This window comes from Sphingobium yanoikuyae (genome assembly GCF_013001025.1).
Classification (GTDB): domain Bacteria; phylum Pseudomonadota; class Alphaproteobacteria; order Sphingomonadales; family Sphingomonadaceae; genus Sphingobium; species Sphingobium yanoikuyae_A.
The window spans coordinates 1851803-1966526 of the sequence record NZ_CP053021.1 but is presented as its reverse complement, the minus strand read 5'-3'; the positions used below and the strand labels follow the sequence as shown (position 1 = coordinate 1966526).

Genomic DNA, 114724 nt, shown 5'->3' with positions numbered 1-114724 from the left:
TATCGCTATCTGGAGGCGATCCTGTCCGGCCCGATGGACGGCCGTCGCCGGCTGATCGAGCGGCTGGGGGCGGAAGCGGCCGACCCGATCGAGGAATTGCTGAACGCCGCGCTCGACTTCGAGGCGGACGATCATCCCTCGCTCCAGCGCTTCATCGACTGGTTCGATCGCGGCGAAGTCGAAATCGTCCGCGACGCGGCGGCGCAGGGCGATGCGCTGCGGTTGCTGACCGTGCATGGCGCCAAGGGATTGCAGGCGCCGATCGTCATTCTCGCCGATGCCTGTCTCGATCCCGATGCAGGTAACCGCATGGATTCGCTCGAATGGAACGGGCTGCCGATCCTGGCCCCGCGCAAGGGCGAACGGATCGGGCCGATCGGCGAGGTCGTGGCCGATGCCGCCGCGATCGAGCGGGAGGAACATTGGCGCCTTCTCTATGTCGCCCTGACCCGTGCCGAGGAGAAACTGATCGTCGCCGGCTCGCTGGGGCCAAGAGCCAAGGGCGAGGTCAAGCCGCAAAGCTGGTATGGCGCGGTCGATGCGGCGATGGTCGACATGGGCTGCGACTGGGAAGCCGATCCGCTCTGGGGTGCCCGCCGCCGCTGGCGCGGCACCGAAGTGCTGACGCCCAAGGCCGCGCAGCCCGAAAGCGCCGAAGACAAGCCCGTGGTGGTCGAGCCGGACTGGTTGCGCGCGCAGGCGCCGGCGGAACAGCGTCCACCCCGGCCGCTCGCCCCCTCCGCGCCGGTCGAGGATGACGTGCCCAATCCGCCGCCGACGGCCGCGATGCGCCAGGCGGCCGAGCGCGGACGCTGGCTCCATGCTTTGTTCCAGCGACTGCCGGACCTGTCCGCCGAGCGACGGCGCGAGGGCGCCGAGCGCTGGCTGGAACAGCAGGGGGCAGGGGATGCCACTCTGCGCCGGGATGTGATCGATCATGCACTGCGGGTGATCGAGGATCCGCATTTCGCCGCCCTGTTCGCGCCGGGTGCGCTGGCCGAAGCGCCGATCGCCGCGGTCGTGGGCGAAGCGGTGATTGCCGGCACGGTTGACCGGCTGCGGGTCGAGGCGGACCGGGTCCAACTGGTCGATTTCAAGACCGGACGGATGACGCCGCGCGATGCGGAGGAGGTGCCGGTCGCCCATGTCCGGCAGATGGCGGCCTATGTCGCGGCGCTGGAAGTGATCTTCCCCGGCCGCAGGGTGGAGGCGGCTTTGCTCTATACCAGCGCAGCGAGGCTCATCCCGTTACCGGCGGCGCAATTGGCGCCCTACAAGCCGGGCTTTTCGCCCACGCAGCAATATTTGCTGCTGTGACCCGTTGAGCCACGGGCGCAGCCATCCTAGATATCGACCAACTTAAGGAGTTTGCAGTTATGGCCACCAAGGCAGTTACCGATGTCAGCTTCAAGCAGGACGTGATCGACGCCGACAAGCCCGTGCTTGTCGACTTCTGGGCCGAATGGTGCGGCCCGTGCAAGATGATCGGCCCGGCTCTGGAAGAGATTAGCGAGGAACTGGCCGACAAGGTCACGATCGCCAAGATCAACATCGACGAAAATCCCGATGCGCCGGGCCAGTATGGCGTGCGCGGCATCCCGACGATGATCCTGTTCAAGAATGGCGAAGTCGCCGCGACCAAGGTCGGCGCCGCGCCCAAGAGCGCGCTCAAGGGCTGGATCGAAAGCGTCCTCTAAGTCGCTGGTAAATCTAAAATGGGACGGCAGCCCGGCTGCCGTCCCATTTTATTAGCTGAGCGGGATCATCACCAGTTCGGCATAGGCCGGCCTCTCGCGCAGCCGGTCATACCAGGCGCGCAGATGCGGCAGGTTGGGCCGCGCCATGTCGAGCGTGAAATAGGTATGGGCGTAGACGCCCATCGGCACATCTGCGACACCGAAATTGACACCCGAAAGCCATTCTTGATCCGCCAGCGCCCGGTCGAGGATCGCCATCGCCGCGCCGGACGCCTGCGCCGACTTCTCGATGACCTGTAAATTTCGCTGTCCATCTTGGCGTCGCACCAACTGGATGAAGGCGTCGCGCTGGGCGTCAGCAAAGCTGAATTGCCAGTCCATCCATTTGTCGCCCTGCGCCCGCGGCGCCGGGTCGGCAGGATAGATCTCCTCCGGCGCATAGCGATGGGCGAGATAGCGCAGGATCGCGTTCGACTCCCACAGTATGACATCGCCATCTTCGATCGTCGGGATCAGCCGGTTGGGGTTCATCGCCAGATAGGCGTCGGACATGCCATGTTCCATGCCGACATCATGGCGGACGAAGGGCAGGTCGATTTCCTGCGCGAACCAGGCGACCTTCTTCACATTATGCGAATTGAGGCGGCCCCAGATCGTCAGCATGCTCGGTCTTCCTTCGGTCAGGCGTAATAGGTCTTGGCCGCCAGATCCCACAGGCGCGGCGAGGATGCGCCCATCAGGCCCCGACGCTGTTCACCGACCCGATAGGCGCTGCCGTCGAGCCGCTGGCAGCAGCCCCCTGCCTCATTGACGAACAGGGTGCCGGCCGCATGGTCCCAGGGCAGCACGCGCGCGAAGATCGACACGTCATTCTGGCCCAGCACCAGCCGGGGATATTGCTCGGCGGCGCAGCGGGGAATGTCCACCATGGTGAAAATGGCCTGCGACTTGCGCTCCATTTCGGCCCGTTCCTCCGCCTCCATGAAGATGGTGGAAATGGCAGCGATCGGCAGGTCGCCGCTACTTTCCTTCGCCATGATCCGTTCGCCGTCGACATGGCTGCCGCCGCCCAGGGTCGCATGGCACAACCGCCCGGTCAGCGGATCGAGGATCCAGCCGGCCAGAGTGGCGCCATTGTCGGCCAGCGCGATCATGATGCCGAAGGGCGGTTTGCCCGACGCGAAATTGCCCGTGCCGTCGATCGGATCGATAATCCAGTTGAGGCCGTCGCCGGCGCGGTCGAGGATTGATGGGTCGGCCGCGCAGGCCTCTTCGCCGATAACGCCGGCTTCGGGCAGGATCGAGGCCAGCCCTTCGGCCAGCCGGATTTCGCTTTCCTTGTCGGCGATGGTGACGAAGTCGTTCGCCGCCTTCTCGCTAATCTCTTCCGCTGCCAGATTCTGGTAGCGGGGCATGACGATGTCGCGCCCCACCTGCCGCATCAGCGCGACGACGGGATCATGCAGTTCCACCATCATGAGCCGGCCCCCTTAGCTGCGATAGTCCGCGTTGATCGAGATATAGCCGTGGGTCAGGTCGCAGGTCCACACCGTGGCGCGGCCTTCGCCCAGGCCGATATCGACGCCGATGACGATATCCTGGCCCTTGAGATGGGCGGCCACCGGCGCCTCGTCATAGCCGTCGAGTGCCAGGCCGCCAGCCGCCACCTGGGTCGTGCCGAAACGGATGGCGAGCTTGTCGCGCTCGGCTGGCTCGCCCGCCTTGCCGACGGCCATGACGACGCGACCCCAATTGGCGTCCTCGCCGGCGATCGCGGTCTTCACCAGCGGCGAATTGGCGATCGAAAGGGCAATGCGATGGGCGCTGGCGTCGCTTTCCGCGCCCTCGACCGTGATTTCGATGAACTTGCTGGCACCTTCGCCGTCGCGCACGACCAGATGGGCGAGTTGGCGGCAGAGGTCGGAGAGCGCGGCGGCGAAGGCGTCGGCGCCGGCATCTTCCATCGACGCGAGCGGGGCATTGCCGGCCTTGCCGGTGGCGAAGGCCAGCACCGTGTCGCTGGTCGAGGTGTCGCTGTCGACCGTGATGCAGGAGAATGTCCGCTTGTTGGCAGCCGACAGCATCTGCTGCAGCAGCACCGGATCGATCGCGGCGTCGGTAAAGATATAGCCGAGCATCGTCGCCATGTCGGGCGCGATCATGCCTGACCCCTTGATGATGCCGACCAGATCGACGCGGGTGTCGCCGATCATCGCCGAGACATGGGCACCCTTGGCATAGGTGTCGGTCGTGCCGATGGTGTTTGCCGCATCCTCCCAGCCGCAGGGCGCGGCGGTGAAGGCCGCTTCCAGGCCCGCCTCGGCCTTGTCGATCGGCAGCGGCACGCCGATCACGCCGGTCGAAGAGACGAAGACATTGGAGGGCTGGCACGAAAGGTGATTGGCCACCTTGGCCGCGATCGCCTCGACAGCGGCGCGGCCGCGATGGCCGGTGAAGGCGTTTGCGTTGCCGGCATTGACGACGACGGCGCGGGCCTGGCCCATCGGGATGGCGTCGCGGCACCATTCGACCTCTGGCGAGGGGCATTTGCTCTGCGTCGTCACGCCGGCGACCGCCGTACCCGCGTCCAGCTCGACATAGGTGAGGTCGCACCGGTCCCAATTCTTGTATCGCGCCTTTGCGACACGCAATGTCACGCCAGCAATGGCGGGCAGGGCGGGGAAGGCGGTGGGGGCGAGGGGGGAGCGGTCGGTCATGGGGCGCGGCATGAGCGAAATCCCCCCTTGCGTCAATGGCCCGATCGGGCGCTAGTCCCGCAGATAGAGGCGCCCGACGCCATCGGGCATCGGGACCATGCGATAGCCATGGCGGCGGGCGTAATTGTCCAGACCGTCGTCAGGGCGCAGCGGCAATTTGCGCGTGCCATTTTCATAGCCGGTAAGGATCGCTACCGGCATGGCGCGATCCAGGTCCGGCAGGGTGGCAGGCGTCAGCGCATGGAGCCGGCGGGCCTGCTCGGGGCGGAGCGTCCAGCCGGTGCGATAGACGAACGGGCCGGTTGCCAGGCGCAGATCGAGCGCCAGGCCGCTGTCGATCGCGAGATGCGGCGAGAGGGTGAGGATATCGGCGGCGCCCGCAGCGCGCACCGTCCTGCCCAGCCAATGGGCATTGGCCTGCGCGGCGAGCAGCGGCGATCCGGTACGGGCGGCCGTCACCAGATCCCGGATCGAGGGAATGAGACCGGGGATCGTTGCCAGGCAGAGCAGCGCCAGCATGGCCTTTCGCCGCAGCGGCCGCCAGTGACGGGCGTCGTCGAGCAGATAGCCGAGGGCGAGGGCAAGCGGCGGCAGCAACGGCATCAGATATTGCAATTGCGTCGGGGTCGGCAGCGCGGCGCCGATCAGGGCGCCGGCGGTCATCCATATCGCCAGCCGGCGCCCGGATGAGCGCATGCGGCCACGGGTCGCGATCCAGTTGGCGATGAGCAGCAGCAAGGCGACGAGCGCTGGGCCCTTCCAGAGATATTTGAGAAGGTCGCGCAGCTTTTCCGTCGTCGCCAGTTCCTGCGCTGCGCCGTTGGCGGCATACCAGGCGTGGGGCGCGGTCATGCCATAGATCAGGACGCCGTACAGAAAGCTGTCGCGCCCTGATATCCAGGCGATGGCCATGGGCGCCATGCCCAGCAGCGCGCCGAGTGCCAGGAACAGGGCGGCGCGAATAGCGTGCCGGCCGCCGCTGGCGATGACGAACAGGCCGACGGTCGCGCCGAGCGGGGCGAAATTGAGCTTTGTCGCGATGGCAAGGCCGTAGAGGATCCCGGCTCCAAGCCAGTGGCGGTCCGAGCGATGACGCAGGCCAAGCAAGGTCAGCAGCATTGCGGCGGAGGCCAGCAGGGTCGCCAGCATATCGTTGCGGACCACGGAGCCGCTGAACTGGAACGCGGCTGTTGCCGCCATCAGTAGCATGGCCAGGGTAGCGCTGGAGCGCGATATGCCTGCCGCACGCTGGGCCGCCCAGATGAGCGCAAGCGTCGCGAGCGCCATGACGGCGGTGGCAAGGCGCATCGCCAGTACCATATGGCCCGATGCGATCAGGCTCAGCGGTGCCAGCCCCCAGGCGTGCAGCGGCGGCTGAAGATAGAGAAAATCGCGAAACATGACCGCATGCCCGCTGAAATAGGCACCGGCGACATATTGGCTTTCGTCATGATCGAAGGGCGCCGCAATCGCGGCGATCAGGAACCAGCCGATCAATGCGCTGACCAGCAGCGCCGCCAGAGGCAGGCGCAATCGGCGCGACGGCGCCATGGAAATGGAACGATACACCCTGTTTGCGACCCTTGTTGTCGTGGCGCTCTTGCGGCGGCGTGCGCCCAAACGCAAAATATTTTCGGCGGCGCGTCGCGCCTGCAGGACGGCGCGGCCGCGGCAAAACCGCATCGGACAAAGCCGTTACAGCCGTGCGACAGTCCGTCGCATTGATTGACTATCGGCTGTGCCGTGCCTAAATCGCGGCGCATATCTGCCCATGTGTCCGTTGGACCCATGGCCCCCTCATTGTCAGGAATTTGCATGTTCGGCGCACTCGCCAAGTCTATCTTCGGATCGTCCAACGAACGTTATGTGAAATCGCTGGGCAAGGTCATCGACCAGATCGCCGCCTTCGAACCGACGATCCAGGCGATGAGCGATGATGAACTGGTGAACCAGACGGCGCGCTTCCGTGAGCGCCTGGCCAATGGCGAGACGCTGGACGGCCTGCTGCCCGAAGCCTTTGCGACCGTCCGCGAAGCGTCGGTCCGCGTGCTGGGCATGCGTCACTTCGACGTCCAGATGATCGGCGGCATCGTCCTGCATCGCGGCGAGATCGCCGAAATGCGCACCGGCGAAGGCAAGACGCTGGTGGCGACGCTCGCCACCTATCTGAACGCGCTTGAAGGCAAGGGCGTCCATGTCGTCACCGTGAATGACTATCTGGCCAGCCGTGACTGCGAATGGATGGGTCAGGTCTATCGCTTCTTGGGCCTCACCACCGGCGTGATCGTGCCCAACCTGTCGGAAGATCAGCGCCGCGAGGCCTATAATGCCGACATCACCTATGCGACCAACAATGAACTCGGCTTCGATTATCTGCGCGATAACATGAAGTTCGATCGCGGTGCGATGGTCCAGCGCCCGTTCAACCATGCGATCGTCGACGAAGTCGATTCGATCCTGATCGACGAGGCGCGCACGCCGCTGATCATTTCCGGTCCGACCGACGACAAGTCGGAGCTGTATGTCGCGGTCGACGCGATCGTGAAGCAGCTGGTCGAGGAGGATTATGAGAAGGACGAGAAGCAGCGCACGATCACGCTGACCGAAGACGGCACCGAGAAGATCGAGCGCCTGCTGGAGGCCGCCGGCCTGCTCCAGGGCAATAATCTCTACGATTTCGAAAACACCCAGGTCGTCCATCACGTCAACCAGGCGCTGCGCGCGGTGGTGATGTTCCGCCGCGACATCGACTATATCGTCAAGGACGGCAAGGTCGTCATCATTGACGAATTCACCGGCCGCATGATGGATGGCCGCCGCTGGTCGGACGGTCTGCACCAGGCGGTGGAAGCCAAGGAAGGCGTCCAGATCGAGCCGGAAAACCAGACGCTGGCGTCGATCACCTTCCAGAATTATTTCCGCATGTACCCCAAGATTTCGGGCATGACCGGCACCGCATCGACCGAGGCGACCGAATTCTACGAAATCTACAAGATGAACGTCGTCACCATCCCGACCAACCGGCCGGTACAGCGCGTCGACGAGGAAGATACGTTCTACAAGAATCTGGAAGACAAGTTCCGGGGCATCGCGCGCACCATCAAGGAACATGCCGAAAAGGGTCAGCCGGTGCTGGTCGGCACCGTGTCGATCGAAAAGTCGGAAATGCTGTCGGAATTCCTCAATCAGGAAGGCGTCAAGCATGCGGTCCTGAACGCCCGCTTCCACGAGAGTGAAGCCCATATCGTTGCCCAGGCAGGCCGCAAGGGCGCGGTGACGATCGCCACCAACATGGCTGGCCGCGGCACCGACATCAAGCTGGGCGGCAATCTGGAGATGCGGGTCGAGGACGAACTGCGTGATATGCCGGAAGGCCCCGAGCGCGAGGCGGCGATCGCCCGCATCGAGGTCGAGATCGAGGCGGAGAAGCAGGAAGTGCTGGCGGCCGGCGGCCTGTTCGTGCTGGCGACCGAGCGGCACGAAAGCCGTCGTATCGACAATCAGCTGCGCGGCCGTTCGGGCCGTCAGGGCGATCCCGGCCTGTCGCGATTCTACCTCAGCCTCGACGATGACCTGATGCGCATCTTCGGCCCGGACACGATGTTCGCCAAGATGATCCGCTCCAACCTGGAGGATGGCGAGGCGCTGCCCCCGTCCAAGTGGCTGAGCAAGGCGATCGAGACCGCCCAGCGCAAGGTCGAGGCCCGCAACTACGACATCCGCAAGCAGGTCGTCGAATATGACGATGTCATGAACGACCAGCGCAAGGTGATCTACGAGCAGCGCAGCGACATCATGGACGCCGAAACGGTGGACGATGTCGTCACCGACATGCGCCATGAAACGGTCAATGACCTGGTCGGCGCATCCTGCCCGCCGGGCACCTATCCCGAACAATGGGATATGGAGCGGCTGAAGCTGCGCACGGCCGAAGTGCTGGGTCTGGAGCCTGATTTCGACGCCTGGCTGGCTGAAGACGCCGTCGATCCGGAAATGATCGAGGAGCGGCTTGCCGGCCTGGCCGACGCGGCCATTGCCGAGAAGACGCAGGAAGTCGAAGCGACCGACTGGCATATGATCGAGAAGAGCATCATGCTCCAGAGTCTTGACCATCACTGGAAGGAGCATCTGTCGACGCTCGACGCGCTGCGCCAGGTGGTGCATCTGCGCGCCTATGCGCAGAAGACACCGATCAACGAATATAAGCAGGAAGCCTTCGCCCTGTTCGAGCGCATGCTGGAAAATATCCGAGAGGATGTGACCAGCTCGATCGCGCGGGTGCAGTTCCGCATGGAAGCGCCGCAGCCGCAGTTCGACCTGCCGGTGCTGCCGGACTTCATCACCACCCATATCGATCCCTTCTCGGGCGAGGATAACAGCGCGGATATCGATGGCAGCCAACTGGCGGGCATCACCACCACCATCCCGCGCGCGCCGGTGGACAATGTCGCGCCGGGCGAGTTCGCCAATCTCGACATCAGCCGCAATGCGCTTTGCCCCTGCGGTTCGGGCCAGAAATACAAGCATTGCCATGGTGCGCTGAGCTGAGGCACGACCACAGGCGAGAAACAGGGAAGGGCGGTGCCGATGGCAGCGCCCTTTTTTGTTTTGATCCTGTAATGAAAATGCGGAACTCTTGCGCTGACAGGCCGTTGCGCCTTGCGCCTATGCGATGCGGACCGGATGTTCCGGCGGAAGGAGAAGGGCATGAGGAAATTTGCGATGGTATTAGCCTTGGCTGTGATCGCGGCCCCGATTGCGGCAACGGCCCAGCCGCCCGGCCATGGGCAGAACAAGCCTTCGCATAATAATGGCAACGGTCCAGGCAACCGACCGCCGGGCCATAATAGCGGGCCGGGCCCTGGAGCATCCCACGGCAAGCCGTCCCATAATAATGGACGCCCGCCGGCACCGGGGAGGCCGTCCCATTCCGCCTCTCACGGCGGCAAATATTATCCTGATCAGCATTATCGCCCCGGTTCGTCGCGGGATCGTTATCGGATTGACCGGAACACGCGCGTCTATCGTGGCGGTAATGGGCGCTATTATTGCCGCCGCAACGATGGCTCGACCGGTCTGATTGTTGGCGCGGCTGTGGGCGGTCTTCTGGGCAATGCGCTGGGTGACGGCGATTCTGGCGTGCTGAGCACGATCCTGGGCGCGGGCGTCGGCGGCGCGCTGGGCCGCGAGATCGATCGCGGCAACGTCTATTGCGAATGATCGATCACCTGAATTTGAAGTGCCGCTGATCGCGTGATCGGCGGCACTTTTTCGCGGGCGGGGCCGGTGACGGGAGGCCATTTATTGAACGCCTGTGATGTCGGCGCGGCGCGGCGCTTCGCAGATGGGGCTCAAGCGGCTTGGAGACGCTTCGATTAGTGATCCCTCACTTCGCAGATTTGTTCCTGCCGGATAGAGAAGTCACAATCTCTGCTATTTAGAAATGTCACAGGGTTGAGGACAGCAGGGGCTGCGTGGAGCCATCCACACAGCGCAGCGCAGACCCTGCTGATGCGCTGATCTTGGGGTAGTGGACCATGGACCCGCTGCTCTGCAGTGGGCCCGGTCATGCCCTTTGCACGAAGCTGAGCGTGCCGCGTTCGCGCAACGCCTCGTCACTGAGCCTGGGACCGCGTTTGAGCTTTGAACCACCCAGTTTGCGGCGGTCAATCTTTGGCGGCGGTTCTGGCTCGGGGAAGAGATGCAGGGGCTGGTCGCGGCGGGCAGGGGCGTCGTTATTGCGCTTGCGGTGATGCGGCATGATGGCCTGCATCTGTTTGGCCAACATCAGCGCCGCGTCCAGATGCTTGTTCTCGACAATAGCAGGCTGGTTGACGTGCCGCATCTTATCGAACGGACGATAGGGCAGGACATGGCCCTCATGTTCAATCTCCAGCCGACCGTCAGGATATTCGCACACTGTCACCCGCTTGCGCGCCAATGCTTTGCTGATCGCTGTCGGCTCCAGAATGAACATCACCTTGTTGTAAGGCCTGTGGGGATTCATCGAGAGTTGATGACGGCTGCGGCGAGGTAGATGATGGCCTCGAAGCTGCTGTCGGTTTTGCAGGCGCGCATGGCGATGCGTTTGAACTCTTTGAGTTTGCAGAAGAAGTTCTCGATCAGGTGCCGCCATTTGTACATTTCGGCGTCAAGCGGGATGGGTATGGCACGGCGCGGATGCTGAGAGATAACGATCCCGGCCCCGCGTTCGTTGAGATCGGTAATGATGTCGTTGTTGTCGAAAGCCTTGTCGGCAAGCAATGCGCCAAACTCCACGCCTTCGATCAACGGCGCAACACCGACGCTATCGAAGCGATTGCCTGGCATCAGACGGAAGCGCACCAGGTTGCCCAAGGCATCAGTGAGCGCCAGTATCTTGGTCGTCATGCCGCCTTTAGAGCGGCCAATGGCCTGGCCCGAAGTCCCCCTTTTGCGCCTTGCCCATGACGATGAACCTTGACGATGGTGGCATCGATCATGGCATATTCCATGTCAGGCTCATGCGTCAAAGCATCGAAAATCCGCTTGAAAACGTCCGCTTCGCGCCAGTCACGGAAACGCCGGAACACCGTACTCCAGTTTCCGAACTGGGAAGGCAGGTCGCGCCACGGACTGCCCGTTCGGACAATCCACAGCACCGCCTCCATAAATAGCCGATTGTTCCTACCGCTGCGTCCGGGATCGCTGATCTTCCCCAAACAGTGCGGCTCAATCTTCGCCCATTGGGCGTCGGTCAGTACAAAGCGATCCATCCGCAGTGTGAATCACATCTGCTGGTAAATGGGAATCCTAAATCCCCACAGGCCTTAATGGAGCGTCAGCGCCGCCGTTACTGTCCGCTGCTCCCGCCAGACCATGATCGAGCGCAAATCGTCATGCGGGGCGAGGGGACGGTGCAGGTCGCGCACGTCAAAGGCGGGGCGAGCGAACCGCGCATTATGCCGGGCCATATAGCTGTCGAGAAAGACGTTGGCCTCCTCGATCGACGATATGCCTTCCAGACGCATCGCTTTGACTAGGCGATCCTGCAATGTGGCATTGGCCCGTTCGACCCGGCCCTTGGCCTGCGGCGAGTTGGCGCAGATAATCTCGATGTTCAGCGCATCCAGCGCACGTCCGAAATGCGTCATGCCATCGCCGCGTGCTGCGCTGGCTTTGGCGTTCCGAAACACGCTGTGCTTGTCGGAATAGAAGGCCACCGGTTTGCCGTGCCGCTCGATATACTCCCGCGTCGCATCCATATAGGCGAAGGTGCTCTCGCTTTCGGCCATTTTGAGGTGCATCAGTTCGCTGGTCGCATCATCAATATAGACGAGCAGGGTGCATTGCGGCCCGCGATCCTCGAACCACCAGTGCTTCGACCCGTCGATCTGGATCAGCTCGCCCCGGCAGTCGCGCCGGTAGCGTGGCTGATATGGGCGAGGGCGCCGGGCTTCGCGATCCTTCCACAACCCGGCCTTGATCATGAACTGGCGCAACGTCTCGCAGGCCAGATGAATATCGTGCCGTTCGGCCAGATACTCACGGGCCAGCGTGGGGCCGAAATCATAATAATGCTCACGCACGATCGCGACCACGCGCTCCCGAAAATCATCGGCATAGCGCCGGTTGCTGGGCCGGCCGCGCTTGGCTGACACCAAGCCGGCAGCACCTTCGGCTCTTAACCGATCCAACAGCCGATAAATTTGCCGCCGCTCAATGCCTAAAAGCCGCGCCGCATCCGTCGGCCGCAGCTCCCCACGATCCACGCGCATCAAGGTATCGAAACGCGAAAGCTCGCCATCGCTCATCACCAGCACCGCCATTATCGCACATCCTCCAACGCGAAGGATGAACATGACAGCAGCGCTCCGCCGATGATCCAAACTGTGTCATCTCTATCTAGCGGGGGTGTGTCATTTCTAAATGGCGCTTACAAGATTTAAGTTCGATAATATATATTATGTTAAATCATGGGCAGGATGGGTGGGAGATATTCCTCCTCATCCATCTCAATCCTCTAGGATGCGGCTATGGGTTTTGGTGTCGCGCATGCGGACATAGACCGTCAACGAGATCGCGATCATGACGCTGACATAAATATAGAAAGCGGATTCCATCCCTGACTGCTTGAACCAGAGCGCGACGAACTCGGCCGTGCCGCCGAACAAGGTGTTGGCGAGCGCATAAGGCAGCGCCACGCCGAGCGCACGGATATGCGCGGGAAACAGCTCGGCCTTCACCACAGCATTGATCGACGTATAGCCGGTGACGATCACCAGGCCCGCCATCACCAGCAGCCCGGCGACCAGCGGATCGCGCGTCACCGCCAGCGTGGCGAAGATCGGATAGGTGCAGAGCACGCCCATGACGCCGAAGCCGATCATCAGCGGCTTGCGCCCGATGCGATCGGACAACGCACCCGCGAGAGGCTGCAACAACATGAAAATGAACAATGTTATACCATTGATTTCCGATGCTGTTTCGCGACCGAAGCCGGCCGTGTTGACGAGGAATTTTTGCATGTAGATGGAATAGGCATAGAAGGCGATCGTGCCGCCGGCGGTCAGCAGCATCACCGTCAGCGTCTCGCGCGGATGATTGGTGATGAGTTCGACAAAGCCGGACTTGGGCGCGCCTTCGGCCTTGGCCACTTCAAAGCTCTGGGTTTCGGCAAGACCGCGCCGCAGCCAGAAGACGATCACCGCCAGCGCGCCACCGATGGCGAAGGGAATCCGCCAGCCCCAGGCGTCAAGCTGCGCCTCCGTCAGGATAGACTGCAGCAGCAGCAGCACGCAGATCGCCACCAACTGCCCGGCAATCAGCGTCACATATTGGAAGCTGGAATAGAAACCGCGCCGGTCCTTGCCGGCCATTTCGGTGAGATAGGTCGCGCTGGCGCCATATTCGCCGCCGATCGACAGCCCCTGCATCAGCCGGGCCAGCACGAGCAACAGCGGCGCGCCGACACCGATCACCTCATAGCCCGGCGTCACCGCGATCAGCAGCGATCCGGCGCACATCAGCGATACCGACAAGGTAAGCCCGCTCTTGCGGCCATGGCGATCGGCATAGACGCCCATCAGCCAGGCGCCGATCGGTCGCATCAGGAAGCCCACGGCGAAGATGCCGGCCGCGCTCAGCAACTGTGCGGTGCGATCCTCGCTCGGGAAGAAATGCGGCGCGAAATAGAGGGTGAAGGCGGCATAGGCATACCAGTCATACCATTCGACCAAATTGCCGGTGGAACCGCCGATGATCGCCTTAAGCCGGGCCCGTTTATCGGGTGCGGCACCCTGCCCCTCATGTGACGTCATGGCGTCAGCACCATTTCACCATTTTCAACGCTCCAGCTTTTGAGACGGGACAGCATGTTCATGCCGATGACATTGACGTCGCCCAGCGCCGGCGAGACGACGACCTCGACATCATTGGCGCGCAGCGGCCCGACCGTCAGCGTCGAGATGCTGGCGCGGCGCGCGTCGATCTTGCCATTGGCGGTGTTGAGCGGGATCGGGGGCGCGTTCATGTCAATATTGAGGCCGGTGGCGCGGGCGGTATTTTCCGAAAGGGCGGTGATGGTCGCGCCACTGTCGATCAGGAAACGCGCGGACATGCCGTTGACCATGCCCTCGATCCAATAATGGCCGTCCGGCGCAACCGGAATGCGCACCACCTGTCCATCGGACTGGATCGGCGGTGGGGCCGGCGGCGGCGCGGGCTGTGATATGGGCTCGGCACTGTTCTGCGGCTGGAGCAAGGCCCCCTCCTCCGCTGCGAACCGTGCCGGCATCAGCCCCGCCTTCTGGGCGAAGGTGAAGAGACCGAGCAGGGCGCCGAAGATCAGCACCCAGAGCAGCGCCATCCGCACGAAGCTGCCCAGCGCGATGCGGCGGCCGATGAGCGCAGAGCCGACCAGGATCAGGGCGAGCAGATACCAGATGCTGGACATCGCCTGATCCGTGCCGTCCATCAGTGGGGTGCTCCGTCGTTGAGGTCGATGACCAGCCCGTCATAGCCCGGCTCCACCCCTTTGGGGAGTGTAGCGCACAGGGTGGCATAATCCATGCTCTGGTCCATATGGGTGAGGATCGCGCGATCGGGCCGGGTTGCCATGATCCCCGCCAATGTCATCTCCAGATGGGCATGGGTGGGATGCGGCCGGGCGCGCAGCGCATCGACCACCCAGATGTCGAGATCATCGAACAGCGCCAGCATATCCGGCGTTATTTCATGAAAATCCGTGGCATATCCGACATGACTATCATCATGACTGAAGCGAAATCCAGTCGAATAAATGTCGCCATGGGGCATGTCGGTGCAGGCAATGTCGATATCGCCGATCCGCAGCCCATCGGGCAGGTCATGCGGGACGATAATCGGCGGATAGCCCCCCCTCCCCGCAAAGGCATAGGCAAAGCGGGCCTGGAGCAGGCGCATCGTCTGGGCACGGGCATAGCCGGGGATCGGGCTGCCGCGATGATGGAACAGCTGGCGCACATCGTCGATGCCATGGCTGTGATCGGCATGATCATGGGTCCACAGGATCGCATGGATGTCGATCACGTCGGCCGCCAGCAATTGCGCCCGCAGGTCCGGGGATGTGTCGACCAATATCCGGGTCGTCGCGCTTTCCACCAGGATCGAGACGCGGCTGCGGCGGTTACGCGGCTCGGTGGGATCGCAGGCGCCCCAATCATTGCCGATCCGGGGAACGCCGGAGGAAGTGCCGCTGCCAAGGATGGTCAGCTTGAGGCTCATGCCTGCGGCCGGCCCTCGATCTTGGCAAAGAGGCGCAGGAAATTGGCCGAGGTGGCCGCCGCCAGATCCTCGATGCGCTCGCCGCGCAGATCAGCCAGGAAGCGCGCCGTGTCGGCGACGAAGGCCGGCTCGCACGGCTTGCCACGATGGGGCACCGGGGCGAGGAAGGGCGAGTCCGTTTCCACTAGCAGCCGGGCGAGCGGCAGGCGCGCGGCCGTTTCCTGCAGATCCTTCGCGCTCTTGAAGGTCACGATGCCCGAAATGCTGATGTAGAAGCCAAGGTCCATCGCCGCATCGGCAAAGGCGCCGCTGGCAGTGAAACAGTGGATGACGCCGCTATAGGCCCCCTTCCCCATTTCGTCCCGCATGATCGCCAGCGTATCCTCTTCCGCTTCGCGGGTATGGACGATCAGCGGCAGGCCAGTCTCGCGGCAGGCGGCGATATGGCTGCGAAAGCTCTTCTGCTGCCGCTCGCGATCGCTATGGTCGTAATAATAATCGAGGCCCGTTTCGCCGATGCCGACGACGCGCGGATGGGCCGCGCGCTCGACCAGCTTGGCGGTGTCGACATGGGGATGCTCGTCCGCCTCATGCGGATGGATGCCGACGGTCGCCCAGACATCCGCCTCACGCACCGCCGTGCCCAGCACATCGTCCCACTCGCTTTCGCGGGTGGCGATGTTGAGCATCAGGTCGACGCCGCGCGCACGGGCGCGTTCCAGCACATTATGCTGATCTTCGATCAACCCCTTGTAATTGAGGTGACAATGGCTGTCGATCAACATCCGTCAGGCGTCCGCTTCGGTCAGTTCCAGGCGCGGGAAGAGCGGCTTGGGCGCGGCCAGCCCGAAATCGCTTTCGGCCAGATCGCTATACCAATGATCGCCGATCGCGCCATAGCTGCGCTTGTCCGCCGGCACGCCCATATGGTCGAGCAGCGCGGTGGCGCTCGCCGGGATCACCGGCTGGATTGCGACCGCCAGCTGGGCGATGGCGATATAGAGCGTCGCCAGTACTGTCTCCATCCGCTCGGGATCGGTCTTGCGCAGCGACCAGGGTGCCTGCGCGTCGATATATTGGTTGCAGGCAAAGGCCGCGCGCAGCCAAGCATCGATCGCCACCGAAGGCGCCAGATCGGCCATGGCGGCGGGCATATCGCTGCGCACGACCTTGTCGATCAGCGCGAACAGCTCCGTATCGGCGGCGTCATGGCCATTGATGGCCGGCAGGCGCCCTTCCAGATTTTTCGCGATGAAGCTCAGCGTGCGCTGGGCTAGATTGCCGAACGCATTGCCCAGGTCGCTGTTCGAGCGCTGGACAATCGCTTCGGCGCTATAGCTGCCGTCATTGCCGAAAGTCACTTCGGACAGCAGGAAATAGCGCAGCTGGTCAACGCCAAAGCGTTCGGCCAATTCCATCGGATCGGCGACATTGCCGACCGACTTGGACATCTTCTCGCCGCGGTTCAGCAGGAAGCCATGGCCGAACACCTGACGGGGCAGCGGCAGCTTCGCACTCATCAGGAACGCCGGCCAGTACACTGTATGAAAACGCACGATATCCTTGCCGATGATATGGGTGATATCGCCACCCTCTGCCCAATAGCGCGCCATGCGCTCGGCATCGTCAGGATAGCCGCAGCCGGTGATATAGTTGGTCAGCGCATCGACCCAGACATACATGACATGGCCGTCGGCGCCGGGCACCTTGACGCCCCAGTCGAAGCTGGTGCGCGAAATGCTGAGATCGGACAGGCCGCCTTCGACGAAGCGCAGGATTTCGTTGCGACGGCTTTCCGGGCGGATGAAGTCGGGCTGGCTGTTATAGAGGGCCAGCAGCTTGTCCTGATATTTGGACAGGCGGAAGAACCAGCTTTCCTCGACGGTCCATTCGACCGGCGTTCCCTGCGGCGACAGCTTGACGCCGTCTTCGCCCTCGGTGATTTCCTTCTCGTCATAGAAGGCTTCGTCGCGGACCGAATACCAGCCTTCGTAGCGGCCCAGATACAGGTCGCCATTGGCCTCCATCGCCCGCCAGATCGCCTGGCTGGCGCGGTGGTGATCGGGTTCGCTGGTGCGGATGAAGCGATCATAGCTGATATTCAGGCTATCGTTCATCTGCTTGAAATAGGACGACATTTCATCAGCCAGTTCGCGCGGCTCGATGCCCCGGTTGCGCGCCGTCTGAGCCATCTTCAGCCCATGTTCGTCGGTCCCGGTCTGGAAGAAGACATCGCGGCCCATCATCCGCTGGAACCGGGCGATCGCGTCGGTGGCGATCACCTCATAGGCATGGCCGATATGCGGACGGCCGTTGGGATAGGAGATGGCGGTGGTGATTGTGTAAGGCTGCGACATGCAGCCTCCCTAGCGGCTGTTCGCGTCGCCGCAAAGTCGCTTTTCAGGTCGCGGCCTCAGCCAGTGCCGCGACATGCCCACCCAGCTCGAAAACGACCGAGGCCGGGTCAAGCGACAGGATCACCGCGCCGCCCGCCAGATGCCGGGCTGCTTCCCAATGATCGAGCGCGCTGCCCAGTGCCGGGCCATGCCGGGTCCGGGCGGCCTGGGCAATGAAGGCGGGCGCGCGCTCCAGAAAGGCTTCGTAACGCGGCTTGGCCGCCTTGCCCGCCAACGCCTTGGCCAGGCGCAAGCGCTCGCGATTGCCAGGATCGCCGTCGGCAGCGATCGCGAGCAGCGATTTTTCGAGGCCCGCAAGATCGAGGCCCGCATAGCGCAGCGCGCGACCGGGCGAACCCTCCCCGGCGCGCAGCAGGGCGTCGAGTTCCGGCCCGGACAGGCTTTCATCCTCGCGCCGCAGCACCGTCGCCATGGCCCCGTCCGACAGAGGATCGAAGCGCATCGTGCGGCAGCGCGAGCGGATGGTGGGCAGCAGCCGGCCGGGCGCATGGCTGACCAGCAGGAAGATCATGTCCGCCGGCGGCTCTTCCAACGTCTTGAGCAGGGCATTGGCGGCGCCGCGCTCCAGATCATCGGCACTGTCGATCACGACGATGCGACGGGAAGAGAGCGACGGCGCCGACTGGATCAGCCGCTGCAGGCCGCGCACCTGGTCGACGCTGATGTTGCGTGCGGTAACGCCGTCCTTCTCCAGCGGTGCCAGTTCGGCATAATCGGGATGCGCGCTCGCCTCGATCAGGCGCCGGATCGGGTGGCTTTCGGGAACGGCAAGCCCCTCACCCTCGATCTTCGGGCCGGCCGCATCCGCCAGCAGGCGCATCGCCATGGCGCGGGCGAAGCTGGCCTTGCCGATGCCGCGCGGACCGCTCAATATCCAGCCATGATGCATGCGGCCGCTGCTTGCCGCCGCCAGCAGGGTCTGCGCCTGGGCGTCATGCCCGACCAGTGACGTCATGACAGCAGGTCGTCCAGTGCCGCGAGCAGCCGGGCCGTGACATCCTCAGCCGCGCCCGACGCATCGATCGCGCGGACCCGCGTCGGTTCATCTGCGGCAAAGCGGACGAACGCATCGGCCACGGCGCGGTGGAAGGCGCGGTCGCGGCCGCCGATCCGATCCGACACGTCGCCGTCACGGGCATGGGCGCGCGCTTCCGCTTCCGTTTCGGGGAGGGTCAGAAACAGGGTGCGGTCGGGCAGGAAGCCGGCGCTGCCGATCTGGTGCAGCGCCAATATGTCGGCATCGCTAAGTTCGCCCTGCCCCTGATAGGCACGGCTGCTGTCGAGGAAGCGATCGGACAGCACCCAGGCGCCACGGGCCAGCGCCGGACGGATCGTCTTTTCGATATGGTCGGCGCGCGCGGCGGCGAACAGCAGAGCTTCGGCGCGGGCATTCCAACGGTCCGCGCCACCCGTCAGCAGCATGGCGCGGATCGCCTCCGCCCCTTCGCTGCCGCCCGGCTCGCGGGTCTCGACAACCTCCAGCCCGCGCGCCCGCAAGGCCGACGCCAGCGCACGAAGCTGGGTCGACTTGCCGGCGCCCTCGCCGCCTTCGAGCGTGATGAAACGGCCTGTTATCACCCGAAGAAGGACTTCAGACCATTCCAGAGACGACCGAAAATGCCTGCTTCCGCGACATCTTCACCGGCGACCAGCGGCAGCACCTGGGGCGGCGTATCCGGGGTCTGGACAATGAGCTGGGCGATCTGCTGGCCCTTGGCGATCGGCGCCTTGATCGGGCCGGTATAGACGACCTTCACCTTCACATTGGCCGATGCGGTGCGCGGCATGGTGACGGCCATATTCTGCGGCGCGACCAGCGACACGGTCGACGCGCTGCCCAACTGGACCGCGGCGGTCTCGACCGTCTGCCCCTTCTTGAACAGCGGCTGCGCCTTCCAGGCGCGGAAGCCCCAGTCCATGAAGCGGACGGATTCGGTGATCCGGCCGTTGAAGCTGGTGAGGCCGGCGACCACCATCACCAGGCGGCGGCCATCCTGTTCGGCCGAACCGGTGAAGCCGAAACCGGCTTCTTCGGTATGGCCGGTCTTGAGGCCGTCGGCGCCCGCGATCTTGCCCAGGATCGGATTGCGATTGGCCTGCGCAATGTCGGAGCCGCCCATGGTCTTGCCCCAGGTGAAGGAGCGGGTGGCGTAGAATTTCTTGTAGAGATCCGGCGTCTCGACGATCGTGGCTTCGGCGAGCTTGGCCAGGTCTTCGGCGGTGACATAGGTCACGCCCTCGTCAGGCCAGCCATTGCTGGTGCCGAAATGGCTGTTCTTGAGGCCCATGCGCTTGGCCTCCTCGTTCATCAGCGCAACGAACGCCTGCTCGGTGCCGGCAATGCCCTCGGCCAGCACGACGCAGGCATCATTGCCCGACAGCGTGACAATGCCGTGCAGCAGATTTTCAACCGACACCTGCTCGCCCACCGACAGGAACATGGTCGATCCGGCCTTGGGGCCGTGCCATTGCTGCCAGGTTTCCGGACGGACCGTGAATTTGGTGTCGAGCTTCAGTTCGCCCTTCTGGATCAGGCGGAAGGCGACATGCGCCGTCATCATCTTGGCCATCGAGGCCGGCGGCATCCGGGTTTCGCCGCCCTTGTCATAGAGGACGGCGCCCGAGGAAAGATCCTTGAGATAGGCGATCGGCGCCTCGCTCGTATAAGGCGGGGCCGCGGCAACCAGCGGCTGGGCCAGCAGACCGACGAAGAGAGTGGCGGCAACGGTTTTCTTCATGAACTCAAGCCTTCGACTGGATAGATTCGCTGGACGCATCGCTATGATTAGCGCGCGTCATTAGCCATGACACGGACATTCGCAAAGCCCTTCGCTGCCGCCGCCTTCACGCCGGACTGCGCCGCTTCCTGCGAGGGATAGGGACCATAGCGCACCCGCCAGACCGAACCGGCCGCAACAGCATGCGCGCCGATCTGCCTGGCCAGCGCTTCGGCCCGGCCCTGCGAGGAAAGAGCTGCAACCTGAACGACATAGCTGCCAGACACCGGTTTTGCCGATACCGGTTTTGTCGGTGCCGTGGCCTTCGGGGCCGGCTTGGGAGTGGGCGGTGCGGGCGTATCGAAGGATGCGCCGGGACGGCTGGAACTGCTCGCGACCGGGATCGCCTGAACGACGGGGCGTGCGGTCTGAACCTGCGCTGGCGGGCTTGCCGGCACTTGCGCCAGACGCCCGCGCAGCACCTTGAGCAAGGGCTGCGGCGTCTCGATCCGCTCGGGCGCGCGGTGATGAGCGCGCAGCAGCGCCTTTTCCTGCTCGGGCGGATTGACCCGGCGAACGCGAACGGCCGCAGCGCCGTCGCCGGTAATGCCCAGTTGTTCGGCCGCGCCACGCGACAGGTCGATGAGCTTGTCGTCGCTGAACGGACCACGATCGTTGAGCCGGACCAGAATGGTGCGACCGCTGCCCAGCGCAGTCACCTCGACATAGCTTGGCAGGGGCAAGGTCTTGTGGGCGCCGCTGATCGCCGACGGCACGAAATCCTCGCCATTGGCCGTCGGCTTGCCCGTAGCCTCCTCGCCATACCAGCTGGCATAGCCGACCTCGTCATAATTGACCGGATCGGCGGGGACATAGGTCTTGCCGCCCACGCTATAGGGTTCGCCGATCTTGACCGGTTCATCCGCAACCGCTGGCGCCGTTAAAGGTGGCGCGGGGCGTGGCGCCGGCGGCGCAACCGCCTGCTCGCTGCCGCAGGAGGCCAGCAGAGACGCCGCGCCGCCAAGCGCGAGCCAGTTCCTATTGCTTGACCGCATCAGCCAGCAACCCCACGGAAAGAGCGTAGAAATTGGAGCAATTATAGTCGAGGATCGCGCGATAATTGCTGGTCAGCAGATAGGCGGTCTTGCCCGGCCCATCCGGCTCCAGCAGGGTCGCCATGACAGTGTCCGCCGGCCAGATACCACTGGCCGGGAACAGGCCCAGCTTGCGCCACTCGGCCATGGTCAGCCAGCGGCTGTGGCGGTTGAATACCCGCGGGCAGCGCGGCGCCGTCGTGCGCGCCGCCACCGAGGCGCGGTTGAAGCTGGTCGGCACGCTGACAGCCACGCCCCAGGGCTGGCCCCGCCGCCATCCCGCCGCGACGAAATAATTGGCGATCGACGCCAGCGCATCCGCCTGGCTGGTCCAGATATCCGCCCGGCCATCGCCGTCGCCATCCTTGGCGAGCTTGAGATAGACCGAGGGCAGGAATTGCGGATAGCCGGTCGCCCCGGCCCAGCTGCCGACCAGCCGGCTGCGCGGCACGCCATCGTTCAGCATCTTGAGTGTCGCCAGCAATTCCGGCTCGAACAAGGTGCGGCGGCGCCCTTCGTGCGCGAGCGTCGCCAGCGACCGGATCAGGTCGAAATCGCCGGTGTAGGAGCCGTAGTTGGTTTCGTGGCCGAAAATGGCGACCATGATTTCCTCGGGCACGCCGGTTTCCGCCTCGATCCGGGCCAGTCGTGCGCGATTGGCGGCATAGACTGCCCGCCCGCGGCTGATCCGCGCGGCATCGACATGCTTGACCCGATAGGGTTCGAAATTGGGAATGGGCGAATAGGCGCCCCCGCCCGGCTGGCTCTGGTCGAGCGCCACGACGCGCGGGTTGATCGACAGGGTCGGAAAGACGGCGTCCAGCGTCGCATCGCGAATGCCCATCGCGCGCGCTTTCGGGCGCAATGATTCGAGATAGGCGCGAAAATCCCCATCATCCTGCGCAACTGCGACCTGTGGCGCAGCCAATCCCGCCACGACCGTCGAAAAACCCATCATCAGCGCAATGGCCAGCGAATTGAACCGAGAATCTGCCATGGCCTTTTGTGGCACAGCCAGGGCAACCGGCGAAACCCCTATCCGATACGAAGTCGCGAATGGGCGACCATTCCCTTCAATATTGTCATTTTTGCCCTTGGCTTGTTCGCCCGCTTCGCTAGGAAGCGTCGCAACGGAAGTGTGGCCGAGTGGTTTAAGGCAGCGGTCTTGAAAACCGCCGTGGGTGCAAGCTCACCGTGGGTTCTTATCTCAACCGCACCTGGATGCGCATTAACCCGCCTGCCCCACATGCAACGGAGTGGGGGCTGCGTAGCGTAGCCATCGGCGTAGCGAAGCGCAGCAGCCCCTACGGGCGATGATGCGCGATAGCCGGCGGCTCTGCCGCCGGCCCGGTCAAACCTCGAGATCGGCGCAAGATTGAGTTGCTGCTCTGATTGCAACACCTAATTTTCTGTCCAGAATCATGTCGTAGAAATGGTGACCAAACGAGCGGGGCATCGCTCAAGTTACATAGCGAGGCGCTCAGGCCAAGCTTACTTCATTCCGCCTAAGCAAGCCGGCAGGCCCAGAGCCTCCTATCTAAAAGCTGCTGCCTGACTAGGGCGCAAACTCATGAATCTGGTTGAAGTTGTCGCCCTTGGCGTGATTCAGGCGCCCCTCGGATACGGAGGGCGTATGACGCGGCGGCGGTATGAACTGACGGACAAGCAATGGCTCATCACCGAGCCGTTGCTGGCGATCAGTGCATGCGATTGAAGCACTGATTGATGCCATTCGCGAGGCGGTCGCGGCCCGAAATATCTGGGCCAACATTCCCAACCGCTCCAACCGTAAGCAGCGCCTCGGCTTGTCGTTATGGCTCTACCGCCAGCGTAATCTCGTCGAGAGCTTCTTCAATCGGATCAAGCAGTTCCGGGGCATCGCCACCCGACATGACAAGGATGCTGCCAACTATCTTGCGGCCATCAAGCTCATCTGCGTGAGGCTGTGGTGCAACGCGTAATGAGTCCACGCCCTGAAGGCATTCATTAATCCCATCTTCGGCTACCCTTCAGTGTTGAGCGAAGGGGGTGATCGCGTCTGAAATCGATACAACCACCCCTTTCAAGGCTGAAATCCGCCAGCTACAACTTTGGCCTCGGACCAAGCCTCACAATTAAACAATCGGACGTTGCGCGTAAAATATATCTATATAATCGGACATGTTTAACCATGCATCGGACGTCAATGCCCAATTAGCCAAATAATACGTGATTAATATTAGGCGTCCGTATCCTAAATAAGAATCAAAAGATCTATTGATAATTTCGATAATATGTTTTTTTAAATGAGAATCAGACAATGTGATTGTATCAGGTGACACTATTGATGATCATTTGTCGTTCGCGATGCCGTGATCATTAAAACTGATTATCGCCGTGAGGTACTCTTTGATGCGGATGTTGCAAGTTCTGGACCTACATAGCGCGCACCATTTGAGACACGGCGGCGGAAGGCAATCACCCCACCATGGTGCCGTCATTGGCGTTCCGCTAGAGGCAGTGTCGCAATGATCCATTTCTCGAGAGTTGCGGTGCAGCCATATGCATCGGAAATTTTCGACCTCATCGATGAGGATGGAGACATCGATCCGTATTTTGCGGCTTACCGGGCACATATGCAGACCAAAGGCTACGCCTTAGCTACGCAGAAAAAATACCTTCAGACGGCCGCCTGTTTTCTCGATTACTTGGTCGAAGCGGGTGTCTATGGCCGGCTAACTACGGTTAGCCGCCTAAACCAAGCTATCGACAATTATATTCGCATTCGCCTGAATCCCGATGCCATCCGTCGGCTGCAACCGCGTGAGAATGACGATTTCGCATTCGAAAACTGGGCGCCCGCAGTTGTCGAGAAAATGGGCTATTCTGCCATCACGTCTGCCAGTGGTATCGCAGCGCCGATCAACCTCCTCCTCACAATTTCGAACGATCGTCAGCAAATCGAGATTGATAAGTTGAGGCAGGCCGGGGTCGAGTTATCTGGCGAGCTATCATCCCCTGCGCTGAAGGCGGTTTTCGGATACAACAAATTGCCGCAAAATCAGGTCAAGGCACTTTGCAAGGGTTCTGCATTTGCAGCTTTTGCCCGTCGCGCAGCAAGTCGGCCGCTCACTAGGCGCAACGGAATTTCTGCTCCGAGACAATCACGCGCCCGGGAAGATTTCTTGGACTTTCCGATTCTGGATCTTTCGAGGATTCTCGGATGCGCGACATCAAAGCGTGATGCCGCGCTTTGGCTTCTGTTGGCTGGCACAGGAATCCGGATGTCTGAAGCATGTGGCTTGCGCTGGCATCAGATTGATTTCGCGAAGTTAGAGGTGTTTGTCGACGATCCGAATGTGATCCGTCCAAATATGCAGGTGCCCGATGATGAGCGCATGAGATTCAAAGGACGCGCCACGGCCCGCACCTTTTTCATTCCGTTTCTAAAAGCTGCATTCTTCGCAGTGCTCTCCGAGTATCGAAACGAGGAATATGTCGTGCGCTCTGGGCATGATTTTGTGTTTCAGGACATTCGACCCGGACCCGATATGGGGCGCCCCTTTTACAAGGTGAGTGATACAGCACGGATCAAGGCTTTTACATCCGCAGCCAAACGAGCAGGCATTCCATGCAAGCGGAGTGGTAGACATTGGACTCCGCATAGCCTTCGTCACCTATATGGCGTCTATATGTTGAATGATCTGCCGGTCCCAGGCGGCTTTGGCCTTACACGGCCGGAAGTTATGGACCTGATGGGGCACCTAACAGAAACCGCCACAGCTCATTACGCACGCGAGAGGAGGATTATCCTTGATTCAAAGCTGCTGTTCGCTGACGAATATTATGATAACGTAGATGACGCTCGGCAAAAGCTCCCTATTTTAATTGCCACTAGGTTGAGGAGTGAGGCTCTCAAGCTTGAAAGCTTGAGCCATGATTAATCTCGGCTCAGATATAATCTTTCTATCAGGGAAGCTCACCCCGCCATTCCGGAGAGCATTGCGCCATTTCCGTCAGAACCTTTTGTCTGGCGCAATGGCGTCCACCGCGTCTGGGACAAATAGCATTGTTGCCAAAGCGCTCATGCGTGCAGAGGCAAGCAGCAAGCTGGACGAAGAAACCGTCGCAACACTTTTTCGGTTGGCAAATGATCAAGTCCTGACCGGCGCCGAGAAAAAGAGAGCATTTGTAGCTCTGGGGTTCGAAGGCTTGCCCCCAGCTCACCTTGTTACACTTTTTCGACGGGCAGCAAGACTCGCTATTTTCAACCTCTGGGCCCAGCGAGCCGTGATACTTCCAATCGGAAGTCAGCGCGCGTGGAGCGTTGAGCACGCGTTGTTACGTAATATTGCTCCGCCCACGGCATCATTCTGCCTGAATTACGGTGAGAAGCCGCTAGCGACAAGCGAGCGAGTGCCGGCAAAATCCCTCGAACAGCGGATGCGTTACCGCGTTGTGCCATGGCTGCCTGCAACAGACTGGACATCTCCTGAGTACATCTGCGAGAGCGACATAGTCGCCCTTAGGGTCTTCGAGCGCCAAGGTGAAGGAAGTGATCGCCAGTATTTACGATCGGTGGCCGTTGCAGTTGACGAGCTTCAACGAAATTTCCCTGAAACATGCGGGGTTGACCGCGCTTCAATCGATCGAATTAATCAGTATATTTTAGGCGGATATTTTAAAGAGGTCAGTTTTCAAGATCTCAATAAGGCCGTTGAAAAGAGAAAAATTGATAAAATTGATAAAATTGATCGTATAAAGAAAAATAATAAAATACAGAACGCCAAAAACGCCTCAAAGCGACGCGAATTCAGATCATCTAAATCAGGCAATCCGGAAAATCTCATGTATCTCAATACCGAACGGATCGGGTGGTTCCAAGATTTATCTGTACTGTCGTTCCTTCCGGTGCAAATTGATGCAAAACTATCGATATATGGTCGAAGTTATTTGACGCGATTATTGCTCATAGGCGACGAGACTATGAGACAGATGACGGGCTAAAAAATGGCATTAGGGCGTTGGCGGATTATTTGTCGATCTGCCTACCTGTGCATCTTAGCAACCAAAGAGATTTGGCTGAATGGGAATCGGATGACTCTGCTCGATCCATCATACCAATTCCTTCAAAGCCCGGAGAATTTACAAGATACCCATTTGTGAAGGGTGACGACACCGATCTGTTTCGTGCTCCAACCATATTGGAGTTCATTGCAGGCAAAGGCATAGCTATTTCCAGCCAGAAAGTGATAATAACCGCACTTTGGCAGGTGTTTGATTTTGTTCAGAAGAATTTGGCAGACGATAGATATCTATTGTACGCTGGGAGGGATTTTCTCAACCCGATATCAAAGGGGATTGATCTTCCCTGCAACAAAGGCAGGCCCCAGAAATCTACCAAAATCCCACTTAAGAAACGGCATTTCTTCCATGTCCGCTCGTGGATGTATGCCGTTCTCGCGTTTGGAGAGTATCTCCAGAGCGAGGATGATGCTGCGGAGAAAATTAGATCCATTATTAAAAATGGAGCAACGTTAGCGACAGCCGACTTTGGCTATATCCCATTCTACACATTTGAAGGTAAAAACTGGCCGGTCACTCACATTTCAACCAAAATACTTCAGACATTGCCCGCAGACAGCGATGTGATGCTGAGCGTCACGCGCATGCTCATGCTTACCCTTGAAACTGGCATTCGCATGCAAAGCTCACAATGGCTTTGTAGGCTTCAATATCGTCGGCACTGCAATGATAATAGAAATGACCCAGCAACCCTGCTCTATGTCAACACGGACAAGGTTCAGGGCCCATTCGTCATACCTGTCATGTGGCGCGTGATGGACATGCTCGACAAAGAGCGTGAAGATCAGGAGATGACCTCGCCGATTTCGTTGAAGTAGACTACGAAGGGCGAGAAGATTCAAAATTTGATATTCTGGTTCCATTATTCAAAAGTGGATCATCAGATTACCCTTATCGTGATGAGACTTATCGCCTGACATGGATCGCTATTCTCAGCTGCATCGAAGATCATCATGGAGAATGTCTTGATGGATCGGCATTGTCTCATCGAAGCGACAAGGAAGGTTGCAATCGGAGAGCTATAAGTACCCCACACGCTTTGAGAACAACGTTCGTTAGCGCCCGAAGTGCGTTGCTCGATCTTGACGACATCAAAGACCTCGTCGGTCATACCAACAAAGAAGCCACGCGATACTATGACAAGGTTGACCCGGAAGCGTTGGCATTGAAACTTGCGTACGCTGAGACTGAGCTGTCTCGTGAGGGGGCGACCTGGTCAGGGCCCAGAGTATCCTCCGGTCCAGCCTTTATACAAGCGGCAGACAGAAATAGCGCACTGCAAAAGTCCTTTCATGCCGATCAGAACGCCGCAATAGCCAAATTTGGTGTCGTTGCCTTAGTAACCGGGTGCCTTGATCAATCACTTAAACAAAGCGGGCTTGATTTGCTGCGGACCGCTGCCGCAGGGAGCCTTTCGTTTCGCGACACTCATATCTGCCCAGTTAATGAAGAGTGTCCGGAATTTGTCGTTGCACAGTTCGGCCGCGCTCGCGCATGTGGCCAGTGCCCTCTCGGCTGCAAATCAATCGACCACTTACCTGCGATTTCAGCAAAGATGCACAAGCTGCTCAGGGTGTACGCCGAGGATCTTCGGCGCTTAAGAGAAGCCGAAAACAGTGGTCGTGATAATGCAGCTGCAGAACTTTATGACTCATTGCTGTTCACCGTCAACGAGTTCTTGGGGTGGAAAATCACCGAGCACGTCCTCCTTGAAAATGTGAAGCAACCGGTTGGGAGGGATTATGTAATTGGCGATCCGGAGTTCGTCAGGGAACATTTGGTAAGAAATGTCGGTGAATCAACTGCTCAACAAAAAATCCTAATGTCGATTATGGAAGCAGATGCCTACCCAGACCTGAATGATGAACTCTTGAGCTTACAAGCCAATATAATCCGGCAACGGCTTATGGGTCAGTCATTTGACCAAGTTGACACCCTGCTAGAAGGATTAGAGCCTGAGCCTGAGCCTGAGCCGGATGCGGTTCGGTCACTAGCCAACTATATTCGTTCGGTAATGTCTATAACGGAGATATCTTTCGACAATCTCGCTGTAGCAATGCTGGAACCACAGCAGCATGTGCCAGTATCGATCCCCCTTCTTTCAGACATGATGCAATAGCTATGGGCGCACCGAAAGGGTCGCAGAACGCTCGAGACCACCAGAACTCGCTCATGGCGGCACCATTGGAACTAATGACCCAGCAGATAAATAAGCTGGAACGATCGCAGATGAGATTTGCGAACATATCCGAACTCGCAAAGTATCTTTCTCCACATGTCAACGTCAGTTCAGGGAGACTTCTTCGGAATAAATCATATCGGGTACTTATAGAGAATTCGTTTTACAGACAGAACGGTCTGAAGCCGCAAACAATTCGAGAAACATCCGACTTGGAGATCGCGCATGGCGTTATCGCAAGCCAAAATCTCGAAATTCATCAGCTAAAAAATGACGTTAAACGGTTAAGAAAATTCACGGTCCACAATCCGAACCGGGTTGCGCCCCAAGATAAGCAATTCGAGGATCGGTCGGAATCGATCGATAACCTTTGCAGATGTTTATCAATTTTACTCGATAGCGTCAGCACTCTGGAATTTGCGCTTTCAGACGAAGGGATCGTGAACACCGCTGCCCGTCCAGGAAGCCGGCTGATCGTTCCCAAAATTCTTCTGTCCGACTTCCAAGCTTGGTGTGCGAAAGGCGTTGACGGGTGAACCCGGGCGGGGTGGGATTCGAACCCACGGTGGGCGCGAACCCACGGCGGTTTTCAAGACCGCTGCCTTAAACCACTCGGCCACCCGTCCAAACGCGGCGTTCCTAGAATCAAGAGATAGAAATAGCCAGCCCAAATTGATTTCCCAAGCGCCGCTAAGCGGCAGTGTCATCATCTCCATCCTCGAACTGCTTCCCAAGAACTGGCCCGCTAAGGAGGATCAACACCAAGCCGCCTGATCCGTGGCCTGCGCTCCAGCCCTTATCCCGGTTGAGCCCCATGGCCGATCTGCCGCGCAGGTTACGCGAGAATATGGTCCTCTATGGGCCCTCTTGGCCAATGTCGGGATCGCCATCGCCAAATTCGTGGCGGCGGCGATCAGTGGCTCTTCCTCCATGCTGACCGAGGGGGTCCACTCGCTGGTCGACAGTGGCAACCAGGTCCTGCTGCTCTATGGCCAGGAAAAGGCCAGGCGCCCGGCCGACGCCACCCACCCCTTCGGCTATGGCCGTGAACTCTATTTCTGGGCTTTCGTCGTCGCCATCCTGATCTTTGCCGTCGGCGCTGGCGTCTCGATCTATGAGGGATGGCTGCATATTGCCGAGCCTGAGCCGTTGCGCGATCCCACGATCAATTATGTGGTGCTGGCGGTCGCGGTCCTGCTCGAGGGAACAAGCTGGGCCATTGCAGTGCGCGAGTTCAACGGCAAGAGGGGCGCTAGCAGCTGGTGGCAATCGATCCGTCGATCCAAGGATCCGGCCGGCTTTATCGTCCTGTTCGAGGATAGCGCAGCGCTGATCGGCCTTGGCATTGCGGGCATCGGGTGTTGATTTCCACTGAGAAGTGACCCGGGTTTTCCATCGAGAAGTGACCCGTCTGCGGATTATGTTTCGGGTGTCATGGGTGGGTCAACCCGTGGTTTTCTCCTTTGGGTTCTGGCCTGCTTGGCAGAGCTGTTTTTGAAGCGGAAGCTATCGCTGCCGGTCTCCAGGATGTGGCAGTGATGGGTAAGCCGATCGAGAAGCGCCGTGGTCATTTTGGCGTCGCCGAACACGGTGGCCCATTCGCTGAAGCTCAGGTTTGTGGTGATGATGACGCTGGTGCGCTCGTAGAGTTTGCTCAGTAGATGGAAGAGCAGCGCGCCACCTGAAGCACTGAACGGCAGATATCCAAGCTCATCCAGGATAACGAGATCGGAGTGCAGGAGGCGATTGGCGATCTGACCGGCCTTGCCCTGTGCTTTTTCCTGCTCGAGCGCATTGACCAGTTCGACCGTCGAGAAGAAGCGGACGCGCTTTCGATGATGTTCGATGGCCTGGATGCCCAGCGCCGTTGCCACATGGCTCTTGCCGGTGCCAGGACCGCCGACCAGCACGATATTGTCGGCGATGTCGATGAAGTCGCAGCGATGCAACTGACGCACTAGAGCTTCATTGACCTCGCTACTGGTAAAGTCGAAGCCGGCCAGATCGCGATAGACAGGGAAGCGCGCGATCTTGAGCTGATAGGCCACAGACCGAACCTCCCGTTCTGCTGTCTCGGCTTTGAGCAACTGGGAGAGGATCGGGATGGCGGCTTCGAAGGCTGGAGATCCCTGTTCCATGAGATCGGTGACGGCCTGCGCCATGCCATGCATCTTGAGGCTGCGGAGCATGACGACGATGGCGCCGCTGGCAGGGTCATGACGCATGACGCTTCTCCTTGCGCAGATCATCATAGCGTTCGACATTGGCCATCGGCTCGCTGACCAGTTTGAGCGCCTGGGGCGCCGTCACCGGCGGCGTGGAGATCGGTTTTCCGTCGACCAGCCTATAGAGCAGATTGAGGATATGGGTCTTGGTCGGAACGCCAGCCTCCAGCGCCATGGTGACCGCCGTCAGCACCAGTTGCTCATCATGATGAAGAACCAGCGCCAGTATTTCGACCATTTCCCTGTCGCCGCCGGGATTGCGCAACAGATGTCGCTGCAGACGCTGGAACGCATCGGGTAGCTCAAGGAAGGGCGCTCCGTTGCGCAGGGCGCCGGGTTTGCGCTGCACGACCGCCAGATAATGGCGCCAGTCATAAACCGTATGACCTGGACCGTCGTGAGAGCGGTTGATGATGCGCTGATGTGCGCAGATTGGCTGCCCCTCGGCGACGACCTGGAAGCGATCAGGATAGACGCGCAGGCTGACAGTGCGATTGGCGAAAGAGGCCGGTACGCTGTAGCGATTGCGCTCAAAGTGGATGAGGCAGGTCGGCGATACCCGTTTGCGATATTCCACAAAACCATCGAAGGGCCTGCCCGCAACCATCAGACACTCAGATTCATCGGCCCAGGCATTGGCAACCGACCCGGGTTCGATCCCGTGAGAGATGTCCTCCCATAACGCCTTGCAGCGCTCCTCCAGCCACAGGTTCAGCGCATCAAGGCTCTCGGCCTGCGGCGTGGGTTGCCACAGACGGTGCCGCGCATCCTGGACATTCTTCTCGACCTGCCCCTTTTCCCATCCCGCAGCCGGGTTACAGAACTCGGCTTCGAACAGATAGTGGCTGACCATCGTCAGAAAGCGTGCGTTGACGGTGCGTTCCTTGCCACGCCCGACCTTGTCGACGGCCGTGCGCATATTGTCATAGATACCCCGGCGCGGCACGCCGCCCAGCACGCGGAAGGCGTGATTATGGGCGTCGAACAGCATCTCATGGGTTTGCAGAAGGTAGGCGCGCACGATGAATGCCCGGCTGTAACTGAGCTTGAAGTGCGCGACCTGCAGCTTGGTCCGAACCCCGGCAATGATTGCCCAGTCCTCACTCCAATCAAACTGGAAAGCTTCCCCCGGCGCGAACGACAGGGGCACGAATGTCCCACGCCCGCCAATCTGTTGCTGGCGCCGATAATCTTCGCGCCAGTCCCGAGCAAAAGCGGCAACCCGGTTGTAGGATCCTTCATAACCCAGGCTCACCAGATCGGCGTGAAACTGCTTGATCGTGCGCTTCTGCTTGCGCGATCGGCCCATCTCGCGCCGCAGCCAGGCCGCCAGATGCTCAGCAAATGGATCCAGTTTGCTTGGTCGATCAGGCACCTTGAATCGCGGATCGATCGTCTCGGACCGCAAATATTTGCGGATCGTGTTGCGTGATAGTCCGGTGCGCCGCGCTATCTCCCGGATCGGTAGATGATCGCGAAAATGCCAGCGCCGGATAACGCTCAATAACGCCATGTCCAACACTCCATATACCCTCGCTTGCCAAAGCCAGGGACGAGTTCAACATGGGTCAATTCTTAGTGGAAATTTACGCCCTACCCGGGTCACTTCTCAGTGGAAATCAACATCGTAAGCGCCGCCATAGACGATAGGCCCCAGCCCGGTGGTGCGGTTGACAGCGCCATAGGCAGCCGCATAGGTCATGTCGCTGTCGCCGACGATGCGGCTGACCGCCAGCTTGCCTTCCCAGTCGCCGCCGAAATTGTGGCGCAGTTCGGCGAACATCTGGGTGTTGTTCCAGTTACGCGAAGACCAGTCCGCAGCGGTGCTGCGCGAGCGCGGAATATCGAGAGTGCCCCCATCGGCATAGCGCGGGATGCCCATCGAGATGCCCTTGTCGCGCACGTCCTGCCACTTGATGGTCGCGGCCAGCACCGTGTCGGGCGTGACGTTCCATTCGATCGTGCCATAGGCCATGAACTTGCGGCGATGGCCGTCGTCGTAGAAATAGTCGCGGTCCTCGGCCACGCCGACCACCCGCGCACGCACGTCGCCAGAAGCGGTCAGCGGAACCGAGATGTCGGCCTCTGCGCGATAGTTGTTCCAGCTGCCCGCGCTGAGTGTGGCCGTGGCGGCCAGTTCACGGCCCGGGCGCTTGCGCACGAGGTTGATTGTACCCGAGGGATTGCCGGTGCCCTGCAGCAGACCGCTGGCACCGCGCAGTAGTTCGACGCGTTCGTAAATCGCCATGTCCTCGGTATTGACCGCCTCGTTCCAGCCCGAGGTCGGGATGCCGTCGAAGTTGAGCGTGTCGATCACGAAGCCGCGCGCATAATAAGCGGTGCGCAGGCGCGTGCCCGGCTGCACGGTGACGCCGGGGGTGTTCTTCATCACGTCGTCAAGAGTGATGAGGCGCTGCTCATCGAGCCTGTCACGCGTGACGATGCTGATCGTCTGCGGGGTTTCAGCAATGGCCAGCGGCAGCTTGGTACCGATGCCCACGCCTTCGGGAAGCGCGGCGGTCACGACGATTTCCGAAGCTGGCTCGGCACTCGCCGCCGCTTCGTCGGCGTGAGCGGCCGCTGCAGGGAAAAGGCCGGAAATGCTGGCAAATGCGCAGCCGGCGCGAAGCGCCGAGCGGAAGGAAGCGGACATCGTGGAAACCCCATTCATGCGAACGATTATCAATAGGGTTGCCCCTACCGGCTCGCTCGCCGCCTGTCTTTCCGATCCTCGGTAGAAGTTTTCAGATTTTGCGCCCTTGCGTGCCGTGCCGGGCAAGCGCCCCCGGCGTGATGCCGAAGCGGCTTGCAAAAGCGGCTGTGAAATGCGGCAGGGTGTAGCCGACCGCTTCTGCGGCCAGGGTCGCCGACATTCCGGCATCCAGCAGCCGCCACCCTTCGCGCAGCCGCAGTTCGCGGGCGTGCTCGCTAATCGAACAACCGTAGAGTCGCCGAAAGCCGGTAGTCATAGCCCGCAGACCGAATCCGAAACGGCGGGCGAGTTGATCAAGGGTAGGCAATTCGCGCCAATGCTCGCCGATATAGGCGTGCAGGTCATTCAGGCGTCTGGCCTCACTCGCGCTGGCCAGCGCCACTTCGCTGCTCGATGAGGGAGAGACGATCAGGTCAACCGCGAGTGCGGCCAGCTCAAGTGCCTTGCCGGCTGCATGCAATCGTCCGGCGGCACCGGCGAACGGGCCATGCAGGATTGAATTGGTCACGCTCACCATCGCCAATGGAGTCAGCCGATTAACTTGACGCACCTGCGTCATGTCCGGCAAGTCCGCCTCCAACACATCGCTGACAAGCGCCGCATCCACGAAAAGCGTCAGGTAATGCAGGGTGCATCCTCTCGCGAAACTATGGTCCAGTTGCCATGCACGGCTGCTGGTGAACAGGCTGCTTTCCGCGGCATGTTGCTGCTGAAGTCCTGCCCCATCGACATCGAGGGCGAAGCTGCCTTCCAAAAGAACTGCCAGCTTGATGCCCGCATCCAGCGTCTCGACCACCGATGCTGCTTCGGCAAAATCTCGCTGGCCGCCGCTGAGCAGGATTTGGGATGTAGGGCGGGATGTCCAATTCACGAGAAAGCTTGTTTGCTTGAGTTAGGACTCTGCCGTCAGGCCAAGCTACAGCATCATCCATGCGCTACGCGCAGCCCAATTGCAAGTCGTTCGCAAAAACTGCCAGCTCTGATGAAAATGCTTGCGGCTGCTTACAGGCAACGCCTTAGGTGGCGGGAACGACTGGAAAGGGGCGCATCGCTGCCCGACAACTTGATACGCGGCGCAAGACGGGAAGTACCGGCATGGCAAAATAGCGGGACGATTTTTTTGTATCATAGAAGTCTGCTAAAAATACCTTATAAAAATCTCGAATGACGTCATAGTCGCGAGATTATAAAACCGCAGAATAAGGTGCCAGCCAACCCCTGTTTTGACCGGCACCTCTTTAGGTCAATATTTAGCGCGGAGCGTGAGTCGGATGCTGCGAGGCTCACCCCAATAGTTATAATAGCCCTCGTAACCCAGAAGATCGATATATTTGAGATCGAAAAGGTTATCGACGTCGAGGGCGGCATCGAAATGATCGTTGAAACGATAACCAAGCTTGGCCGAGGCGGTCACATAGCCCGCCTGCCGGTAAAGCCGCGGGCCGGCACCCGCCAGATGGGATCAAGGCCATCCAGCCCCTCAAACTCCTCCCATGTCGCATGGCGGGTTTCATTGGTCCGCGCCCAGGTCAGCAGCGTAAACAAGAGCGCATCGCGCGTGACCGCACGCCGCCGGGGATTCTCGTCGCCATCATAGGCGTCGATCGCCCGAACAAGCACAGGCAACTCCCCCGCCCCAACCCGCGCCATATGCCGCACTCGCGGCTTGGGCCGCAGCAAGGTGGCAAGCCCGGCAGCCGGATCATGGGTGACCCAGCCCTGCGGGATGGCGAAGAGATAGACCTGGCTCACATGCTGGCGCAGCCGGCGGCTGACATCGAGGGCACCGCGCGCCTCGACCGCCCGCAACATCGTCAGCACATCGCCAGCAGTGATGTCCTTGAGATCGCGCTGCCCGAGCGTCGGGAACACATCGCGCTCCAGACGGGACAATATGCGTGCCGCATGCCCCGGCTCCAGCCCGCTCGCCCGATTGCCATGCCAGGCCCGCGCAGCGGCCTCAAAGCTCGTCACAGGCGAGGGAGCCCTGGGACCGGGTCCTCACCCCGCGCAAGAGCCAGCTTGGCCTCAGCGCGGCGCAGTCGCGCTGAGGCAAGCGTGACCTCCGGATAGCGCCCGAACGAGAGCAGCTTCTCCTTGCCGTTGAACCGATATTTCATGCGCCAGAGGCGTGAGCCAGTCGGACGAACGAGCAGATAGAGGCCGCCGCCGTCACCGAGCTTGTAATCCTTCGATCGCCGGCTGGCGTAGCGAACCTCAAGTTCCTTGAGCGGCATAGGGGGTATCTCCTGCTGGGCACAGGCATTACCCTCCAAAACATCTCCAAAAGCAAATCGACGTCCTGGCATCAGGCGCGATCCGATGGGCGGCGCTGCATCCCCAAGAAACGGCGCAAATCCGCCAGAAAAGACATAAAAAAACCGCCGCGGAATGATCCGAGACGGTTTGTGATATCGGTATTTGGTTGCGGGAGGGCGATCTAACAGAAACCGACAAATGATTTCCGTCAAAATCTAAATGATTTCGTGAATTTATCGATATTATACAGCATGTTGTTCCATAGCATGTTATATACCCTTACTGTCTGATCTTGCCACAGATCCAAAGGGTTTTCATCAGCGTTTGATGACGGTAGCCGCTTTGACAAATGAAATGCTCCTCTGCCTGATCGCAGGTAACCCGTTTCAACCATCATTGGGTTGAGCAGGAGTAGCTTGGCGCCATCGTTCGCCATTATGCACGCTCACTCTGGCCATGAATGCCGTCCGTTTCTGTCACAGCATGGGTACTACTATGGAGGGCTCGCCTTCCTACGACTCCTCGCTCAGCAGGCTCTCGAAATCCCGGCCGCCGTAGAAAATTCCGATTATGACCACAATCGCCTCTTCCACCGCAAAGGCGATCGTGACGCGGCGGCGCCACGCGATCGTCCGCAAGCCGGTCCGCAGATCGTCGCGCATCGTGCCGCGACGGGGAAAATCGGTCAGCTTGCCGATATGTTCGACGATGCCATCGGTAAACCGCCGCGATATCCGGCGACGCGGCAGCGGCGATATAGTCGTAAATGGCATCGAGTTGGTCACGCGCTTCCGGTGTGAGGACAATGGAATGGGTCACGCTCAGCCGCGCTTGGACGCCCGCTGGTGGCGTTCGGTCAGCCTGGCCCGTACCTCTTCAAGCGGAATGCCGCGCGAGGGATCAGCCTTATAGGCGTCATAGGCAGGGACGACCTCATTGCGCAGCCATTGCTCCACGGCCCGGTCCCGCGCCTGAAGCGCGCGCAGCCCGTCGCGAATGACCTCACTCTCGCTGGCATATTCCCCCGACGCCACTTTGGCGCGGACCTGCGCCGCCATGTCCTTCGGCAGCGTCACGCTGAGCTGTTGAGTCGTTCGCATGGATAAGCACTCCTTGTGAATATGATTTAATCCTATTCGCGCGCGCCTTCAAGCTGGATGCAGCAGCGTCCTTGCGAACAGGCGGGCAATGATCCGCAGCGACCAGCCGAAATTGGGACGGGCATGCACGGCGCACACCCTTGTCGGTCGCTCAGAGCCGGAATTCGGCTTCCCAGGTGTAGACCTTCCGCTTTTCCGGCAGCTCGCGAACAACTTGCGCCGTTCTGGAGCAATGCTGGCAATGTCGGATCACGTTGAAACAAGCCATCTTCTCGCATGACGAATGTCGAGCAGCGAAGCACAAGGATGCCCAAGCCTGCACGCACGTCGAGCAATTACCGCGATTACGGGCAAGCCGAGCTTGGCCGCCTATCCTTCATCCGGCGGTCGCGCGACCTTGGCTTCTCGCTGGATCAGGTCCGCGCGCTTCTCGGCTTGTCCGACAACCGCAGCTGCGACTGCGCCGGGATTGATCATATCGCCAATCAGCACCTTCTAGAGGTGGATCGCAAGATCGCTGATCTTCAGGCATTGCGTCGCGAGTTGAAGCCGTGATCGACTCCTGCGACGGAGGAACCGTGGCCGAATGCCGCATCATCGATGCATTAGGGCCGGTCGCATTGACCTAGGCGGCGGCTTTTTTCTGAAAGCCCGACATTCGAGGCATAGTTGCGAAACTCGGCTTCGTCCCAGGCCTGCCTTCTGACGTCGACCCTTTCTTGCCGTCCAGGCGCCAATTTTCTATCGCCAGGTCCGGAAGGGCAGCTATTCGAACTTCGTCTTTCAAAACCGGCCGATAGGCGACTGTCGCGTTTGAAGCGCAGATACAAAGATAGCTGCCGGTACGCCTAGATAAGATCTTTGGGCGTGGGCACTCGAGTTGAACTGCCGCCAGCGAATATCGGACTTCTATGGCAATGCCAGTTTCAAACAGACTTTCATCGCGGACATGCCCGAGCTAAACGCCGACTAGCAGCCGCAAAAAAGGTTTTGGCTCCCTACCACGGCGAGGAGCCAGGCAAACGATATCGCTGATCCTGATCTTCACTAGGTCGCAGCCGCGCAGCTTGCTATCGATGGCGAGATCGAAGAGGGCTCGATCCCGAATGCGTGAGTGTTGGTCGAGAAAGAAGCGGATCGCCCAAATCTGACGAGGTTTCAGCGCCCGCTTCGCGCGAACCTTGCGTCAAGCGTTCCATGATACTCGCTCCTGAGCGGCGGGATCAAAATTCTGATAATCCCATGACACGTCTCCTAGGGCCATGATGGCCGCAGGAATAACGCATCAGAATAGCCGCCCCTTTTCGGTCGCTCACGGCTCCTTTTGACGACCTAAAAGTCGTTGGTCAGCTTGCCATACCGCTCAACATCTGGACACCTCGAAGAACCGTCTGATTTCGGCATGATGGCGGCGTGAAGGCTCGCGAGGGAAGTATGAGCCTTGGTTTCGGGGTCTGATCTGCAGATTTTCGTCGGGGAGGCGCCTTCACAGGCCGTCTTTGGCGTCACGCGGGCGCAATTCGCCCCTCGAGCCAGGCCAGGCGCTGGAAGTTATAGGCAAGGTTGGTCATGCCGATCTTGATACGGGCACGAGCAATGCCGATGGTGCGCACCACCAGACCCATGCGGTGCTTTTGCCCGGCAAAGACGTGCTCGACGGCGGAGCGGACCGCGGACCGCTTGGCATTGGCGCGTGCAATACGCTCAGGCATCGCTCGGCGGTGCGGCTTGCGCTGGTGGATGTGGCTGGTGAACATGCCTTTGGCGAGGAAGGCCTCGTTCTTCTTCGAGCGGTAGGCCGTATCGGCCCATACGCCCGAAGCCGTGTTGCCCCGGCTGATCAGCGTCGGCAATCGCGCGCCGTCGTGGGCATTGGCAGCGCTGGCATCCCAGGTGCGGATCAGGCCATGCGCCCGGTCGATGCCGATATGGTTCTTGTAGCCGAACATCGGGATGGCCAGATCGACCGGCTTAAAGGCATTGGGGTCCGCGCCTTCCTTCACCTTGGCCTTGGTGTACTTCACGCTCCAGCGGGCATCGCGATCCTTTTGCCGGATCTTCGCAGGGTTATCCTGCCAGCGCTCGGGTATCCGGCCCTCCTTGATGGCCGCCTTCTCCTCCACGGTGTTCCGCTGCTTCGGGGCGGGTACAACGGTGGCATCGATGATCTGCCCGCCCATGGCGAGGTAGCCCCGGTCCGTGAGGGCGGCATCGAAGCGGGCAAAGAGCCTGCCGATGGCCCTGGCCTTCACCAGACGCTCCCGGAACAGCCACACTGTCGTCGCATCGGGCACCGTGCCATCCAGGCCTAGCCCCAGAAAGCGCTGGAACGAGAGGCGGTCCTTGATCTGAAACTCGGTCGCTTCGTCAGAAAGCGAGTAGAGCGCCTGCAGCACGAGGATCTTGAACATGAGGACCGCATCAAACGGCGGGCGGCCACCCTTGCCGCGAGGACCACGGCGCAGCGCCGCTACCAGCGGCCCCCGGAAAACCTCGAAGTCCACGACTGCCGCCAGACGCTCCAGCGGATCGCCCGCCGCGCTCAACGCCTCATATCGGTCCGAAAGATCGAAGAAACCTGGCTGCCCTGCCATCATCGCCTCCGCTATCGCGCAAGGGCAGTGAATCACTTCACGCCGTCAGGCGCCACGAGTTTTTCGAGGTGTCCATCTTAATCCTCCAGCCAACTAGAGGGGGCTCAATTGGTCAATTTTTGTTGCGCTTCGCTGAGCGTTAACTAAATAGCGGCTGGACTTCGCCTAAACCCTTGCGCACGATTGCCTAGTCGGCCTCGCTAAATCCATGACGCACAAGATATGCCGTCCAGGGATGCATCGCGATATCGGCGATCGAATAGTGCTCGCCGCCAAGCCAAGGCACATCGGCGAGCCGGTCATCGAAATGCCGGTACACCAGCTGAGCCTGATCGCGATAGCGGGCAGCGGAATAGGAGTTCGCTTCGCTCGGGACGAGCTGGAAATGGTTCATCTGCCCCAGCATCGGGCCTGCATAGGCGACTTGGGCCGCCAGCCATTCGAGCGTGCGCCATCGTGCTGGGCCATGTGCCGGAAGCAGAGCGGGGGCGTACGTCTCTGCAAGGTAGATGAGGATCGCGCCGGACTCGAAGAATACCCGCTCCTCACCGGCTTGACGATCGATAATGACGGGCACCTTGCCGAAGGGGTTGAGCGCGCGAAACCAGGATACCTGCCCCTCGCCGCGCAGCACCGCCACGTGCTTGAGCTCGTAGGGCAGGCCTGCCTCCTCGAGCATTAGGAGGATCTTGAGCACATTGGGGCTAGGCATCCGGTAGAGCGTAATCATCGAGCCGTCTCTCCCAACCACCTGTATGCGATGTCTTCGACCTGAAGGTCTGCCGGGCTAGAGCCTGTCCAGCTCCACGCGCAGGCGGGTGAGCCTCAGCGCCGAGATCCACCATCGGTCGCCCTTGCAGACGAAGTCGTTATGGTAGTGACCAAAGCCGCGCATGCGGGTCGGTTCGGCCGTCTTGGTCCACCAAACCCAGTCCTGCATCGCCCAGATGCCGCGCGCTGTGCCTGCATCGGCGATGATGATCTCGCTGTTGGTGCCTTGATGGGCGCTCACGGATCCCTCCAGCGCAGCCCTCAAGCCTGCGACGATGTCCGTCAGACCCTCGAGCACACGATCTGTCGCCGCATCGGCAACGGTTGCCACCGCTGAGGGATCGGATGCGGCGCCGCGATAGTCGCATGTGGAATCGGGCAGGAAGATCGTTTCGAAGAGGGGCCTGTCCCGGGTATCAACGGCTCTGAAATATCGCGCCATCAAGGCCTCGATTTCGGACCTGGCCATTAGAACCGAAACATCGTCCATGATACTCTCCGAAAGGATTTGGCCGGTTGCCGGAGCGATCAGAATATCGGATCGCCACGGTCTTCCATGACGAGGATCCGGATCGAGCTGCGATCGAACAGCTTCTCTTCATCGGTGCCCAGCGCCGCGGCGACTTCGGGAGAAGCGAGATGTTCCATCGCTTCCTGGAAATCCTCCTCGCTCGCGAACCACATCTCCGTGATGACGTCCGCCGAGGCGATCTTAAGGCGCCCATGACCTCGCCGAAATCGGCGCAGTCCACCTTCACCGTGCGAACGCCATCGACGATACCCCCCTTAAGGTCGATACCGGTCACTTTGTGCCCCGCAGCCTTGAGCGCGCGGACGGCTTCGCGTCCGATCTTGCCGGCGCTGCCGGTTACCATCACCTGCATGATCAACGATCTCCCTGTTCAATCGCCGAGGGCGGCGTGATCCGACCACGAAATGGGGCGGAAAAAGAAAGGCCCACAACCGCGTGGGGAACGTACGGGGCCTCCAATGCTTCGATCTCAGCGCCTTCCAGAACCAAGTCCAGTGCCGCAATGGCGTCGGTCAGATGCTCCGGCTTGGACGCGCCAATAATCGGCGCGGTGATGCCGGGCTTGGCCAGCAGCCAAGCGAGCGCGATTTGAGCTGGAGCGACACCCCGTTTCCTGGCCAATGCCAGCACGGCGTCGACCACCTGCCGATCCTCATCCTCGGTCTTGCCGAACAGAAATTGACTAAACTGATCGGTGCGCGAGCGCGTCGTCGCCGCATCCCAGGACCGGGCCAGTTTGCCGCGCGCTAACGGGCTCCAGGGAAGGACCCCCACGCCCTGATCGATGCAGAGCGGGATCATCTCCCGTTCTTCCTCCCGATAGAGAAGGTTCACCTCCGGCTGCATCGACACGAAACGGGTCCAGCCGTTGGTCTGGGCGACATGTTGCGCCTTTGAAAATTGCCACGCCCACATCGATGACGCGCCGATATAACGGGCTTTGCCGGCCTTTACGATATCGTGCAGCGCCTCCATCGTCTCTTCGATCGGCGTGTCGTTATCCCAGCGATGGATCTGATACAGGTCGATATAATCGGTGCCCAATCGGCGCAGACTGTCATCAATCGCCTGGAACAGGGCTTTGCGGCTCAGCCCGCCAGCATTTGGGGCGTTGCGCCAGGGGATGTAGGCCTTGGTTGCGATGACCACCTCATCGCGGCGTGCCATTGCCTTGATGGCGCGGCCGGTAAATTCCTCGGATGTACCGGCGGAATAGCCATTGGCCGTGTCGAAGAAATTGATCCCGGCCTCCAAAGCGGCCCGAAAGAAGGGACGACTCGTTTCTTCGTCCAGCGTCCAGGCATGTCCTGTGCTGGAGGAACCGTTCCCGGTGGCACCGTAGGTCATGCAGCCCAAGCAGAGGCGAGACACTTTGAGGCCAGTATTCCCCAGATTGATATAGCGCATGGCTCGTCTTCCCCACCGAATCCTTTGGTAGAATAATTAGACCATATTCTTGCATTGGGTCTAGTCCCTCTATATTTGAATCCCATGACCAGCGCGCCTCGCCCAGCCGTCTTCCGGCTAGACCAAATCGTGGAAGCCACGCGAATCCTGTTCGTCCGGCATGGGTATCGGAGGACATCGATGGACGATATCGCGCGCGAGGCGGGTGTCGCGAAAGCCACTCTTTATCTGCATTTCAGTGGCAAGGTGGCGATTTTTGCCATGATGCTGGATCGCTGCCAGGCCGAGGTGGAAAGTCGTGTCGCCGCGGCGGAAACCAGCGACGCACCGCTGTCGCAGCGCCTGCGCGCTTTGCTCTACGCCTATTTCGGCGTGGCGCTCGAATGGTTCGGCGATGCCGAGCATCTGAGCGAACTCAAGGCCTTTGTCGCGGCCCATCCGGACCATTTTACCCAAGGCGGGCCACGCCCGCGCGCCCGCATCCAGGCCATGCTCGACCGGGCGGAAGCGGATGGCGACACTGACTTTTCCGGCAAGGGCCTGTCCACGGCGCAGGTTGCGAACGTCCTCGTACATGCCGCGCGCGGCGCCAAATTGGGCAAGGCGCCCACGCCCGAGACATTTCGCCGACGAATCAATGATGCGGTTTCATTGGCGCTCGCCGGCGGCTGCTGATCGATCATAAATCGCGCACGATCAGCCATTTCGGCAGAGTGCGGCTTGGACGAATGACGATGATGAGGACACCGCCCACTGCGAGCAATGCGCCAGCTATCAGGCGCCAGCCGATGGGGTCGCCGGTGATTACCGCGCCTAGGGCAATGGTGAATATCGGCGTCATCAGCGTCAGCGGCGCGATCATGTTGGCGTCGTAGCGCTGGAGCAGGCCATAATATGTGGTGTGCGCGATGATAGACACGACGACCGCGGAAAAGAGCAGAGCGGCGACGAACTGCCAGTTCGCAGCTTGAATTGCGGCCCACTGCCCCTTCTCAGCCAACAGGCTGAGCGGCATCAGCACGATACTGCTCGCTACACCGCCCCAAGCCTGAAGCCGGATCGGCTGGGTCGACAATCGCTTGAGCATGACGGACCCCAGCGATCCCGCCAAGGCGCACGACCCCACGAAGATCAAGCCGAGCGACCCACGCATTCCCATCGGATCGAACAGCACCACCAGAACGCCAGCCAATGTCAATATCATGCCGATAATCCGTCGAACGCCCACCTGCTCGCCGAGGAGCAGCACAGCGAACAGGATGGTGAGCGGCGTCTGGCACAAAATGACGACGGCTGCCGACGAAGGCGTAGCGGTCTGCAAACCGATGAACAGGAGCGCAAAGCCCCCTCCCCCGACCAGCAGCGTCACGAAGCAAACCCGCCATAGCTGTTCGGGTATCGGGAACAGGTATCGGTACAGAAGCGCCCCAACCACCGATGTCCTGGCCGCCGCGTAAAAAAGCGGCGGCACGGCCATGTCTCCGACGACCAGCTTGCTGACGATCGTATTGAGAGCCCAGGCCACACAAATCGCCAGGAAAATCAGAAAATCCCGTGGCGGCATGTATACCCCATATCAGTCATCGGGTGGTCAGCGTGGAAAGTCGTTAAAGGCGACACCCTTGTCCGGCCTGTGGTCCTGCGGCAGCCCCAATATCTTTTCAGCGATTGTATTGAGCAGCATTTCGTCCGCGCCCCCCGCGATGCGGCCGGTGGGCGCGGTCATCCAGCTTTTCGACCAGCTTTCCTTGCGCGTCTTATCCTCATCATAGCGCATCCCATCGACGCCCTTGAGATCCATCGCGAATTCGCTCAACTTTTGACGGGTGCGGACAGATACCAGTTTATGGACCGATCCTTCAGGGCCAGGCTGCATACCGGCAGCCAGACTGAGCAAAGCCCTGCGATGGATTGCCGCCAGAGCGGATTGCGCGGCATAGGTTCGGGCAATGCGTTCCCGCACGCGCCCGTCTTCGATCGCGGACTTGCCACCGATGCGGATCGTCTTCGCTTCCTCGACGAACAGGTCGATGGGTGGGCCGAATCCAGCCGGATCGGTCGCCTGGTAGCGCTCGATCATCAGCGTCTCCATGGCCACGCCAAAACCACCGCCGACCGAACCCAGCCTCTGGCTATCGGCAATTCGGACGTCGTCGAAGAAGACCTCATTTACCTCGGAACGTCCTTCCGCCAGCCTGACCGGCCTGACCGTGACACCGGGAGACTTCATGTTGACCCAGAAATAGGTAAGACCCCGATGCTTGGCTACCGTCGGATCGCTGCGCGCGACGATGACGCCATAATCGGCATATTGCGCCCAGGTGGTCCACAATTTCTGGCCGTTGATTATCCAGTCCCCGGCGGCGTCGTCGCGATCCGCCCGCGTCCGCAGGCCGGCAAGATCCGATCCCGCAGCCGGCTCGGAAAAGAGTTGGCACCAGATCTCCTCCCCCTTCAACGCCTTGGTCGCGCGTTCGCGCGCCCAATCCCCCTTCACATAACGCAGCATGATGGGCACCGGCATCCCGAGACTGACGCCGAAATAGTCGTTCGGAAAGCTGTGCTTCATCTCTTCCTGTTCGAAGGCGAGTTTCTCCAACGCACCTAGTCCCTGGCCTCCATGCTCCTTGGACCAGTTGATGGCTGAATAGCCCGCCGCGAATTTTTCCGCCTGCCAGCGCCGGCCGAGTGTCAGATCTTCCTCTTCGGACAGGCCCCGGCGCGCGGCGTGCCCGAACTCCATGGCTTTCGTTTCGAGCCATGCCTTCGCGTCGGCGCGATAGATTTCCAGATCGATACTCATGCGGCCTCTTCCACCAGATAGTCTACCAGGGCATCTTCCCAGAACAAGGCGGGGCCATTCTCGATCGCAAGCGTCCGCGCGCGGCGCTGATGCAGGTGAAGGTCGGCTTCCCAAGTGACGCCAATGCCACCGTGCACCTGTGTCGCATCGCGCGAAACGCTATCATAAGCTTCGGTTGCAGACAGCCGCGCCGCAGCGGCATGGCGGCCGAAATCGGCTTCGCCTTCGGAAGCCGCAGCATGGATGGCATTGGCGCGAGCCAGTTCCACCAGAACATAACCCTCGGCAATACGGTGCTTCACGGACTGGAATCCACCGATCAACTGGCCAAAGGCGCGGCGATCCATCGCATAGTCGCGCGCCTTGCCCAGCATCGCCTCGGCCCCGCCCACCTGTTCATGCGCGGTCACGACGGCCTGCAGTTCCAGCACAGCGCGGGCCGCAAGCAGCGCACCCTCGCCGGTCAGGACGGACGCTTCCACGCCATCGAAGTGCAGGTCGGCCGTGCAGCGGCTATTGTCGAAAGTGTGGACCATATTCCGCGTTACCCCGTCCCCAGCCAGTTCAACCAGCGCGAGAACTGGACCCTGTTTGCCCGAAGCCAGCACGAGCGCGACCTGGGCGACGGCGCCAGCGCAAACCGCCGGCTTCGCTCCGACAAGGCGGCCGTGCGTAAGGCGCAAAGCCGGCTCCGATGGCAGCATATCGGCGCCTTCAGCAAAAGCGACCGCACCGATCGTTTCGCCACTTGCCAATGTCGGCAGCCAGCGCTCTTTTAACGCGTCCGAGCCGTAGCGCAAAATGGCTTGGGCCACGCCGTGGCCGGTGCCGAGAAAAGGCGCGCCGCCAGCGACCTGCCCAATGGCCTCTGCGATGAGCCCCAGTTCGACCAGACCCAGACCGATACCGCCAAACACCTCTGGTATGCCGACGGCGGTCCAACCCTGCTCCTTGCAGGTTTCCCAGAAGCGCATGTCATAGCGCCCCGTCGTTTCCAGCAATGCCTTCAGCGTCTCGCTGCGCGTCCGGTCGGCCAGAATACGAACGGCCTCTCCGCCGATCGCCTGCTGTGCGTCATCATATAATATCGACATCTCTAGCCTCTCCAAACATGTGAGGGCGGCCGACCGTGTCGCGCCGGCCGTTCGCTGTGCGCGCTTCAGCCCTCGCCCGGCTGCCCGGCAGCATGGCCCGCCATCTCTTCACGCGGATGAAAATTCTCGGTTTCGCCATAGCCTGCATCCTGGGGAATCACGACCGCCATGCCGCCCTCGCGTCGTTCGACACGCGGCAGCACTGTAAAGACGGGCCGGGCACGCGCGGTGGTCAGGGCATCCTCCACCGTGCCGGACTCCGCCAAACGCCGAAGGTTCATGCGCGTGGGAAAGAGGATCGATCGCTCGCCTGCAGCCGCCCGCGCCAAGATCGATTCCGGCGAGGCCCATTCCAGGGCGACGGCCTCCCCGCCATCACACACCGCTTCCTGATTCGCCGCAGTCCGGGCAAGAAAGAAATGCGTATCGAACCGCTTTGGCCCATTCACAGGCGTGATCCAATGGCCGAACTTGATCAGATCGTCGAGCCAGAGCGTGCCGCCACTCTCCGCAACGACCGTGCGAAAATCGTCACGCGTCGTGCTGCGACATGATACGGGCCTGCCGTCGGCATCCCGCGCCAACAGGATAGCCGTTTCCTCGAAAGTTTCGCGAAAGGCGGCAATTCGCAGAGCGCGTTCCGCGGGGTCCAGGGCTTCACCGCTTGTCGCCAGGTCCAGCCAGGCGTCAGACCAATCGCTTTCGTCAACCGTGCCGCCCGGAAAAACAAGCGCGGAAGAAAAGGTCTGACCGGCATGGCGCCGCACCATAAGCACCTCGAACGGCGCGTCGCGCACGAGCAGGATGGTCGCTGCCGGTCGCGGTATCGCTATTTCCCTGGGTTCGCCCGCCATACATCCTCGATCGCCCATTTGGCCATTTCACAACAAAGTTCACTTATGTACCTATGTGTGGGACAGGATCATTCGAAGGACAAGCATTCTTTGTGGGCAAGATGCGTTACGCCCCAATTTCAGGGGACGAGACGTGCAGGCAATACAGATCAGTAACCCGGCAACTCTCGACACGATGCGCGTCGTCCATCTGCCAAATGCCCCGGCGCCCGGCCGTGGCGAAATCCAAGTCCGGTTGCGCGCCAGTTCGCTTAACTATCATGATTATGCAGTCGTGACGGGCGCCATCCCGGTCCCGGCCGGTCGCATTCCCCTGTCGGATGGCGCCGGTGAGATCATAGCCTTGGGAGAAGACCTCACCCAATTTGCCGTCGGCGACCTGGTAGTTTCGACCTTCTTTCCCGATTGGGCCAATGGCGGACCGCAGGATGGCGGCTTCACCAACGTGCCAGGGGACGGTATGGATGGCTACGCACGCGAGGTCGTTACTGGCCTGGCCAATTGGTTCACCCCTGCGCCCCGAGGCTATGACGCGATGGAAGCGGCGACGCTGACCTGCGCTGGCCTCACGGCCTGGCGCGCGCTGGTCGTCGAAGGCGCGATCAAGGCAGGCGACAGCGTGCTGGTCCAGGGCACGGGCGGCGTCTCCATTTTCGCGCTGCAATTCGCCAAGGCGATGGGTGCCACCGTGATAGCCACTTCATCTTCCGACGAAAAGCTGGAACGCTTGAAGGCGATGGGCGCAGATCACATCATCAACTACCGGGGGGACACAAAATGGGGCTCGACTGCGAAGAAGCTGACCGGCGGACGCGGTGTCGATCATGTCGTGGAGATCGGCGGCGCGGGAACTTTGCCGCAGTCACTGGCGGCGATCCGGGTTGGCGGGCATATCTCGATGATCGGCGTGCTCGCCGGCTTCCAGGGTACAGTACCGACCGCGATGCTGATGGGCAAGCAGGCGCGCGTCATCGGTGTGACGGTAGGCAGTCGCAGACATCAACTCGACATGATCGCCGCGATCGATGCCATCGGCATCCGCCCAGTGGTCGAAACGCGATTCCCTTTGGCGGACCTTGCAGATGCCTTTCGTCATCAGGAAAGCGGTTTGCATTTCGGTAAGATCGGCATCGAAATCTGAAGCAGCATAGTGGCAGGCGCCGACTGCGTGTTCGGCGCCCTCCTTCGGCAGGTTCGTGCAGTGGCCGACCGCGCCACCTGGACGCTACTTGCGCGCCGACCTTTGGAGGAAAGCTTCGACGGCGGCGCGATGTGCCGCCCCGCCGCGAACCCTTTGAAAACTTTCGCATTCATGTAGCGCAGCTTTGGCAAAATCATGCTCTGTGGCAAAATCCAGGTTGGCCTTTATCGCCGCAGCGGCAGATGCGGGAATATGGGCCAGATGCTGCGCACGGCGCTGTGCTTCTTCGAGCAGCGCAGCGTCAGAGACGACGCTTTCCACCAGACCGGCCGCCAGCGCAGCTTGTGAGTCGAGCACCCCGCCAAATGCTATGCTGCGCGCCCTCGCTTGTCCCACCGCGCGGACCAGTAGCCAGTTTATACCAAGATCTCCCGCCAGCCCGATAGCGCCATAGGCATAAGCGAATTTCGCGCTGTCGGCGGCGACACGCAAATCGCAAGCGAGCGCTAGTGCAAGGCCCCCACCCGCCGCAGGGCCGTTGACCGCCGCTAAAGTCGGAATCGGCAAGGTCCGCAAAAGGTCCACCGTCGCGACCGCCGCATCCAGCGCGGCCCTTTCGGCAGCCATGTCACGGGTTCGCAGGCCGTCAAGCAGCGCCTGCAAATTGCCGCCGGCACTGAACATCGACCCGGCCCCGGTCAGGATCAGCGCGCCGATGGTCGGATCAGCGCGCGTCGCATCAAGTGCGGCCGCGAGTTCGCAAAGCAGGTCCGGTCCGATCGCATTATGCCCGTCTGACCGATCGAGCGTCAGCGTCCGCACATTGCCTGCGTCGATGCTCCGGATCAGCGCCACGGGACGGCTACATCACCGCATAACCGCCATCGACAGGAATAGCCGTGCCGGTGACGAAATCGGATGCGCGCGAGCAGAGATAGACGGCGGTCCCAGCCAGATCGTCAGGTTCGCCCCACCGCCGTGCTGGCGTGCGGGCGACGATGCCCTCGTCAAATTCCGGCGCTCTCGCCTTGGTGTCCGCAACCATGTCCGTGACCAACCAGCCAGGCAGGATGGCGTTCACCTGGATATTGTCGCGCGCCCAGGCGATCGCCAGGGATTTGGCAAGCTGCACCACGGCACCCTTGCTGGCTGCATAATTGGCGGCGCCCGCCGCCCCGAAGATCGATGTCATCGACCCGAGCATCACCAGCTTGCCACCGCCAGCCGCTTTCAGGTGCGGATATACGGCTTGGGCGCTGAAGAAGCTGCCGGACAGATTGATGTCGAGCGTGCGGCGCCACATGGCTTCATCCATCGTTTCAGGCCGGGCGCCTTCGCCGATGCCGGCATTGGCGATCAAGATGTCGACCCGTCCTAGCCGGTCCGCGACGCTCTGCGCCATGGCGAAGCAGGATGCGCGATCCGCTACATCTGTTTCGACGAAGATCGCCCTAGCGCCCATCGCGTCCAACTCAGCGAGAGCAGCCTGCGCCTTGTTGGCACGCCGCGCAGCAATCGCGATCGATGCCCCCGCCTGCGCCAGCCCTTTGGCCATGCCTAGGCCAAGGCCCCCATTGCCCCCGGTGACGATGGCAACCTTGCCGGACAGATCAAACAGCAGCGACGATGCCATTGCCTCATCGCCCCTTGAATTGTGCGGGACGCTTGTCGCGGAAGGCCGCTACACCCTCCCCGAAATCTTCTGTCCGCCCAGCTTCGCGCTGGGCGACGCGCTCGTTCGACAGGGCTGTCTCGAAGGATGCGTCGAGCGCTGCCCAAGCCACCCGCTTGATGATGCCCAGCGATCGGGGTCCACGGGCCAGTTCCCGCGCCAGATCAAGCGCCCTGTCATCGACTTCGTCGTCGCCCACGACCCGGTTTATCATGCCCCATTCCAGCGCTTGCGGCGCCTTTAGCTTCGGACCGAGCAACATCATCTCCATCGCGCGCGGGCGACCAATCGCCTTGACCAGCAGGTAGGATGACCCGCCGTCGGGCGCCAGGCCGACCTTGCTGAACGCCTGGAAGAAGATGGCGTTTTCGCCCGCTACGATCATATCGCCGGCAAGTGCTATGCCACAGCCCACCCCTGCCGCCGGCCCCTTCACGGCTGTCACCACGGGTATCTGCGCCGCCCGCATCTGATAGATGATAGGATTGAAGATTCCGTCGAGATTGCCGCCCATGTCACGGTTGGGATCGGTGAGGTCGATCCCGCCTTCGGCCAGATTTGCACCCGAGCAGAAGGCCCGACCGACCGAGCCTACGAGCATTGCGCGCGCTTCCTTTTCAGCGCGCCATACGGCGTCCAACAGTTCTTCACCCATCTGCGTCGTCATAGCGTTCAGAGTCTTGGGCTGGTTCATCTTGATGACGGCAACGTCATCGATAATGTCGTACAGGATCGTTTCGTAGGCCATGCTTGTCTTTATTCTCCGGTTCGGCCTTTGGTCGCGGCGAAACGGTCGATCCGTCCCACATTCAAAGCCGGTTTGACACGCTACTTCCCTTTCTATGTACTAAGTTGACTAGGTTGTATAGCATCTGATTCCTGCCTTGTCGCATTGAGGCCGGCGGCGGACGAAACCAAGGATTATGCATGGCGAACGATACCGCTTTGGGGAATTGGCTTACCACACAATGGGCGCACACTCCCCGGGCCTTTCAGGTAGAGGTGGAAGGGGCGCGTATCGCTTGCCTAGGCTGGAATATGGATTCCGTATTTCTGCCAGGCCTGGTGCTGGTCCATGGCTTTCGTGCCCATGCAAGGTGGTGGGACCATATCGCGCCATCGTTCACGGATCGCTATCGGGTGGTCGCCCTCAATCTATCCGGGATGGGCGATAGCGACCGTCGGGAGGCCTATAGCCGGGCGCAGAATGGCAGGGAGATTCTCGCCGTGGCGGCCGCCTGCGGCTTTGCTCCCTTCACCCTGGTCACGCACAGTTTCGGGACCATGGGCGGAATATTGGCGACCAAACTGGCGCCGGAGTGGATTCAGCGTTTGATCATGATCGATGCGGGCATTCCTACCGTCGATGAGCAGGCGCATCAAATCCCTACCCCGCCGCTGCGAATCTATCCCGACCAGAATAGTGCGATGGCGCGCTTTCGCCTGATCCCCGATGTTCGCGAGCCGGTCCCCGCGATCATGGAGTATATCGCCCGCCATGGCGTGGTGCAGACGGCGGATGGGTGGAGCTGGAAGTTCGATCATCAAGCCGCCAAGTCGCTCAACAGGGAGCGCTATCGTGACGACCTGTTCGGCGTGAGCGTGCCGACCGACGTCATTTACGGGGCCGAGAGCGACGTAATGACACCCGAGCGCGTGGAATTGGCGCTCAAGATCGCCCCTCACGCCGGAAAGCCGGTCGCGATCCCCGCCTGCAACCATCATGTCATGATCGAGCAGCCCCTGGCGCTGGTTGCGGCGTTGCGCGGAATACTGTCCAATGAACCGGCGCGCGCGGTTCGCTAGTCCTTGAAAGTGGGAGCACGCTTATCGCGGGCGGCGCGCACGGCCTCGGCATGATTTTCCGATGCCAGCAGCACTTCCTGTTCCCGTGATTCGGCGAGAAGCATTGCTGCGTTGCTGGTTTCCCATGGCAGGTTGAGCAGTCGCTTGGCCGCACGCATTGCATGGGGACTGAAAGCGGCAATGATGCGCGCCATCGCCATCGCTTCGGCATAGGGGTCAGCAGCGACGTGCGTCACCAGCCCGATATCGGCGGCCTCCGCGCCTTGGTAACGGCGCCCGCTGAAAATGATTTCGCGGAGCCGATCTTCGCGAACAAGACCGCGCAGCAACGCGATACCGGCAACATCGGGAACCAGACCCCAGCGCATTTCCATGACGGACAGTTCGGCGTCCGGCGCGCAGAAGCGAATGTCGGCTCCCAGCATCATCTGGCATCCCGCACCAAAAGCGTAGCCATGCACCGCAGCGATGACCGGCACCGGCAATGTGCGCCATCCCCAGGCGCATTGCTGGAACAGATTGGCCTCGCCACAGGTACGCGGCATCAGGTCGCGCAAGGCAGGCGCACTGGCCAGACTGTCGAGATCGACCCCGACGCTGAACGCCCTGCCCGCTCCCGAGAGCAGGACGCAGCGAATATCCCGCCGCGCCTCAATCTCCGCGATGGTCGCCGCGATTGCCCGGAACTGCGCTTCGTCGAGAGCATTGAGCTTGTCCGGACGGTTGAAGCGGACATCCGCCACCCCATCCGTGACCGTCATGATTACACGCGATTCCGACATGGAAGACCTCCCGCTATCAGAGGGAGCGGCTCACCACTTCCTTCATGATTTCATTGGTACCCCCGAAGATGCGCGTCACCCGCGCGTCTCGCCATAAGCGAGCCACCATATATTCGTTCATATAGCCTGCGCCACCATGAAGTTGCAGCGCCATGTCTATCACGCGGCCCTGCATGTCAGTATGCCATTGCTTGGCGGCCGACGCTTCCGCAGTGGTGAGCACACCGGCCAGATGCCGGTTGATTGCCCAGTCGAGATGCGCCCAACCCACCTGCAGCTGGCTCTTCATGTCGGCCAGCGTGAACTTGGTATTCTGGAACTGAAACACTGCCTGGCCGAAAGCCTGCCGCTCCTTCGTGAAACTGACTGCTTCGTCGAAAGCGCGCTGCGCGGCAGCTTGGGCGGACACGGCGATCGACAGGCGTTCCTGCGGCAACTGACTCATCAGATAAATGAAGCCCTGCCCTTCCTGCCCCAGGCAATTCGAAATGGGAACGCGGACGTCCTCGAAGAACAACTCCGAAGTGTCGGCCGAATGCTGACCGATCTTGTCGAGATTGCGACCACGCTTGAAACCGGCGGTGTCGGCATCGACCAGGATCAGCGACACGCCCTTGGCGCCCAATTCCGGATTGGTTTTCGCCGCAACGATGGTGACGTCGGCATTCTGGCCGTTGGTAATATAGGTCTTGGAGCCATTGATGATATAATGATTGCCGTCCTTCCTGGCTGTTGTGCGGATACCCTGAAGGTCGGACCCTGTGCCCGGTTCGGTCATGGCGATCGCCGTGATACATTCGCCGCTGACCATTTTAGGTAGATATTTGTCATGCTGCTCGGGCGAGCCATAGACTTCGATATATTCGGCCGTGATGTCGTTCTGCAAAGTGATACCGGCCGAAGAACCGGCATAGGCTAGTTCCTCCGCAACCACGACGTTAAAGCCGAAATCGAGCCCCAGCCCTCCATGTTCTTCCTTGACCGTCGGGCAAAGCATCCCAGCGTCACCGCAGGCGCGCCAGAAATCCCGGCTGACAATCCCCTCCTCCTCGAAACGATCGAGATTGGGGATCAATTCCCTAGCGAAGACCTGCCGCACGGTGTCGCGGAACATCGCATGGTCTTCGTTGAAGGCAAAACGGGCGGCGGTGTCGAGCATGATGATCTCCGGGTCGAAGGCATGGGGCGCGCGTCAGCGGCCTTGATATACGGGCGGGCGCTTCTCGACGAAGGCGGTCATCGCTTCCCGATGGTCGAACGTTTCCGACAACATGACCTGTTGTCGGTCCTCGATCGCAAAAGCAGACTCGATTGAGGGGGCGTCGATGTTCATGTTGAGCGCTTGTTTAGTCAGCGACAGGCCATAGGGGCTGTTCGCGACCATTTCATCGGCCAGGGCGAGACCGGTATCAAGCAGCTTTTCCGGCTCCACGACGTCACTGAGCAGGCCCAGTCGCAGGGCGCGATCGGCATGGATGAACCGGCCGGTGAGCAGCAGTTCCGCGGCCAGGCTGGCGCCGACGAGTCGCGGCAGAAAATAGCTGGAACCGATGTCTGCCCCGCCGAGACCAATCTTGATATATGCCGCATTCATACGAAGATCGGGTGCGCCGAACCGCACGTCCGATGCCAGCATCAGCGAAAAGCCACCGCCGCATGCCGCGCCATGGCCCAGTGCAATGAAGGGCTGTGGCGCCAGGCGCATGGCCTTGAGTACGTCACCCAATTGCGTCTGCACGCGCCAACTTCTCTGGAAGCGGGTCTCATTGGTTTCGGTGCGGTTTTCCTTGATGTCCAGGCCAGCGCAGAAGGAGCGCCCTTCGCCGCGTAGAATAACGACCCGCACATCGCGCCTGTGCTTGAGCGCACAGACATAATCGCCCAGTTCGCCAACCAGTTGTTCGGACAGAGCGTTGAGCGCGGCAGGCCGGTCGAGAGTAACGATCTCGACTGGTCCGCGTCCCTCAACTCTGATGGTCTGAAACGTCATCCTACTTCTTTCTCGACAATTCCCAATGGCGCTGCATCATCTTCGCTGCTTCTTCCGCCAGGTCACGAGGAACTTCGGGGTACATCGCGATCCCGCCCTTCTTGGGAAGGGCGATGGTGGCCGTGGCACGAACGGTCTCATCGCCCCTCTGGTTGGTGAAGATGACCTTCACATCGACCAGATTCTGGCCACCTTCCTCGCGCTTGCCGGTGACTTCGCCGGTGATCGTTTGAACGTCGCCCATATAGTTGAACTTGCGAATTTCATCATGAACATGGGTGATGATGCCATCATCGCCAGCCCAATCATTAAGATAGTGCCACAGATAGCTTTCGCGCATGACCCCATAGTCGTAGGCCATCGGATTGCCGATAGCCTGTGCCCAGAGCGGATCCCAATGAAGACGCTGTGCCACGTCGGGAACGCCATACTCGTTCTTCACATAGAAGGCCGGGATACGCTTGCGATTCTTGTGCGCCAGGCGACCGACGGTCGGCGCGTAGGGTACAAAACCGTAGCCGCCGGCATGATAGACGATGACGTCAGTAACGGTGAGCGGTCCCTTGGCCATCTTCCCCAGGCTGTCGCCCACCTGGACGTCTTCGAAATTGCGGAGCTCGCTGCCACGAACGACCTCGCTCGCATAGACCTCATCGATCTTCGCGATATCCTCGTCAGTATAGGTCGCAGGCTCAATCGCGCTGTATTTGCCTTTCTTGGCGGCAGTCTTGCGTTCTGTCAGCACTCGCAGAATGCGATAGACCGCTACGACCTCGCCGCGTTGGTTGATCTTAACGTCCTTGCGCACCGAAATGATCGAGCGACCAGAAAACTCGGACTGCTTCACTTCCGAAGTCTCATCGCCATTATAGCTGTAGATGGTATCGCCGGGGAATACCGGACGATACCAGTTCCACTGCGAACCGGATACAAAGACGTGGACGCCCTTCCACAAACTCTTACGCAGCGCCTTGATCTCTTCGCTCGGCGGATCGCCGAGCATTGGCGAATTGATCTGGCCGACCATCATGCCTGGCGCGATCACGCTGCCCCATCGGGTGCCGCGTGCATAATCGGGATCGCAAAACAGAGGATTATCGTCCCCCGTGCCATGCGCGAAATTGCGGATATTGTCGGTCGTCGCGGTCTGGATATATTCGCGGGTCTTGGCCGCCTGCATATAGCCCAGCAGCTTTTCCTGCCTTTCAATGTCATGGTCGGTGATCGCATAATCGACCGCCTTCTGCCATTCGTCGCTCTGCTTGATGTCGTCGGGGGATTTGGTCGCCATGTCAGTCTCTTTCCCAATATTCGAATGGATCAGGCCGCGCCGGCAGCGTCGGACGTGAAGAGGTCGCGCACCTGCGGCAGCGCCGGCTTCATCGAGGGCGTGCGCGGCACATCATCGACGATGAGGAATTTGACCGGCACCTGATAGGGCATCAGATGTTCCCTGCCATATTCCTTGAGTTCCGCTTCGGATGGCGCCTCGGCGCCATCCTTGAGCATGACCGCCGTCATGGGGACAGCCCCCAGGCGACGATCCTCGATACCCACGGTGACTGCCTCTCGTATCGCCGGATGCGATTCATAGGTCTTGTTCACATCGTCAGGATGCACCTTGAACCCGCCCCGGATGATCGCGAGATCAGCGCGCCCCTTAATGAAAAGAAAGCCGTCCGTGTCGATGATCGCGCGATCGGTGGTCCGCAGCCAGGCGTCACCCAATCCGAATTGCGCAGCCTTCATTTCCAGCACGCCCTCTTCTCCTAATGCTTTTTCCTCGCCCGTATCGGGATCGACGACCCTGCCCTTAACGCCCGGTTGGAACCGGCCGACGCTGCCAGGCTTCTTGTCCCAGAACTGGTGGAAATCCTTGAGCGCCCAGCCAGCAACCGCGCCGGAAAATTCGGTGGCGCCGTAATTCTGGAGCACAGGAAGATTGTAGCGCTCCATAAATTCCTTAGTGACTTCGAAATCAAGCGGCGCAGCGCCCGTGCGGATCGCGACCAGGCTCGAAAGATCTTCCTTGGGGATGTTCGCGTCCAGGATCATCCGCAGGCCCGCTGGCACCGCACCGGCCACCTTGGGCTTGTGCCGCTTGATCGCGTCATGCCAACTTGCCACCGAAAATTTTTCGAGCAGACATGCCTTGCGCCCGCCAGCGATACAGGTGAGCGCGCCCCAAAGTCCGCCAATATGCGTCATCGGATTAGACAATATTGTGGTGCCGGGCCGCAATTTGGCCGCTTCACCCGGCTTGCGATCCTTTTCGTAACTGAGCGCGCCTTCGAAACTCTTGTCGAACGCGGCTCGCTGCAACGGTATGCGCTTGGGTTTCCCTGTCGTGCCGCTCGTCAGCATCTCGACGATGATGCCCGGCTCAGTCTCTTTCACCTGGTCGCTGAATCGCTCAAAACCGGGGCGGAAGCGTGCGCCTCCCAATATGCCCGGCAGCTCGATCACAGCGGTACCGGCAGCCTTGAGCACCTCCAATATGCCCGGGCGATCCAGATCCGCTTGCTCGGCGATGACAACGGGCAGGTCCAGACCTTCCAGATCCTTCACCAGCCGATCGTCGGGCAGCAGCGGATTGATCGAAACCATCGTCATGCCATCGGCCACGGCAGTCAGAACCGCTGCGAAGGGAGATGGCCGGTTCTTCACCATAACGCCGACGCGAGCGTCCTTTCCCAGACCAAGCGTGGCCAGCAGGGTCCGGATCTCAGCAATGGTATCGCCCAGTTGCCGCCAGCTATACCATCTGCCTTGGTAGTCGATGACCTCGGCCGACGGATCGATCGTCAATACGCCGTTCAACAGGTCGGAAAAAACGGACATTGCAAACCCCCGGAATTACGGTCGCGGACTCACGTTCCAATGACGCCCGCTTTTCGTATATAACTAGGTAACATAGGAAGGCACGGCGGCACAAGAATGCAGCGCCAGCCGCCCACGACTGCTCCTACAGTTGATCGAAGGGCACATTCTTGTCCGCTCGCATCTCACCTGGCATTCCCAGAACCCGCTCGGCAATCTGGTTGCGCAGCACTTCGTCCGCACCGCCAGCGACTCGCAGCGCCGTCGACCAGATATAATCATCCTGAATGTGTGCAGTTTCGCTGCCTTCTTCGGCTATGAGGCCGGCGGGCCCCCGCATTTCGAGCGCCAGGCCTGACGCCTTCTGATAGCGGTTGGTGTAGGCGAGCTTCACCATCGACGCGAGGGCGCCAGGATTTTCACCGCGCGACACCATGGTGCGCAACCGGGCCTGGAAATAGCGTTCCGCCTGCTCTTCCGCATAGGCCGAGGCGAGCGCCGTGCGGATTGCGGCGGAATCCAGCGCGCTGCCGCCATTGCGCGGGGTATCCGCCGCGTAGCGGATGAGCGCTCCGATGCCACCGCCCTTGCCTTCGCTTCCCTGGTTCAGGCGCTCGCCCATCAACACCGTCATGGCGCACGCCCAGCCTTCACCTTCGGCACCGATCCGGCAGGATTCGGGAATGCGGACATCGGTCAGGAAGGTTTCGTTGAAATCGCTCGCGCCGGAAATCTGGCGGATCGGACGGACGTCGATACCTGGGGTCTTCATATCGACGACGAAGAAGGTCAAGCCTTTGTGCTTGGGCAGTGTCGGATCAGTGCGGACGATCAATATGCCCCAATCCGAATGATGCGCCCAGCTCGACCACACTTTCTGTCCGTTGACGATATAGTCGCTGCCATCCTTGATCGCACGCGTCCGCACGGCCGCGAGGTCCGAGCCGGCCGATGGCTCCGAAAAGAGTTGGCACCAAGTCATTTCCCCCCGCAGGGTTGGGCCAGCGAATTTTTCGATCTGTTCGGGCGTGCCATGCTTGAAGATCACCGGCAGCGCCATCCCCAAGCCTATGCCGATATAGGCCTCCTTGGCGAGGTGGTAATTATTTTCCTCCTCGCCGAAGACCGTAGCTTCCGCGATGGTCGCCCCACGACCGCCATATTTTTTGGGCAGCAGGATGCCAGCATAGCCGCCTTCGGAAAGCCGTTTTTGCCAGGCTTTGCCGAGCGCAACCTCCTCGGCTTCCGATATGCCCTCGGGCTTTTCAAAGGCCGGGGCATGGGCGGCCAGCCACTCGCGCGCCTCCTTGCGAAAGGCGGCCTCTTCTGGCGTGTCGTTGAAATCCATTAAACCGTCTCCGCCTTGAACTGCGATCCGGGAAGATGCTGGATGAGCCGGTCGGCCCAAGGTTCGCGCCCGCCCAGGCTGAGCGCCAGCGTCCGCTCGCGCCGATAATAGAAATGGCAGTTGGCCTCGAATGTGTAGCCGATGCCGCCATGGACCTGGATATTCTCCCGCGCTGCATTCTCGAATGCATCGATGGCGGTCAGCCGGGCCGAGGCGGCGGCGACGGGCAACGCGTCGGGATCATTAAGCGCAGCCCAGGCTCCGAAATAGGCGTTGGAACGCGCCAGTTCGACGGCGACGGCGATGTTGGCGAGTTTGTGCTTGATGGCCTGATAGCTGGACAAAGGGCGGCCGAATATCTGTCGATCCATCGCATAATCCCGCGCCATCAGCAGGCAGGCGTCAGCTCCACCCACTGCTTCGAATGCGGCCTGTACGGCGGCACGGTCGAACAACTGGTCAAGTACTCGCTCCGTCGGCGCCGACTCCAGCAACTCCGCCGCGGCGGCATCGAATTGGATCGCGTAATGGGCACGCAACTGATCGAAGCTGTTGAGCCGGCTCCGCGTAACGCCCGATTGGGCCAGGTCGACAAGCGCAAGAGCGGGCTTGTCCGCCACCCTCGCGAGAACGACAGCCACGGTAGCGATGCCGCCATCGGCGACGGGCGTCTTCTGCCCGGAGAGCGCCGCGCCGTCGACCCGAGTCTTGAGCGCCTCGCCAGTCCAGCCGGCTGCCCCTTCGGCATAGGCAAAGGTCCCGATCGCCTCTCCGCTCGCCAATTTCGGTAGCCAATGCGCCTTTTGAGCATCCGATCCCGCCAAGTTGATAGCGTCGGCGGCCAGAATGATCGAGGAGAAGAAGGGGAGTGCGGTGTTGGCGCGACCGAGTTCTTCGCTGATGACGCCGAGATCGAGTTCGGTCATGCCCAGACCGCCAAATTCTTCCGGCAGAGTCACGCCCAGAAAACCCATGTCGGCGATCTCGCGCCATAGCGACTCGTCCCATTCAGCCCTGGCGTCGATCAGTTCGCGCAAACGGTCGGACGACGATCGCTCGCCCAACAGCCCGCGCGCCTGCTCCGCGAGCATTTTTTGTTCGTCGGACAGGTCGAAGTTCATGCTCGTTCCTTGTGTACGCTACGGCTGCACCATTCACCTCTCCAACTAAGGTAACTATGTCAAGGGTGCAATGGCATTCTTGCTAGGCGCGACCACCCAGATTGAGGCGAGCGCCGCCTATTGTTGAGATTGCTCAGTAAAAGTGGTGCCAAAACAACAGTCAGCCACTTTGCAAACAAAGCCATTGACCAACAAGTCCAACTAAGACAACTAACCGGAAACCGCAAAACTGATATGCGGTCAGCTATGAGGGAGGATGTAACAATGGAATCCTGTTCTACATTTCGGGCCAAGCTGACACGATCCGTCTCCGCTGCCGCGATTATGACCATCCTGTCCGCAGCGCCTGCCTTGGGTCAGGACAATGTCGCCAAGAATAGCAGCACGCTGGAGGACATCGTCGTAACAGCGCGTAAAGTAGCGGAAAACTTGCAAGACATCCCCGTAGCCGTCACTGTGCAGACCGGTGATGCGCTGCGACAGCAATCTGCTGTCCAGGTCCCTGACATCGCCCGCCTGACCCCCGGCATCACCTTCACGCAGGCATCGTCCAACGGGTCCGCCTCGAACATCACGATTCGCGGGCAGGTCCAGACGGACGTGCTGGCCACACTCGATCCTTCGGTGGGCGTCTATGTAGACGGTTTTTACTGGGCCCGGGCCTATGGTCTGAACGCCAACCTGCTCGACATCCAGAATGCGCAGGTGTTGCGCGGTCCCCAAGGGACGCTGTTCGGTCGTAACACCACCGGCGGCGCGTTGCTGATCCAGAGCAACGACCCGAATTATGATGGCATTTCCGGTATGATTTCTGCAACCTACGGTCGTTTCAACGAGCGGGACGGCACTGCCGTGCTGAACCTGCCGATCGTTGCCGACAAGGCCGCCATGCGCGCGGCCTTCACGGTCAACAAGCGGGACGGCTTCATCAAGAACGAGATCACCGGTCGCGACCTGGCGCAACGCGACAGCTATACCGGACGCGTGAAGCTGCGGCTGGACCCGACTGATAACTTCCAGCTCATCCTGTCGGGAGAATTCTATGGGATGAAGAATTACGATCGTCCCTATGAGCTTCTGTATGTCGCGCCGACGTCGCCGGCAAACATCGAGGCCGCGCTGGAAGCCAACCCCGCCAACGCAGCCTTGCTGGCAGTACCAGGCGGTGCAGCGCAGCTGGTCGGCAGCGGCAGCGGACTGTTCTCCAACTATATTGCCACCTATACCGGCACGGACAAGACCCGCCTGAACGATGGCGACCCGCGGGTCGACGTTAAGAGCCAGACCTATGTGATAACCGCCAACCTCGATACATTCTGGGGGGCGCTCAAATTCATCGGCGGCTATCGTACCATCAAGTCGATCGCGCCGATCGACCTGGACGGGTCGCCTTATTCCATCGTGAAAACGACCGGCAAGCAGGATCTGCAATCCTATTCTGGCGAGTTGCAGGCCACCGGTACGGCCATGAACGACAAGATAGACTTTGCAGGCGGCATCTTCGCATTCAATGAAACCGGTAGTGACGAATCGACATCGATTGCGCTGCCAGCATTGACTCGCGTGTCGTCCGGCGGACTGCTGCCACAAACCTATTATATCGGCGACATCACCAATCGGTCGATGGGCATGTATTTGCAAGGCACGTTCCATTTCACCGATGCCTTTTCCGCCCTCGGCGGCGTCCGCTATTCGGTCGAGGACAAGAATATCGTTTCGTTCAATGCGACGCGGAATGCCGATACCGACGCCTTGCTGCGCTGTCTGATCGCCACGGCCACCCCTGGCACTTGCCGTGCGGAATCCAAGTCCGGCTTCGACGGGATATCCTATACGCTCGGCCTGAACTATCAGATCAATCCGGATGTCCTGGTCTATATCAAGACGAGCAAGGGTTTCCGTTCCGGCGGCCAGAATCTGCGTGCTGCCGGCGCGACGACGGGCGGCGCCTTCGCGCCGTTCGGGCCGGAAGTGGCGCGGGAGCATGAAGCCGGTTTCAAGGCGGAGATGTTCAACCGTAGGGTTCGCTTCAACCTGGCCGCCTTCTACAATGAGGTGAAGGACATCCAGCGCACGACCTTGCTGGTCAGCCCCGACGGCAGTTCGACCTCCACCGTGGTAAGCAATGCCGGCAAGGCGCGCTTCTACGGTGGCGAAGCGGAGGTGACCGCCCGACTGTTCGAGGGCTTCACCCTGTCGGGTACCGCGGCCCTCTCCAATGCGAAATATCTGGAATTCGCGGACGCCAGCGGCGACCGGCGGGACGAGGTGTTCCAGAATGTCCCCGAATGGACCTTCAGCATCGCGGGCGATTATGAAAGGTCGTTCGGGTCCGCCACGATGCGCGCGCATCTCGACTATGCGTGGCAGGACGACACCGCGCTCTATGCCTTCCGCACGCTCCAGACCGGCAATGCCCTCGACGACAGCATCACCAACGCAGCCGCCAAGGCGCTGACACGTCCGGCCGGTGGCGAACTGAACGGTCGCCTCGGCGTGTCCTTCGCCGACGACACGATCGAACTTGCGCTGTTCGGCCGCAACATCCTCAATCGCCGGGTGGATATTGCGGGCCTCGCCTTTGGCGCGCCCCTGTTCCTGGCGATGGGCAAGCGCAACGATCCGGCTACCTATGGCGTCACTGCGACGTTCAAGTTCGGCGGCTTCTGACCGCTTCCGCCAGACGCGCCTAAAGCGCCGCGCCCGGCGAAAATGCACCTTAAGGTGACAAAAGCACCGCGAAGCGCAGCCGTCGATGTCACCTTAAGTCACTGTTGAAGCCACTTTTGCGAGCCTAGCTGAAAGCGCGACCATAAGCATAGGGGAACCGATTTGCGATATATCATCGCTAAGTATGAAGCAGATGAAATCCTACATTTGAAGCTTTTTTCGGTCCCCGTTCATCAGAAAATAAACTGAAACGATCACAATTGGGTCAGACATGAAAAGGGCCGGCAGTTCGCCGGCCCTTTTTTTGATGTGCGCGCATGTCAGGGGAAGACATGCCGATCGTCAGACCGGTAGTTCGTCGATTCCCATGACCATGCCGGTAATGTAGGCGCCATGGTCGCTGAGGATATAGCCAGCCAGATTGCCGAGCGACGCTTGCGCCGCGCTGGATGCCGCGGCGAAATCATCAACCACAGCACTGGCGATTGCGTTGGTCCTGATACCGTCCCGGCCCCATTCGACCGCCAGCGACTTGACCAGATTGTCGAGCGCTCCATGGGCGCTCAATTGTGCCGCGCGGCCGCTACAAATCCGCGGTGACGGCATCAGGAACAGGATAGCGCCCCGCTCATGCGCGGCGATGCGGCGGCGGGCAAATTCCGCCGCGTGCAGGAAGCGGCCGTCGATATCGGCCGAGAACCCGTGTCGCCAGCCTTCAACCGAAACGGTTTCGGCGGCTTCGTTGCCAAGCGGTGCTCCGGCATGGACGAGCAGGTTGACGGGCCGCCCCTGCCGCGCGTCGGCTTCGACAAAGGCCGCGGCGATGGCGGCAGCATCAGCAGATGGATTCCTGATGTGGGTGACGCGCGCGCCGAGTGCAGCCAGCGCCTTTGCCACGCTGTCGACGGCGGCGCCGGTCCCCGCGACCATAGCATGACGCCCTGCGAGCAGATCAAGCATCGCGTTCATGGCGCCACTCCCCAGATCGAGTCGCGTTCGCGCGGTGGCACGAAGGCAGGGCTCATCAACTGACGACGCAGACGGTCCCCGCCGTCGATCACCAGCGTTTCACCCGTCACACCGGACGCGAAGGGCGAGCAGAGAAAGGCCGACACCCAGCCAAATTCGCGCGTCCGCCCGACCCTGCCGAGCGGGAACATGGCGCCCAGGCGCGCAACGGATTCCGCATCGTCCGACGCATTGGAGCGTTCATGCGGGAAGAAGCCCGCCGCCACGCAATTGACGCGAATACCATGCGCTTTCCAGTCGGCGGCATGGGCTGTCGTCATGGAAACTATCGCCGCCTTGGCCGCCGCCGAATGGGCGTCGCCGGGAAAGCCCGACCAGACATATTGCGCCGAATTGTTGACGATCGCGCCGCCGCGGCCCGCCGCAATGCGGCGCCGGGCAAATTCCGACGAGACGAAGAAGGTGCCGTCGATCGCGATGCGGGTGATCGATCGCCACTGGCCTGGCGACATGGCCTCGGCCAGCACCGGATAATTGCCGCCGGCGTTGTTGGCGAGCAACGTCACTGGCCCCAATTCCCGTTCGACGGTGTCGAACGCGGCAGCAATGGCGTCCGGGTTGCGCACGTCACCCTGAACACCGAGCGCGACGATGCCGAGATCGGACAAGGTCGCCAGACCCTTTTCCAGCGTTTCGGCGGTGCGGCCGAGCAGCGCGACCTTTGCCCCGCCCTGCCCGAAAGCCGTCGCCATAGCGAGGCCCATGCCGGAGCCGCCGCCGGTGACGACGACGGCCTGGCCGGCAAAGCAATCGGCCGGAAAGGGCGCGGTTTGGAACGGGGGTGGTTCCACCACGATATGATTTGCAGGGATGTTCACGCCTTCCATCTCCTCATGAATTTTCCATCATCGCTAACTAGGTGCAACAGCACTATCGTAGCGGCGCCACCTTCGCTATAGCCAGGGAAAAATGACATAGCGCCAGTTAAGGCGTGCATTGCAGGAGAAGGTGCCGGATGAAAAACGGATCGACGGCAGCGGTCATTGGCGCGCTGTGGGTTGCGGAGATCACCGGATCGTTCGAAACCGCCATGATCTATGCCGCACAACGCGCGCTGACCGACGACCTTGGCGATCCGGTGCGAGTCGGCTGGCTCATCACCTCCTACCTGCTGATCGGCGCCGGGGCCGCCGCGCTGGCGGGGCGTTTGGGAGATATTTTCGGGCGGCGCCGCCTGATGCTGGCGATGCTGGCTGTAGGGTTCGTCGGCTCCCTCGTCAGCACTTTTTCAGCCAACTATCCAATGCTCCTCGCCGGGCGATGCCTCCAGGGGCTTACCGGCGCCATCCTCCCGCTCTGCGTGGGGCTGGTGCGCGAAAATCTGCCGCCGAGGAAAGTACCGATGGGCATCGGCCTGATGATTTCCGGCGCATCTGCGGGAACGGCCTGCGGGCTGGTGATAGGCGGCATGATCGTCGATCATTTCTCCTGGCATGGGGTCTTCTTCGCCAGTGCGTTGTTCGCCGCCACCGCTTTTGCAGCCATCTACCTGGCGCTGCCAAGATCGCCGCGCATCATCATCGAGGGACGTCTGGACTGGGTCGGGGGGATATTGTTCGTCCCTGCCATCTTCGCCCTGCTGCTCGCGATAACAAGCGGTCCCAGATGGGGACTGGCCGACTGGCGCACAGGCGCGGCGACAGTGTCGGGCCTGACCTTGCTGGTGCTGTGGATATGGACAAGCCTGCGGACGGCCAGGCCCCTGTTCGACGTACGCCTCTTTGCCAACTCCCAGGTGTTCATTGCCAACGCTGTGACGGCGCTGGTGGCGATGAGTACGCTCCAGATCACGCTAGTCTTCTCGCTGCTGTTGCAGGCGCCGACCTGGACCCAGATCGGGCTTGGCGCGACGGCAACACTGGCTGGCTTGGCGAAGCTGCCGTCCAATATTGGTTCGCTGGCGGCCGGGCCGCTGAGCGGCTGGATGACGTCACGGGGCGGCGGTCGCACAACGATGATAACAGGAGGCTTGCTGACCACCGCGGGGTGGCTGCTCGCCATGTTCTTCAATGACAGCATCCTGGTCGTCACGATGATCCTGATCCTGATATCCTTCGGTGCGACGATGCAGTTCGCCGTCGGCCCGACCATATTGGCGGGCGCGGTGCCGCCGGACCGCACGAGCGAGGCGGCGGGCATGATGACGGTCATGCGGCAAGCCTTTCTGGGCGTCGGCGCGCAGATGGTTTCGGTGCTACTGGCGACCAGCACCGTTGCCACGCCCGGCGGCGGAGCGAGCTACCCCACCACGGGCGCCTTTTTCCTGGCAATGGGCGTGATCGTGGCGCTGTGCATCACGGCCACGCTGCTGGCCTTTGCTTTGCCGCGCAATGCCGGGGTCGCAGCGGATTGACACTGGTCTGGCGGATCATCCCACGCTGGGATAGCCGCCACCGCCGAAGTCTGCATCCACCGCTGCGCGATCCACAAAACCCTGAGCGGTACGCGGCAGGCTGTCGACGAAGTGGACGATCTTTGGCTTCTTGTACGATGCCATGCGGTCGCGGCAATGATCGATCAGCGCCTGGGCATCGACCTCCACGCCCTCCCTGCGGATGACGACCGCCTTGACATTCTGGTCCCATTTGGGGTCGGGCACGCCGATCACGCAGACGTCAGCAACGCCGGGATGCTGGCGCAGGCAGGCCTCCACCTCGGCCGGATAGACATTCTCGATCCCGGTCTTGATCATCGTCGTCTTGGGACCGACAAAGACCAGGCTGCCGTCTTCCAGACGCTTGCCCAAATCATTGGTGCGGTGCCAGCCATTGACGACGCGACGCGCATTTTCCTCCGGCCGGTTCCAATAGCCGCACATGACGATCGGTCCGCGCGCGAAGATTTCGCCGGTCTGGCCGCGGGGCAGTTCATTGCCTTCTTCATCGCCGATCTTGAACGAAACGAAGGGCACGGGGCGGCCTGCGCCCTGCCCTCCCATCCACAGCACCGATGTCAGCCCGCCAATCTCCGTCTGGCCATAGCCACCCAGCTTTCGCACTGCCGGGGCGTCGGCCGGCATGACCATCGGCATCCGCCAGTCAGACATCTGATTATCGGCAAAAAGGCTGGTCACGTCATAGGTGCCGTCTTTGTTGACGTCCCGCATCTGCAATACGGTCGGCTGGGGCACGAAGGCGTGCGTCAGCTTTTCCGCCTCGATCATCCGCAGGAGATTTTCGGCCTCCACGCGCGGCACGAAAGCGTTGCGCCCGCCTGCCAGGAAGGTGCCGAGCGTGCCCATAAGGACGCCAATATGAAACATCGGGCCGGATACGAGATAGCCCGAATGCTCGTCGATCTTCTGCGATTGCAGCGCAAGCCAGGCCATGATGAGCAAGGATTCGTGACTGAGGAGCGCTGCGCCCGCGCGACCGGAAAAGGCAGCGGTGTAGACGGCCAGCAAGGGCGTGCCAGTATCGACGGGGGCAAAATCGCTTTCGGGATCAGCCGCCGCGAGCAACGCTTCATAGCTGTCCTCGCCCTCGCAGCCGTCATGGCAGATCCAGTGGCTGTCGGGTTTCCAGCCGCCCCGAGCCTGGCGATTGCCTTCTCCAATCTCCTCATTCTGCCAGAATATTACGCTGGGATCGAAGTCTTCCAGCATGGCGGCGATTTCGGGCACCGAGGCACGCCAGTTGGCAGGGCAGAAAATGGCTCCGACGCGGGCGGAGGCCAGTAGCGCTTCAAGTACACGCATACTGTTCTGACCGAGCCACAGGACGCGATCGCCATGACCGACACTGCGGGCGCGCAAAACGCCTGCAAGGCGGTTCACCCGTTCATCAAATTCGGCATAGGTGAAGCGATGTTCGCCGTCGATGGCCGCAATCATGTGCGGCCGGCTGCGCGCCTGCTCATGCAACAGGTCACCCAGACCGTAATGATGGACGGCGATATAGGGGGAAAGATCGGCGTGGTTGGTCATCGGTTTCGGTCCAGAAAGTCGAGCAGCGGTGCGTTGAATGCGTCATTCGCATCCCCCGCGACCATATGGTCCGCCTGCTCGATGTTGATGAATTCGCTGTGGGGGATGGCGCTCTGGAAGGCGGCGACCCCGTCCATGCTGACGACACGGCTCATGCCGCCACGGATCAGCAGGGTCGGGACGCGCACCTGCATTGCGGCGTGGGTAAAGCGGGTTTCGCGCTCTGTGGGATCGAGTCCCTTCAGATCGCCCAGCATGGCCGGATCCCAATGCCAATGAAGCCGGCCATCCGCACGGCGACGCAAATTCTTCATAAGGCCGGCGGGATCGGACGGACGCTTGCGATGGGGCAGATAGGCGGCCACGGCATCGGCGGCTTCCTCGACGGTGGCAAAGCCGTCGGGATTGCCGGTCATGAAGCCCCGAATTTCCTGCGCGCCCTCCATCTCGATTTGCGGCACGACATCTACCAGGACAAGGCCACGGGCGATCAGCGCAGGACTTTCTCCGACGGCCAAAAGAGCCGCAAGGCCACCGAGCGATGCGCCGACCAGCACCGGCGCGTCGGGCATGGTCGCCACGATCGCACGGATGTCGCCAACATGAGCGTCAATGCGATAGTCGCCGTCGGACGCCCAGTCGCTGTCGCCATGGCCGCGTAGGTCGACGGTGATCGCATGGAAACCGCGCGCCGACGCAGCATTGAGGGCAGTGCCCCAACTGTGACGGGTTTGACCGCCGCCATGGAGAAAGATGACGCTGGGGCCATCGGGGGGCCCCGCCTCATCCGCCGCCAGCATAATGCCGCCATGTCCGTGGAAACTGATCAAAGGACGATGCGCGGCCCCAGGGCGCCGCCGGGACAGGGGTCGGTATTGATCCGCGCCGTCAGGGCCACTGGAAGCCGATCGAAGGCCATGGCGCGATCTAGGCGGCTGGTGACATAGGTCGTGTCGCCGTGCGTCTCGATCAGCCATTCGCGGCCGTCATAATGGGCGCCCCCGCGGTGCCGCCCCTCGATCGCGAAAGCAGGGCCGAGCGGTATCCAGCGGCGCAAGTCGATCCCTTCGGTTCCTTCCAGCGCATCATAGGCGTCGCCCTGCGCCCAAACGATCTTCCCTTGGAACAAGGTTTTCGCGTCGTGGCCCGCGTTGCGGATGGCATCTAGAACGATGGGTGTTACCACCGCGACGATCGCGACGTCGAAGCGCCGGATAGTCGCTTCAGTGCGGGCGCCATCCCAGCTATTGGCTTCCGAATTGCACACCGTCACGCCGCGTTCCTGAAGCGCGCGTTCGAAGGCGGCAAGGAAATAGGCGTCGGCCTGTGTCCCCAGGATCAGCGCGAAGCGGCCGCGCAGATCCCAGTCGCTCGCCAGTACGCGGCGGAAGAAGGCAATGGTGCGGTTCACTTCGCGCTCGCTGATCGGCAGCAGACGCGTCACGCCATTATCGCTGAACTGCGCGATGGCGCTGGGCCGGATCATCGACAAGGTCTCGCTCATGACTTTGTTACCCTCGGGATTTTCTGGGGGGGGCCAAGCTTCAGCAACTCTTCTGCCGGGACCAGTTCGATGTCGGACGGAACGCCCAGCACCTGCGCCACCTTGCTGGCGATACGGGCCGCAAGCGCCTCCTGGCTGTCGGTCAGCCCTTCATAACCCACGCGCAGACGCAGCAAGTCCATCCGGGCCTGGGGCCGGATGATCTGGAACAGGGCCGCCTTGGTTTCGGGGAATTGTTCGACGATCGCCTGGATGTCGCGCGGCAGGACCGCGGTCCCATTGATGAATGTCTGGTCGCCGGCACGGCCCAGCGTCCAGAAGCGCAGATGGGTGCGCCCACAACTGCATGGCGAGCGGTCGAACTTGACGAGATCGGCTGTACGAAAGCGAACCAGCGGCGCCCAGGGATCGGACAGGGCCGTGACGACCAGTTCGCCCATCTCGCCATCGGGCACCGGATTGCCATCAGGATCGAGATTTTCGACCAGCGCCAGATCTTCCCAGGCGTGGAAGCCGTTATGCGCGCGACATTCCATCGCGCCGGTCACGTCGCCCAGGGAGGTGTAATCGAAAATCTCGATCCCCCAGTCCTTGGCCAGCTTCTGGAAGCGCGGACTCATCGGCTCGCCGCCGAACACGCCCCCCTTGACCGACTTGAAGACCTCGCGCGGATCCTTGTCGCTCGTCTCGAAAAACTTCTCCAGCCCGATCATCATCGGCGTGGAGAGCATGTAGAGAATGGTCGGGCGATAGGTTTCGATCGCCTCGATCATCTGCGGCAACATCGCAGGATCATGCGGCGACAGGATCGGCGTGAAGCCCGCTTCGTTGAGGAAGGACGTGCGGTTGATGCCGCCCCGGAAGGTGAACATCATATAGGTGACATAGTCGCCGCCGCGCGCGCCGATCTGCCAGAATTCACGCAGGATTTCCGGTTCGGTGGCGCTGCCCTTGCCATTGGGCACCGGGGTCGGATCGCCGGTCGTGCCCGACGTGAAGCCGACATGTGGAATGTCGCGATAATCAGCGATACGCAGCCCGCCGCACGGATCATCGTTGCGGTCGCGGTAATCGCGGATCATGTCCTTGTCGATGAACGGCGCCTTCGCCCGATAATCGGCTAGCGACTTTATGTCCGACGGCTTGACTCCGGCCGCATCCCATACTTCGCGGATGAGGCCGTTGCCATCATAGACATATTGCAGCATCGACAGCAGGCGAAATTCCTGGAGCTTGTCCAGTTCGGCACGCGGCAGCGTCTCGATCTGCGGATCGAGATAGCGCAGGTCATCAGACTGCGGCCCCTGCGCCGATACGGGACGAGTGAGTTCGCTGATCTGGCTCATAGGGCCTCCACGGGTTTGAAAACGGGCAACACCCAGCCGTCGTCAATCGGGTTCCAGTCCACCTCAACCTTCTGACCGATGCGGACATCTTCCGCATTGATACCGCCCAGATTGGACACGAGGCGCGCGTCGTCGGTGCCGTCGAGACTGACGACGACGGGTACGTAGACATAATCTTCACCCGTCCTGGGATTTTTCGAACAGATGGCGAAGCTGAATATCGTTCCGGTGCCCGGCAGGTCGGGCCATACCTTCCGCGTCGACTGACATTTGGGGCAAAAGGGCGAAGGCGGCATACGAAAATGGCCGCAATCGCCGCACTGGCAGGCGGTGAGCCGCCGTTCCCGAGCGGCTCCCCAGAAGGGTTCTGTATCGGGATTGGTGGTGATCTTGATGCCTTCGCCCGGAAGGACGCGTGCGGGTCCGTAGCTCATCAGGCCCTCCTCAGAACGAGACCGGAAACGGGCAGCGACGCAGGGCCGCCCGTCACGAGTGCGAATTCACAATCCTCGACCTGATTGACGGTCGTGCCGCGCACCTGCTCCACACCCTCGACGATGTGAGTCATGCCAATGATATAGGCTTCGTTGAGGTTGCCGCCGTGGGTGTTTACGGGCACACCGCCGTTCACGCCGCCCCTGGTGGCCTTATCGTAGCGAATCTTGCCGGACAGGACATAGTCGCTGCCCTCACCCTTTTCGCAGAAGCCATAATCTTCCAGCTGCATCAGCACCATGGAGGAGAAATGGTCGTAGATTAGCGCGACATCCATATCCTTGGCTGTCAGGCCCGTCTGGTTCCAGATGCGGTCCGCGACGAACTTGTGGCCGGACGACGCGAAGTCGGGATCGGGCATACCCATCCAGGCAAAGGCCCGTCCCCATTCGCGGGTGCCGCCATGGGCGACGCCATGGACCACGGCCGGCTTGTGGCGGCAGTCCCTGGCGCGGTCCATCGTTGTCGTGATCACTGCTACGGCGCCGTCGGTCTCCAGGCAGAAGTCGAGCCGGCGCAGTGGATCAGCCAACATCGGCGAGGTCCAATATTCCTCGTCCGACAACGGCTTGCGACGAACCGCCTTGGGCCGGTCCAGTGCATTCTCGCGGGTGGCCTGGACGATTTCCTTGAAGGCTTCGGGCTGTGTGCCGTAGAGGTGCATGTGACGACGGGCCAGGACGCTCATCAGATGACCGGGACCGACGAGACCCGAAGGTTGGAGGAAGCTGTTTTCGGGATTGGGGGCTGATGAGCCGAACACCACGCCCAGCCTATGCTGGGGCAGTTGCTGCAACGCCATCAGCGTCACCGTATAGGTGCAATCCTGATTCATCAGGCCGGCGGTCGCGAGACCAATTGCACCCGGGCAACCGCCCCCGCCGCTGGTCAGCGTCGCGGAAAAGCCGACATAGGGAATGCCCAGCGTCTCCATCAAGCTGGCTGTATCGAATTTGTCGAGATAGCCCGCGCCGGCGGTGGAATAATAAGCAATGCCGTCGATCTGGTTGACCGAGATGCCCGCATCTTCACACGCCTTCAAAATGGCTTCGCCCGCCATGTCGTTGATCGTGCGCGGCCAGCTTTTACCGCGGACATAATAGTCAGTCGCGCCAATCCCGACGATCGCGCATTTATCCTGATTTACCCAGGTCATCCCGTTCCTGCTCTCTCGATTACGGTATCAGGTCGGGCAAGCGCCTCTCCCGGTCCCGTCCTGTCCATGGAATCACGGACAGGCGATTATTGTCGAAACCTTCTGGCCCAAATTGACACCTCTTGTCACGCCAAAAATGCAAACTGATAAAACCTAGTGATATATGTCTGACTGGCCTGATCAGCTAAAATGCAGCCGGCGATACTTGCCGCGAAAATAGAGCAACGGATCGCGGTGCGGCTCGAATTGAACACGCTTCACGCGGCCGACCAAAATCTGATGATCGCCCGCATCATGCACGGTGTCACGGGCGCATTCGAAGCTGGCGAGCGAGTGGCGGATTACGGGCACGCCGCTATCCCATATGTCGCAATCGGTCTGACCAAAGCGATCTTCGGTACGACTGGCAAAGCGGCCAGATACCGGCTGCTGGCCAATGTGCAGGACGTTGACGACAAAATGGTCGGCGGTCAGAAACGCCGGCAGGCTGCCTGCATTCTTGGCAATACACACAAGCAGAAGGGGCGGATCGAGCGACACTGAGGTAAAGGAATTGGCAGTGAGCCCGACAGGGCTGCCGCCTGGGTCAAGGGTCGTGACGACGGTTACGCCGGTGGCAAAGCAGCCGAGCGCATCGCGCAGCGTCCGGGAATCCGAGCCAGCGACGTAGGAGGGCGGCGACAGGGGTACTCGCCGTTCGAGGAAATCGAGCAGAAGCGCGTTGAAAGCGTCCGCCTGATCGACCGCGACTAGATGCCCTGCGTCGCTGATTTCGACGGCCTCGACATCGGCGATGCAACCAGCAAGTTCGACGACGGATTCGGGCGTGCTGAGCGTGCTGCGCTCGCCCCGAACGATCAATGTCGGCACTTTGAGTTCCCGCGCCGCATCAATTAGCCGACCTTCCGCCGCCGGCGTGTCGAAACTGTCCAGAATGCGCGGATCCCATTGGCCGCCCTTGCCTGCCGCAACACGACGCAACGTCTCGCTCATGCGGCTTGACCCTGCCGGGTCCATGCGCGGCGGCGCATCGACAAGCACCAGGCCGGTCGCCAATGCGGTTTCGCTTTCCCCCAGTACAGCGGTAGCGATCCAGCCACCCAGCGATGCCGCCACGATGACCGGTCGGGACCGCAACGTCGCCAGGACCGCGCGGATGTCGCCGCTGTAGGCATCGAGATCGTAGCGACCATCGGCAGGCCATTCGCTGGCACCATGCCCGCGCAGATCTAGGCTGATGACATAGCGGCCCGCTTCGGCAAGGGCGACTGCTGCCGATCGCCAAGCATCATGGGTCTGACCACCGCCATGCAGCAGCAATATGCCAGGATCATCCTCTTGCCCGAAGCTCTGCGCGACGAGACGCACACCCCCAAAACCGATATAGTCAAGTTGTGCCATCATGCCTGTCCTGTCGTTTATGTCTCGTCGGTCGCCCGTTGCGCCGCGGCCGCCTTATCTTCGGCAATCCAGCTTTCGACCTGCCGCCCGCGCCGCACCCCGAGCAGCAGCGCGATTTCACTGTCGCCCGACAATATGGCGTCGCAATAGCTGCGCTGTAGCGACAGCCAGAGCCTGCGACGTTCGGGCGCGCGGCGGTAAAAGCGATATTCTCGTTCCAGCAAGCCAAAGGTGTAGCTGATGCCGATAAAGAGGATGAGGACGGGATCCCCGCTCATGTTTGCGATAAGCTGAGATAAATAGATTTCGGCATCTAGTGTTTCCCGCTGATTTTCCTGTCGCGCCTCACGTTCGTCGATCGCTGCCCGAAAGCTCCTGAGTTCCGCGATCAATTTTGGATCGGTGCATTTGGCCGCCTCCGCGCCTGCGGTCGGGTAGATCAACATACTCGCCCGATTCATCTGCTCCAGTGTCGCCGATTGGAGACGGAGCCATAGCGCAGGAGACTGGACCACATGCCGCGCGCTGGGCCGAGTGGCATAGAAGCCCCCGTTGACGCCGCGGCGGACCGAGAGGAGGCAGTCACTTTCCACGACTTTCGCTGCCTGACGAAGGGTCGGACGGCTGATGCCCATGCGCTCGAGCAGTTCGGCTTCGGATCCCAGATAGTCCCCGTCCCCGGCCTGAAGGCTGAGTTCCGTCAGTTCCCGCACTGTGCGTGCGACCACGGAACCGCCCAATTCGACAGCTTCGTTGAGGTCGAGAATATTGTTCATGTCGAGCATCCTGTCCTTACCGCTCCCGTCGCGACGTGATTGCTGGGACCGGGCAACATGCTCATTACAAAAGCGCGGGACTTGGACAAGGAAGGCCGGCAACATGCGCGCCGGCCTTCCTCGAATTCCTCAGCTGCCGAAGCGGTAGGTGATGGTGCCTCCGTAGGTCAAAGGTTCACGACGCACGCCCGAAACATAGCCCAGGCCGCCGACATACAGGGCCTGAACCACCTTGCGATTGTTCGTCAGGTTGCGGCCGAACACCGCCAGTTCCAGCTTGTCATCCATCAGCGACAGTGAGGCGCGCGCGCTCAACACGCCCTGCTTGGGCGACGTAGTGGCATCGATGATGTTCTGCGCAATCGTCGTGCCGGTGTTGGGATCGATGGTCACGCCCTGCGGATCCCCGATAAAGGGTGTATAAGGCTGAAGATTGATCGCAGAGGTCCAGCTATAGTCTGTGCGCAGATTGAACCGGCCGAAATCGAATGCGTGTTCGTAGCTGCCGGTCAGGGACCAGGTCCATTTCGGTACACCTTCAACCCGCTCGTCCAGACGGTTGCCGGTCAGGTTGGTGCGGCTGGGCAGTTCCTGATAGTCCTTGTATTTGGCATTGGTGTAGCTGCCGGTCCCGCCGACCTGGAAGCCAGCCGGCAGCTGGACCAGAAATTCGCCTTCCAAACCCCAGATGCGAATCTTGCCCGCGTTGGTCAGAACCGTCTGGGTCGTACCGTTGGCCAAGCCGATCAGCGTGGTCCGCTGGATGTCGTTCACGTTGGAATAATAGCCTGCCAGATTGAGGCGCAGGCGGCGATCGAACAATTCGCTCTTGATGCCGGCCTCATGAGCATAGGCGATCTCGGGCTTGAAGGGGATGGCCGTCGCGACCGAGTTGGCACGCAGATTCTGTCCGCCGGAACGGAAGCCCTTGCTGGTCTTGAGATAGACGAGCACATCCTCGCTCAGCTTGTAGTCGAGGCTCGCAAGATAGGAGACGCCGTCGAAATCATCGCGGACGCGGAGCGCGCAGCCATTGGCCACCGTTGCTGTCGGGATTTGACATGCGATAGTTCCGCTCGTGCGGTTCTGGGTAGAGTTTCTGGTGGTAAGACCCTTGTCATCCACCGAGTAGCGCAGTCCGCCGGTGAAGGAGAGGCGATCGGTGAAATGATAGGTGGCCTGAGCATAAGCGCCGATGCTGTCATTATCAAGTTCACCATTGAAGAACAATGTAGTGGGATTGAATGATGGCAGAGATATGGACGAAGATGTGTCGAACCCTGATTCATGAAAGTAGAAGGCGCCACCGGCGAAATCAACCGCATCGTCGAGCGCAGTGCCCGTGATCTGCAACTCACCCGAATATTGGGTCAGGGTCTGATCGCCGGTCGTGGTATGGATGGGAGCGGCCGATCCGTCCAGGTCCAGTCTTGACGTCGTGCTTACCTTGCGCCAGCCGCCGACGAACTTGATCGCACCAAAGAAGGTGTCGAGATTGATCGTGCCATTATATGTCTGCGTCTTGACCCGCGTCAGCGGCGATGCGTCGGGGAGGTTGGGATCGCCCGCCACCCCCTGCGACAGCGCGGTCTCGCTAGCGCCCAGGCTTGTATAATAGCTGCGCAGGTTGCCGCCCGCCTGAAGCGCGCCCGAAGCACCGATCGCCGGGTAGGAGAAGGGGTTGATGCCCGTCGGCACCGGCAGGCCGGCGGCTGTCAGAGTGGCCGCAGCAGCAGCACCCGCCGCCTGCAAGCTGGCATTGCCCGCTGCGGATGGCGCCGTCAGTCCCGACGGTATCAGATATAGCATCTGGCGACCGGATGCATTGACATCCTGCTTGAAATATTCCGCAGAGAACAGAAAGCTCAAATTGTCGGTAGCCTGATACAGGATCTTCCCGCGCGCAGCCCAGTTGTCGCGATCATTATATTTGTCGCCGGTGATGCGATCCTTCATCCAGCCATCGCGCAAGTTGCGCTGGAGCGCTCCACGGATTGCCAGCTTGTCGTCGATCAAGGGGATATTCACGACGACTGTTCCGACACGCTCGTTGAAACGACCATAGGTCGCCGCGATGCTGCCGGAGACGCCGTCGAAATTCGGATTGTTGGTTTCGAACAGCATCGCGCCGCCGGTCGTGTTGCGGCCGAACAGCGTGCCTTGCGGTCCCTTCAGCACCTGTACGCTGCTAAGGTCGAGCAGATCCTGATTCAGGCCATAAGCGCGCGACCAATACATATCGTCTACATAGGTGCCAACCGAGGGATCGAGCGTCGCGAGTACGTCCGTCTGTACCTGACCACGCAAGGTGATCGAAATGGCTGTAGGATTGGAAGGCGACTCACGCACGGTCAGGCTGGGCGTTGTGCGCGCGACGTCGGATACCTTGGTCGCACCCTGTTGCAACAGTGTTTCGGCGGTAAAGGCCGTAACTGCAACCGGAACATCCTGAAGATTTTCGGCAACCTTGCGCGCGGTTACTATGATGTCTTGCAAGCCGCCCTGTTCGCTGGTCTGCGGCGCCTGCGCCAAGGCCGGCGTGACCGACAATGCTCCGAACGCGGTACCAAGCAAGAGCCCCGAAACAGCCCTCCGCGCCGAGTGACGAAGTGGATGCATATCAGACAACCTCCCATTCTGTTTGGATCAGAACCTCTCTAGGGTCCATATGAGGCTGATTTACACATTCAGCCCGGCGAAGGCAATAAGATAGGTATCTCTTTTATCGAGGTACGCAGTTCGATCCAATAATGCACAATAACCTAGTTATCTAGCTAGACGGCGCATCGACATAGTGTCGATCATGCGCCCCCGCTTCATGTTAATCGCGCAACATGCAGGCGCCGTAAGGCGGTAGAAACCGGGACCCAAAGGCGAATCATCCTAGTGCGCCCGATCGACCCTCCCGCCCTTTCGGCTCCACCGCTGCGCCCCTTGACCCACCATGGGCCGCCGTCACCTTGCGCACGGCCACGAATTCCTTTTTGGAAAGAGGTATCTTTTTCTGCGAGACAGGCGCATCGACGCGTAGTATAAGTGCATAGTTAGGTGACGTTTGCGTCGCCCCGACCCGGATGTCAGACGTGCAAGTGCGGGAATTGATGCTGATCGCGCCGGGCCGGCGCCCGGCATCGATATCCGTTTCAAGCATGGGGTGAAATATTAAGTCAGGAATAGAGGGCCGTCGCAACGCGCCCCTTGGGAAAGGAACAATGCCCATGAAGCCATTCATTTTCAGCGCCGACAGCCATGTGCGCGAACCAAACAGCCTGTTTCTCGACAATCTGCCGGCATCGCTGAAAGAGCACGCGGTGCACACCGTGAAGGAGGGCGACGCGCTGGTCACGAAGACCGCGCACAAGACCATCTTCAAACTGCGCCTGGCAAAGAATCCGGATTTTGGTGGCGCGACCCGGTTGGGCATCCATGATCTGGGCGGGCGGCTGGTCGACATGGAAAAGGACGGCATCGACGCCGAGATCGCGTTCCCCAGCCTTGGCCTGTGGCTGTACGCAATCGACGACGAGGATGCCGAACTGGCGCAGTGCGAAATCTACAATGATTGGAACAACGAGTATTTTTCCGGTCATCTCGATCGCTTCGTGCGCTGCGGCGTGCTGCCGGTGCGAAACCTCGCCTATGCACAGCAGGAACTTCGCCGCATCGCGACGCTAGGCTTCACCGCCGTCATGCTGCCTTCCATCCCGATGGCCGGTATCCCCAAATATAATGACGAAGCATGGGATCCGTTGTTCAAGCTGGCAGGCGACCTGGGCATCGTGTTCGTGCTGCATACCGGAACTGGAGCCGAGACCGTCGTCAACGAGCGTGGCCCGGGCGCGGCCGTCATCAATTACAGTATGCAGATGAACGATGGCATCAACGCGATCATGTACATGGTGTCCGGGGGACTGCTCGACCGTAATCCCAAGGCCCAGGTCGCCGTCATCGAATGTGGCGCCAGCTGGCTGGCCGCGATTGCAGAGCGCATGGACGAGGTCTATGTCGCGCACGACATCTTCGTCCGTCCCAAGCTGTCGATGATGCCATCGGAGATCATTAAGCGGCAAGTGACCTGCTCGTTCCAGCACGACCGCGCGTGCATCATGTCACGATCGGTGACGGGCACGCGTGCGCTGATGTGGGCGTCGGACTATCCCCATGCGGAAGGCACCTTCCCCCATTCACGGAGCGTGATCGACGGACTGTTCGCGGGCATCGATATCAGCGAACAGGACAAGATCGACATATTGGGCGGCAACGCCGCGCGGCTGTTCAAGTTCAAGCATGATACGCTCAATCCCGACCCGCAACTCATCCTCGCCTGACGCTGTCAGCTGCAAGCAAAGGGAGGGCCGCCCGGGCTTTGGCGGCCCTTTTTGCTTGTCCCCACACTCCGAACATGGTTGTCTAGGTTATATAAATAACAATCAAGGAGCATGAGGATGGAGCCCGTAGACAAGGCGCTTGGCACGGACGCGACACATGGCTGGTGGACGCTGCCACGACGCCATTATGTGCTGTTCATCCTGTGCCTGGTCGGGGTCGTGAATTTCGTCGACCGCCAGATTCTCGCGATCCTCCTGGAACCGATCAAGAAAGACCTGGGCGTCAGTGACACGGCGATGGGGTTGCTGTCGGGGATCGCCTTTTCCGCCTTTTACGTGATTGCCGGCATCCCGATCGCGCGGATGGTCGACAAGGGATCGCGGCGTAACGTGCTGGTCGGCTGCCTGACAATGTGGAGCCTTGCTACGGTGCTGTGCGGATTCGTCCAGAATTTCGTTCAGTTGGCCGTCGCGCGCATCGGCGTCGCATCCGGCGAAGCCGGCGGCGGTCCCGCAACCCAGTCGTTGCTCGCCGACCTGTATCCCATATCGCAACGCGCCACGGTGATCGGCATCTGGCTGGCGTCGCAGGCGATCGGCATCGCATTCGGCCTGTTCTTCGGCGGATGGCTCAATACTGCCTTCGACTGGCGGATCGCGTTCATCGTGGTCGGGGTGCCCGGTCTGCTGCTGGCGATCGGCATCCACCTGACCGTCAAGGATCCGCCGCGCGGCATGGCGGATGGGGGCGTCGGCAAGCAGGTGGAAACGCCGCCGCTGAAGGAGGCCTTTCTCATCGCGCTGCGTTCACCCTCGCTGCGCCTGCTGCTCATCATCGCCATGTGCTGTTCCTTCGCGGGCTACTCGATCCTGGGGTGGGGACCGACCTTTTATATTCGCGTCCATGGGATGACGACGATGCAGGTGGGAGGATTGATGGGGCTGGCGGTGGCCGGCGGGCTGTTTATCGGCAATGTCGGCGCGGGGCGGATCGCGGATCGGGTCGCGAAGGGCGATTTCGCGGTCTATATGCAGGTTGCCGGATGGGGCACGATACTGGCCGCGCCTTTCGGCCTGCTTTTCCTGCTGGCAGCCGACCCCATGCTCTCGCTGGTGGGCCTGTTCTTTTCCAAGCTGTTCATGACCTTCTGGATGCCGCCAACCTATGCTGTGGCCGTAGGCATGTCGCCGGTCCGCAACCGTGGCATGATTACCGCTTTGCTGACGCTGAGCACGACGGTTGTGGGCATCGGCATGGGTCCGGTGTTCGTGGGCGTCATGAACGACCTGCTGGAGCCGAGCTTTGGCAAGGAGGCGATCCGCTATTCTCTGGTCTTCGTGCTGGGCGGGCTGGTCGCGTGCGGCCTGCTTTGCTTCGTTGGTACCAAGCTGGTGCGGCGGGAAATCGCGGCACGGCCGGTGACGGCTCAATAAATGAAAGGGCAATGGGCGCGGCCCGGCGGACCGCGCCCATCCTGTATCAGCGGGTGAAGCTTTCGCCCTTTGCAGCCTTTTCTACCAGCAGTCTGGACGGCTCGATGCCCATGGCCCGCAAGCCGTCCACGACCTTTTGAAGGCCGACAGTATCGCCCCAGAACATCGGGCCACCGGTATAGACGGGCCAGTTATAGCCCAGGATCGCAGCGATATCGACGTCCGAGGCACGGATGGCGATGCCTTCTTCCAGCACCTTGGCGCCTTCGTTGACGACCGGGTAGAGCAAACGGGCAACGATATCCTCGTCCGACAGCTTGCCTTTGTTCGCAACGCCCTTGAAGCTGGCGAAATCCGTGATCGCGGCGGCCGCAACCGGCGACGGGGTCGCCTTGCGGTTTTCATCATAGTCGTAATAGCCGCCATTCTTCTTCTGGCCGAGGCGATCCATCTTGACCAGGTCGCCGCGAACGCTGCGCTCGGTCTCGTCGCGGCCGATGACATCAAGGCCGACAAGATCGATCATCTGGAACGGCCCCATGGCGAAACCATAGTCATAGACGGCCTTGTCGATTTCCTCCGGCGTCGGCCCTTCGAGGACGAGTTCGTCGGCCTGCTTCCCGCGCTGAGACATGATGCGGTTGGCGATGAAGCCAAAGCAGACGCCGGAAAGGACAGGCACCTTGCCTATCTTCTTGGCGAGCGCCATGGCCGTCGCGATCACTTCCTTCGACGTCTTCGCCCCGCGCACCACTTCAAGCAGGCGCATGACGTTGGCAGGCGAAAAGAAGTGGAGGCCGATCACCCAGTCAGGCCTGCTGGTCGCCGCCGCAATCTCGTCCAGATCGAGGAAGGAGGTGTTGGACGCCAGGATCGCCCCCTGCTTGGCGATCTTGTCAAGCTTGCCGAAGACGTCCTTCTTGACGCCCATCTCCTCATAAACCGCCTCGATGACAAGATCGACCTCGCCCAGCGCTTCCAGCCCCAGCCTGGGCGTGATGAGCGCCATGCGCTGCTCTACCTGCTCGGCAGTCATGCGGCCTTTCTTGGCCGTATTTTCATAATTCTTGCGAATTACGCCGACACCGCGGTCCAGCGCCTCCTGCGTCATTTCCACGAGAGTGACGGGAATGCCGACATTGAGGAAGTTCATGGTGATCCCGCCACCCATCGTGCCTGCGCCGATGACGCCCACGGTCTTGATGGGGATCGTCGCGGTGTCCTTGGGCACGTCGGGGACCTTGGCCGTCTCACGCTCGGCAAAGAAATAATAGCGTTGCGCCGCGGACTCGGTGCTGGTCACCAATTCGTCGAACAGTTCCTTTTCCCGTTCGATACCCTTGTCGAAATCCTCGATCTCGGCGGCCGCTTCAATGGCGCGGACGATATTATAGGGCGCCTTGAAGCCGCGGAAGGCACGGGCATTCTTCTTGAGATAGGCTTCGTAGATTTCAGGCTTGCCGCGCGATGGCACCACCTTGTCCTGGCGGTCGCGCACGCGCTGGAGCGGCTTGTCGACGACGGTGCGAGCAAAGGCAATGGCGTCCTCCCGCAGTTTGCCCTCTTCAGCCACGGCGTCGATCATGCCCAGTTCCAGCGCCTTTTTCGCGGGAACCGGTGCGCCGCCGGTCATGATGTCGAGGGCGGTTTCGACGCCGACGATACGCGGCAGACGCTGCGTGCCTCCGGCGCCGGGCAGCAGGCCCAGATTGACTTCGGGCAGGCCGACCTTCGCGGACGGCACGGCGATGCGATAATGGCAGATGAGCGCCAGTTCGTAACCGCCGCCCAGCGCCGTGCCATGGATCGCGGCAACCACCGGCTTGGTACCGTTTTCGATGATGTCGAATACCGCGTGCAGGCCGGGCTCCTGCGGTGGCTGGCCGAATTCGGAAATATCGGCGCCGGCGAAGAAGGTGCGGCCACCGCAGATCAGGACGATCGCCTTGACGCTATCGTCCTCCGCAAAATTGCGGAAGCCGGCATCGAGCGCCAGGCGCGTCTTGATGCCCAGAGCATTGACCGGGGGGTTGTCGATTTCGATCACCCCGATGCCGCCGTCCTCGACGCTGTATTTTCCGACTTCGCTCATGAAAGGCTCCTCGATTTGCAAAGCATGTTTGCATCGGTCTTTGCCCTGACTCGGCGCGCCGCGCAACCGGAGAAAGAGAACATAGTTATCCAGGTGCACTTTGGGATGCGGGGCCGACGGTTCGGCGCGTGCAAAGGGCCTAAAGCGACAAAGGTGCCGCAAGATACCGGCTGCAATGTCACCTTATGGCGCTTTTCGACCTGTCGGCGACAGGGTGGTCCCGCCGCTCCGTCCAGCGGCCGGGCCAAGCGCCTTTGAAGCAAAGGAAATCTAACATTGGAAGGGCTTTTTCCCGCCCAGACCGGCGCTGACGGTCCGACGGGGGCTGATCGCTAGCCGCGCACTCCCAAGCCCCGCGCGATGATGCCGCGCAGAATTTCCCGCGTGCCCCCGCGCAGCGACCAGCTGGGCGCATTCATCACGATCTTCGCGAGGACCGCATTATAGTCGGCCCGTGCGGCGAGGTCGGGTTCCGCATCGATCAGACCGCGCGCGATGTCGGGCACGGATTGTTCAAAGACCGCGCCAAGATCCTTGACGATGGCCGCATGGAGCGCGGGATTCTCGCCTGCGTCCAGCATCGCCGCCACCCCACGCGAACGGCGGCGCAGGATGATGAGATGGGCGGACAGGCGGCCAATCGCAGCGCGGGTCAGATCGCCATGCCCCTTGCCCAGAACGGCGATGAGTTCCACGATCAGCTGCATTGAGGAAAGAAACCGTTCCGGCCCGGAGCGTTCAAAAGCGAGTTCGCTCATCACCTGGTTCCAACCATCGCCTTCCTGCCCGATCAGCGCGTCGAGCGGCGCAAGCGCATCGTCGAAATGAACCTCGTTGAAATGATGCTGGCCCGCCAGATCGATGATCGGTCGGATGGCAATGCCGGGCGTGGCATGGAGATCGATCAGCAACTGGCTGGTCCCGGCGTGACGATCGGCTGGCGTGCCGGATGTGCGGCAGAAGAGGATCATATAGTCGGATTGATGCGCGCCCGTGGTCCAGACCTTGGTCCCATTAATGCGCCAGCCCTGGGCCGTGCGCCGGGCACTGGTGCGGGTGGCGGCGAGGTCGGAACCGGAATCCGGTTCGCTCATGCCGATGCAGAACATCGCCTGACCTGCCGCGATGCGCGGTAGCACGGCTCGCCGTTGCGCTTCGGTTCCGAATTTGAGCAAGGTCGGCCCGCTCTGCCGATCACCGATCCAGTGTGCACCGACAGGGGCGCCGGCGGCCAGAGTCTCTTCCATCACGACATAGCGTTCGAAGGCGCTGCGTTCGTGCCCGCCATAGCATCTGGGCCATGTCATGCCGAGCCAACCCCTCGCGCCCATGGCACGGGTGAAATCCTTGTCCACCCCGGTCCAGCTGTCGGCGCGGCGGATCGGCGGAACATGGGCCAGCCGATCATGCAGAAAGGCGCGCACGTCGTGTCGCAAAGCCTCGGCGGCTTCGTGGCGAGGGGGCGTGGCAAAGCGGATGGGATTCATGTTTCCGTCCTGTCAGGCCGCAACGACGAAGGGCCAGAACCCATCGCGGCCAACCGCGAGCGCGGCGGCGCCCAAGCACTGCGTCCAATGGTGCGGCCCGCCATATTCGTCGCGCCAACTCCACAACGCACTGGTGTACCAGTGCAGGCGATGCTCCTGCGTAAAGCCGATCGCGCCATGCAACTGCTGGGCGACGCCCGTGGCGACGCTCGCCGCCTCCGCGCTGCGGATGCGGGCGGCCGCAACGCTGAGCATCGGGTCGCCGGCGGCTTCGGCCAGCGCCTCCGCCGCCAAACCGGCGGCCGCGCCCGCAGCGGCCGCTTCGCCTGCCATCCGGGCCAGTTCATGTTGGATCGCCTGAAATGTGGCGAGGGCGCGCCCGAATTGCTTGCGGTCGGAAACATGGGCGATGCTGAGATCCAGTACCTGATCCAGCGCACCGGCGATCTGCAGGACGCGAAGGCCCGCGCCCATGAGGTAAAGAGGATGGCCTTGCGCAGGTGCTGTGGCGGTTATGGCGGCATCAATCGACAGCCTGTCGCGCGGCATATGAGCGATGTTCGTCCCCGACTCCGCCACGCGCCATCCACTGTCCAGCCGGGCGACATGGCGCGCGCCGCCAAGCAGATATTCCACGACCAGCGTGCCGACGGTGGCCCCCCAAGGCACGCGATCGGCGGTGCCCGTGATGCGTCCGTCGCGGAGAACGAGGCCCGACTCGACAGGGATAAATGCAGCCGGACCTTCCGCCAGCGGCAGCCCCGCGAGCGCGAGTGCCTGGTTCGCCGCCATGGTTTCACCAAGCGGCAGCGGTAGCGCATGGCGGCCAGCCAGACGCGCCAGCGCGAAGGCATCGACCGGATCCAGTCCGAAGCCGCCCGATCCTTCGGGCACGAGCGCCAGCGGCAGGCCCATCTGTGCGATCGCGTTCCACAGGGAGGCCGGCCACGCCCCCCGCCGTGCGCTGCGCACCGTCGCGTCGTCGCACTGGTCCGCCATCAGCCGATCGGCCGTGCCAAGGACCATCGCTGCATCGCTCATGTGGCCATCTCCATAGCATAGGCCGATTGGGCGATGGCGTCCGCCGCCTGGCGCATTGCCGCGCCGATGGCATCCATACCCTCGGCATTCTCCCGGCCGCTGAACATAGACGCGGAGAGGACGAAGCGCGGCGCGCCGCCTGTATCCACGATCGCGGCCGCCACCGTCGAGATGCCGTGATTGATCTGACCATTGTCAATCGCCCAGCCCTTCGCCGCCGCCGCGCGCACCTGAGCGATGAACTCCTGCGGATCGGGCGCGCTTTTCCAGCGGATGCCGGCATGGACAGCCGCAATGGCCGCATCATCCAGGGCGCGACGCGCAAGCACCGCGCGACCTGTCGCACCCGCGGCGGCGGGCTGGCGCTGGCCAACCACCATGTGGATGCGCATAGCCTCCGCGCTTTCGGCGAGCGCGACCAGGACCAGGCGTTCGCCTTCGGTAAGACGCCAGAGGCCTACGGCAGCATCGAACTGCCCGGCGAGCGTCGCCATGGGTAGATGCGCCGCGCGGACGACCGCATCGCGGCCCAGCGCAAGCCGCGCGAGATCGATCGTGCCAAGACAGAGCGCATAGCGTTTCGACACCGCGTCGAAGCTCACAAGATCCTCGCGCAGCAGCGTCTTGAGCACGTTGAAGCAGGAACTGGGATTGAGTCTAAGGGCACGCGCAATAGCGGTAACGCCCTGTGGTTCGGAAAGCGCGCCCAGATGGCGCAATATCGCAATCGCCTGCACCACCGAATTGACCGGCGGCCGGAGTTGAGGATCGGGGCGAGGCATGTCCATGGCCACACCCTACTATTCACGATCATGAATGTCCATTCTCGTAGTTGAATAAGTTATATAGGTAAGCTAGATCATGGGAAATCGAAATGCGGAGAGCATAGAAATGGGCGATTCGGCACGGCTGGATGGCAAGGTGGTGGCGGTGACGGGTGCAGGGCGCGGCATCGGCCGCGATATCGCCTTGCTATGTGCGCGACAGGGCGCGAACGTCGTCGTCAACGACCTGGGCGCATCGGCAGAGGGCGAAGGCGCCGATGCAGGGCCGGCCGAGGAGGTCGCGGCGCTGATCCGGGCAGAGGGCGGCAAGGCCATCGTCAATGGCGCCAGCGTCGCCGAGCCGGAGGGCGCGGCATCGATCATCGAGGATGCCGTAAAGCAGTTCGGGCGGATCGATGGCGTGGTCAACAATGCCGGCATCCTTCGCGACCGCATCTTCCACAAGATGAGTATCGTCGACTGGAAGCAGGTGATCGACGTGCACCTCAATGGATCATTCTATGTGTCAAAGGCCGCGGCGCCCTATTTCAAGGACCAGGGGTCGGGCAGTTATGTCCATTTCACATCGACATCAGGGCTGATCGGCAATTTCGGCCAGGCCAACTATTCGGCAGCGAAAATGGGCATCTTCGCCCTGTCCAACTCGATCGCGCTCGACATGCAGCGCTTTGGCGTGCGGTCAAACTGCATAGCGCCCTTCGCCTGGAGCCGTTTGATCGCGACGATCCCCGCCACCAACCCGGATGAGGAAAAGCGGATCGAGCGGATGAAGACGATGACCACGGACAAGATCGCGCCGATGGTCGCCGCGCTGCTTTCCGACGGAGCGAGGGACGTCAGCGGCCAGACGTTTGGCGTGCGCAAGAACGAGATTTTCCTGTTCAACAAGCCGCGCCCGATCAAGACGATGCAGCGTTCCGGCGGGTGGACGCCCGACACTATCGTCAGCGACCTGCTGCCTGCCATGGCGCACGACATGATGCCGCTCGCGCGGTCGGCCGAAATCTGGCCCTATGATCCGGTCTGACGATCATGGCCTTTGACCCACAGGTCCTGCTGAACCTGCCGCCGATCGAGACGCGGCAAAAGATCAATCCGTTCAAGGTCATGCTCTATGCGCTGGGCGTGGGTGCGGAAGAATTGCCGTTCGTCTATGAAGAGGGGCTGGAGGCGCTGCCCACCATGGCGGTAACGATGGCCTATCCGGGCTTCATCTGGCGCGACCCGGCCTATCACGTGACCTGGCAGAAGATATTGCACGCCGAGACCAGCGCGCAGCTTCATTTGCCGCTTCCGGTCGAGGGCGAACTGATCGGTTATACGACCTTCGGGCCGATCCTGGACAAAGGGCCGGAGAAAGGCGCGATCGTCTACCAGACGCGTGAAATCTACGCCGACGACGGGCGTCATATCGCGACGGTGCGTAACACCAATTTCCTGCGCGGCGACGGCGGATTCGGTGGATCGTCCGGGGGCCAGCCCCTGCCTCATGCGATCCCCGATCGCGCGCCCGACCTGATGATCGCGCTGCCCACTGCCGACAATCAGGCGCTGCTCTATCGCTTGTCGGGCGACATGAACCCGTTGCACGCCGACCCCAAGGTAGCGCTGTCAGCCGGGTTCGAGCGTCCGATCCTGCATGGCCTGGCCACCTACGGTATCGTTGGTCGCGCACTGCTGCGCGGGCTGGCCGACAATCGGCCGTACCGGATCAAGCGTATGGATGCGCGCTTTTCGGCGCCAGTCTTTCCCGGCGAGACGATCGAAACGGCAATCTGGCGCGAGGGCGAGGGCAAGGCCGCCTTCACCGCGCGCGTGGTGGAACGCGACCGCCTCGTCCTCAACAACGGCTATGTGGAGTTCCAATGACGAGCGAAACCGGCATCCTGCGCTTTGGCGCCTATATTCCGCGCAACCGGCTCCAGCGATCGGCGATCTTCGCCGCCAATGGCTGGTTCGCCGGTGGCCTCAAAGGGCTGGCCAAGGGCGAGCGGGCGATCGCCAACTGGGACGAGGATCCGATCACCATGGCGGTGGAAGCAGCGCGCGACGCGGTGCCGGAGGACCAGCGCGGTGCGGTGGGATCGGTTAGCCTGGCATCGACCACCCTGCCCTTCGCCGACCGGCTGAACAGCGGCGTCGTCAAGGAGGCGCTGACGCTGAACGATGCGACTGGCGCATTCGACGTGACCGGGGGGCAGCGCGTGGCGACGTCGGTTCTGATCCAGGCGCTGGCGGCGGCGAAGGGGGGAGCGGAACCGCATCTGGCGCTGGCGTCGGAAATGCGGCTGTCCAGACCCGCCTCGGAATCCGAGATGGTGCAGGGCGATGCGGCCGCCGCGCTGCTTATCGGCCAGGGTGATGTTGTCGCGAAATATCTGGGCAGCCACAGCGTCACGATCGACTTCGTCGACCATTTTCGCTCGTCCGGCCAGGACTTCGACTATAGTTGGGAGAGCCGCTGGATCCGCGACGAAGGCTATAGCGGGATGATCGGCGCAGCGTTGACCGATGGTTTCGCGGCGTTGGGCGTGACAGCCGCCGACATCGACCGATTCATTGTGCCGATCACCGCGCGGGGCGTCGCCGAAGGACTGGCGAAAAAGGCCGCGATCAGGGCCGAAGCGGTGGCCGACCGGTTGGGTGACAGCGTGGGCGACAGCGGCGTCGCACATCCGTTCCTGCTGCTTGCTGCTGCGCTGGAGACGGCGCGCGCGGGCGAGAAGATAGTGCTGGTGGCCTTCGGCCAAGGTGTGGACCTGCTGTTGTTCGAGGCGACCGGCAGCGGCGCTTCGCCCGCGCGCGGTGTCGCAGGATCGCTGGCTCGCGGCGTCAAGGACGGCAATTACCTGCGCTGGCTGTTCCATCGCGGCAATCTCGGCCTCGATCGGGGAATGCGCGCCGAGGCCGACCAGAAGCAGCCAGGCACCACATTGTGGCGCAACCGCAAGGCGGTGCTGGGACTCGTCGGCGGGCGGTGTGCGAAGACTGGGGTCGTGCAGTTCCCCAGCAGCGACATATCGGTCAATCCGAACGATCATGGCTTCGGGACGCAGGAGGATTATCCGCTGGCCGACCGAAAGGCGCGGATCGTGACCTACACGGCGGACGCGCTGACCTACTCCCCTGCTCCGCCCAGCTATTATGGCATGATCGACTTCGAGGGCGGCGGCAGGATGATGGCCGAGTTCACCGATGTCGAGGCCGACGATGTCGAGGTCGGACGCGACATGTCGATGATGTTCCGCATCAAGGCGATCGACGAGATTCGCGACTTCACCAAATATTTCTGGAAGGCCGTTCCGGCAGCCTGATCGGCGCTTCCAGCCAAGGAGAAAGTCTATGGCACGCGGTATCAAGGACAAGGTCGCCATATTGGGCATGGGCTGCGCCAAATTTGGCGAGCGATGGGACAAGGACGCCGACCAGCTGATGGTCGAGGCCTATGAGGAGGCGATCGCTGATGCGGGAATCGAGACGTCGCAGATAGATGCTGCGTGGTTGGGCGTAGCCTTTGATGCGGTGAATATCGGCCCGTCGGGCATTCCGCTCGCAACCGCGCTGCGGCTGAAGAATATCGGCGTCACCAAGGTCGAGAATTACTGTGCGAGCGGCACGGAGAGCTTTCGCGGCGCGGTCTATGCCGTGGCGTCGGGCGCGGCGGACATTGCGCTGGCGCTGGGTGTCGAGAAGCTGAAGGACACCGGCTATGGCGGGCTGCCTGTCCGCACGCGCGGGACCATGCATGACATGACCGGAATTACCGGGTCGGCGCCGGGCAATTTTGCGCAGCTCGCATCGGCCTATCGCAAAACGCACGGTGTTTCGAAGGAGGATCTGAAACGCGCCATTGCCCATGTATCGGTCAAAAGTCATGCCAATGGGGCGAAGAATCCGAAGGCCCATTTGCAGAAGGCCGTCGACATGGACACCGTATTGAATGCCCCGATGATCGCCGAGCCGCTGGGCCTGTTCGATTGCTGCGGCGTGTCGGACGGCGCGGCCTGCGCCATCGTCACCACGCCCGATATCGCCCGCGCGCTGGGCAAGACCGATATCGTCACGATCAAGGCTTTGCAGATCGCCAGCTCCAATGGTTGGGAATTGCAGCATGGCGGCGGCTGGAATGGAAGCTATTTCCACACCACCCGCATCGCTGCGGAGAAGGCCTATCATGAAGCCGGCATCACCAATCCGCGCGAGCAGATCAGCCTGACCGAAGTGCATGACTGTTTCTCGATCACCGAACTGGTGACGATGGAGGATCTCTACCTCTCCAAGGAAGGGGAGGGCTGGAAGGATGTGTTGGATGGCATGTTCGACGCCGATGGCAAGGTGCCGTGCCAGATCGACGGCGGCCTCAAATGTTTCGGCCATCCGATCGGCGCGTCGGGTTTGCGCATGATCTACGAAAACTATCTGCAATTGCTGGGCCGCGCAGGGGCGCGGCAGCGGCAGACGCCGCCCAGCCTGGCGCTGAGCCACAATCTGGGCGGCATGCCGAGCCAGAATGTGTCGGCCGTTGCCATCGTGGGGCTGGCCGATGCTTGAGGTCACATCATCGGAAGGAGCGTCGGGCATGGATGAAGAGACGTTCGAGGCGTTTCTGGATCAGTTGCGCCGCTATATTCGCGAGCGCTTGATCCCCGCCGAGGCGGACGTGATCGAAAGCGATCGTGTGCCTGATGCGATATTGGCGGAGATGCGCGACATGGGCCTTTTCGCCTTGACCACACCGGAGGCATTTGGCGGCGCGGACCTGAGCATCAGCCAGTATATCCGCGTCATCCGCGAAATGGGATGGCCGGCGCCCGCCTTCCGCGCGACCATGTCAATCAACACCGGCATGTTTTCGACCGCGCTGAAAAAAGGGGGAACGCCCGAGCAGCAGCGCGAATGGCTCAGCCGGTCGGCGGCGGGCGAGATCGCCTGTTTCGGCCTGACCGAACCGGATAGCGGGTCCGATGCGGCGGCACTCAAGACCCGCGCGGTCCGCGACGGCGACGACTATATCCTGAACGGTACGAAGCGCTATATCACCAACGCCCCCTTCGCGAAGATCGGCCTGATCATGGCGCGCACCAGCGCCGAGCCGCTGCCGCGCAACGCGCATGTCAGTGCCTTCCTGATCGACATGGATGCGCCGGGGGTATCGCTGGGCAGCCCCGACAAGAAAATGGGACAGCGCGGCGCGCAAATAGCCGACATCATCCTGGAGGATGTGCGCGTACCCGCCCGCGCCCTCCTGGGCGGCGAGGAAGGCAGGGGCTTCTTCGCCGCGATGCAGGCGCTGGATTCAGGACGGCTTTCGGTGGGCGCGGCCGCGCTGGGGCTGGCGGAAAGGGCGCTGGAAACCGGGCTGCGTTATGCGATGGAACGCAAGGCGTTCGGAGAGCCGATCGCCCAGTTCCAGCTGATCCAGGCGATGCTGGCGGACTCCAAAGCGGAAATCTATGCCAGCGAGTGCATGATGCTGGACGCCTGCGCGCGATCCGAACGGGGTCGCGCTTCGCTCGAAGCCTCCGCCTTCAAGATGTTCGCGACCGAAATGTGCGGGCGCGTGGTCGACCGGGTGGTGCAGATCCATGGAGGCGCGGGCTATCTGGCCGAATATGAAGCCGAACGGCTGTTCCGCGATGCGCGCATCTATCGCATCTACGAGGGCACGACCCAGATTCAGCAGCTGGTGATCGCCAAACAGATGATCCGCGACTTCGCGGCGCGCAGTTAAGGCCCATCCATGTACCAGCTTCTCGGCTCCACACGCGTCATCGAGGCGTCATCCTTCGTGGCGGCGCCGACCGCCGGCCTCTATCTGGCGCAGATGGGGGCGAGCGTCATCCGCGTCGACCAGATCGGCGGGGGGCCGGATTATCGACGCTGGCCCAAGGCGGAGACTGGCGCGAGCCTTTATTGGGAAGGGTTGAACAAGGGCAAGAAATCGGTCGCGCTCGATCTGGGCGCGCCGGAAGGACGGGAACTCCTCGCGGCCCTCGCGACGGTGCCGGGCGCGGATGCGGGGCTGTTCCTGACCAACTTTCCCGTCGATGGCTTTTTGAGTCATGAAAGGCTGGCAAAAAGACGCGCCGACCTTGTCACCGTGCGGGTCATGGGGCAAGCCGATGGCGGCCCGGCGCTCGACTATACCGTCAATTGCGCACTGGGCATTCCGCAGATCACCGGGCCCGACAGTCTGCGCGACGCGCCGGTCAACCATGTGCTGCCGGCGTGGGACCTGCTGACCGGCGCCTATGCGGCCTTTTCCATGCTCGCCGCCCTGCTGCACCGGCGCGAGACTGGCATGGGACAGGAAGTCCGGATTCCACTTGCCGATGTCGGCATCGCCACCATCGCCAATCTGGGACAGCTGGCCGAGACATTGCAGACCGGCAATCGGGCTCGTCATGGCAATGCGGTCTATGGCGCGTTCGGGCGTGACTTCCTGACCGCCGATGGGCAACGGCTGATGATAATGGCGATCACGCCGCGGCAATGGCGCGGGCTGGTCTCCGTGCTTGGGCTGGAAGAGGCGGTCGCGGGAATCGAGGCGTCCCGCAGCGTCAGCTTCGCCCGCGACGAGGGCGAGCGCTTTGCCCATCGCGACGCGCTGTTTCCGCTGGTCGAGAGCGCGGTCGCACGCCGCAACGCGACGGAGCTGAGGGCAGCGATGGATGCGCAGGGCTGTTGCTGGGGCCCTTACCAGGACATGGCGCAGGCGGTGCGCGATCCGGTGCTGGTGGCGGACAATCCGCTTTTTTCGACCATCCAGCAAACGAGCGGGCTGCGCTATCCGGTGCCCGGCGCGATGGCGACCCTGCCGGCCCAGACGCGCGAAACCCCGCGGCGCGCCCGGCGACTGGGCGAGGACAGCGAGGAGATACTGGCCGACCTGCTGGGCCTTGGGTCGGGGCAGATTGGCGCATTGATCGACAGGGGGATAGCGGCGCGCGCATGACAGAGACGATAGCACGGGCGCGCACGGCGCTGGAGGCGCTGCGGCGCTATGGCGCGGCGGCACAGGTCCATGTGGCAGCCCGGGTGGCGCCCGGCGGAAAGATCGACCCCAGGCGGCTCGATGCCGACCAGCGTGCAGCCCATGGCCTGGCCTGGATCGCGACGACGGTCGCGGCGCTGAGTGCGCTGGCCGACTGGGCGGAGGGGCTGACGGCGCGGCACCGCTATGGCGACGCTGAAGCGCTGGTGCTCGCGCTCGCCTTTGGGGAATATGCCGCGCAGATGCTGGGCGGCCTGCCGATCAGTGCCAATGAATATGTGCGGCCTGCGCAACTGGGGCTGGCCGAGGCGGCGCGCGAACTTGGTACCGATCCGGCGGTCGCAGCGTTCGTGGCGGAGGCGGACGATCCCCGCGCGCGCGCCGCCCTGATCGCGCATGTGCGGGCGGGCGGCACCATAGCGGAGGATATGGGCGACGAGACGATCGATGCGATCAGGGCGCAATATCGACGCTTCACCGTCGATAAAATCACGCCCTACGCCCATCAATGGCATCTGGCGGACGCGCTGATACCCGATGAGACGATCGCCGAGCTGGCGGCGCTGGGGACGTTCGGCGTCTGCATAGCGCCGGAATATGGCGGGCTGGGGCTGGGCAAGCTGGAGATGTGCGTCGTCACCGAAGAGCTGTCGCGCGGCTGGATCGGCGCGGGGTCGCTGGGCACCCGGTCGGAAATTGCGGGCGAGCTGATCGGGCTGGCGGGCACGGACGCCCAGAAGGCGCAATGGCTGCCGGGAATTGCTAGCGGGACAATATTGCCGACGGCGGTATTTACCGAGCCATCCAACGGGTCCGATCTTGCGCAACTGAGCACCCGCGCAATCCAGCATAAGGAAGGCGGCTGGCGCATATCGGGCGCGAAGACATGGATCACCCATGCGGCCCGGTCCGACCTGATGACACTGCTGGCGCGGACCGGGGGATCGGGCAATGCCGGGCTATCCATGTTCCTGGCGCCCAAGCCGCGCGGGAGCGACGACACGCCCTTCCCGGCGGAAGGGATGAGCGGGAGCGAGATCGCCGTGCTGGGTTATCGCGGGATGCGCGAATATGAACTGATGTTCGACGGCTTTGCCGCGCCGGGCGAGACCTTGCTGGGCGGCGAGGAAGGACAGGGTTTCCGCCAGCTGATGCAGACATTCGAGGGTGCGCGCATCCAGACCGCCGCGCGCGCAGTGGGCGTCGCGTGGCGCGCGTTCGAGCTGGGCTATGGCTATGCGATCGAAAGACGGCAGTTCGCCAGGCCGATCGCCGACTTCCCGCGCGTGTCGGACAAGCTGGCGATGATGCTGGTGGAGACGATCGCGGCGCGCGAACTCGCTCATTTCGCAGCGCGCGCGAAGGACAAGGGGCGGCGCTGCGACGTGGAAGCGGGCATGGCCAAGCTGCTGGCTGCACGGGTAGCGTGGACCAACGCCGACAATGCGCTGCAAATCCATGGAGGCAACGGTTATGCGCTGGAATATGAGATCAGCCGGCTGTTGTGCGACGCGCGCATCCTCAACATATTCGAGGGCGCGGCCGAGATTCAGGCGCAGGTGATCGCGCGCGGGCTGCTGACGAACAGGAACTGACGGCGATGGAACGGCACAGCGACACCCTTACGCCCGCACTTGCCGCCCGCTATGCCGCGACGTTCGACAGGGCGGTGCGGGACGGCGCGCCGCAGGGTATCCACTGGTGCCTCAACACGCCCGAAGCGGAGACGGCCGCGCTGGGCACGGATGGGCATCCAGCAGATGGCGGTGGCGCAATGCCCCACCATGCTGCCTTCCCGCGCCGAATGTGGGCATCCAGCGCGCTGACATTCCATGCGCCCATTCGCGTGGGCGCGCGGGTGGAGCGGACCAGCCGGATCGAGAGCAGTACGGAGAAATTGGGAAGCAGCGGCCGGTTGCTGTTCGTCATAGTCGCCCACGATGTCACCGCCGACGGCCAGGCAGCAGTCAGCGAGAGGCAAACGATCGTCTATCGCGAGGCCGCCATGCCCGGCGCCGCGCCCGTTGCCGTAGTCGAACCCCAGACGGAAAAGGACTGGGACTGGGAACGGGTGGTGACGCCTAGTACGCCTCTGCTGTTCCGTTATTCCGCGCTGACATTCAACAGCCACCGCATCCATTACGACCTGCCCTATGCCCGCGAAGCGGAGGGATATGCTGGCCTGGTCGTGCACGGGCCGCTGATGGCCGCGTTGCTGCTGGACCTGGCTGATCGCATGGCCGGACCGGACGCTTTGCGGGAGTTCAGCTTTCGCGCGGTAGCACCCGCCTTTGCCGATGCGCCCTTGCGGCTGCTCGGCATGATAGCGGGCGATACCGTCGCGCTGCATGTGCGATCGTCGGAGGGGAATGACCATATGACCGCAATCGGGCGCCTGGGCGGCTAACGCGGTCAGACGACACGCCGCTCCAGCGGTTCGCCGGCAAAATGGCGGCGTACATTGTCGAGCGCGCCCCGCATCACCGCCGCCAGCGATTCGATGGTCGCGCCCGCGACATGGGGGGCCATGAGCACATTGGGGACACCGACCCAACCGGCGCCGTCGATCGGTTCGCCATCGAACACATCGAGCGCCGCGCCGCCGAGCCTGCCATCCCTGAGCGAAGCAATCATTGCGGGTTCGTCGATAACAAAGCCGCGCGACACATTGACGATCAGGCCGTCTGCGCCGAGCCGGTCGAGGACGTCCGCGCTGATAAGGCCGCGCGTATCGTCGGTGCCCGCAACCGCGACCAGCAAGGTCGTCGCCCAATCGGCAAGCGCCTCAAGCGACTCTATCCGCTGCCACGACACAGGCTTGGGATTGGGGCCCCACCAGCGTATCTCGCAACCGAAGGGGTGGAGCCGCTGCGCGATGTTGCGTCCGATATGGCCGAGGCCGACGATGCCTACGCGCTGCGCCGATACCGCATGGCCGGGAGGCAGACGCGCTTCCGCCCAGCGGCCAGACCGGACATAGGCGTCGTTCGCCATGAGATCGCGGCGATGCGCCAGCATCATCGTAACGGCATATTCGGCGACGTCGCCCGCATTAATGCCTCCCGCGTTGCACACCGCTATGCCGCGTGCCCGCGCCGCATCGAGATCGATGCCAGCCATCCCCGCCGCGACGACAGCGATCAGTTGGAGGTCGGGCAGCATAGCGAGGCGGGCAGCATCGAGTCGTTCCATACCCGCGGCGATGATGGCTGTGATGCCCGCGCCATGTTCGGCCAGATAGCGATCGCGATCGGCGTGGTCGTCAAGGCAGACATAGTCGAACTCGCCGGGTGGCGGCCGCAGCATCTTCAAGATGGCGCGGCTCATGACCAGGACGCGCGGGCCGATCGTCGGATGGCTTGCCGCCATATTTTCCAGTCCCTCATTTGATCCGATGCCTTGACGATAAGCCGTCCGTCACGGATAGCAACATATATAACCTAGAATACCATTGCTGAAGGAGCGGGCTTATGGAGCGGCGATATCTGGGCAACAGCGGCCTGGCGGTTTCGGTACTGGGCTTTGGTGCCATGACCTTTTCCGACGGCGACGGGCAATTTGGCGGTGTGGGCGCCACGCGCGGCGCGGACGCCATGCGGCAGATCGACATGTGCCTGGACGCTGGGGTCACCCTGTTCGACACGGCAGACGTCTATGCGGCAGGACGGTCGGAGGAGATATTGGGCGAAGCGCTGGGGCCCCGGCGCAAACATGTCGTCGTCGCGACCAAGGCGTTCGGGCGCATGGGCCGCAACGATCACGACACTGGCCTGTCCCGCCGCCATCTGATTGATGCGTGCGACGCGAGCCTCAAGCGACTGGGCACGGACTGGATCGACCTGTATCAAGTACATAGTTTCGACGCGCTGGTGCCACTGGAGGAAACATTGCGCGCCCTGGACGACCTCGTGACGGCAGGAAAGATACGCTATATCGGCTGTTCCAACTATGCCGGCTGGCAGTTGATGAAAGCCCAGGCGGTGTCGCGGGAGAGGGGCTATGCGCGCTATGTCGGCCAGCAGATCCAATATTCGCTGATGGTGCGCGATGCCGAGCAGGAACTGCTGCCCTGCGGCGTGGATCAGGGCGTGGGGGCGCTGATATGGAGTCCGCTGGCGCAGGGCTTCCTGTCCGGCAAGTTCCGGGGCGATACCGGCGCGCCAACGCGACTGCAACAGAGCGGCCGGCTCAAGGCCTATGAGACGCCGACAGGCGCCGCCGTGCTGGACGCCATCGACGCGATCGTCGCGGCGCGGGGCGGTGTGAGCCACAGCCAGGTCGCACTGAACTGGCTGCTGCGTCGTCCGGGCGTGTCCGCCGTGCTGGTGGGCGCGCGCACCGACGCGCAACTGGCGGACAATCTGGCGGCGGCGCAATGGTCGCTTCTAGACGAAGAAATGGAAGCACTCGACCGGGCGAGCCAGACGCCGATGCAATATCCCAATTCGCATCACCGCATCTTCACGCACGAGCGCAATCCGCAACTCTTCGTGCGCTACAAGACAGGGGAATGATGGCGGGCGGGGCGGCCGATGCACCGCCCCGCCCGCCATTCAGCGCGGCGCCATGCGGATCGCGCCGTCGAGGCGGATATCCTCACCATTGAAATAGGGATTTTCGATGAGCTGAAGCGCGAGCATTGCATATTCAGAAGGCTTGCCCAGGCGCTTGGGGAACGGCACCGATGCACCCAAGCTGTCGATGACATTTTGCGGCATACCCAGCATCAGCGGGGTTTCGAAAATACCCGGCAGGATAGTGTTGACCCGGATCGCCTCGCCCATCAGGTCGCGGGCGATCGGCAGGGTCATGCCAACTATGCCGCCCTTCGACGCGGAATAGGCAGCCTGGCCGACCTGGCCATCCTCCGCCGCGACCGACGCTGTGTTGACGATCGCGCCTCGCTCGCCCGATCCTAGCGGGGCGAGCGCCACCATGCCCGCCGCCGACTTGGCGATACAACGGAACGTGCCGATCAGGTTGACCTGGATGATCGTGGTGAACTGCGCCATCGGATAATGTTTGATCGACCCGTCCTCGCGCGAACGGCTGACGGTCTTTGCAGCGGGGCCGATGCCCGCGCAGTTGATGAGGATACGCTCCTGTCCGATCGCGGCGCGCGCCTTGGCGAAACCGGCATCGACCGAGTCGTCGGACGTGACATTGACTTCACAGTAGACGCCGCTGATTTCGCGAGCGATCGCTTCGCCCGCTTCCACATTGAGGTCAAAGATCGCGACCCTGGCCCCCTTGGCCGCCAGCGCGCGCGCCGTGGCGGCGCCGAGGCCCGAAGCGCCACCGGTGACGACGGCCGAAAGTCCATTCACGTCCATATGATATTCTCCCTGATGATGCGCCGGTCAGCCCAGCATGTCTTTCGCGATGACGATCTTCATGACTTCGGACGTGCCCGCGAAAATCCGCGAGATGCGCGCGTCGGCATAGAGCCGGCAGATCGGATATTCCTGCATGTAACCGGCAGATCCATGAAGTTGCAGCGATTCATCGACGGCCCTTGCCTGTACTTCGGTGCATTTGAGCTTGCAGGCGGCGGCCGTCGCCGGGTCCAGTTCGCCCGCGTTGAACAGGTCGACGCAATGGTCGAGAAAGGCCTGGGCGCAATCGACATCGGCGCGTAGTTCCGCCAGCTTGAACTTCGTGTTCTGAAAGTCGGCAATGCGCTGGCCGAACGCCTTGCGCCCGGTGGTGAAGTCGACCGCGAGACGGATGGCTTCCTGCGCGTTGGGAAGGGATTGGGCGGCGGTGGTGATCCGCTCCTCCGCGAGTCCACCGCGCATATAGTCGAACCCGCGCGCCGGATCGCCGATCACATGCTGCGGCGACAGTTCGACATCCTCGAAAAAGAGTTCGGACGTGTCCTGGCTCAGGAAGCCAAGTTTCTCCAGCTTGCGGCCAGGACGGAAGCCGGGCATCCCCTTTTCGACCAGGAACAGGCCAAGCTGGCGCGGATTGGAAGGATCGGTCTTCGCCGCCACCACGAACAAGTCGGCGGTCAGGCCGTAGGAAATATAGGTCTTCTGTCCGTTCAGAACCCAGCTGCCATCGCCGCGTGGCCGGGCATGGGTCTTGAAGCCGGCGATGTCGCTGCCCGCGTCCGGCTCCGTCATGGCGATGGCGCAGATCATCTCGCCCGACACGAGTTTGGGAAGGAAGAGATGCTTCTGGGCCTCGGTGCCATATTTGGCGATATAGGGCGGCGAGTTACGGTTGAGCGCCCCCATCCAGAGCCCGGTCTCATGGCTCCTGGTCACTTCCTCATACATAAGCTGGTCGTAGCGGAAATCGGCGAGGCCGAGGCCGCCATAGGCCTCCTCCACCCAGTAGCAGAGGAAACCGCCCTCCCCCGCTTTGCGATAGACATCCCGGTCGATCATGCCCTGTTCGCGGAAGCGGGGCGAATGCGGCACGACTTCCCGCTCCAGAAAGCGGCGGAAGGCTTCGCGAAACTGCTCCTGTTCGGGCGTATAATGATTGCGTTTCATGACCATGGAAATCAGTCCTCCCGTTCACTCAGAAGGCCGTGCGGATCGCCGAGCGATGCGCCGCCATCCATCGTCAATGTCTGCCCGGTGGTGTAGGCAGCCTCGTCCGACGCCAGAAACAGGAATCCGGCCGCAATCTCTTGTGGTGTACCGGGGCGGCCAACAGGAACCTGCGCGCCCATGGCGGCGATCTGTTCTTCGGTAGCGTTGCACTCAAGCGCGTGCGTGCGCGTGAGGCCCGGCTCGATCGCGTTCACGGTGATACCCCTACGCGCCAATTCCAGCGCCGCGCCCCGGACGAACCCCGTCACGGCCATTTTGGCCGATCCATAATGGACGCGGCCAGGCAGCGACTTGCGATTACCAGCGACCGAGGAGGTGACGAGGATGCGGCCCGCCGGACTTTTGGCCAGCCAGGGGAGTGCATCCTTCGTCAGCCAGAAGGCGGCCTTGATACCGACGTCGAACATGCTGTCGAGCACATCGTCGGGCATGTCGGCGAGGCTCGCTGGCATGAGATAGGCGGCATTGTGCAGAATGATGTCGATCCGGCCGAAGCGATCCCCGGCGCGCATCACCATCGCCCGCACCGCCTGGCGATCGCCCATGTCGAGCGTGTCAAGGACGGCGGTGCCGCCGGTTTCGGTAATAGCGTCAACGACGTCCTGTCCTGGTCCGGCCGACCGCGTCGCTACTACGACCTGCGCGCCCTCGCTTGCGAACAGTTCCGCCGCGGCACGACCGATGCCCCGCCCTCCACCGGTCACGATGGCCACTCGTCCGTCCAGCTTGCCCAACCGCACCTCCTCATCCGCCTTGTCGCAGCGGCGTGGCCCCATTCGCCCATCATTGTCAACTAGGTTATATATCTGTGATGGACAAGCGCAACGGATGGCGAGATAGAGAGGGCATGACCGATGACTCAATGCTCGTCCTACGGAGCGATGCCGATGGCGTCGCTACGTTGACGCTCAATCGCCTGGACAAGCGCAACGCGCTCAACGTCGCCATGTTCGCGGCGCTCGACGCTCACCTGGGCGATCTGGAGGGAGAAACCGACCGGATCGGCGCGGTGGTGCTGCGCGCGGCGGGGCCAGTCTTCAGCGCGGGTGCGGACCTTGGCAAGCAGCAGAAGCCACCGCGCCGCTTCTTTCAGGCAGCAACGATCACGCGGCTAGCGAACCTGCCCCAACCCGTCATCGCGGCGGTGCACGGCCCCTGCTTCACTGGCGGGCTGGAACTGGTGCTGGCGGCGGACATCATCCTGGCGACGCAATCCTCGCGTTTTGCTGACACTCACGGCAAATGGGCACTGGTGCCCGGATGGGGCATGACCCAGCGCCTGCCGCGCCGGGTAGGCCAGCACAAGGCCCGCGAGATGATGTTTACTGCACGCGAATATGACGGGCGTCAGGCCGAAGCGATGGGCTTGGTCAACCTATGCGTGGCGGATGACATGTTCGAGGCCGAACTGGAACGGCTGACCCGCGATATCATGGCATTGTCCTGGCACAGCCATCGCGGCAACAAGGCACTGCTCAACGCATCCGATGGCATGACGCTGGAGGCGGGACTGGCCCATGAGATAGTCGCCAGCCCAGGCGTAGGGCCGGATTTTGCGAACCGGGTCGGCGCCACTTTCGGAAAGCGATAGCGCCCCTCGCCGGCTACCGCTTGTCGAGCTTGCGCACCGTGCCGCTGTAGGCGGTGATGGCGACGTCGCCTTGCCATAATGTGCCCCGCACAAACGCCATGCGCCCTGTTTCACGCAGCAGTTCGAGCCGGGCGACGATCGGCGTGGCGATGTCGCCGCTGGCAAGGAAACTGAGCGTGAAGTCGATGACGACGATGCCGCCACGGCTGCACCGGCCATGCAGGTAAAGAGGCAGGAACAGCGATTGTTCCGCGATCGCCGAGAGAAAGCCGCCGTGCAGCGAGCCCATCACGTTGGCGCAACCGGTATGGGGCTGGACGCGCATCTCGGCGCCGCCGGGCACGGCCCGCACATCGAGCGGGGGTAGCGCAGTTTCAAACCCCGTGACCGCAACACGGTCCAGCGGCCGCCAGCCATCGACGGCGATCGGCGTTGCATCGTCCATCCCGACGCCGTCTGACGGCAAGTGGTTCTCTTGATCCAACATTTGTCATTTCATCCTGCTTATGCTGCACTGCGATATATCGACCGATAAAAAGAGGCACTCTATTCCAAAGACGATAGGCGGGACTTCATGCCCGAATGGTTATGCGGGAGGCGTGGACGGTGCAGTGCCTGCCCGGCGCGCGGCAAGTTGCTGCGGCGTCTCGTGCATCCGCAGGATCAGCGACTGACTGGCAGTCGCCATCAAAAGCCCGGTCTCGTCGAACAGGTGCATGGTGCCGTGAACCACACCATGGTGGATCGATTCGATACGGATGTCGCACAATATCCATTCAGCCGGTTCTATCCGCGCATAGCGGATGGTGTTGTCCAGGCTGTTGCCGCCGGCAAAGGCGCCGATCGCATTGCCGATCGCGACGGAGATATAGTCCGCGACAACCGCCAGCAGCAACGGGTCGGCCAGCAACCCCTCGTTAGAGCGGATCCAGAAGGCGACCCGACCATCATCGCTACGGCCTTCGGGCCGCTGCCCATCCGGGTACCGCCCATGGGCGAGCCGCACCTCGAACCGGCTTTGCAGGCCATCTTCACCCGCGCGCCAGCTTTCGACCGCCGGGCAGTCCCCAGGCGGCGCGACCCGGGGCATCGGCACCCATTGATCGGAAATTGCGCTATCCCGCGCGCCCAGCGCCGCGATGACACTTATGATCTTGCCGTCTTCTATATGTTCGAGCACCTGGGCCTGGCTGGTCTGGTTGCCCGCGACAGGGATCCAGACGTCCAGGTCAACCGTCGATCCCGGTCGCGCAAAGGAAAGATAATGGGCGGTCGCCCAAATGACCGGGCGGCCACTCGTTCGCTGCATCGCGTCGATCGCAGCCGCCAGCCCCACTCCGCCGAAGAGGAAACGACGTTCTGGCAGGCCAACGCACAGGTCCATCGTCACCGGCAAATGGAAGCGATGGGAATTATGAGTGGCGCGCAGTTCGAACAAGACTTTGGACACGGGATTCCTCACGGCGATGATGGATGAAGATGGACGAAGGTTGGGATCAAGAACGGGCTGTCGATCCTTACCCCTCGGCGGCTCTCGTCTGGCGAATGGCAGGCACCAGCCCGCCGTCGATACGCAGGTCTGTGCCAGTGATGAAGCCGGCGCGCTCTGACAGCAGGAAATCCACGGCATTGGCGATATGCAGCACCGATCCCATACCGAACGGCGTGGCGACGATCGCCGCACGGGCGGCGGGATTGTCCGCTGCCTCCTTGACTCCCATGGGGGTCCGCATCGTCCCCGGCGAGATTGAGACGATCCGCCTTCCGACCCTTGCCCAGGCGGCGGCGCGACGCTCGCACATGCGGATGACCGCCGCCTTGCTATAATTATAGGCGGGCGACCCGGCGCCATAGCGGTCCCCTACCCGCACCATCTGCTGCAACAGCCGTTCGGTTGCGACCAGATTGGCCATGAGGATCTTGTCCCAGGGCGCGAGCGCCGGGGAAAGCCCGGCGGCATGAACGACGCCCGCCAGCCGCCCCTCCGCGCGCGCGGCACGCACGATTGTCGCGGGAACGGTTATGTCACCCATATCGCCCGCGATCCGCACCAAGACCTCATGCCCTTCGTCCGCCAGCGTGTCGGCGAGGATATCCAGCCTCGCCTGGTCCATGTCGGTCAAAGCCAGACGGTAGCGATGGCCCAACAGCCGGGCGCAGGCCTGGCCCATGCCGCCACAGGCGCCGGTGATCAGAATGACGGGGCGATTGTCGGACACAGAATCCTCCCATATTCGTCTTGCGCGGCAGAGGTGATCGGCCGGCTCGATCGCTGCAGACAGTCGACTCCACGACGGCATCGGAAATTTTTGCTTTGCATCACATCATCAACTAAGTAGTCGAGGTGAATCGAGTTACTCGCCTTGGCAGGCAGCGAGCCATTGTGCAACCCAGGAGAAGAATGTGTCCGAAGCCTATATCATCGACGCCGTCCGTACCCCGCGCGGAATAGGCAAGGTCGGAAAGGGCGCGCTCGCCCACATGCACCCCCAGCATCTGGCCGCGACCGTTCTCAAGGCGATCGCGGAGCGCAACCAGCTGAACACGGCCGACGTCGATGACGTGATCTGGTCCACGTCGACCCAGAAGGGCAAGCAGGGCGGCGACATGGGCCGCATGGCGGCGCTGGATGCAGGCTACGACCCCAAAGCTAGCGGCATGACGCTGGATCGCTTCTGCGGCGGCGGCATCACCGCCGTGAGCATAGCCGCAGCCCAGATCATGGCCGGGATGGAGGATCTGGTCGTCGCCGGGGGCACCGAAATGATGTCGCTCACGGCGACCATGACGCAGGAAGAAATGGCCGCAGGCATCATGCCACTGGGCATGGGCTCGGGCAATGCGCGGCTTCAGGCGGTCCATCCCCAGTCGCATCAGGGCGTGTGCGGCGATGCCATCGCCAGTATGGAGGGCATCAGCCGCGAGGCACTCGACGCGCTGGGTCTGGAAAGCCAGAAGCGGGCCGAACGCGCCATGGCCGAAGGGCGTTTCGACAAGTCGGTGGTGCCGGTGATCGATGATGCAGGCCATGTCGTGCTGGTGAAGGACGAATTTCCCCGTCCGCAGACCACGGCCGAAGGCCTGGCTGCGCTCAAGCCTTCCTTCACCGCCATCGCCGACATGGCGATCGATGCGGAGGGCAATACGCCGCGCAGCCTGATCAATCAGAAATTCCCCGACCTCACGATCGAGCATTTTCATCACGCCGGCAATTCATCGGGCGTGGTGGATGGCGCTGCGGCCGTGCTGCTGGCGTCCAAGGATTATGCCGAAGCGCATGGCCTGAAACCCCGCGCCCGGATCGTCGCGACCGCCAATGTCGGCGACGACGCGACCCTGATGCTTAATGCACCGGTACCTGCCGCCAAAAAGGTGTTGGCCAAGGCGGGCCTCACCAAGGACGATATCGACCTGTGGGAGATCAACGAGGCATTTGCGGTAGTCGCCGAGAAGTTCATCCGTGACCTCGACCTCGATCGCGCGAAGGTGAACGTCAATGGCGGTTCGATCGCGCTTGGCCATCCCATCGGCGCGACGGGGGCCATCCTGATCGGTACCGTTCTCGATGAACTGGAGCGCACTGGCGGCCGCTACGGCCTGGTCACGATGTGCGCCGCAGGCGGCATGGCCCCTGCAATCATCATCGAACGCATCTAACACAGCCTTTCACACGGACGAGCAGACCCCCGAAGCGCGATTGCGCTTCGGGGGTCTTTCTTTTGGCAGTACCAGCCTTACGCCGGGCGTTAATTTCCATTTGACACTTATGTTCCATTATGGAATTTATATGTCATGTTACAGCGCGGCGAAATTTTCATCCAGCTTGTCGACGAGATCTCCCGCGCGCGCGGGCGCACCGATCTGGCCTTTCGCTCCATTCGGGAAGCGCATGACCTGACGGAGGTCGAGAATGTGGTGCTCACCGCCGTCACCCATGCGCCGCGCCCCTCCACGGTGCCCCAGATAGGAAGGTCGCTCGGGCATCCGCGCCAGGTCATCCAGCGCGCCGCCGATGCACTGGCGGCGCGGGGCCTGATCGAATGGCAGGACAATCCCGATCACAAGCGCGCGCGCCTGCTGATTCCCACGCCGCAGGGTACGGCGCTGCGCGAAGGCGATGATGCGGAAGGATTGCGCCTCGCCACGCTGCTGACAGAGGGGATCGACCCGGCGCTGATCGCGCGCGCGGTCGCGGACCTGCGCACCATCCGCATGGGACTGAACGAAAATCTGCGCGTGATGGCTGAACGCGACGAAGCGGGAGATGATGCATGAGCGATGATCTGAATGGCCTGGTCGACATCCCCAAACTGACGGCTTGGCTCGACGAACATATTCCGCAATTGGGCGACGGCCCGCTGACCGCAAGCAAGATCCATGGCGGCACCAGCAACGTAATACTGTCCCTGGAGCGCGGCGGCGAGACGATGGTGTTGCGCCGCCCGCCGGTTATCGCGCCCCCGGGCAGCGAGAAGAGCGTGCTGCGCGAGGCGCGCGTGCTGACCGCGCTCAACGGTACACCCGTGCCGCACCCGATCTGCCGGGGCAGCTGCGCCGACGCCGACGTGATCGGCGCGCCCTTCTATATAATGGACAAGGTTGATGGCTGGGCCGCGTCGATCATAGACGAGCATATCTATCACCAGGCGCCGTTTGACCGGGCACCCTACGAATATGGCGTTGCTTATGCGATGGTCGACGGACTCGTGGCGCTTGCCAATGTCGACTACAAGGCGGTCGGGCTCGAAGGCTTTGGCAAGCCGGACAATTATCTGGAACGGCAGGTCGATCGCTGGGAAGGCCAACTGCTGAGCTACAAGGAACTCTATGATTATCCTGGCCGTGAGTTGCCGGGATATGAACTGACGCGCGACTGGTTGCGCGCCAACATCCCCTCCTCCTTCAAGGCCGGGATCATCCATGGCGACGTCGGCACGCCCAACGCACTGTTCGCCGACGGACCGCCCTGCCGTCTCAACGCGCTGATCGATTGGGAGCTATCGACAATCGGCGATCCGCTGCTGGACCTTGCCTCCTTCACCAACGCGATGCGGGACGAGGCAGTTCCGGACGTGCTGCCCTCCAAGCGGCTCTATAATAGCGAGAACTGGCCGACGCGGCAGGAAATGGCTCGCTATTATGCGGCTGGCACGGGTCGGGACATGGCTGATTTCGACTATTATGCAATCCTGGCCATGTTCAAGGGCGGGTGCATCCTGGAATATAAGGTCGCGCAGTCGCAGGCAGGCATATTGTCCCACGAGACGGGCGTCTTCTTTTCCCGCCTGGTGCTCGAAAGCTTCGCCAACGCCGCGGACCTGATCCGCCGGATCGGCTGACATCCCCATAGGATCTGAGAGGATAGAGTCATGGATTTTACCGTAGACCCCGCGTTCCAAGCCAAGCTCGACTGGATGCTCGACTTCGTGAAGACCGAATGCGAACCGATCGACCTGCTCTTCCCGCATCATGGCGACCCCTATGATACAAGCAATGCCAAGGCGCGCGCCATCATTGCGCCGTTGCAGGACCAGGTGAAGGCGCAGGGCCTGTGGGCCTGCCATCTCGACCCCCATCTGGGCGGCAAGGGCTATGGTCAGATGAAGCTCGCCTATATGAACGAGATTATCGGCCGCTCCTATTGGGCGCCGACCATCTTCGGCACCGCCGCGCCTGATACCGGCAATGCCGAGATCTTGGCGATGTTCGGCACGCCGGAGCAGAAGGCGCGTTACCTCCAGCCACTGCTCGACGGCGACATCGTGTCCTGCTTTTCGATGACCGAGCCACAGGCGGGGGCCGACCCCAAGGAATTCGAGTGCCGCGCGGCACGCGATGGCGACGAATGGGTGATCGAGGGCTATAAATGGTTCTCATCCAACGCACGCTACGCATCGTTCCTGATCGTGATGGCGGTGACAGACCCGGACGCACCAGCGCACAGCCGCATGTCGATGCTGGTCGTGCCGGCGGAAACGCCTGGCATCGAAATCATCCGCAATGTCGGCACGATCGGCGACGACCCGCTGGACGACAGCCACGGCATCCACGGCTATATTCATTATAATCAGGTGCGCGTGCCGCTCGACGCGATGCTTGGTGCGCCGGGCGACGGCTTCAAGGTCGCGCAGGCGCGGCTAGGCGGCGGCCGCGTCCATCACGCCATGCGGACGGTCGGACGCTGCCAGCGTGCGTTCGAGATGATGCAGGAGCGCGTCGTGTCGCGCCGCACGCAAGGCAAGCTTCTGGCCGATCACCAGTTCGTGCAGGGCATGATCGCCGACACGGCGATCGAGATCGAGCAGTTTCGGATGCTGGTGCTGAAGACGGCCTGGGTGATCGACAACGAGCCGCATGGGGCTGCGCGCACGCTGATCGCGATGTGCAAGGTACAGATGGCCAAAATCTACCATGACGTGGTGCAGCGCGCGATCCAGATCCACGGCAGCTATGGCGTCACGAACGAAACCGTGCTGTCGGCCATGTGGATGAGCCTGCCCAGCCTGGCGCTGGCCGACGGGCCAACCGAGGTGCACAAGGTGCAAGTCGCCAAGGCCTATACCCGCAAAGCCAGGCCGTCCCAAGGTCTGTTCCCGACCGAGCACATTCCCGACCGGCTGACAGCGGTGCGCGCCAGATATGCCGACATCCTGGCCGACTCGACGCTGGAGGTGGCGGCATGAGCGATCCGCTGTTCGACCTGACCGGGAAGGTTGCGCTGGTCACGGGCGGCAGCCGCGGGCTGGGACGGGAGATGGTGCTAGCCTTTGCCGAGCATGGCGCGGACCTCATCATCGCCAGCCGCAAGCTGGAGGCGTGCGAGGAAGTGGCCGCGCAGGTGCGGGCGAAAGGCCGCAAAGCGCTGGCCTGGTCGGCGCATTGCGGGCGATGGGACGATATCGACGCTCTGATCGAGGGCAGCTATGCGCAGTTCGGCAAGGTCGACATTTTGGTCAACAATGCGGGCATGAGTCCCTATTGCCCCAGCCACGAAGTGACTGAAAAGCTTTTCGACAGCGTGCTGAACCTGAATTTCAAGGGGCCGTTCCGGCTTGCCAGCCAGATCGGCAAGCGGATGTATGATGGCGATGGCGGCACGATCATCAACATATCCTCGACAGGGGGCGTGATGCCGCTGCCGGGAATCATCCCCTACGGCTCATCCAAGGCCGCTCTGAACGCAATGACGCTGTCGATGGCGCATGAATATGCACCCAAGGTGCGTGTGAATACGCTGTCGGCCGGGCCATTCCTGACCGACATCGCCGATGCCTGGACGCCCGAGGCTCGCGAGACGGCACGCAATGCCCTGAACCGGCCCGGTCGACCCGAGGAGGTGATAACGTCAGCGCTCTACCTCGCCAGTCCGGCCTCAAGTTACACCACCGGCACGCTGCTCCGCGTGGACGGCGGCACTTGGTAGGGCATTGGGTGAGGACAATCCCAAAGGTCCACGCACGACCGCACCGCCGGTCGTGATTCGTTTTCTGCCTATTTTGTCAGCCACTTGGCCACGAATAATCTGCCTTCGGAAAGGTCCATTCGTCGCAAAATTCAGTGACCCGCCTCAATTTTCCCAAAAAATCGCTGCGCACCCAATCTGCAGCCCATGATCGGACTAGCGCTCAACCTGCGGCCTCGCTACGGGACAAACTTATATAAATAGGTTCCTGTTTTCGGGTCGGGAGAGTATGCATTGCCGTTACTTAGAATGAGCCGCCTTTCGCGTTCAACTCTGTCGTTGGGCGCTCTGGCCGTCACATGCAGCCTGTGCTGGACTGGCGCGGCCAGCGCCCAGAGCGCGCAGCATGGTCCTGCCGATCCAATGCCGAACAAGGGTGCGACACAGCCTGAACAATCGGACAAGACCGGCTCTCCATTATCGCGCTTATCACCCGGATCCTCATCGCTTGCGCCAACGGGCAGGCCGGCAAAACGCAATCCCAAAGACTATGCGCGCTTCGACAAGTTACGCGAACCCATGCTGACAACGCAGTTCCCGGGCATCATCGACACTATCGTGGGCAATCGCGGCGGCTTTCGCGACGCGCTGGCCGATCACGGCATCGGGGTCGAGATGCAGTCGGCTTCGTCAGTTCAAACATCTCTGACCGCCACCGGTATGCCGAGCGATCCACAGGTCTACAATGGCCAGAAATTTACGCTGCGCAACAACGCGCTCAACATCTACGTCACCAAGACGCTGGACGACATCGCCCTGGGCGACACGATGCTGACGGTCGGCGGCGGCTATTCGGTAACAAGCTTCGCCCCCAATGCCGCAATTCGATCACCTTCAAGACGCTGTCCATCTATCATGGCTTCGCCAATCATACGGTGGAGGTGAAAGCGGGCTTCTTGCAGAATTATCTGCATTTCGCGGGCCTTATCACCGGCGGGAATCCGACATTGACGACGGGGCTTGTCTCGCTGCTGCCCGTTCAGGCTGGCCTGAGCGCAGAACCGGCCACCACGCCTGGCGTCAACGTCCAGATCAACGGCAAGAAGAGCCTTTACCTGCTGGGCGGGGTGCAGCGATCGCTCAACCCCCGCGGAATTGCAGAAGAAATCCGAACGAACGGAATCGGCCTTGATTGGCATCAGCATAATGCCAAAGCTCTTGATATCGGCGAAGTGGGTATCCGGCGCAAAGCATCTCCCACGCAGCGCCGCTTCTGGGCGCGGGCGGGCTATCTCTACAACATGTCGGATTATGACCGCTTCCTGGGCGGCAGCGACCATAATTATTCCTATTACGCGCTGATTGATTATCAGGCGACCCGGCCCGACAACCAATTGTTCTTCCGAGGCCTTTATCTGGGCGCCAGCTACAGCGCGGCGCGCAAATCAGTCAGTGCTTTCAGCCATGCGGGCGAGATACGGGCCTATTATGTTGGCCCATTCAACGCCAGGCCGACCGATTCTTTAAACCTGACCGTCAGTTACAATCGGTTCAGCGAAGACCTGCACGCATCCTATGCGCTGCGCGGAATCGACACCGCCCGGCACCAAGTCGGCATATCGGGTGCCTATGCAGTCCATCTGGGCCCCGGCGTCCGTATCGCACCCGCACTGCAATATGTGTTCAACCCGACGTTCCTACCGGGATACAAGAATGTGCTGCTGGGGTCGGCCTCACTCTTTCTGGCGTTCTGAAGCATAGGAGTCGCTCCAGTCAGGATTGACTGACTGGAGCCGACTTCCGTCACGCTACATTATTTACCGGTGAATACCGGCGCACGCTTGCTCTTTACCGCATCCAGCCCTTCCTTGAAATCCTCCGTGCCCAGCAGGATCGCCTGGTTGAGGACGTTGGTGGACCATTCCGCCTCCATGGATGTCTCCAACCCGCGATGCAGCGCTTCCTTCACCTGTGCATAGGCGAGGGGAGCGATGGCGGCGAGTTCCAGCGCCAGTTCCCGGCCGCGATCGGCCAGCGCGTCGATCCCGACCAGTTCGGACGCCAGACCGATCCGCTCAGCCTCCAGCGCCTTGACTGGCAGGCCGCGCAGCACGATCTGTGTGGCACGGCCAAGGCCGACGAGCCGCGGCAACAGAAAGACGCCACCCAGCGGCGGCATGATGCCCAGTTTGATCCAGCTTTCCTGAAAGAAGGCATTGTCCGCCACAATGCGGAAGTCGCAGGCGAGCGACAATTCGCAGCCGACGGTGACGGCGGCCCCCTGCACCAACGCAACCGTGGGTTTTGGACAATGGTAGATGCGCTTGGCTGCGCCCTGGAAATGGGAGTAGATCTGCGCCTTGATCTGCGGCGCCGGGGTGCGGGTGAGTTCATCGAGAAAGGCAAAATCGGCGCCCGCGCAGAAATGTTTGCCCGCCGCTGCCAGCACGATCACAGACACGGCAGGGTCGGCAGTCAGCGCGTCCATGCCCCGACAGATTTCCTCCATAGTCTGCGGGCGCAGCGTATTGCCCTTTTCGGGCCGGTTAAGGGTCAGGGTCCCGATACGGTCGGCGACGGAAAGGGCGATATCCTCATATTGGCTCATACGGGCTCCTCTGATTTATGGATTTTGCCCATAACATAGTTATACAGGTTGGCCAGCCCACCTCGCCTCGCTGACGCCTTATCGCTGCTTGGTCGGGTCGATCATCGCGATGAAATTGGCGATCTGCTCCTCACCGCCATTGGGGCGCCAGCCGGACACGGCCATCGCGTCGCTGCTGGGGTCGCTCCCATGACGCATCCGCCCCTTATTGTCCTCCATCGCATCGACGATGAAGCGGGCGGCATCCTCGATCGACCAGATGGTGAAATCGCCCGCGAACAGTTCGCGCTGACGCTTCGCCATGGCTTCATAGGCAGGATATTCGATCGCGTGTGCGACACGGACCGTAACAGACTCCTTGTTGATACCGGTCTTGACCGCGCCGGGCAGGATTTCCAGAACGGAGATGCCGAACTGTTCCACCTCAGCCCGCAAGGTTTCGGTAAAGGCCATCATCGCGCCCTTGGTCGCGCGGTAGGGTGCGAGGAAGGGCATGGGATTATAGATCGATCCGGAATTGATGTTGCAGATCAATCCTTTGTGTCGTGCGCGCATGATCGGGATGGCACGCTGTGTCATGGCGACATGGCCGAGAAAATTGACTTCGAAATAGAGCCGCCATTCTTCGAGCGGGATATGTTCGATCGGAAGATTCTTGAGGCGGATGCCGGCATTGTTGACCAGCACGTCGAGATCATCTGGAAAGGCGAAATCGCCCGGCCGGGTTATGTCGAGCACCTGAACGTCGACCGCGCCGGGCAAACCATGCACCGCCTGCTCCACATCGGCGCGCTGCGCCTCTTCATAGATGAGCGCCAATGTCCTGTAGCCCCGCCGCGCGGATTCTGCAGCGATGCCAAGGCCGATGCCGCCGCCTGCGCCAGTCACCGCCATAGTGCCGTCGATCCTCATCCTCACCGCCCTTTCTTAAACAGGTTCCTGTTTCTGATATGGAAGAATGATCGGGAGAAAAAGGAGAAATCGACGAAGCGCATTCGTTACCATTCGCCTTCCCGCGCGACGGCCTCGCGCATCGGCGCGAGGCCGATGAAAAAGAGCAGCGCGGTGATCGGGCCAAGGACGCCGTAGGTCCAGGCCAGCGCGAGACCGATGCTCGCGTCGGTGGCGAATATATGCTGCGTCAGGAAACCGACGACCGCTGGCCCCAGGGTCATTCCGAACAGAGCCACGCTCATCAGATAGAGCGCAGATATCCGCCCGCGCAGGTGCGGCGGCGTCGCGACCTGCACGGCCGACGCGCCGATCGCGCCCATGTTCAGCGGGAAGATGATGATCAGCGATCCGGCGAAGAACAAGGTCGGGTTCGGCGCAAGATAGGTTGTAACACCGAACAGGCCCATTACGACGCCGCCCACGACATAATAGCGGAAATGCGCGTCCCGCTGGCCACGCGCGAACATCCAGTCGACGATGCGTCCGCCGATCAGCAGGGCCGCGACGCCCGTAACCAGACCGAAGGCGCCCAACGCATAGCCCGCCTGCTGCACGCTCCAGCCGAAGGAACGGATGAGGAAGGTCGGATTCCAGGCAAGCCGCGCATAGACGAGCCCCATGACCAGCGAGAAACCGAGAATCTGGCAGAAATAGAAGGCCTTGCGACTGGCCATGAAGCGGAACACGTCGCCCCATCCCGCGCCCACGCCGGCCGGTCGCGTACGCTCAGGTTCATGGATGAAGATGGCCAGCGCCGCGAGGACGAAGCCTGGCAGCGCGGTGACAACAAAGGCGAACCGCCATGCCTCCAGCCGGCCAAGCAAGGGGACGGCAATGCCGTTGGCGGCCATGTGCAGGATATAACCACCGATCGCCAGAGAGCCTTCCGCGCCAAGCAATGCGCCAATCATGAAGACTCCCAGCGCGAAGGTCAGACGCCGCTTGGGGAACAGGTCCGACAAGATGGAATAGGCGGCGGGCGCCAGAGCCGCCTCCCCCGCGCCCACGAAAATGCGGGCGATCAATATATGACTGTAGCTGGTGGCGAGACCCGCCGCCATGGCGGCGCAGGACCAGATGAGGACGCCGCCCATGACGATCCAGCGGCGCGGATAGCGATCGACAGCCATGCCGAGCGGGAGGCCGCACAGAGCGTAAAGCACGGCGAAGGCGAACCCCTGTAGCAGGCTGACCTCGAAATCGCCGACGCCGAATTCCGCGCGGATGGGCTTGACCATCAGCGATATGATCTGCCGGTCAAGATAGGCCGTCGCAAAGAGCAACATGAGGATGATGGTGCTGGTCCAGGCGACGATCGGCCGGGGATAGCCGTGATCGTCCATGGGAGTGGCAGCATTTCCCACGCGATTTTCTGCCGTCACCGTACCGCTCATGACCTGCCCTCTCCTCGCCGGCCTTTTGCGGCCTGACCCCTATACGGTAGCGATTTGGCAGCAATCCGAAAGCGATTTGTGCGCAATGGCGTAAAGGCGTGGTTTCAGTCGAGCGGAAACGGCTTCATCGTGCGGGTTTCGGGCGGCGTGATTTCATGGAGCCGGTCGAGATAGTAACGCAGATAGCCGTGCCAGCTTTGCCCTGCCGCCTCTCCGTCGCCCGCCTCGATATGGGCGATCATTTCCTCCTTAATGCGGATTGCGGTCAGGAAACGGCTCTCCTGGTCGGGATCGTGCGGCAGCGCGCGAGACAGGACGGATAGCTGCATGTCGGCAATCTCGCCGATCACCAGACACAGGAGCCGCAGCGATTCGCTGCCGCAATTGCGCACGAGCAACTCGCGAAAATCGCGGCCGCGCTGGTAGAAGCTCGGCCGGTCATGGACGATGAAACGCTGCGACGCGGCATTTTGTGCGAGTTGGGACAGTATCTCGCGGGTGCCATGGCGGGTGAAGGAGCGGACCGCGGCAGGTTCGATCGTCATGCGCGTCTCGAAAACTTCGGTGATCGTCGCATTGCGCATTTGCAGGAACACGCCCGCGAACAGGGCGATTCGGCTGGGATCGGGCGGAACGACCCGCGCGCCGCCCCGATTGCCGCGCTGAATTTCCAGCAATCCTTCCGATTGGAGGATGCGCAAGGCTTCGCGGCAGGACGGGCGCGACACGCCGAACCGCTCCATCAATTGATGTTCGGCCGGCAGCATCTGCCCCACGCCCCAGGTGCCGGCGGCAATTTCGCTGCGCAGCGTGGAGGCGATTTGGTCCGCGACATTGCGCGAGGGAAGGAAGGAATAGTCGGCGGTCATGACCCTACTTCTAGGAAGGGCCGCCCGGCTTTGCCAGCCCGCACATTTATATCGCTATCGATTTGAGTCTATCCGATTGACAATTGTGCCGCGCCGTAGTTTCTCGACGGCATAAAAGACGAAGAAGACAGGATGGGAGAGAGATGATGAAGTGCGTATGTCGTGCTGCGTCCGGCGCAGCATCCATGATCGCCATGACGGCCGCGATGTCGGCCCAAGCCCAAACATCCGCCACGTCACAGGCAGACGTGCGATCCGATGGCTATACCGACATCATCGTCACCGCACAGCGGCGCGAGGAGCGTTTGGTAGACGTGCCCGCATCCATCGTAGCGATCAGCGGCGAGCAGCTGACCCGCGCCGGCGTCAACGGCATGGACGACCTCACGCGCCAGGCACCGGGCGTCATCATCAACAAGACCGGCGCATATCTGCAACCCACCGTGCGCGGCATCGGCGCCAGCGTGCAGGGTGGAGGCGCGGAATCGAATGTCGCCATATATGTCGATGGGGTCTATGTCGCCAGCCAGACCGGCGCGATGTTCGACCTGGCCAATCTGGAATCCGTGCAGATTTTGAAGGGGCCGCAGGGCACCCTGTTCGGGCGCAACGCCACCGGCGGCGCGATCCTCATCACGACGCGCGACCCCAGTCATGGTCTGTCCGGCCAGATCAACGCCAGCTACGGGCGGTTCAACGAATATAAGTTGAGCGCTTATGTGACCACCGGGCTGACCGATACGCTGGCGGCGGATCTCTCCACTTATTATCGCAGTTCGGACGGGTTCGTGCGCGACCTTCGCACCAATGCGCTGCGCGGTGAGCAGTCGAGCCTGGACCTGCGGTCCAAATTGCTGTTCGAACCCAGCGACGACGTGAAGTTCGTCCTGTCAGGATCGCACAATGAAACCAATGATCCGGCTGGCCTCAACTATACCTCGCTCAACGGCAATACAGTAGGCCGCAACTTCCCCAATTCCCTGCCCGTCGCCACCGATCGCCGCCATGTCAGCCAGGAACTGCCGACCAGGATCGACGCCAATACCGAGTCTGTGGCGCTCAACGGATCGATCAAATTCGACTTCGCAACGCTGAACCTGATCTCAGGCTATCGAACCGAAGAGGACTATATCGAGACAGACCTGGATTCGAGTTATGCGCCCGCATCCTATGCGACCTACGACCAGTTCAACGACAGCTTCAGCCAAGAAATCAAT

General features: G+C 61.7%; 105 protein-coding genes, 1 tRNA gene and 5 pseudogenes (2 of these 111 cut by a window edge). 38 read left to right on the top strand and 73 right to left on the bottom strand.

Going from position 1 to position 114724, the window contains the following annotated elements; all coding sequences use genetic code 11:
• Together addA and trxA are read left to right on the top strand one after the other, a co-directional pair.
• Positions 1-1317: the 3' portion of a double-strand break repair helicase AddA gene (gene addA, locus HH800_RS09830; RefSeq protein ID WP_169860935.1), read on the top strand. It extends 2094 nt beyond the left edge of the window; only the last 1317 of its 3411 coding nucleotides appear in the window; its start codon lies beyond the left edge, outside the window; the stop codon is at positions 1315-1317.
• A 32-nt stretch (positions 1318-1349) separates the two neighbouring features.
• Positions 1350-1697, top strand: coding sequence for a thioredoxin TrxA (trxA, locus tag HH800_RS09825; RefSeq protein ID WP_257011054.1), 348 nt, complete (start codon positions 1350-1352; stop codon positions 1695-1697).
• A gap of 51 nt (positions 1698-1748) precedes the next feature.
• On the opposite strand, the gene HH800_RS09820 is transcribed toward trxA, so the two are convergent.
• Genes HH800_RS09820 through HH800_RS09805 form a run of 4 tightly spaced genes read right to left on the bottom strand, consistent with a single transcriptional unit; the run spans position 1749 to position 5947 of the window.
• Complete coding sequence (locus HH800_RS09820; RefSeq protein WP_169860934.1) at positions 1749-2360, bottom strand: glutathione S-transferase family protein; 612 nt, start codon at positions 2358-2360, stop codon at positions 1749-1751.
• A gap of 17 nt (positions 2361-2377) precedes the next feature.
• Entirely contained in the window at positions 2378-3175 is a 798-nt protein-coding gene (locus tag HH800_RS09815; RefSeq protein WP_169860933.1) for an inositol monophosphatase family protein, read from the bottom strand.
• A gap of 12 nt (positions 3176-3187) precedes the next feature.
• Complete coding sequence (gene argJ / locus HH800_RS09810; RefSeq protein WP_169860932.1) at positions 3188-4414, bottom strand: bifunctional glutamate N-acetyltransferase/amino-acid acetyltransferase ArgJ; 1227 nt, start codon at positions 4412-4414, stop codon at positions 3188-3190.
• A gap of 51 nt (positions 4415-4465) precedes the next feature.
• On the bottom strand, positions 4466-5947 hold the full coding sequence (locus HH800_RS09805; RefSeq protein WP_235682077.1) for an ArnT family glycosyltransferase: 1482 nt from the start codon (positions 5945-5947) through the stop codon (positions 4466-4468).
• A 282-nt stretch (positions 5948-6229) separates the two neighbouring features.
• Between HH800_RS09805 and secA the strand changes: the two genes are divergently transcribed.
• Together secA and HH800_RS09795 are read left to right on the top strand one after the other, a co-directional pair.
• A complete protein-coding gene (gene secA, locus HH800_RS09800) occupies positions 6230-8962 on the top strand; it encodes a preprotein translocase subunit SecA (RefSeq protein ID WP_169860931.1) in 2733 nt (910 codons plus the stop codon).
• A 159-nt stretch (positions 8963-9121) separates the two neighbouring features.
• On the top strand, positions 9122-9634 hold the full coding sequence (locus HH800_RS09795) for a glycine zipper 2TM domain-containing protein (protein ID WP_037506852.1): 513 nt from the start codon (positions 9122-9124) through the stop codon (positions 9632-9634).
• A gap of 346 nt (positions 9635-9980) precedes the next feature.
• Here HH800_RS09795 and HH800_RS09790 read toward each other — a convergent pair whose 3' ends face one another.
• The 13 genes and pseudogenes from HH800_RS09790 to HH800_RS09730 all read right to left on the bottom strand — a co-directional run bounded on the left by HH800_RS09790 (position 9981) and on the right by HH800_RS09730 (position 22382).
• Positions 9981-10394, bottom strand: coding sequence for a hypothetical protein (locus HH800_RS09790; protein WP_164522545.1), 414 nt, complete (start codon positions 10392-10394; stop codon positions 9981-9983).
• A gap of 23 nt (positions 10395-10417) precedes the next feature.
• Positions 10418-11169: pseudogene (locus tag HH800_RS09785) on the bottom strand (IS5 family transposase).
• Between the two features lie 54 nt (positions 11170-11223).
• Complete coding sequence (locus HH800_RS09780; protein ID WP_235682119.1) at positions 11224-12171, bottom strand: ISNCY family transposase; 948 nt, start codon at positions 12169-12171, stop codon at positions 11224-11226.
• Positions 12172-12408: 237 nt separating this feature from the next.
• Positions 12409-13713, bottom strand: a complete 1305-nt coding sequence (locus tag HH800_RS09775; protein ID WP_169860930.1) for an MFS transporter — start codon at positions 13711-13713, stop codon at positions 12409-12411.
• On the bottom strand, positions 13710-14369 hold the full coding sequence (locus HH800_RS09770) for a retropepsin-like aspartic protease family protein (protein ID WP_169860929.1): 660 nt from the start codon (positions 14367-14369) through the stop codon (positions 13710-13712). The genes HH800_RS09775 and HH800_RS09770 overlap by 4 nt, the downstream gene beginning before the upstream one ends.
• Positions 14369-15157, bottom strand: coding sequence for an MBL fold metallo-hydrolase (locus tag HH800_RS09765; RefSeq protein WP_169860928.1), 789 nt, complete (start codon positions 15155-15157; stop codon positions 14369-14371). The genes HH800_RS09770 and HH800_RS09765 overlap by 1 nt, the downstream gene beginning before the upstream one ends.
• On the bottom strand, positions 15154-15942 hold the full coding sequence (locus HH800_RS09760) for a TatD family hydrolase (RefSeq protein WP_169860927.1): 789 nt from the start codon (positions 15940-15942) through the stop codon (positions 15154-15156). Before HH800_RS09760 ends, HH800_RS09765 begins: the two co-directional genes overlap by 4 nt.
• Positions 15943-15945: 3 nt before the next feature.
• Positions 15946-17514 (bottom strand): methionine--tRNA ligase, encoded by a 1569-nt coding sequence (metG, locus tag HH800_RS09755; RefSeq protein ID WP_169860926.1) that lies wholly within the window; start codon positions 17512-17514, stop codon positions 15946-15948.
• Between the two features lie 43 nt (positions 17515-17557).
• A complete protein-coding gene (locus HH800_RS09750) occupies positions 17558-18529 on the bottom strand; it encodes an AAA family ATPase (RefSeq protein ID WP_169860925.1) in 972 nt (323 codons plus the stop codon).
• The gene (gene tmk, locus HH800_RS09745; protein WP_169860924.1) at positions 18526-19152 is read right to left on the bottom strand and encodes a dTMP kinase; all 627 of its coding nucleotides are present in this window, start codon (positions 19150-19152) and stop codon (positions 18526-18528) included. The genes HH800_RS09750 and tmk overlap by 4 nt, the downstream gene beginning before the upstream one ends.
• On the bottom strand, positions 19149-20312 hold the full coding sequence (locus tag HH800_RS09740; RefSeq protein WP_004207133.1) for a D-alanyl-D-alanine carboxypeptidase family protein: 1164 nt from the start codon (positions 20310-20312) through the stop codon (positions 19149-19151). The genes tmk and HH800_RS09740 overlap by 4 nt, the downstream gene beginning before the upstream one ends.
• A 47-nt stretch (positions 20313-20359) precedes the next feature.
• Positions 20360-21346 carry a septal ring lytic transglycosylase RlpA family protein gene (locus HH800_RS09735; protein WP_169860923.1) on the bottom strand — a complete coding sequence of 329 codons (987 nt, stop codon included), beginning with the start codon at positions 21344-21346 and terminating at the stop codon, positions 20360-20362.
• The gene (locus HH800_RS09730; protein ID WP_169860922.1) at positions 21330-22382 is read right to left on the bottom strand and encodes a lytic murein transglycosylase; all 1053 of its coding nucleotides are present in this window, start codon (positions 22380-22382) and stop codon (positions 21330-21332) included. Before HH800_RS09730 ends, HH800_RS09735 begins: the two co-directional genes overlap by 17 nt.
• A 573-nt stretch (positions 22383-22955) precedes the next feature.
• On the opposite strand from HH800_RS09730, the gene HH800_RS09725 reads away from it, so the two are divergent.
• From HH800_RS09725 to HH800_RS09695, 7 genes and pseudogenes are all read left to right on the top strand, one after another.
• Positions 22956-23099, top strand: a complete 144-nt coding sequence (locus HH800_RS09725) for a hypothetical protein (protein WP_169860921.1) — start codon at positions 22956-22958, stop codon at positions 23097-23099.
• 10 nt (positions 23100-23109) lie between these two features.
• Positions 23110-23346, top strand: a pseudogene (locus tag HH800_RS09720) (transposase); the annotation flags it as partial.
• A gap of 546 nt (positions 23347-23892) precedes the next feature.
• Complete coding sequence (locus HH800_RS09715) at positions 23893-25308, top strand: tyrosine-type recombinase/integrase (RefSeq protein WP_169860919.1); 1416 nt, start codon at positions 23893-23895, stop codon at positions 25306-25308.
• On the top strand, positions 25301-26371 hold the full coding sequence (locus HH800_RS09710) for a hypothetical protein (protein ID WP_169860918.1): 1071 nt from the start codon (positions 25301-25303) through the stop codon (positions 26369-26371). The genes HH800_RS09715 and HH800_RS09710 overlap by 8 nt, the downstream gene beginning before the upstream one ends.
• A 155-nt stretch (positions 26372-26526) precedes the next feature.
• Positions 26527-27267 (top strand): hypothetical protein, encoded by a 741-nt coding sequence (locus tag HH800_RS09705; RefSeq protein WP_169860917.1) that lies wholly within the window; start codon positions 26527-26529, stop codon positions 27265-27267.
• Between the two features lie 254 nt (positions 27268-27521).
• Positions 27522-28568, top strand: a complete 1047-nt coding sequence (locus HH800_RS09700; RefSeq protein WP_169860916.1) for a hypothetical protein — start codon at positions 27522-27524, stop codon at positions 28566-28568.
• A 272-nt stretch (positions 28569-28840) separates the two neighbouring features.
• Entirely contained in the window at positions 28841-29164 is a 324-nt protein-coding gene (locus HH800_RS09695; protein WP_169860915.1) for a hypothetical protein, read from the top strand.
• Positions 29165-29167: 3 nt separating this feature from the next.
• On the opposite strand, the gene HH800_RS09690 is transcribed toward HH800_RS09695, so the two are convergent.
• Positions 29168-29254: transfer RNA gene (locus HH800_RS09690), tRNA-Ser, on the bottom strand.
• A gap of 188 nt (positions 29255-29442) precedes the next feature.
• Here HH800_RS09690 and HH800_RS09685 point away from each other — a divergent pair.
• A pseudogene (locus tag HH800_RS09685) lies at positions 29443-29987 on the top strand (cation diffusion facilitator family transporter); the annotation flags it as partial.
• Between the two features lie 59 nt (positions 29988-30046).
• On the opposite strand, the gene istB reads toward HH800_RS09685, so the two are convergent.
• The 9 genes from istB to HH800_RS09640 form a co-directional block, all read right to left on the bottom strand.
• On the bottom strand, positions 30047-30853 hold the full coding sequence (gene istB, locus HH800_RS09680; protein WP_169860914.1) for an IS21-like element helper ATPase IstB: 807 nt from the start codon (positions 30851-30853) through the stop codon (positions 30047-30049).
• Positions 30843-32366 carry an IS21 family transposase gene (gene istA, locus HH800_RS09675; protein WP_086485527.1) on the bottom strand — a complete coding sequence of 508 codons (1524 nt, stop codon included), beginning with the start codon at positions 32364-32366 and terminating at the stop codon, positions 30843-30845. Before istA ends, istB begins: the two co-directional genes overlap by 11 nt.
• 96 nt (positions 32367-32462) lie before the next feature.
• Complete coding sequence (locus tag HH800_RS09670) at positions 32463-33506, bottom strand: TonB-dependent siderophore receptor (RefSeq protein WP_169860913.1); 1044 nt, start codon at positions 33504-33506, stop codon at positions 32463-32465.
• A gap of 91 nt (positions 33507-33597) precedes the next feature.
• A complete protein-coding gene (locus HH800_RS09665) occupies positions 33598-34362 on the bottom strand; it encodes an AraC family transcriptional regulator (protein WP_169860912.1) in 765 nt (254 codons plus the stop codon).
• A gap of 447 nt (positions 34363-34809) precedes the next feature.
• Positions 34810-34980: a TonB-dependent receptor gene (locus HH800_RS09660; RefSeq protein WP_206379212.1), complete on the bottom strand. Its 171-nt coding sequence runs from the start codon at positions 34978-34980 to the stop codon at positions 34810-34812.
• Positions 34977-35540: a tyrosine-type recombinase/integrase gene (locus HH800_RS28915; RefSeq protein WP_206379211.1), complete on the bottom strand. Its 564-nt coding sequence runs from the start codon at positions 35538-35540 to the stop codon at positions 34977-34979. Before HH800_RS28915 ends, HH800_RS09660 begins: the two co-directional genes overlap by 4 nt.
• Positions 35537-36037, bottom strand: a complete 501-nt coding sequence (locus tag HH800_RS29055; RefSeq protein WP_235682075.1) for an Arm DNA-binding domain-containing protein — start codon at positions 36035-36037, stop codon at positions 35537-35539. The genes HH800_RS28915 and HH800_RS29055 overlap by 4 nt, the downstream gene beginning before the upstream one ends.
• A gap of 300 nt (positions 36038-36337) precedes the next feature.
• On the bottom strand, positions 36338-36598 hold the full coding sequence (locus tag HH800_RS09645; RefSeq protein WP_235682074.1) for a type II toxin-antitoxin system RelE/ParE family toxin: 261 nt from the start codon (positions 36596-36598) through the stop codon (positions 36338-36340).
• 48 nt (positions 36599-36646) lie between these two features.
• On the bottom strand, positions 36647-36925 hold the full coding sequence (locus HH800_RS09640) for a type II toxin-antitoxin system ParD family antitoxin (protein WP_169860911.1): 279 nt from the start codon (positions 36923-36925) through the stop codon (positions 36647-36649).
• Positions 36926-37201: 276 nt separating this feature from the next.
• Here HH800_RS09640 and HH800_RS09635 point away from each other — a divergent pair.
• A pseudogene (locus HH800_RS09635) lies at positions 37202-37554 on the top strand (MerR family transcriptional regulator).
• Positions 37555-37946: 392 nt separating this feature from the next.
• Here the strand turns inward: HH800_RS09635 and HH800_RS29050 are convergent.
• From HH800_RS29050 to HH800_RS09610, 6 genes and pseudogenes are all read right to left on the bottom strand, one after another.
• Positions 37947-38189: pseudogene (locus tag HH800_RS29050) on the bottom strand (hypothetical protein); the annotation flags it as partial.
• Positions 38190-38430: 241 nt separating this feature from the next.
• The gene (locus HH800_RS09630; protein WP_169863285.1) at positions 38431-39519 is read right to left on the bottom strand and encodes an IS5 family transposase; all 1089 of its coding nucleotides are present in this window, start codon (positions 39517-39519) and stop codon (positions 38431-38433) included.
• A 187-nt stretch (positions 39520-39706) separates the two neighbouring features.
• Positions 39707-40249, bottom strand: coding sequence for a glutathione S-transferase family protein (locus tag HH800_RS09625; RefSeq protein WP_169860910.1), 543 nt, complete (start codon positions 40247-40249; stop codon positions 39707-39709).
• A 57-nt stretch (positions 40250-40306) separates the two neighbouring features.
• Positions 40307-40780: a nuclear transport factor 2 family protein gene (locus tag HH800_RS09620; RefSeq protein ID WP_169860909.1), complete on the bottom strand. Its 474-nt coding sequence runs from the start codon at positions 40778-40780 to the stop codon at positions 40307-40309.
• A gap of 38 nt (positions 40781-40818) precedes the next feature.
• On the bottom strand, positions 40819-41001 hold the full coding sequence (locus tag HH800_RS09615) for an EthD domain-containing protein (RefSeq protein WP_268932929.1): 183 nt from the start codon (positions 40999-41001) through the stop codon (positions 40819-40821).
• Between the two features lie 175 nt (positions 41002-41176).
• A complete protein-coding gene (locus HH800_RS09610; RefSeq protein ID WP_169860907.1) occupies positions 41177-42229 on the bottom strand; it encodes an aldo/keto reductase in 1053 nt (350 codons plus the stop codon).
• An 84-nt stretch (positions 42230-42313) separates the two neighbouring features.
• Here HH800_RS09610 and HH800_RS09605 point away from each other — a divergent pair, with 84 nt between their 5' ends.
• Positions 42314-42904 (top strand): TetR/AcrR family transcriptional regulator, encoded by a 591-nt coding sequence (locus HH800_RS09605; RefSeq protein WP_268932921.1) that lies wholly within the window; start codon positions 42314-42316, stop codon positions 42902-42904.
• 4 nt (positions 42905-42908) lie between these two features.
• On the opposite strand, the gene HH800_RS09600 is transcribed toward HH800_RS09605, so the two are convergent.
• From HH800_RS09600 to HH800_RS09585, 4 genes are all read right to left on the bottom strand, one after another.
• Positions 42909-43793 carry a DMT family transporter gene (locus HH800_RS09600; protein ID WP_169860905.1) on the bottom strand — a complete coding sequence of 295 codons (885 nt, stop codon included), beginning with the start codon at positions 43791-43793 and terminating at the stop codon, positions 42909-42911.
• A gap of 27 nt (positions 43794-43820) precedes the next feature.
• Entirely contained in the window at positions 43821-45032 is a 1212-nt protein-coding gene (locus tag HH800_RS09595; RefSeq protein WP_169860904.1) for an acyl-CoA dehydrogenase family protein, read from the bottom strand.
• Complete coding sequence (locus HH800_RS09590; RefSeq protein ID WP_169860903.1) at positions 45029-46126, bottom strand: acyl-CoA dehydrogenase family protein; 1098 nt, start codon at positions 46124-46126, stop codon at positions 45029-45031. Before HH800_RS09590 ends, HH800_RS09595 begins: the two co-directional genes overlap by 4 nt.
• A 65-nt stretch (positions 46127-46191) precedes the next feature.
• The gene (locus HH800_RS09585) at positions 46192-46980 is read right to left on the bottom strand and encodes an NUDIX hydrolase (RefSeq protein ID WP_169860902.1); all 789 of its coding nucleotides are present in this window, start codon (positions 46978-46980) and stop codon (positions 46192-46194) included.
• Positions 46981-47113: 133 nt separating this feature from the next.
• On the opposite strand from HH800_RS09585, the gene HH800_RS09580 reads away from it, so the two are divergent.
• A complete protein-coding gene (locus HH800_RS09580) occupies positions 47114-48121 on the top strand; it encodes a zinc-dependent alcohol dehydrogenase family protein (RefSeq protein WP_169860901.1) in 1008 nt (335 codons plus the stop codon).
• Positions 48122-48205: 84 nt separating this feature from the next.
• Here HH800_RS09580 and HH800_RS09575 read toward each other — a convergent pair whose 3' ends face one another.
• From HH800_RS09575 to HH800_RS09565, 3 genes are read right to left on the bottom strand one after another with little or no spacing between them, the layout of a single operon-like run.
• Positions 48206-48943, bottom strand: coding sequence for an enoyl-CoA hydratase/isomerase family protein (locus tag HH800_RS09575; RefSeq protein WP_169860900.1), 738 nt, complete (start codon positions 48941-48943; stop codon positions 48206-48208).
• Between the two features lie 40 nt (positions 48944-48983).
• Complete coding sequence (locus HH800_RS09570) at positions 48984-49754, bottom strand: SDR family NAD(P)-dependent oxidoreductase (protein ID WP_169860899.1); 771 nt, start codon at positions 49752-49754, stop codon at positions 48984-48986.
• 4 nt (positions 49755-49758) lie between these two features.
• The gene (locus HH800_RS09565; RefSeq protein WP_169860898.1) at positions 49759-50541 is read right to left on the bottom strand and encodes an enoyl-CoA hydratase-related protein; all 783 of its coding nucleotides are present in this window, start codon (positions 50539-50541) and stop codon (positions 49759-49761) included.
• A gap of 290 nt (positions 50542-50831) precedes the next feature.
• On the opposite strand from HH800_RS09565, the gene HH800_RS09560 reads away from it, so the two are divergent.
• Positions 50832-51599, top strand: a complete 768-nt coding sequence (locus tag HH800_RS09560) for an alpha/beta fold hydrolase (RefSeq protein WP_066863533.1) — start codon at positions 50832-50834, stop codon at positions 51597-51599.
• Here HH800_RS09560 and HH800_RS09555 read toward each other — a convergent pair.
• The 7 genes from HH800_RS09555 to HH800_RS09525 all read right to left on the bottom strand — a co-directional run bounded on the left by HH800_RS09555 (position 51596) and on the right by HH800_RS09525 (position 59660).
• Positions 51596-52381 (bottom strand): crotonase/enoyl-CoA hydratase family protein, encoded by a 786-nt coding sequence (locus HH800_RS09555; protein WP_066863537.1) that lies wholly within the window; start codon positions 52379-52381, stop codon positions 51596-51598. The genes HH800_RS09560 and HH800_RS09555 overlap by 4 nt on opposite strands.
• A gap of 16 nt (positions 52382-52397) precedes the next feature.
• The gene (locus HH800_RS09550) at positions 52398-53540 is read right to left on the bottom strand and encodes an acyl-CoA dehydrogenase family protein (RefSeq protein WP_169860897.1); all 1143 of its coding nucleotides are present in this window, start codon (positions 53538-53540) and stop codon (positions 52398-52400) included.
• 33 nt (positions 53541-53573) lie between these two features.
• Complete coding sequence (locus HH800_RS09545) at positions 53574-54371, bottom strand: enoyl-CoA hydratase/isomerase family protein (RefSeq protein WP_169860896.1); 798 nt, start codon at positions 54369-54371, stop codon at positions 53574-53576.
• A gap of 1 nt (position 54372) precedes the next feature.
• Positions 54373-55662, bottom strand: coding sequence for an FAS1-like dehydratase domain-containing protein (locus HH800_RS09540; protein WP_169860895.1), 1290 nt, complete (start codon positions 55660-55662; stop codon positions 54373-54375).
• A 29-nt stretch (positions 55663-55691) separates the two neighbouring features.
• A complete protein-coding gene (locus tag HH800_RS09535) occupies positions 55692-57212 on the bottom strand; it encodes a class I adenylate-forming enzyme family protein (protein ID WP_169860894.1) in 1521 nt (506 codons plus the stop codon).
• A 124-nt stretch (positions 57213-57336) separates the two neighbouring features.
• The gene (locus HH800_RS09530) at positions 57337-58539 is read right to left on the bottom strand and encodes an acyl-CoA dehydrogenase family protein (protein ID WP_169860893.1); all 1203 of its coding nucleotides are present in this window, start codon (positions 58537-58539) and stop codon (positions 57337-57339) included.
• Positions 58539-59660 carry an acyl-CoA dehydrogenase family protein gene (locus HH800_RS09525; protein ID WP_169860892.1) on the bottom strand — a complete coding sequence of 374 codons (1122 nt, stop codon included), beginning with the start codon at positions 59658-59660 and terminating at the stop codon, positions 58539-58541. The genes HH800_RS09530 and HH800_RS09525 overlap by 1 nt, the downstream gene beginning before the upstream one ends.
• Before the next feature lie 120 nt (positions 59661-59780).
• Here HH800_RS09525 and HH800_RS09520 point away from each other — a divergent pair, with 120 nt between their 5' ends.
• Positions 59781-62330, top strand: a complete 2550-nt coding sequence (locus tag HH800_RS09520) for a TonB-dependent receptor (protein ID WP_169860891.1) — start codon at positions 59781-59783, stop codon at positions 62328-62330.
• Between the two features lie 342 nt (positions 62331-62672).
• On the opposite strand, the gene HH800_RS09515 is transcribed toward HH800_RS09520, so the two are convergent.
• Both HH800_RS09515 and HH800_RS09510 read right to left on the bottom strand, forming a co-directional pair.
• On the bottom strand, positions 62673-63260 hold the full coding sequence (locus HH800_RS09515; protein ID WP_268932928.1) for an SDR family oxidoreductase: 588 nt from the start codon (positions 63258-63260) through the stop codon (positions 62673-62675).
• A 35-nt stretch (positions 63261-63295) separates the two neighbouring features.
• On the bottom strand, positions 63296-64177 hold the full coding sequence (locus HH800_RS09510; protein WP_206379210.1) for an SDR family oxidoreductase: 882 nt from the start codon (positions 64175-64177) through the stop codon (positions 63296-63298).
• 137 nt (positions 64178-64314) lie between these two features.
• On the opposite strand from HH800_RS09510, the gene HH800_RS09505 reads away from it, so the two are divergent.
• A complete protein-coding gene (locus HH800_RS09505; protein ID WP_169860888.1) occupies positions 64315-65712 on the top strand; it encodes an MFS transporter in 1398 nt (465 codons plus the stop codon).
• 15 nt (positions 65713-65727) lie between these two features.
• Here the strand turns inward: HH800_RS09505 and HH800_RS09500 are convergent, their stop codons facing one another.
• The 9 genes from HH800_RS09500 to HH800_RS09460 all read right to left on the bottom strand — a co-directional run bounded on the left by HH800_RS09500 (position 65728) and on the right by HH800_RS09460 (position 76458).
• Entirely contained in the window at positions 65728-67284 is a 1557-nt protein-coding gene (locus HH800_RS09500; protein WP_169860887.1) for an AMP-binding protein, read from the bottom strand.
• Positions 67281-68084 (bottom strand): alpha/beta fold hydrolase, encoded by an 804-nt coding sequence (locus tag HH800_RS09495; protein ID WP_169860886.1) that lies wholly within the window; start codon positions 68082-68084, stop codon positions 67281-67283. Before HH800_RS09495 ends, HH800_RS09500 begins: the two co-directional genes overlap by 4 nt.
• 26 nt (positions 68085-68110) lie before the next feature.
• Positions 68111-68788, bottom strand: coding sequence for a hypothetical protein (locus HH800_RS09490; RefSeq protein WP_169860885.1), 678 nt, complete (start codon positions 68786-68788; stop codon positions 68111-68113).
• Complete coding sequence (locus tag HH800_RS09485) at positions 68785-70134, bottom strand: phenylacetate--CoA ligase family protein (protein WP_169860884.1); 1350 nt, start codon at positions 70132-70134, stop codon at positions 68785-68787. The genes HH800_RS09490 and HH800_RS09485 overlap by 4 nt, the downstream gene beginning before the upstream one ends.
• Positions 70131-70568 carry a Zn-ribbon domain-containing OB-fold protein gene (locus HH800_RS09480; RefSeq protein ID WP_169860883.1) on the bottom strand — a complete coding sequence of 146 codons (438 nt, stop codon included), beginning with the start codon at positions 70566-70568 and terminating at the stop codon, positions 70131-70133. Before HH800_RS09480 ends, HH800_RS09485 begins: the two co-directional genes overlap by 4 nt.
• Positions 70568-71785, bottom strand: coding sequence for a thiolase C-terminal domain-containing protein (locus HH800_RS09475; protein ID WP_169860882.1), 1218 nt, complete (start codon positions 71783-71785; stop codon positions 70568-70570). The genes HH800_RS09480 and HH800_RS09475 overlap by 1 nt, the downstream gene beginning before the upstream one ends.
• Positions 71786-71965: 180 nt before the next feature.
• Positions 71966-73105, bottom strand: coding sequence for an alpha/beta fold hydrolase (locus tag HH800_RS09470; protein WP_235682071.1), 1140 nt, complete (start codon positions 73103-73105; stop codon positions 71966-71968).
• 98 nt (positions 73106-73203) lie between these two features.
• Complete coding sequence (locus HH800_RS09465) at positions 73204-73962, bottom strand: FadR/GntR family transcriptional regulator (protein ID WP_169860881.1); 759 nt, start codon at positions 73960-73962, stop codon at positions 73204-73206.
• Positions 73963-74091: 129 nt separating this feature from the next.
• Positions 74092-76458 carry a TonB-dependent receptor gene (locus tag HH800_RS09460; protein ID WP_169860880.1) on the bottom strand — a complete coding sequence of 789 codons (2367 nt, stop codon included), beginning with the start codon at positions 76456-76458 and terminating at the stop codon, positions 74092-74094.
• Between the two features lie 722 nt (positions 76459-77180).
• On the opposite strand from HH800_RS09460, the gene HH800_RS09455 reads away from it, so the two are divergent.
• The gene (locus HH800_RS09455) at positions 77181-78290 is read left to right on the top strand and encodes an amidohydrolase family protein (protein ID WP_066863590.1); all 1110 of its coding nucleotides are present in this window, start codon (positions 77181-77183) and stop codon (positions 78288-78290) included.
• Positions 78291-78407: 117 nt separating this feature from the next.
• Positions 78408-79724: a spinster family MFS transporter gene (locus HH800_RS09450; protein WP_169860879.1), complete on the top strand. Its 1317-nt coding sequence runs from the start codon at positions 78408-78410 to the stop codon at positions 79722-79724.
• Between the two features lie 46 nt (positions 79725-79770).
• Here HH800_RS09450 and HH800_RS09445 read toward each other — a convergent pair whose 3' ends face one another.
• The 4 genes from HH800_RS09445 to HH800_RS09430 form a co-directional block, all read right to left on the bottom strand.
• The gene (locus tag HH800_RS09445) at positions 79771-81816 is read right to left on the bottom strand and encodes a 3-hydroxyacyl-CoA dehydrogenase NAD-binding domain-containing protein (protein ID WP_169860878.1); all 2046 of its coding nucleotides are present in this window, start codon (positions 81814-81816) and stop codon (positions 79771-79773) included.
• Between the two features lie 332 nt (positions 81817-82148).
• Positions 82149-83303, bottom strand: a complete 1155-nt coding sequence (locus HH800_RS09440; protein WP_169860877.1) for an acyl-CoA dehydrogenase family protein — start codon at positions 83301-83303, stop codon at positions 82149-82151.
• Positions 83304-83315: 12 nt separating this feature from the next.
• Positions 83316-84344: an acyl-CoA dehydrogenase family protein gene (locus tag HH800_RS09435; RefSeq protein ID WP_169860876.1), complete on the bottom strand. Its 1029-nt coding sequence runs from the start codon at positions 84342-84344 to the stop codon at positions 83316-83318.
• Complete coding sequence (locus HH800_RS09430; protein ID WP_169860875.1) at positions 84341-85132, bottom strand: IclR family transcriptional regulator; 792 nt, start codon at positions 85130-85132, stop codon at positions 84341-84343. Before HH800_RS09430 ends, HH800_RS09435 begins: the two co-directional genes overlap by 4 nt.
• 103 nt (positions 85133-85235) lie before the next feature.
• Between HH800_RS09430 and HH800_RS09425 the strand changes: the two genes are divergently transcribed.
• From HH800_RS09425 to HH800_RS09390, 8 genes are read left to right on the top strand one after another with little or no spacing between them, the layout of a single operon-like run.
• A complete protein-coding gene (locus HH800_RS09425; RefSeq protein WP_169860874.1) occupies positions 85236-86156 on the top strand; it encodes an SDR family NAD(P)-dependent oxidoreductase in 921 nt (306 codons plus the stop codon).
• 5 nt (positions 86157-86161) lie between these two features.
• A complete protein-coding gene (locus HH800_RS09420) occupies positions 86162-86998 on the top strand; it encodes a MaoC family dehydratase (protein ID WP_169860873.1) in 837 nt (278 codons plus the stop codon).
• Positions 86995-88443 carry a 3-oxoacyl-[acyl-carrier-protein] synthase III C-terminal domain-containing protein gene (locus HH800_RS09415; RefSeq protein WP_169860872.1) on the top strand — a complete coding sequence of 483 codons (1449 nt, stop codon included), beginning with the start codon at positions 86995-86997 and terminating at the stop codon, positions 88441-88443. The genes HH800_RS09420 and HH800_RS09415 overlap by 4 nt, the downstream gene beginning before the upstream one ends.
• A gap of 28 nt (positions 88444-88471) precedes the next feature.
• Positions 88472-89680: an acetyl-CoA acetyltransferase gene (locus HH800_RS09410; RefSeq protein ID WP_169860871.1), complete on the top strand. Its 1209-nt coding sequence runs from the start codon at positions 88472-88474 to the stop codon at positions 89678-89680.
• 28 nt (positions 89681-89708) lie between these two features.
• On the top strand, positions 89709-90860 hold the full coding sequence (locus tag HH800_RS09405; RefSeq protein ID WP_169860870.1) for an acyl-CoA dehydrogenase family protein: 1152 nt from the start codon (positions 89709-89711) through the stop codon (positions 90858-90860).
• Positions 90861-90869: 9 nt separating this feature from the next.
• Entirely contained in the window at positions 90870-92084 is a 1215-nt protein-coding gene (locus HH800_RS09400) for a CoA transferase (RefSeq protein WP_169860869.1), read from the top strand.
• The gene (locus HH800_RS09395) at positions 92081-93718 is read left to right on the top strand and encodes an acyl-CoA dehydrogenase family protein (RefSeq protein ID WP_169860868.1); all 1638 of its coding nucleotides are present in this window, start codon (positions 92081-92083) and stop codon (positions 93716-93718) included. The genes HH800_RS09400 and HH800_RS09395 overlap by 4 nt, the downstream gene beginning before the upstream one ends.
• Positions 93719-93723: 5 nt before the next feature.
• Entirely contained in the window at positions 93724-94530 is an 807-nt protein-coding gene (locus HH800_RS09390) for an FAS1-like dehydratase domain-containing protein (RefSeq protein WP_169860867.1), read from the top strand.
• A 5-nt stretch (positions 94531-94535) separates the two neighbouring features.
• Here HH800_RS09390 and HH800_RS09385 read toward each other — a convergent pair whose 3' ends face one another.
• Positions 94536-95492: a 2-hydroxyacid dehydrogenase gene (locus HH800_RS09385; protein WP_169860866.1), complete on the bottom strand. Its 957-nt coding sequence runs from the start codon at positions 95490-95492 to the stop codon at positions 94536-94538.
• A 101-nt stretch (positions 95493-95593) separates the two neighbouring features.
• Here HH800_RS09385 and HH800_RS09380 point away from each other — a divergent pair, with 101 nt between their 5' ends.
• Complete coding sequence (locus tag HH800_RS09380; RefSeq protein WP_169860865.1) at positions 95594-96637, top strand: aldo/keto reductase; 1044 nt, start codon at positions 95594-95596, stop codon at positions 96635-96637.
• A 39-nt stretch (positions 96638-96676) separates the two neighbouring features.
• Here the strand turns inward: HH800_RS09380 and HH800_RS09375 are convergent, their stop codons facing one another.
• The 3 genes from HH800_RS09375 to HH800_RS09365 are packed head-to-tail and all read right to left on the bottom strand — an operon-like array spanning position 96677 to position 99465.
• Positions 96677-97456: an SDR family NAD(P)-dependent oxidoreductase gene (locus tag HH800_RS09375; protein ID WP_169860864.1), complete on the bottom strand. Its 780-nt coding sequence runs from the start codon at positions 97454-97456 to the stop codon at positions 96677-96679.
• A 27-nt stretch (positions 97457-97483) separates the two neighbouring features.
• Positions 97484-98626: an acyl-CoA dehydrogenase family protein gene (locus HH800_RS09370; protein ID WP_169860863.1), complete on the bottom strand. Its 1143-nt coding sequence runs from the start codon at positions 98624-98626 to the stop codon at positions 97484-97486.
• A gap of 11 nt (positions 98627-98637) precedes the next feature.
• On the bottom strand, positions 98638-99465 hold the full coding sequence (locus HH800_RS09365; protein WP_066863633.1) for an SDR family oxidoreductase: 828 nt from the start codon (positions 99463-99465) through the stop codon (positions 98638-98640).
• Positions 99466-99536: 71 nt separating this feature from the next.
• Here HH800_RS09365 and HH800_RS09360 point away from each other — a divergent pair, with 71 nt between their 5' ends.
• Positions 99537-100280 (top strand): enoyl-CoA hydratase/isomerase family protein, encoded by a 744-nt coding sequence (locus tag HH800_RS09360; RefSeq protein ID WP_169860862.1) that lies wholly within the window; start codon positions 99537-99539, stop codon positions 100278-100280.
• A gap of 13 nt (positions 100281-100293) precedes the next feature.
• Here HH800_RS09360 and HH800_RS09355 read toward each other — a convergent pair whose 3' ends face one another.
• The 3 genes from HH800_RS09355 to HH800_RS09345 form a co-directional block, all read right to left on the bottom strand.
• The gene (locus tag HH800_RS09355; protein WP_066863639.1) at positions 100294-100725 is read right to left on the bottom strand and encodes a PaaI family thioesterase; all 432 of its coding nucleotides are present in this window, start codon (positions 100723-100725) and stop codon (positions 100294-100296) included.
• Positions 100726-100866: 141 nt separating this feature from the next.
• On the bottom strand, positions 100867-101730 hold the full coding sequence (locus tag HH800_RS09350) for an acyl-CoA thioesterase (protein WP_169860861.1): 864 nt from the start codon (positions 101728-101730) through the stop codon (positions 100867-100869).
• Between the two features lie 67 nt (positions 101731-101797).
• Entirely contained in the window at positions 101798-102499 is a 702-nt protein-coding gene (locus HH800_RS09345) for an SDR family oxidoreductase (protein WP_169860860.1), read from the bottom strand.
• 184 nt (positions 102500-102683) lie between these two features.
• On the opposite strand from HH800_RS09345, the gene HH800_RS09340 reads away from it, so the two are divergent.
• The 7 genes from HH800_RS09340 to HH800_RS09310 all read left to right on the top strand — a co-directional run bounded on the left by HH800_RS09340 (position 102684) and on the right by HH800_RS09310 (position 109436).
• Entirely contained in the window at positions 102684-103937 is a 1254-nt protein-coding gene (locus HH800_RS09340) for an acetyl-CoA C-acetyltransferase (RefSeq protein WP_169860859.1), read from the top strand.
• 135 nt (positions 103938-104072) lie between these two features.
• A complete protein-coding gene (locus HH800_RS09335; RefSeq protein WP_169860858.1) occupies positions 104073-104555 on the top strand; it encodes a MarR family winged helix-turn-helix transcriptional regulator in 483 nt (160 codons plus the stop codon).
• Positions 104552-105619, top strand: coding sequence for a phosphotransferase family protein (locus HH800_RS09330; RefSeq protein WP_169860857.1), 1068 nt, complete (start codon positions 104552-104554; stop codon positions 105617-105619). Before HH800_RS09335 ends, HH800_RS09330 begins: the two co-directional genes overlap by 4 nt.
• A 30-nt stretch (positions 105620-105649) precedes the next feature.
• Positions 105650-106963, top strand: a complete 1314-nt coding sequence (locus HH800_RS09325; protein WP_169860856.1) for an acyl-CoA dehydrogenase family protein — start codon at positions 105650-105652, stop codon at positions 106961-106963.
• Complete coding sequence (locus HH800_RS09320; protein ID WP_169860855.1) at positions 106960-107703, top strand: SDR family NAD(P)-dependent oxidoreductase; 744 nt, start codon at positions 106960-106962, stop codon at positions 107701-107703. The genes HH800_RS09325 and HH800_RS09320 overlap by 4 nt, the downstream gene beginning before the upstream one ends.
• Positions 107704-107991: 288 nt before the next feature.
• Entirely contained in the window at positions 107992-108627 is a 636-nt protein-coding gene (locus HH800_RS09315; protein WP_169860854.1) for a hypothetical protein, read from the top strand.
• Between the two features lie 11 nt (positions 108628-108638).
• Positions 108639-109436: a carbohydrate porin gene (locus HH800_RS09310; protein ID WP_169860853.1), complete on the top strand. Its 798-nt coding sequence runs from the start codon at positions 108639-108641 to the stop codon at positions 109434-109436.
• 59 nt (positions 109437-109495) lie between these two features.
• Here HH800_RS09310 and HH800_RS09305 read toward each other — a convergent pair whose 3' ends face one another.
• From HH800_RS09305 to HH800_RS09290, 4 genes are all read right to left on the bottom strand, one after another.
• A complete protein-coding gene (locus tag HH800_RS09305; protein ID WP_169860852.1) occupies positions 109496-110290 on the bottom strand; it encodes an enoyl-CoA hydratase/isomerase family protein in 795 nt (264 codons plus the stop codon).
• Between the two features lie 78 nt (positions 110291-110368).
• Positions 110369-111202 carry an SDR family NAD(P)-dependent oxidoreductase gene (locus tag HH800_RS09300; RefSeq protein ID WP_169860851.1) on the bottom strand — a complete coding sequence of 278 codons (834 nt, stop codon included), beginning with the start codon at positions 111200-111202 and terminating at the stop codon, positions 110369-110371.
• 86 nt (positions 111203-111288) lie between these two features.
• Positions 111289-112638 carry an MFS transporter gene (locus tag HH800_RS09295; RefSeq protein WP_169860850.1) on the bottom strand — a complete coding sequence of 450 codons (1350 nt, stop codon included), beginning with the start codon at positions 112636-112638 and terminating at the stop codon, positions 111289-111291.
• Between the two features lie 104 nt (positions 112639-112742).
• Entirely contained in the window at positions 112743-113507 is a 765-nt protein-coding gene (locus HH800_RS09290; protein ID WP_169860849.1) for a FadR/GntR family transcriptional regulator, read from the bottom strand.
• A gap of 185 nt (positions 113508-113692) precedes the next feature.
• On the opposite strand from HH800_RS09290, the gene HH800_RS09285 reads away from it, so the two are divergent.
• Positions 113693-114724: the 5' portion of a TonB-dependent receptor gene (locus HH800_RS09285; protein ID WP_169860848.1), read on the top strand. 1086 nt of this gene lie beyond the right edge of the window; 1032 of the gene's 2118 nt are visible here — the first part of the coding sequence; it begins with the start codon at positions 113693-113695; its stop codon lies beyond the right edge, outside the window.

What these genes read in the sequence shown, in the direction of transcription:
- HH800_RS09570 (WP_169860899.1), bottom strand. Translation starts at nt 49,754, where the DNA reads ATGGCATCGTCGCTGCTGTTTGATCTGTCCGGCAAGGTTGCCATCGTC.
- HH800_RS09725 (WP_169860921.1), top strand. Translation starts at nt 22,956, where the DNA reads ATGAATCTGGTTGAAGTTGTCGCCCTTGGCGTGATTCAGGCGCCCCTC.
- HH800_RS09430 (WP_169860875.1), bottom strand. Translation starts at nt 85,132, where the DNA reads ATGGACATGCCTCGCCCCGATCCTCAACTCCGGCCGCCGGTCAATTCG.
- HH800_RS09475 (WP_169860882.1), bottom strand. Translation starts at nt 71,785, where the DNA reads ATGACCTGGGTAAATCAGGATAAATGCGCGATCGTCGGGATTGGCGCG.
- HH800_RS09295 (WP_169860850.1), bottom strand. Translation starts at nt 112,638, where the DNA reads ATGAGCGGTACGGTGACGGCAGAAAATCGCGTGGGAAATGCTGCCACT.
- HH800_RS09620 (WP_169860909.1), bottom strand. Translation starts at nt 40,780, where the DNA reads ATGGACGATGTTTCGGTTCTAATGGCCAGGTCCGAAATCGAGGCCTTG.
- HH800_RS09390 (WP_169860867.1), top strand. Translation starts at nt 93,724, where the DNA reads ATGGAACGGCACAGCGACACCCTTACGCCCGCACTTGCCGCCCGCTAT.
- HH800_RS09405 (WP_169860870.1), top strand. Translation starts at nt 89,709, where the DNA reads ATGGATGAAGAGACGTTCGAGGCGTTTCTGGATCAGTTGCGCCGCTAT.
- HH800_RS09545 (WP_169860896.1), bottom strand. Translation starts at nt 54,371, where the DNA reads ATGACGTTTCAGACCATCAGAGTTGAGGGACGCGGACCAGTCGAGATC.
- HH800_RS09600 (WP_169860905.1), bottom strand. Translation starts at nt 43,793, where the DNA reads ATGCCGCCACGGGATTTTCTGATTTTCCTGGCGATTTGTGTGGCCTGG.
- HH800_RS09740 (WP_004207133.1), bottom strand. Translation starts at nt 20,312, where the DNA reads ATGAAGAAAACCGTTGCCGCCACTCTCTTCGTCGGTCTGCTGGCCCAG.
- HH800_RS09315 (WP_169860854.1), top strand. Translation starts at nt 107,992, where the DNA reads ATGAGCCGCCTTTCGCGTTCAACTCTGTCGTTGGGCGCTCTGGCCGTC.
- HH800_RS09325 (WP_169860856.1), top strand. Translation starts at nt 105,650, where the DNA reads ATGGATTTTACCGTAGACCCCGCGTTCCAAGCCAAGCTCGACTGGATG.
- HH800_RS09715 (WP_169860919.1), top strand. Translation starts at nt 23,893, where the DNA reads ATGATCCATTTCTCGAGAGTTGCGGTGCAGCCATATGCATCGGAAATT.
- HH800_RS09370 (WP_169860863.1), bottom strand. Translation starts at nt 98,626, where the DNA reads ATGAAACGCAATCATTATACGCCCGAACAGGAGCAGTTTCGCGAAGCC.
- HH800_RS09565 (WP_169860898.1), bottom strand. Translation starts at nt 50,541, where the DNA reads ATGGCCTACGAAACGATCCTGTACGACATTATCGATGACGTTGCCGTC.
- HH800_RS09515 (WP_268932928.1), bottom strand. Translation starts at nt 63,260, where the DNA reads ATGGTCGCGGGGACCGGCGCCGCCGTCGACAGCGTGGCAAAGGCGCTG.
- HH800_RS09550 (WP_169860897.1), bottom strand. Translation starts at nt 53,540, where the DNA reads ATGCTCGACACCGCCGCCCGTTTTGCCTTCAACGAAGACCATGCGATG.
- HH800_RS09735 (WP_169860923.1), bottom strand. Translation starts at nt 21,346, where the DNA reads ATGCGGTCAAGCAATAGGAACTGGCTCGCGCTTGGCGGCGCGGCGTCT.
- istB (WP_169860914.1), bottom strand. Translation starts at nt 30,853, where the DNA reads ATGCGTCATGACCCTGCCAGCGGCGCCATCGTCGTCATGCTCCGCAGC.
- HH800_RS09710 (WP_169860918.1), top strand. Translation starts at nt 25,301, where the DNA reads ATGATTAATCTCGGCTCAGATATAATCTTTCTATCAGGGAAGCTCACC.
- HH800_RS09815 (WP_169860933.1), bottom strand. Translation starts at nt 3,175, where the DNA reads ATGATGGTGGAACTGCATGATCCCGTCGTCGCGCTGATGCGGCAGGTG.
- HH800_RS09440 (WP_169860877.1), bottom strand. Translation starts at nt 83,303, where the DNA reads ATGAATCCCATCCGCTTTGCCACGCCCCCTCGCCACGAAGCCGCCGAG.
- HH800_RS09425 (WP_169860874.1), top strand. Translation starts at nt 85,236, where the DNA reads ATGGGCGATTCGGCACGGCTGGATGGCAAGGTGGTGGCGGTGACGGGT.
- HH800_RS09465 (WP_169860881.1), bottom strand. Translation starts at nt 73,962, where the DNA reads ATGAACAATATTCTCGACCTCAACGAAGCTGTCGAATTGGGCGGTTCC.
- HH800_RS09730 (WP_169860922.1), bottom strand. Translation starts at nt 22,382, where the DNA reads ATGGCAGATTCTCGGTTCAATTCGCTGGCCATTGCGCTGATGATGGGT.
- HH800_RS09630 (WP_169863285.1), bottom strand. Translation starts at nt 39,519, where the DNA reads ATGGCAGGGCAGCCAGGTTTCTTCGATCTTTCGGACCGATATGAGGCG.
- HH800_RS09820 (WP_169860934.1), bottom strand. Translation starts at nt 2,360, where the DNA reads ATGCTGACGATCTGGGGCCGCCTCAATTCGCATAATGTGAAGAAGGTC.
- HH800_RS09420 (WP_169860873.1), top strand. Translation starts at nt 86,162, where the DNA reads ATGGCCTTTGACCCACAGGTCCTGCTGAACCTGCCGCCGATCGAGACG.
- HH800_RS09625 (WP_169860910.1), bottom strand. Translation starts at nt 40,249, where the DNA reads ATGATTACGCTCTACCGGATGCCTAGCCCCAATGTGCTCAAGATCCTC.
- HH800_RS09365 (WP_066863633.1), bottom strand. Translation starts at nt 99,465, where the DNA reads ATGGGGCCACGCCGCTGCGACAAGGCGGATGAGGAGGTGCGGTTGGGC.
- HH800_RS09335 (WP_169860858.1), top strand. Translation starts at nt 104,073, where the DNA reads ATGTTACAGCGCGGCGAAATTTTCATCCAGCTTGTCGACGAGATCTCC.
- HH800_RS09795 (WP_037506852.1), top strand. Translation starts at nt 9,122, where the DNA reads ATGAGGAAATTTGCGATGGTATTAGCCTTGGCTGTGATCGCGGCCCCG.
- HH800_RS09290 (WP_169860849.1), bottom strand. Translation starts at nt 113,507, where the DNA reads ATGACCGCCGACTATTCCTTCCTTCCCTCGCGCAATGTCGCGGACCAA.
- HH800_RS09540 (WP_169860895.1), bottom strand. Translation starts at nt 55,662, where the DNA reads ATGGCGACCAAATCCCCCGACGACATCAAGCAGAGCGACGAATGGCAG.
- HH800_RS09560 (WP_066863533.1), top strand. Translation starts at nt 50,832, where the DNA reads ATGGATTCCGTATTTCTGCCAGGCCTGGTGCTGGTCCATGGCTTTCGT.
- HH800_RS09320 (WP_169860855.1), top strand. Translation starts at nt 106,960, where the DNA reads ATGAGCGATCCGCTGTTCGACCTGACCGGGAAGGTTGCGCTGGTCACG.
- HH800_RS09375 (WP_169860864.1), bottom strand. Translation starts at nt 97,456, where the DNA reads ATGGACGTGAATGGACTTTCGGCCGTCGTCACCGGTGGCGCTTCGGGC.
- HH800_RS09455 (WP_066863590.1), top strand. Translation starts at nt 77,181, where the DNA reads ATGAAGCCATTCATTTTCAGCGCCGACAGCCATGTGCGCGAACCAAAC.
- HH800_RS09530 (WP_169860893.1), bottom strand. Translation starts at nt 58,539, where the DNA reads ATGGATTTCAACGACACGCCAGAAGAGGCCGCCTTTCGCAAGGAGGCG.
- HH800_RS09505 (WP_169860888.1), top strand. Translation starts at nt 64,315, where the DNA reads ATGAAAAACGGATCGACGGCAGCGGTCATTGGCGCGCTGTGGGTTGCG.
- HH800_RS09415 (WP_169860872.1), top strand. Translation starts at nt 86,995, where the DNA reads ATGACGAGCGAAACCGGCATCCTGCGCTTTGGCGCCTATATTCCGCGC.
- HH800_RS09780 (WP_235682119.1), bottom strand. Translation starts at nt 12,171, where the DNA reads ATGCGCGTGGATCGTGGGGAGCTGCGGCCGACGGATGCGGCGCGGCTT.
- HH800_RS09610 (WP_169860907.1), bottom strand. Translation starts at nt 42,229, where the DNA reads ATGCGCTATATCAATCTGGGGAATACTGGCCTCAAAGTGTCTCGCCTC.
- HH800_RS09535 (WP_169860894.1), bottom strand. Translation starts at nt 57,212, where the DNA reads ATGTCCGTTTTTTCCGACCTGTTGAACGGCGTATTGACGATCGATCCG.
- HH800_RS09305 (WP_169860852.1), bottom strand. Translation starts at nt 110,290, where the DNA reads ATGAGCCAATATGAGGATATCGCCCTTTCCGTCGCCGACCGTATCGGG.
- HH800_RS09480 (WP_169860883.1), bottom strand. Translation starts at nt 70,568, where the DNA reads ATGAGCTACGGACCCGCACGCGTCCTTCCGGGCGAAGGCATCAAGATC.
- HH800_RS09750 (WP_169860925.1), bottom strand. Translation starts at nt 18,529, where the DNA reads ATGACGTCACTGGTCGGGCATGACGCCCAGGCGCAGACCCTGCTGGCG.
- HH800_RS09380 (WP_169860865.1), top strand. Translation starts at nt 95,594, where the DNA reads ATGGAGCGGCGATATCTGGGCAACAGCGGCCTGGCGGTTTCGGTACTG.
- HH800_RS09485 (WP_169860884.1), bottom strand. Translation starts at nt 70,134, where the DNA reads ATGAGCCAGATCAGCGAACTCACTCGTCCCGTATCGGCGCAGGGGCCG.
- HH800_RS09590 (WP_169860903.1), bottom strand. Translation starts at nt 46,126, where the DNA reads ATGTCGATATTATATGATGACGCACAGCAGGCGATCGGCGGAGAGGCC.
- HH800_RS09495 (WP_169860886.1), bottom strand. Translation starts at nt 68,084, where the DNA reads ATGCTGGCGGCGGATGAGGCGGGGCCCCCCGATGGCCCCAGCGTCATC.
- HH800_RS09355 (WP_066863639.1), bottom strand. Translation starts at nt 100,725, where the DNA reads ATGGACGATGCAACGCCGATCGCCGTCGATGGCTGGCGGCCGCTGGAC.
- HH800_RS09595 (WP_169860904.1), bottom strand. Translation starts at nt 45,032, where the DNA reads ATGAGTATCGATCTGGAAATCTATCGCGCCGACGCGAAGGCATGGCTC.
- HH800_RS09775 (WP_169860930.1), bottom strand. Translation starts at nt 13,713, where the DNA reads ATGACGTCACATGAGGGGCAGGGTGCCGCACCCGATAAACGGGCCCGG.
- HH800_RS09555 (WP_066863537.1), bottom strand. Translation starts at nt 52,381, where the DNA reads ATGTCGGAATCGCGTGTAATCATGACGGTCACGGATGGGGTGGCGGAT.
- metG (WP_169860926.1), bottom strand. Translation starts at nt 17,514, where the DNA reads ATGTCGCAGCCTTACACAATCACCACCGCCATCTCCTATCCCAACGGC.
- HH800_RS09360 (WP_169860862.1), top strand. Translation starts at nt 99,537, where the DNA reads ATGACCGATGACTCAATGCTCGTCCTACGGAGCGATGCCGATGGCGTC.
- HH800_RS09670 (WP_169860913.1), bottom strand. Translation starts at nt 33,506, where the DNA reads ATGTCCGCTTCCTTCCGCTCGGCGCTTCGCGCCGGCTGCGCATTTGCC.
- HH800_RS09500 (WP_169860887.1), bottom strand. Translation starts at nt 67,284, where the DNA reads ATGACCAACCACGCCGATCTTTCCCCCTATATCGCCGTCCATCATTAC.
- HH800_RS09525 (WP_169860892.1), bottom strand. Translation starts at nt 59,660, where the DNA reads ATGAACTTCGACCTGTCCGACGAACAAAAAATGCTCGCGGAGCAGGCG.
- HH800_RS09400 (WP_169860869.1), top strand. Translation starts at nt 90,870, where the DNA reads ATGTACCAGCTTCTCGGCTCCACACGCGTCATCGAGGCGTCATCCTTC.
- HH800_RS09385 (WP_169860866.1), bottom strand. Translation starts at nt 95,492, where the DNA reads ATGGCGGCAAGCCATCCGACGATCGGCCCGCGCGTCCTGGTCATGAGC.
- istA (WP_086485527.1), bottom strand. Translation starts at nt 32,366, where the DNA reads ATGGCGTTATTGAGCGTTATCCGGCGCTGGCATTTTCGCGATCATCTA.
- HH800_RS09760 (WP_169860927.1), bottom strand. Translation starts at nt 15,942, where the DNA reads ATGTTGATCGACAGCCATTGTCACCTCAATTACAAGGGGTTGATCGAA.
- HH800_RS09605 (WP_268932921.1), top strand. Translation starts at nt 42,314, where the DNA reads ATGACCAGCGCGCCTCGCCCAGCCGTCTTCCGGCTAGACCAAATCGTG.
- HH800_RS09765 (WP_169860928.1), bottom strand. Translation starts at nt 15,157, where the DNA reads ATGAGCCTCAAGCTGACCATCCTTGGCAGCGGCACTTCCTCCGGCGTT.
- HH800_RS09300 (WP_169860851.1), bottom strand. Translation starts at nt 111,202, where the DNA reads ATGAGGATCGACGGCACTATGGCGGTGACTGGCGCAGGCGGCGGCATC.
- HH800_RS09490 (WP_169860885.1), bottom strand. Translation starts at nt 68,788, where the DNA reads ATGAGCGAGACCTTGTCGATGATCCGGCCCAGCGCCATCGCGCAGTTC.
- HH800_RS09395 (WP_169860868.1), top strand. Translation starts at nt 92,081, where the DNA reads ATGACAGAGACGATAGCACGGGCGCGCACGGCGCTGGAGGCGCTGCGG.
- secA (WP_169860931.1), top strand. Translation starts at nt 6,230, where the DNA reads ATGTTCGGCGCACTCGCCAAGTCTATCTTCGGATCGTCCAACGAACGT.
- HH800_RS09435 (WP_169860876.1), bottom strand. Translation starts at nt 84,344, where the DNA reads ATGAGCGATGCAGCGATGGTCCTTGGCACGGCCGATCGGCTGATGGCG.
- HH800_RS09410 (WP_169860871.1), top strand. Translation starts at nt 88,472, where the DNA reads ATGGCACGCGGTATCAAGGACAAGGTCGCCATATTGGGCATGGGCTGC.
- HH800_RS09445 (WP_169860878.1), bottom strand. Translation starts at nt 81,816, where the DNA reads ATGAGCGAAGTCGGAAAATACAGCGTCGAGGACGGCGGCATCGGGGTG.
- HH800_RS09640 (WP_169860911.1), bottom strand. Translation starts at nt 36,925, where the DNA reads ATGCGAACGACTCAACAGCTCAGCGTGACGCTGCCGAAGGACATGGCG.
- HH800_RS09645 (WP_235682074.1), bottom strand. Translation starts at nt 36,598, where the DNA reads ATGCCATTTACGACTATATCGCCGCTGCCGCGTCGCCGGATATCGCGG.
- HH800_RS09585 (WP_169860902.1), bottom strand. Translation starts at nt 46,980, where the DNA reads ATGGCGGGCGAACCCAGGGAAATAGCGATACCGCGACCGGCAGCGACC.
- HH800_RS09770 (WP_169860929.1), bottom strand. Translation starts at nt 14,369, where the DNA reads ATGGACGGCACGGATCAGGCGATGTCCAGCATCTGGTATCTGCTCGCC.
- HH800_RS09450 (WP_169860879.1), top strand. Translation starts at nt 78,408, where the DNA reads ATGGAGCCCGTAGACAAGGCGCTTGGCACGGACGCGACACATGGCTGG.
- HH800_RS09330 (WP_169860857.1), top strand. Translation starts at nt 104,552, where the DNA reads ATGAGCGATGATCTGAATGGCCTGGTCGACATCCCCAAACTGACGGCT.
- argJ (WP_169860932.1), bottom strand. Translation starts at nt 4,414, where the DNA reads ATGACCGACCGCTCCCCCCTCGCCCCCACCGCCTTCCCCGCCCTGCCC.